This window comes from Amycolatopsis deserti (genome assembly GCF_014653945.1).
In the GTDB taxonomy this organism is placed as follows: Bacteria; Actinomycetota; Actinomycetes; order Mycobacteriales; family Pseudonocardiaceae; genus Amycolatopsis_E; species Amycolatopsis_E deserti.
The window spans coordinates 336,768-449,855 of the sequence record NZ_BNAU01000005.1 but is presented as its reverse complement, the minus strand read 5'-3'; the positions used below and the strand labels follow the sequence as shown (position 1 = coordinate 449,855).

Genomic DNA, 113,088 nt, shown 5'->3' with positions numbered 1-113,088 from the left:
GTTGAAGGAACAGCGGAGGACCGTCTTGCCGGACTCAGCCCAGATCTGTGACAGAACCAGCGGCGTGCCCCTGCTGGGCGCGCCCCACCTCGCCGGGCTCCGGCGGCACCTCCGCGAACTCCTGGGGGAGGAAGACGAGGATGCGGTCGCGCGGGCGCTCGTCGTCGTCGACACCCTCGCCAGTCTCGCCTGCCGTCACGCCCACCCGCCGTTCACCGTCCGGCTGCGGCACACCGAGGGTGTGAGCCTGCGGGCCGAGATCCGCGAGCTGCGGTGCCGCACCTTGCCGGGTCACGCGGCGCTGCGGCTCCCGCTGCACATCCTCGACAGCCTCGCCCGCACCTGGTGCGTCGATCTGCACGACCACCACGGCGTGCTGGTCGCCGAGGTCGACCTGGCCGGCTGAAAAATCCGGTTGCGCGGCCGTCACGGGGCACGTGAGGCTGCCGCACGTGACCGAAGCGTTCTTCGCGTTGTTCCACGGCCTGCCGCGGCAGGGCCCGGGTTCGGACGCCACCACCCTCCGCCTCCTCGAACTCGCCGCGCCGCTGCCCGAGCGGCCCCGCGTGCTCGACCTCGGATGCGGCCCCGGCCGGTCGGCGCTGCTGCTGGCGAAGGCCGGCGCTCGGGTGACCGGCCTCGACACCCACCAGCCGTTCCTCGACGACCTCGCCCGGGCGGCCGACGGGCTCGACGTGGAGACCGTCAACGCCTCGATGGCCGAGCCGCCGTTCCCGGACGGCGCGTTCGACCTCCTGTGGGCCGAGAGCTCGGTGTTCGTGCTGGGGTTCGACAGCGCGCTGCGCACCTGGAAGAGGCTGCTCAAGCCCGGCGGCACGCTCGTCCTCACCGAATGCGAGTGGTCCACCGGCTCACCGTCCGCCGCGGCCCGGGAGTTCTGGGACCCGCAGTATCCACTGCGGACGACCGAGCAGAACACCGCCGCCGCGGAGGCCGCCGGCTACCGGGTGGACGCGGTGCTGCCGCAACCGGACAGCGACTGGTTCGACGAGTTCTACGACCACCTGGAGGCCCGGGCCGACGCCGCCGACACCAGTGATCCCGCGATGGCCCAGGCGGTCGCCGCGGCGCGGGCGGAGATCGCCATGCGGCGCGAGCACGGCGGGGAGTACCAGTACACCGGCTATGTTCTTCGTACATACCAGTAGGTACACTCGCCCGGGTGTACGCCAAGCAGTACGAGATCAGCCTGCCGGCCGACTACGACATGGGCCTCATCCGCAAGCGGGTGGCCGAACGCGGGCACGCCCTGGACGACCGCGCGGGCCTCGGCCTGAAGGCGTACCTCGTCCGTGAGGGTCCGAACCAGTACGCGCCGTTCTACCTGTGGCGCGACACCGGCCGGATGGCCGAGTTCCTGGTGGGCGGTGGTGGTTTCCACAACATCGTGCGGGACTTCGGCCGCCCGGTGGTGCGGCACTGGACGGGCCTGGCGTTCGAACCCGGCCCGGCGTTCGGCACGGTGCCCCGGCGGGCGTCCCGTCTCATCACGCCGATCGCGGAGGGCGACCCGGCGAGCGCGGTCGAAGAGGCGCTCGCCGGGTTGCCGGTGATCGCTCGCGGGACAGGTGTGCACAGCGTGGCGCTCGCGCTGGACCCGCACCACTGGCAGCTGGTGTGGTTCGTCCTCGGTGAGCACGACGGCGAAGCCACCGAGCGGTACGAGGTGCTGCACCTGTCCGCGCCGGAGCTGGCCGCCGTGCGCGTCGGACGGCAGTGGTAGCTCAGCCGGCGACCTCGGCGAGGAGGTCTAGGCCGGCCGTCCACGCGCCGAGGCCGCTGCCGGAGTTGATGTGGCCGTGCCCGGCGAGCACGCGCCGGGGGACTCCCCACGCGTCGGCGAGCGCGGCGGACGCCGCCGGGTCGCAGTAGGGGTCGTCGTCGCTCGCGACGAGCAGGCCGGGGCAGGGCAATGGCAGGGCCCGCAGGTCCGCGAATGTCGGCGCGGCCTGGCGGGGGAACGCCGGTCCCCGCGGATCCGGTGGCGCGACCAGGAAGGCGGCGACGCCGTGCGGTGGTGCCGAGATCAGCCACTCGGCGGCCGCCCAGCAGCCGAGACTGTGCGCCACCAGCACTACCCGGTCGTCACGGCGCACCGCGGCCGTATGGGCGGCCCCGACCGCGCCCACCCAGTCCGCGAGGTCCGGCTCTGCCCAGGAGGCCGGGCCGATCCGGATGGCCGAGGCGCCCCACCGCGCCTCCCACGCGGTCTGCCAGTGCTTCTCGTCCGATCCGTCGATGCCCGGGATGATGACGTACGCGACCAACGTCCACCGCCGCTTCCACTCGTGGCGCCCGCACCTCGCGGCCGCCGACCGAGGGGATTGTCGATGGACCAGCTGTGCGTGACGGGCCTGGCGAGCGATCTCAAGGGAAGTGGCGGCGACAACGATGGAATCACTCGACGAGATCGACCGCGCGATCCTGGAGTTGCTGCAGGCCGACGGCCGGCTCAGCGGCGCCGAGGTGGGCCGCCGGGTGGGGCTGTCCCAGCCGGCGGCCGCCGCGCGCATCCAGCGCCTGGAGAAGAGCGGCGTCATCCTCGGCTACCGCGCCGTCGTCGACCCGGCCGCGGTCGGGTTGAACATCCACGCCGTCGTCCGGTTGCGCACCACGCACGCCCAGCTGGCGAAGGCGCTCGCCCTCGCCGAGCGGATACCCGACGTCGTCTCGACGGTCCGGGTGACCGGCGAGGACTGCCTGCTGTTCGACGTGCACTGCACGCACGCCGAACGGCTCGAGCAGGTCGTGGACTCGCTGGCCCGCTTCGGGCCGGTCACCACGTCGCTCGTGCTGCGCAGCTACCCGCCGAAGCCGCTGCCTACCCCTTGACGCACACCACCTGCTTGAGGTGCGCGACCACCTCGACCAGGTCGGTCTGCGCCCGGATCACCGAATCGATGTCCTTGTAGGCGGCCGGGATCTCGTCGACCACGCCCTCGTCCTTGCGGCATTCCACGCCGTCGGTCTGGGCGGCGAGGTCGGCGGCGGTGAACGTCTTGCGGGCCTTGGTCCGGGACATGCGCCGCCCGGCGCCGTGCGACGCCGAGTGGAACGAGGTCTCGTTGCCGAGGCCGCGCACGATGTAGGAGCCGGTGCCCATGCTGCCCGGGATGATCCCCAGGTCGCCCGATCCGGCGCGGATGGCGCCCTTGCGGGTGACCAGCACGTCCACGCCGTCGTAGGTCTCCTCGGCGACGTAGTTGTGGTGGCACGAGATCGGCTGGTCGAACCGCACGCCCGGCACCGTGTCGGCCACCGCCTGCTGCACGAGCGCGACCATGGTGGCCCGGTTGCGGGCCGCGTACTCCTGAGCCCAGAACAGGTCACGCCGGTAGGCCTCCATCTCCGGGGTGCCGGCGACGAACACGGCCAGGTCGCGGTCCGGCAGGTCCGCGTTGTGCGGCAGCTTGCGGGCGATGTCGATGTGCCGCTTGGCCAGCTCGTTGCCGATGCCGCGCGAGCCGGAGTGCAGCATCAGCCACACACGGCCGGCGTCTGGACCGCCCTGCTCGAGGCAGACCTCGATGAAGTGGTTGCCGCCGCCGAGGCTGCCGATCTGCGCCTGGGCCCGGTCGCGCAGGTTCTGCACGCCGGTGTGCAGGTGCCCGAACGCCTGCCAGAACTCGGTCCAGCCGCCGGTGCCGGGTACGCGGGCGGGGTTGACCGGGGTGCGGTGCATGGCGAAGCCGACCGGAACGGCGTCCTCGATGCGGCGCCGCAGCTTGCCGAGGTCGTCCGGCAGGTCCGCGGCGGTCAGCGACGTGCGGACCGCGCTCATGCCACAGCCGATGTCCACGCCCACCGCGGCGGGGGAGACCGCGTCCCGCATGGCGATCACGCTGCCGACCGTCGCGCCCTTGCCGTAGTGCACGTCCGGCATGACAGCCAGACCGTGCACCCACTTCAGGTTGGCGACGTTGTGCAGCTGACGCATCGCGGCGTCCTCGACGGTCGCCGGGTCGGCCCACATGCGGATCGGCACGCGGGCGCCCTCGACGGCGGTGAACATCGGAAGGTCCTTTCGCTCGGGTGGATCCACAGGGTTACCCGCGAAAGGGTCCAGGGCAACTAGATTTCAGTAGTCGTCGCGGCCGGTCAGCTGTTCCTCGAGCAGCTCGGCAGAGCTGGTGACCAGTGCGAGCGGGTCGACGAACTCGTTGAGGTCCAGGTTCGCCAGCGGCAGCGAGTGCCGGAGCACCAGGTACTCACCCATGACGACCACCCCGCCGACGACGGTGGTGTGCCCGACCTCGGCGAGCACCGCGACGACGTCCACTTCGTCCACCCGCGCGAACGGGGTCGCGATCTGGATCCACTCGTCGCGCCGATCGAGAACCTCCCGCGCGATGACCACGATCTGGGTGCGCTCTTCCTCCTCGGGATCCGACTGGAAGCGAATCCGGATGCGCAGTTCGTCCGGTTCGTCCCGGATCACCTTGTACTGCTGCCGGATGAACGTCGCGAGATCGCGCCAGCTCGTCACCCCAGGAGTTCCCTTCTTCGTGCCCGGATGGTCACGGGAAGTGAAGCACAGATGATCCAGCAACGGGACGACACCACGAAAACCACGTACAAAACCGGCGGCCGGGAACGGAAGTGGACGGCCCCGACCCGGCCCGCACCCCACCTCACCAACCGCAAGCCGGCAACGGAAGAAGACCGACTACCCCAACCAGACCTCCCCCGCCCCCGATCCACAGCCGATCTTTGGTCGCCGACCAGGCGTGTCAAGGTACTCTTTCCCGCCTTGACACGCCTGCTCGGCGACTGAAACACAATCAGGCATCGGGGGCGGGGGTGGTCGTAAGGTGACCTTTGGCGCCGTAAGGCGCTCTCCGCCCGCAGGGCGGACTCTTCGCCAGCCGAAGGCGCGGCTTTAAAGATCAAAAGATGTCCTCGCCGGACGGGCAGGCTCCGGGATGACCACCCAGCTCCGCTGTGTTCACGGCGCGGCGCTGCCGCACCGTGGACACCGTCCAGATCGCCAGCCCGATCATCGGCAGCGCCGCGCCGAACAGGCACGGGCCCACCCAGCCGAACGCGTCGTACAAGCTCCCCGCTACTGCCGACGCCACTGCGCCGCCGACGAAGATCGTTGTCATGAACACCGTGTTGATCCGGGCTCGCGCGTCCTCCCTCAAGCCGTAGATCTCCCGCTGCGAAAGCACCTGGTGGCCCTGCACCGCGAGGTCCAGCACGACCCCGGCCAGCGCCAGCACCACCAGCGAACCCGCCCCGAGCCAGGCCATCACCATCGCCACCGCGGCCAGGCCCAGCGCGAACCCGCTGCCGATCCGGCCGTGTCCGCGGTCGCCCAGCCGTCCGGCCAACGGCGCGGCCGCCGCGCCGGCCGCTCCGACCAGCGCGAACACCCCGACTTCGGTCTGCGTCAAGCCGTGCCGTCCGACCAGCTCGAACGCCACCGAGGTCCAAAACGCCGAAAACGCCCCGAACATCAGCGCCTGGCAGATCGCGCGCCGCCGCAGCGCCGGCTCCTCGCGCGCCAGCGTCAGGATCGACCGCATCAGCCGCGGGTAGCCCGCATCGTGACTGGGCTTGCGGTGGGGCAGCATCCGGCGCACCGCGATCGCCACCACCAGCATCAGCACCGCCGACACGAAGTAGATCGTGCGCCACCCGAACGCCCCGGCGACCAGGCTGGACAGCGTCCGCGCCAGCAGGATCCCCAGCAGCAGCCCGGTCATCACCGTGCCCACGAACCGGCCGCGCTGCTCCTCCGGCGCCAGGTGCGCCGCGAACGGGATGAGGATCTGCGCCACCACCGACGTCACCCCGATGAGCACCGACGCCGCCAGGAACACCCCGAACACCGGCGCCACCGCCGCGACCACCAGCGCCAGCGCGGTGAACACCAGCGTCCGCGAGGCCAGCGCCCGGTTCTCCACCAGATCCCCGAGCGGCATGAGCAGCGCCAGGCCGGCCGCGTACCCGAGCTGGGTCAGCGTCACCACCAGCGCGGCACTGCCCTGGCTCACGCCGAACGCGGTCGCGATCTCGGCCAGCAGCGGCTGGGCGTAGTACAGGTTCGCGACCGTGGTGCCGCACGAGAACGCGAGCACCACCATGATCAGCCGCAGGTTGCGGTTATCTGGCATGACAGTGCCGACACGCGTCGCGGCCGCGAGATTCCCGGTGTGGCGAAAGTCCTATGCGGACCGGATCCGCAACCCGTCGAACGCCACCGCCGCCACAGTCTCGGCCAGCTGGTCAGCGCTCTGCCCGCCGCGCGGCCGGTACCACTCGATCAGCGAGTTGACCATGCCGAACAGCAGCCGGGCCGCGGTCGGCGGGTCGATGTCCGGCCGCAGGTCACCCTCGTCGACGGCCTTGGTGACCAGCTCGGACACGATGTGGTCGAACTCGCGACGACGGGACAGCGCGTCCCGCTCCACCTTGGTGTTGCCGCGCACGCGCAGCAGCAGCGTCACGAACGGCAGCCGGTCCACCAGCACCCGCACACTGCCCCGCACCAGGTACTCCAGCCGGTCCACCGCGCGCCCGTCGACCGAATCCAGCTCGGCCACGATCTCGAACAGCCCGTCCAGCGCCCGGTTCACCGCCAGCCGCAGCAGTTCCTGCTTGCTGGGCACGTGGTGGTAGATGGCGGACTTCGTGATGCCCAGCTTGCGCGACAGGTCCTCCATGCTGGTGCCGTCGTAGCCGCGCTCGTTGAACAGCTTGACCGCGACCGCCAGCAGGGACTCCAGGTCGTAACCCGGCCTGCCGCGCCGGGCGGGCCGGGCCGGAGGTGCGGTCGTCATGGCCCCAGTATCCCAACCGGTGCTCAGGCCGGCGGCCGCTGGTCGATCACGCGGCGCAGCTTGCCCATCGACCGTTCCAGCGTGTCCGGGTCGAGCACCTCGACGCCGACGCTGACCCCGACGCCGTCCTTGACCCGCGCGGCGATCTCGGCCGCCGCGCCGCGACGACGGTCCTCCGGGGTGTCGTGCCGGGCCTCCACCAGGACGGTGAGGTGGTCCATCCGGTCCTTTTTGGTCAGCTTGAGCTGGAAGTGCGGCGCCAGGCCCTCGGTGGCGAGCACGATCTCCTCGATCTGCGTCGGGAACACGTTGACCCCGCGCAGGATGATCATGTCGTCGCTGCGGCCGGTGACCTTGTCCATGCGCCGGAACGCCGGCCGCGCGGTGCCCGGGCGCAGCGCGGTCAGGTCCCGCGTGCGGTAGCGGATGACCGGCATCGCCTGCTTGGTCAGCGAGGTGAACAGCAGCTCACCGGTCTCGCCTTCGGGCAGCACGTTCCCCTCGACCGGGTCGACCACCTCGGGGTAGAAGTGGTCCTCCCAGATGTGCAGGCCGTCCTTGGTCTCCACGCACTCCTGCGCCACGCCCGGCCCCATCACCTCGGACAGGCCGTAGATGTCCACGGCGTGCAGGTCCATCCGCTGCTCGATCTCGCGCCGCATCTGCTCGGTCCACGGCTCCGCGCCGAAGATGCCCACCCGCAGTGACGACGACGCCGGGTCGATGCCCTGGCGCTCGAACTCGTCCAGCAGCGTCAGCATGTACGACGGGGTCACCATGATGACCTCGGGCCGGAAGTCGGTGATGATCTGCACCTGCCGCGCGGTCATGCCGCCGGAGGCGGGGATCGCGGTGCAGCCCAGCTTCTCCACGCCGTAGTGTGCGCCGAGCCCGCCGGTGAACAGGCCGTAGCCGTAGGCCACGTGCACCTTGTGCCCGGGACGGCCGCCCGCCGCGTAGATCGAGCGGGCCATCACGGTGGCCCAGGTGTCGATGTCGGCCTCGGTGTACCCGACGACGGTCGGCTTGCCGGTGGTGCCGCTGGAGGCGTGGATGCGGCGCACCTGCTCCTGCGGCACGGCGAACATGCCGAACGGGTAGTTGTCGCGCAGGTCGTGCTTGGTGGTGCAGGGGAACTTCGCCAGGTCGGCCAGCTCGCGGCAGTCGTCCGGGTGCACCCCGGCCTCGTCGAACTTGCGGCGGTAGAACGGCACGTTCTCGTACGCGTGCCGGAGTGTCCACTGCAGACGCTCCAGCTGGGTGGCGCGCAGCTCGTCGACGCTCATCCGCTCGGCGGCGGTCAGGTCGTCCGGCGCCGGCGCGGTGCCGAGGCGCTTGGCGTGGGGCACGTCGCTGTGCGTGGTCGTCATGGGGACCGGCTCCTCAGTTCTTCCCGATCGTGCGGCTGCGGCCGCGGAATTCGGCGATCACCTCGCGACCGGTGCCGGTCTCGCGGTGCACCGTGACGTCGTAGATGCCGTTGCGTCCGTAGCGCGTGCGTTCCTCGGCCGTGGCGACCAGCCGGTCACCGAGCCGGGCGCTGGCGACGAACGAGATCTCCGCCCCCGCCGCGACCGTGACCGGGCCGTGGCTGTTGCACGCGCACGCGAACGTGGTGTCGGCCAGCAGGAAGATGTAGCCGCCGTGGGCGATGGCGTGCCCGTTGACCATCTGCTCGGTGACCGTCATGCGGGCGACCGCCCGGCCACCGCCGGCTTCGACGAGTTCGATGCCGAGCGACTTCGACGCGACGTCGTCGGCGAACATCGCCTGCGCGGCTTGGGACACGGCAGCACTGCCTTCCGTCGTTACTGACCGAATGGACGGTTAATAATGTGCGCCTCGCGGCGGCACTGTCAAGCCCCTTGGAACACCGGCTTCGACTTGCTCAGAAAGGCTTCGACCGCGCCGCGGTGGTCGTCGGTGAGACCCAGCCGCGCCTGCGCTTCGCCCTCCAGGCGCAGGACTTCCGGCAGTGGCGCACCCCAGGACGCCGCCAGCGCGCGCTTGGCTTCGGCGTAGGCGAGTGTCGGGCCGGCGGCCAGGCGCGCGGCGAGTTCGGCGGCGGTCGAGGCGACCTGGTCGGCGGGGACGACCCGCCCGGCGATGCCCCACTCCGCGGCCTGCGCGGCGGTGAACGTTTCACCGAGCAGGACCAGTTCGCTCGCCCTGGCCGCGCCGACCGCACGCGCGAGCGTGGCGGACAGCCCGGAGTCGCAGGTCAGCCCGATGCCGGTGAACGCGGTGCCGAACTTCGCGGTGTCCGCGGTCACCCGCAGGTCGCAGGCCAGGGCGAACCCGAGCCCGGCGCCGACGCAGGTGCCGTTGACGGCCGCGACCACCGGTTTCGGCATGGTCGCCAGCGCGGTGACGATCGGGTTGTAGTGCTCGTCGATGGTGGCGAACGCGGTCGCCGGGTCGGCCCGCAGCGCGTCGGCGTGCTCGGCCAGGTCCTGGCCCACGCAGAACGCCCGGCCGGTGCCGGTGAGAACGACCGCGCGGACCGCCTCGTCCGCGGACAGGCGCTCGAGCGCGTCCCGCAGGCCGGTCTTCAGCTCGCTGGTGAGCGCCGGCCGGAGCAGGGTCACGGTGGCCACGGCGCCTTCGCGGGAAACGGAAACAACGTCGCTGGTGCTTTCGTCAGCCATGCCGAGACGCTACCATGACTTCCTGAACGTTCGGTTGGTTAATCCGGGGAAGCGAGGAACGATGGCCCAGCAGTCGACGAGGATGCTGCGCAGCTACGTCAGCGGCGGCTGGCGGACCGGGGAGGGCGAGGGGGTGCCCCTGCACGACGCGGTCACCGGCGCCGAGGTCGCACGGATCTCCACCGCCGGCATCGACATGGCCGCCGCGCTCGAGCATGGCCGCCGCGTCGGCGGGCCCGCCCTGCGCGAGCTGACCTTCCACCAGCGGGCCGCGCTGCTCAAGGCCGTGGCCTCGCACCTGCGCGAACACCGCGACGAGCTGTACGAGCTGTCCGCGAAGACGGGCGCCACGCTCGGCGACTCCAAGTTCGACGTCGACGGCGGCATCGGCGTGCTGTTCGCCTACTCCAGCAAGGGCAAGCGCGAGCTGCCCAACGACACCGTCTACGTCGACGGCGGCGTCGAGCCGCTGAGCAAGGGCGGCACGTTCCTCGGCCAGCACATCGCCACCCCGCTGCGCGGCGTCGCCGTGCAGATCAACGCGTTCAACTTCCCGGTCTGGGGCCCGCTGGAGAAGTTCGCCCCGGCGTTCCTCGCGGGCGTGCCGAGCCTGGTCAAGCCGGCCAGTCAGACCGCCTACCTGACCGAGCGGATCGTCGAGCTGATCATCGAATCCGGCCTGATCCCGGAGGGCACGCTGCAGCTGATTTCGGGCAGCGCCGGTGACCTGCTGGACCACCTCACCGAGCAGGACCTGGTGTCGTTCACCGGGTCGGCGTCCACCGCGCAGAAGCTGCGCACGCACCCGGTCATCGTGCGCCAGGCTGTTCGGTTCAACGCCGAGGCCGACTCGCTGAACTGCTCGATCCTCGGCCCGGACGCGAAGCCGGGCACGGCCGAGTTCGACCTCTACGTCAAGCAGCTGGTCACCGAGATGACGGTCAAGGCCGGTCAGAAGTGCACCGCGATCCGCCGGGCGTTCGTGCCGGCCGAGCTGCTCGACGACGTGGCCGAGGCCGCCGCCGAGCGCCTGGCGAAGGTGAAGATCGGCAACCCGGCGTCCGAGGGCGTCCGGATGGGCGCGCTGGCGAGCCTGGAGCAGCGCGAGGAGGTCCGCCGCTCGCTCAAGGCGCTGCAGGACGCCTCGAGCATCGTGTTCGGCGACCCGGAGCGCGTCGAGGTGGTCGACGCCGACGCCGAGCGCGGCGCGTTCATCTCGCCGGTCCTGCTGAAGGGCGACGCCGACCGCGCTGAGCCGCACGAGGTCGAGGCGTTCGGCCCGGTGTCCACGCTGATGCCCTACACCTCGGTCGAGCAGGTCGTCGGCTACGCCGCGCGCGGCCAGGGCAGCCTCGCCGGGTCGGTCGTGACCGGGGACGCGCAGTTCGCCCGCGAGGTCGTCCTCGGCGTCGCGCCGTGGCACGGCCGCCTGCTGGTGCTCGACGCCGACGACGCGAAGGAGTCCACCGGCCACGGCTCGCCGATGCCGGGCCTGGTGCACGGTGGCCCGGGCCGCGCCGGCGGCGGCGAGGAGATGGGCGGCATCCGTGGCGTGCTGCACCACATGCAGCGCACCGCCGTGCAGGGCAGCCCCAAGGTGCTCACCGCGGTCACCGGCCGCTGGGTCGAGGGCGCGCCCCGCAACACCGGCGACGTCCACCCGTTCCGCAAGTCCCTGGCCGAGCTGAAGATCGGCGACAGCGTGGTGGCCGGGCCGCGCACGGTGACGCAGGAGGATGTGGACCACTTCGCCGAGTTCACCGGCGACACCTTCTACGCCCACACCGACCCCGAAGCCGCCGCGGCGAACCCGCTGTTCGGCGGCATCGTGGCGCACGGCTACCTGGTCGTGTCGTTCGCCGCCGGCCTGTTCGTCTCGCCCGAGCCGGGCCCGGTGCTGGCCAACTACGGCCTGGAGAACCTGCGCTTCCTGACCCCGGTCAAGCCCGGTGACGCGCTGACCGTGACCCTGACCGCCAAGCAGATCACCCCGCGCGAGAACGCCGACTACGGCGAGGTGCGCTGGGACGCCGATGTGACCAACCAGAACGACGAGTCCGTCGCGAAGTACGACGTGCTCACCCTGGTTGCGAAGGAGAACAACCGATGACCGCCACGCTCAGCGAGAAGGACCTCGAACAGCACTTCGAGCACACCATCGCCAAGGACCAGCGGATCGAGCCGCGGGACTGGGTGCCCGAGGGCTACCGCAAGACGATGATCCGGCAGATCGCGCAGCACGCGCACTCCGAGATCATCGGCATGCAGCCGGAGGGCAACTGGATCACCCGCGCGCCGTCGCTGCGGCGCAAGGCGATCCTGCTGGCGAAGGTGCAGGACGAGGCCGGGCACGGGCTGTACCTGTACTCGGCGGCGGAGACGCTGGGCGCCGACCGCGCCGACCTGACCGACAAGCTGATCACCGGGCGGCAGAAGTACTCGTCGATCTTCAACTACCCGACGCTGACGTTCGCCGACGTGGGCGCGATCGGCTGGCTGGTCGACGGCGCCGCGATCTGCAACCAGGTGCCGCTGTGCCGGTCCTCCTACGGGCCGTACGCCCGGGCGATGATCCGGATCTGCAAGGAGGAGTCGTTCCACCAGCGGCAGGGCTACGAGCTGCTGATGACGATGATGAAGGGCACCCAGGCGCAGCGGGACATGGTGCAGGACGCGGTGAACCGGTTCTGGTGGCCGTCGCTGATGATGTTCGGCCCGCCGGACGCCGAATCGGCCAACACCGCGCAGTCGATGGCGTGGAAGATCAAGCGGCACACCAACGACGAGCTGCGCCAGCGGTTCGTCGACATGACCGTGCCGCAGGCCGAGGCGCTCGGCGTGACCCTGCCCGACCCGGAGCTGAAGTGGAACCCCGAACGCGGGCACTACGACTTCGGCCCGGTGGACTGGGACGAGATGAAACAGGTCGTCGCGGGCAACGGCCCGTGCAACACCGAGCGGCTGGCCCGGCGGCGGCAGGCGCACGAGGACGGCGCGTGGGTCCGCGAAGCCGCGGCCGCGCACGCGCGCAAGATGTCGGAGGCGAAGTGAGCAAGAGCGAGTGGCCGCTGTACGAGGTGTTCGTGCGCGGCAAGCGAGGCCTCAACCACGTGCACGTCGGGTCGCTGCGCGCGGCCGACGACCAGATGGCCCTGCACAACGCGCGTGACCTCTACACGCGGCGCAACGAGGGCGTGAGCATCTGGGTGGTCAAGGCGGCCGACATCACCGCGTCCAGCCCGGACGAGAAGGACCCGTTCTTCGCGCCGTCCGGCGACAAGGTGTACCGGCACCCGACGTTCTACGACATCCCCGACAACGTTCCCCACATGTGAGCTGACCATGTCCTTTGACAACGCCTACGAGGCACTGATCGACGCTCACGACGACTCGCGGTGGGCGTTCGGCACCGGGTTCGAGGACCCGCTGGCCGGGGTGGACACCTCGGTGCCGTCCGGTGTGGACGGTGACGACCTCGCGCGGTACTGCCTGATGCTGGGCGACGACGCCCTGGTGTTCTCGCACCGGCTGCAGCAGTGGTGCACCCGCGCACCGGAGCTGGAGGACGAGGTCGCGATCGCCAACATCGGCCTCGACCTGCTCGGCCAGGCGCGGCTGCTGCTGGCGCGCGCGGGCAAGGCCGATGGTTCAGATCGCGGCGAGGACGACTACGCCTTCTTCCGCGACGAGCACGAGTTCCGCAACGTCCGGCTCGCCGAGCTGGAGCGCGGCGACTTCGGACAGCTCATCGCGGCGCTGCTGGTGTTCTCCACCTGGCGGCTGGCGCTGTTCCAGCGGCTGCGTGACTCGGTGGACCCGGTGCTCGCCGCGATCGCCGACAAGGGCGTCAAGGAGCTGACCTACCACCGCGACTACGCCGCCCAGTGGGCCGTGCGGCTCGGTGACGGCACCGCGTTCTCGCACGAGCGCATGCAGGCCGGGCTGGACGGGATCTGGCCGTTCGTCGACGAGCTGTTCGTGCCGCACGAGACCGAGTCCCGGCTGGCCGCGGCGGGTGTCGCGGTGGACCCGGCTTCGGTGCGAGAGGAGTTCGACGACGTGCTGGCGCAGGTGTTCAGCGCCGGGACCCTGACGCGGCCCGAGGTCGCCGGCAAGGCCGGGGTGAACGGGCAGACCGGACGGGGCGGACGGCACACCGAGGCGATGGGTTACCTGCTGGCCGAGCTGCAGAGCGTCGCCCGCGCCCACCCGGAGGCGACATGGTGAGCGCCCGTGCCGTCGCGGAGACCGTCCGCGATCCCGAGCTGCCCATGCTGACGCTGGCCGATCTCGGCGTGCTGCGCGAGGTGTCCGAATCGGACGGTGCGGTGACCGTGTCGATCACGCCCACCTACACCGGCTGCCCGGCGATGGACACCATGCGCGACGACCTGGTGCACGCGCTGCGGGACGCCGGGTACTCGCGCGTCGAGGTCCGCACGGTGCTGCAGCCGGCCTGGAGCACCGACTGGATCAGCGAGCGGGGCCGTCGTGCGTTGGCCGAGGCGGGGATCGCACCGCCGGGCAGCGCGCCGCGCCGGCCGGCCGGGCCGATCCCGCTGACGCTGAGCCCGCCGGTGCGCCGGGTGTCCTGCCCGCGGTGCGGGTCGGCGGACACCGAGCTGGTGTCGCAGTTCGGGGCCACCGCGTGCAAGTCGTTGCTGCGCTGCCGGTCCTGCGACGAACCCTTCGAGCACGTCAAGGAGATCTGAGGTGACCGCGAGCACCAAGCCCAGGCTGCGGGGCGACTTCCACACGCTGACCGTGGCCGAGGTGACCCGCCTGTGCGACGACGCCGTCGCGGTCACCTTCGACGTGCCGCCAGACCTGGCGGAGGCCTACGCGTTCCGCGCCGGCCAGTCGCTGACGCTGCGCCGGACGATCGACGGTCGCGAGGAGCGCCGGTCGTACTCGATCTGCTCGCCGGAGGGCAGCAAGCCGCGCATCGGCGTGCGTGAGGTGCCGGACGGGCTGTTCTCGACCTGGCTGGTGCGCCAGGTGCGGCCGGGCGACGAGATCGAGGTCGGCACGCCGACCGGGAACTTCACGCCGGACCTGTCGGTGCCCGAGCACCACGTGCTGATCGCGGCCGGCTCCGGCATCACGCCGGTGCTGTCGATCGCGGCGACGGTGCTGCGCGACCCGGCGGCGACGGTCACCGTGCTGTACGGCAACCGCCGCACGGACACCGTGATGTTCGCCGACGAGCTGGCCGATCTGAAGGACCGCTACCCGGACCGGCTCGAGCTGGTGCACGTCCTCTCCCGCGAGCCCCGTGAGGCGGAGCTGTTCACCGGACGGCTCGACGGCGAGAAGCTGTCGGCGCTGCTGGCTCTGATCCCGGACGTCTCGGCGGTCGGGCACTGGTGGCTGTGCGGGCCGTTCGGGATGGTCACGGTCGCGCAGGAACGGTTGCGGGCGGCCGGGGTGCCCACCGCGCGGATCCACCAGGAACTGTTCTATGTGGACGACCTGCCGCCGGAGCCGGTGCGGCACGAGGAGAAACCGCTCGACGGCATCGTCAGCCAGGCCACGATCATCCTGGACGGCCGGTCCACCACGGTCACCGTGCCGCGCGACGTGCCGGTGCTCGACAGCGCCCAGCGCGCGCGGCCGGACCTGCCGTTCGCGTGCAAGGGCGGCGTGTGCGGCACGTGCCGCGCCAAGGTGACCGCCGGAGCGGTGGACATGCGCCGCAACTTCGCGCTCGAGGAGAGCGAGGTCGCCGAGGGGTTCGTGCTGACCTGTCAGTCGCTGCCGGTGTCCGACGAGCTCACGGTCGACTTCGACGTGTGATCGGTGTCGCCTTCGCCGCGGCGGCGAACGACCCCGCCGCGGCGATCGCGAGCACGATCGCCAGAACGCCGGACAACCACACCTCCATGGCGAGCGCCAGGTAGACCTGCACCGCCGCGGTCACCGCGAACACCGCCGTCAGGACAAGCCAGACCGGACGGTCGGTGACCGGTGTCTTGGACGGGCCGAAACCCACTGCGAACCCTCCCGCGATCTTTCGGATACCCCTGGTATCGCCGGGGGAGGGGTCCGGGTTACCGGTCGTGAGCTTGTCAACATTTGCCAGTTGCGTCCGTGACGTCGTTCACCCGGCCGGGCGGAGCGGTTCATCCGGTTCGTGGACAATCATGCCGTGACCGTCACCGCCAACGCTTCGCCAGGTGCCCGGAAAGCCGTGTTGAGCTGGGCGTTCTGGGACTGGGGAGCGTCCGCGTTCAGCGCCGTCATCCTCACGTTCGTCTTCTCCGTCTACCTCACCGACGGTGTCGCCGCCGACACGGAAAGCGGATCGCAAGCGCTTGGCGTCGCGATGACGATCGCGGGAGTCGTGGTCGCCCTGCTGGCCCCGGTCACCGGGCAGCGCAGCGACGTGGGCGGGCGGCGCAAGCTCTGGCTGGGGATCCACAGCGCCATCGCGATCGCCTGCACCGCCGGGCTGTTCTTCGTCGAGGACGAGCCCTCCTACCTCCTGGCCGGGCTGGTCCTGCTCGCCGTCGGCAGCGTGTTCTTCGAGTTCGCCGAGGTCAACTACAACGCGATGCTGGTGCAGGTGTCCACGCCGAAGACGATGGGCCGGGTGTCCGGGTTCGGCTGGGGCATGGGCTACTTCGGCAGCGTCATCGCGCTGGCGGTGGTGTTGTTCGCGTTCGTGCAGCCGGACGTCGGGTTGTTCGGCGTCACCTCCGAGGACGGCCTGAACATCCGCGCGGTGGCGCTGTTCGTCGCGGTGTGGTTCCTGGTGTTCGCGTTGCCGGTGCTGTTGTTCGTGCCGGAGAACCCGCCGTTGCGCGAGCAGGCGCGGGGCAACTTCTTCTCCGGGTACGTCGTGCTCGCCAAGCGGCTGGCGCACCTGTGGCGGACCGACCGGCGCACGCTGTGGTTCCTCGCCGCGAGCGCCATCTACCGGGACGGGCTGACCGCGATCTTCACCTTCGGCGGCGTGGTCGCGGCCGGGACGTTCGGGTTCAGCCAGACCGAGGTCGTGTTGTTCGCGATCGTGGCGAACGTGACCGCCGGGATCGGGGCGGTCAGCGGCGGACGGCTGGACGACCGGCTCGGCCCGAAGACGGTGATCGTGACGTCGCTGATCGCGCTGGTGATCATCGGGGTGGCGCTGACCGTGCTGCCCGGCAAGGCGACGTTCTGGGTGTGCGGGCTGGCGCTGTCGGTGTTCCTGGGCCCGGCGCAGGCGGCGAGCCGGACGTTCCTGGCGCGGATCGTCGAGCCGGAGCGGGAGGGTGAGGCGTTCGGCCTGTACGCCACGACCGGGCGGGCGGTGAGCTTCCTGGGGCCGCTGGCGTTTTCCGGGTTCATCGCGATCTTCGACAGCCAGCGGGCCGGCATGGCGGGGATCGTGCTGATCCTGGCGGCCGGGCTGGCCGCGATCCTGCCGGTGAAGGCGCCGGCGCGGCATGATGGGTGACCATGGAGTCCACGCGCGTGGACCGCTGGCTGTGGGCGGTCCGGCTGACCAAGACCCGATCGGACGCGGCCGCGGCGTGCCGCGGCGGGCACGTGCGGGTGAACGACCGCCCGGCGAAGCCCGCGACGGGCGTGCACCCGGGCGACACGGTGCGGGCGCGGGTGCATGACCGGACGCGGATCGTGGAGGTCGTGCGGGTCATCGAAAAGCGAGTGGGAGCCCCCGACGCGGCGACGTGCTACATCGACCGCACCCCGGCGCCCCCACCGGAAGCCCTGACACCGGTGGCCCGCCGCGAGCGCGGAGCGGGCCGCCCGACGAAGCGCGACCGCCGGCTGCTGGACCGGCTGCGCAGCCAGGGCTGGTAACCGGGCAGCGGAGGCTGTTCGCGGCGTGAGTCTGCGAGCCCGGGCAGTATCAGGCTGCACGGTCAGAGCCCGTAGACCCGCCGCGCGTTGTCGTGCGCGATCATGTTCACCACGCGCCGCGCGTCGGGCTCCGACCAATCGCCGTCCGCCACCCACCGGCCGAACACCCTCGTCACCGCGCGGCGCCACAGCAGCGCGCCCAGGTAGTGCAGCTCCGGCGGCCCCCACGCGTCCGACGAGTACAGCTGCTTCGCAAACGGTGCCAGCTCGAACGACTCCGCCACCACCGCCACACTGCGCACCCCCGTGTGGTTGATGCCCAGCCCCACGTCGAAGTGCACGTTCGGGAACGCCTGCGCCAGGTACCCGGCCTCGCGGTGGTACGGGTAGCAGTGCAGCAGCAGGACCGGCACGTCCGGCGTCGCGCGCAGGAAGTCCATCAGGTGCAGCGGGTTGACGCGGTGCAGGTCGAGGTCCCGGTCGCCGATCCCGGTGTGCAGCTGCAGCGGCAGACCCCGCGCGATCGCCGCGTGCAGCCCGAACCGGATCAGCACCGCGTCGTCCAGCCGCGGCTCGTCGCCGGCGGTGTCCAGCCATCGGTTCGCCGCCAGCACCACCTCGGCCGGCGACGGCGGCGTCAGGTCGAGGTCGAACCCCGTGCGGTAGGCGAGGATCGACTTGGCCCCCACGGCGTGCTCCGCCCGCGCGGCCAGCCGGTCGGTGAACGCGTCGGCGTAGTCGCGCCCGGAGAGGTTCTCCCGAGCCAGCTCCTCGGCCAGCGCCTCCAGCCGCACCACCTCGTGCGCCCGCCCGCCGGAGGCCGATTCGATGCCCTCCAGCCCGAGCAGCGAGCTGGTGGCGTACCCGGTGTCGACGATCCAGTCGCTCACCCCGGCGCCACCGAGGAACCGCCGGGTCACCTCCTCGACGCCCAGCTCGGTGCGCCGCTTCCAGTACTCGTCGGCTGGCGCGTGCTCGGGCAGGTCGAGCACCGGGGCGCACCACCGCCGCACCGCGAACCCCAGCTGCGAGTCGAACTGCGTCATCCACGGCGGGATCGGATCGGGGGAGCCCTCGTTGAGGTGGCTCTCGAACTCGGCGCGCTCCAGCTCGACGGTGAACGCGCCGTGCACGTGGTGGTCCACGAGCGGCACCGCGGCGACGTGCTCGGCGAGCTCGGTCACCACGTGAACCTGAACTTCTCGGTCAGCACGTCGATCTCCTCCTTGCCGTAGGTGTCCAGTTCGTGCCGCCGGACCGCGATCAGCGCCCCGGTGATCTGGTCACCGAGCAGCCGCCGCGCGAGCGGGGACGACGCGAACGCGTCCAGCGCGGCCGCCTGGTCCGGCAGCCGGGGCACGTCCGGCAGCTCCGAGGGGTTGCGGGTGACCTCCGGCGGCAACGGCAGGCGCCGCGAGACGCCGTCCAGGGCGAGACCGAGCAGGGTCGCCAGCGCCAGGTACGGGTTGGCCGACGGATCCGCGCACTTCAGCTCGACGCTCGCGCCGTGCGGGTTGCCCACCGTGGCGGCGCAGAACCGCACGGCCGCCTCGCGGTTCTCCCAGCCCCAGCAGGCGTGGGCGCCGGACCAGCTGTCCGGCCGGAGGCGGTGCGCGGACAGGACCGAACCGGCGAACACCGCGAGGGTCTCCGGCAGCCCGGCGACGATCCCGGCGATCGCGGAGCCACCGTCGGCGGTCAGGCCGTGCGGGCCATCGCCACCCGACAGCAGCGGCACGCCGTCGCGGGCCAGCGAAAGGTGCAGGTGCGCGCCGTTCCCGCTGTCCCCGGCGAAGGGCAGCGGCGAGAACGAGACGGACAACCCGTGCCGCCGGGCGACGCGAACGGTCAGCAGCCGCGCCAGCACGACGTCGTCGGCGGCCTCGACCGGGCTCGCCGGCGCGAGGGAGAACTCGAACTGCCCGGCGCCGTACTCGCTGTGGACCTGCTCGACGGGCAGGCCGGCCGTCTCGGCCGCATCGACGAGGTCGGCCAGGAACGGCTCGGCGCCGAGGTTGGGCCCGTAGGCGTTCCAGTGTGGGAACCCGCCGGTGACGACGAACTCCAGCTCGCACCCGGCCCGCGCGGTGAGGCCCTGTGCGGCGAGGGCGTTCTCCGCGTCGTGGAGCGCTTTCCGCGTGCACAGCCCGCTCGGCTCTCCGTCCTGAGTGGACACTTGGGTGGGGGCCCAGGCGAGCCCGTCACCGAGGATGCGGAGCGCCTCGAGGTCGGTGCGCAGCCGCAGGTCGCCGACCACGCCGAGCTGCGGGGTGAAGGCGATCGCGTTGTCGATGCAGAACACGTGCCAGCTGGGGGAGGCGCCCATACCCGCGCGGTGGAAGACGCGCGCCCGGTGCGGCGGCACGAACTTCGCGCGCGTCACGCCCGCGGGATCCACCAGGGTGCCCGCGAGAAGCCGGGAACCGGCGTCGGCCAGGCGGCGCTCGACCGCGGCCAGCTGGGCGTCGTCGAGCTGCCGCATGAGGATCAGTGTCCCACCGCGGACGATGCCGTGCGCGACTCGACGAGGCGAGCGAAAATGGGGGGCCATCGCAACGCGGCGAGGAGGGGTTTCGTGATGCGAAGCTTCCGGTGGTTCGGTGCGGCGCTCCTGCTGGTCCTGTTCACGGTCGCGCCCGCGTCGGCGGGACAACACGATTACCTGGCGCTCGGCGATTCGGTCGCGTTCGGTTACCGCCCGCCCGCGGTGACTCCGCCATCCGCCTACTTCGACGCCTCGAACTTCGCCGGATATCCCGAGCTGTACTCGCCGAACGTGACGAACGCTTCCTGTCCGGGTGAGACCACCGCCAGCATGATCACGCCTGGGGCGCAGAGCAACGGATGCGAGAACTCGGTCGGCTCCCCGTTCGGGTACCGGACGCTCTACCCGTTGCACGTCGACTATTCCGGCACCCAGCTCGCCTTCGCCGTGCGGTTCCTCGACACGCACCCGCGCACCCGCCTGGTCACGATCGACATCGGCGCGAACGACCTGTTCGTGTGCCGGCAGACCACCCCCGACCAGTGCACCGGGGCCAGCTTCCCGGCGGCCCTGCAGCGGATCAGCCGCAACCTGACGACGATCTTCGCGACCCTGCGCGGCGAGGCTCGCTACCGGCACGACCTGGTGCTCGTCTCCTACTACGCGCTCGACTACCGCGACCCGGCCGCGGTCGCCCAGGTCCAGGCCCTCAACGCCACGCTCACCGGGCCGACGTTGCGGTTCGGCGGCGTCGTCGCCGACGGCTTCGGCGCGTTCCAGGAGGCGTCCCGGTCCACTGGCGGGGACCCGTGCGCGGCCGGCCTGCTGATCGCCCTGCCCACGGGCGGCTGCGACGTCCACCCGACCGCGAAGGGGCACGCCCTGCTGGCCGGTGCCGTCGAGGAGGCCGTCGCGAAGGGACACCGCCACGCTGCGTGACTCAAGCGCGGCCGGCCCGCCACTCGGCGACGATGTGCTCCACGTCGAACGGCGCCAGGTTCAGCGGCGGCCCTGGTGGGGGTCGCCGGATGGCGGCGACGATCTCGGCGTTGATGTCGTCCAGGATGCGCCGCACCTCGGTCTCCGACGCGGCTTCGGCGGCCGCCGCGCGGGCCTGCGCCGCCTTCTTCCGCAGCGCGAGCGACGGCGGCAGGTAGGTCACGTTCTCCCGTGCCAGCTTCTCCCGCAACCACGCGTTCTCGTCGTGCGGCTTCTTCAGCCACGCCAACGGCTTCCCCGCGCCGGGCAGGTTCTCGAACTCGCCGCGCTCGGCGGCCTCGCGAATCTGCTTCTCCACCCAGGTCTCGAAGCTGACGCCCGGGGGCTTGCGCTCGGTCACGGCCGCCTCCTCCCGTTGTGATGCCTGTCTACCACCGCCTGCCCGGGCGCGTTCGGTGTATTACCGTGCGGTAATGCACGCCGTCAGTGAGAAAGCGGTGGACGAGCCCACCCTGGCCGACCTGCTCGACCTCGAGGAGATCGACCGCGACCTCTACCGCGCCACCCTCGTGTTCGACGACCCCCTGCCGCTCTACGGCGGTCAGGTCGCGGCGCAGGCCCTCGCCGCGGCCGGGCGCACCGTGGACGCGGACCGGTTGCCGCACTCGCTGCACGGCTACTTCCTGCGGCCCGGTGACGCGACCCGCCCGACGATCTTCCACGTCGACCGGGACCGCGACGGCGGCAGCTACTCCGCGCGCCGGGTCGTCGCCGTGCAGAACGGCGAGGTCATCTTCAACATGTCGGCGTCGTTCCACCGGCGGGAGGAGGGCGTCGACCGCGAGGCGCACCCGGAGCGTCCCGAGGGCGACCCGGAGCAGCTGCCCAGCGGCGGCATGCCGCGCCTGTTCTCGATGCAGGGCGCGCTGCCGCCGCAGCCCTACCCGGACGGCCAGTGGCCGACGCGCTTCTGGGCGCGCTGCAAGCTCGACCTGCCCGACGACCCGCTGATGCACGCCTGCGTCCTGACCTACCTGTCGGACATCTCGTCCGGTGTGGCGGCGTTCGGCGACGAGAAGGCGTCCGCGTCGTCGAGCCTGGACCACGCGGTGTGGTTCCACCGGCCCGGCCGGCTCGACGACTGGGTGCACATGGACCTGGTGCCGCAGAGCGTCGCGGGCGGCCGGGGCTGGTACACCGGCACGGTGCGCACGCGGGACGGGGTGCTGCTGGCGAGCCTCGCGCAGGAGTGCCTGTTCCGGAACCGCAGGCGGTAGCGCCCAGCGGGCGAAGGTCGATTTCGCGGGCCCGGCCGACCACCGGGCTGAGCGAGACGGTTTGACGGCGTCGGCGTGCCTCGTCGAACAGCCTGACCCGCTCCCAGGGGTGTCACGCCCGCCGGCCCGGCCAGACGGGGTTCGCGGGCGGCGCGCCCCGCGGGGCGGACTGACCTGCCTCCAGGGGCGGCGCGCCCCGGCTCGCGCCTGTGCGCGGCGGCTGTGCCGGGTGGCCTGGTCGGTCTCCGAGGGGGTGCGCCCCGCTGGGCGCACCTGGCCCGCGCGGCTTCACCGGCAGGTCTTCTCCGCCGCCATGGGGTGGCGCCGCGCCGGGGGGCCTGACTGACCTGCACGGGCAGGCGGCCCCACCGGCGGGCCTGATCCCTCAGGACGGGGAGAAGTGGTCGTCGTCCTCTTGGTGGGGTGGGTGTTCCGTCGGGGCGCCCTCCTGCTCGGCCTGCTCGTGGGGCCGCGTCAGGTTCGCTTGGCGCGCCGCCTCTTTCGCCTCGGCCAGTGCCTGCCTCGACTCGGCCAGCTCGTCGTGCTTGTCGTCCGGCACGATCGCCTCCCTTCGTCCGACCTCGGCTACCACCCCCGCTGGCCGGCAAACCAGTTCGGCCATAGTGGACGGGCCGGTTCAGCCGCGCGGGGCGTACATGATGAGCGCAACGCCGGCGAGGCAGATGAGGGCGCCGATGACGTCGAAGCGGTCGGGCCGGTACCCGTCGGCGACTACGCCCCAGGCCAGCGACCCGGCGACGAACACACCTCCGTAGGCGGCGAGGATGCGGCCGAAGTGGGCGTCGGGCTGCAGGGTGGCGACGAAGCCGTACAGTCCGAGCGCGACCACGCCGGCGCCGATCCACAGCCAGCCGCGATGCTCCCGGACTCCCTGCCAGACGAGCCAGGCCCCACCGATCTCGGCGAGCGCCGCCAGCACGAACAACGCGATCGAGCGCAGAACCAGCACGACCCGACCCTAGTCGCGGACTGTCGCCTCGGGCGGGACCCCAGAGGCGTCGGGGCCAGCGCGAGCCGCGGGAGGCCGAGGGGGGAGGGTAGCGCCGGAGTGGGCCACGGGCCCCGGCCCAGTCGCGTCTACCCGGTGCGCGGAACCCCGGGGCGTCGGGGCCGGCGGGAGCTGAGGGTGGATGTCGCCCTGGTGTGGGTAATGTGTGCGCCCCGGCCCTGTCGCGTCTACGCGGTGCGCGGAACCCGGGGGCGTCGGGGCCGGCGGGAGCTGAGGGTGGATGTCGCCCTGGTGTGGGTAATGGGTGCGCCCCGGCCCTGTCGCGGGCTGCCCGTGCCGCGAGACCCCGGCCGCGTGGAGCCGGCGAGGTTGAAAGTGGATGTTCGTGCCGGCGTGGGGTCACGGACGGGGGACGTCGGCCAGTCGAGGGGCTTGATTGGTTCCGCTCGGAAGTTCTCTTCCCGGGTGGAGTGACAAGGCAGCGGACGGCACCGGTCCGAGCGGAGACTCCTCCTCCGCCCGGGACAGAGTGTTGTCCGGTAGCTGCTACCGTGGGCTTACCCGGCGGGGCGAAACCGGCAACCGGGTCAGGGGCGCGGGATGTTGCGCAGGTTGCTGCGCGCCAGCTCGACCATCTTGCCCACCCCGCCGTTCAGCACCGTCTTGCTCGCCGCCAGGGCGAAACCGCGCAGCATCTCGCTCGTGATCTTCGGCGGGATGGACATCGCGTTGGGATCGGTGGTCAGCTCGACCAGTGCCGGGCCCTGGTGCTCGAACGCCTTGGTCAGCGCGGCGCGCACCTCGCCCGGCTGGTCGACCCTCGTGGACCAGATCCCGCACGCCGCCGCGATCGCGCTGAAGTCGACCGGCGTGTGGTCCGTGCCGAAGGACGGCAGGCCGTCCACGAGCATCTCCAGCTTCACCATCCCCAGCGAAGCGTTGTTGAACAGCACCACCTTCACCGGCACGTCGTACAGCGACAGCGTCAGCAGGTCACCCATCAGCATCGCCAGACCACCGTCGCCCGAGATGGACACCACCTGGCGGCCCGGGGAGGACAACGCGGCGCCGATCGCGTGCGGCAGGGCGTTCGCCATGCTGCCGTGCCGGAACGAGCCGATCACCCGCCGCCGCCCGTTCGGCGTCAGGTACCGGGCCGCCCACACGTTGCCCATCCCGGTGTCCACAGTGAACACCGCGTCGTCGGCGGCGACCTCGTCCAGCACCGCCGCGGCGTACTCGGGATGGATCGGCGTGTGCCGCTCGATGTCCCGCGTGTACGCGTCGACCACCTTCTCCAGCCGCCGCGCGTGCTCGTGCAGCATGCGGTCCAGGAACGACCGGTCGGTGCGCTGCCGCAGCCGGGGCAGCACCGCCGCCAGCGTCTCCTTCACCGACCCGTGCACCGCCAGGTCCAGCGGCGTGCGGCGGCCCAGGTGCGCCGGATTCGTGTCGATCTGCACGGTGTGCGCCTGGGGCAGGAACCCGTCGTACGGGAAGTCCGTGCCCAGCAGCACCACCCGGTCCGCCTCGTGCATCGCGTCGTAGCACGCGCCGTACCCGAGCAGTCCGCTCATGCCGACGTCGTAGGGGTTGTCGAACTGGATCCACTCCTTGCCGCCCAGCGAGTGGCCCACCGGCGCGAGCAGGCGCCCGGCCAGCGCCATCACCTCGTCGTGCGCGTCCCGGCACCCCGCGCCGGCGAACAACATCACCTTCTCGCCGCTGTCGAGCACCTCGGCCAGCTCCGCGATCGCCGCCTCGCGCGGCACCACCGGCGACGGCTCGACCAGGTGCACCGTCTCGGCCCCCGTGCCGGTGGCCCGCCGCTCCGACACGTCACCCGGGATGCTCAGCACCGACACCCCGCCCTGCCCGACCGCGGTCTGCATCGCGATCCGCAGCAGCCGCGGCATCTGGTCCGCCTGCGACACCAGCTCGCTGAAGTGGCTGCACTCGGCGAACAACTGCTCCGGGTGTGTCTCCTGGAAGAACCCGGTGCCGATCTGGCCGGACGGGATGTGCGAGGCGATCGCCAGCACCGGCGCGCCACTGCGGTGCGCGTCGTACAGGCCGTTGATCAGGTGCAGGTTGCCCGGCCCGCAACTGCCCGCGCACACGGTCAGCCGCCCGGTGATCTGCGCCTCCGCGGCCGCCGCGAACGCCGCCGTCTCCTCGTGCCGCACGTGCACCCACTCGATGCCCGGCGTGCGCCGCACCGCGTCCACGACCGGGTTCAGGCTGTCGCCGACGATCCCGTAGATGCGGCGAACCCCGCAATCCCGCAGGATCCGCACCATCTGCTCGGCCACTGTCGCCATCGCCCCACCCTTTCTCCGCCTGGGATCCAGGGTCCTCTCGAAGCCGTGCCGGCGTCCACCCGACTTCACTCGTTACGGGCGAAAATCGAATTCGACACAATCAGGTGAGCCGGCCGCGGACCTCGTCGAAGTGGTGGCGCACGGCCTCGCCGATCGCGTCCGGATCGCCCGCGGCGATGGCGTCCACGATCCGCTGGTGCTTGGCGACCAGCGCGTCCGAGGGCGTGCGCGGCGCCCCGATGAGCGCCTCGGTCTGCCGGTAGACGCTCCAGAACAGGCGGATCAGCTCGGCGGCCAGCTCATTGCCCGCCGCGGTGCAGATCAGCTCGTGGAACTCGCCGTCCGCGGCCGCCGATGTCGCCGGATCGGCCATCCGGCGCACCCGCTCGGCGAGCTGCTCCAGCAGCTCCTCGTCCCGTTGCCGGGCGAGCTTGCGGGTCAGTTCGGTCTCCAGGATCTGCCGGACCTCCAGGAGGTCGCGCAGCCCGCTCAGGTCGTCGCGCGAGCGGGCGCGCGTGCGGAACAGCAGCGACGGGCTGAGCGCGGTCATGCTCGCCGCGCCGACGAACGTGCCGTAACCGTGCCGGATGTCCACGATGCCCAGCGCCTGCAACGTGCGCAGCGCCTCCCGCACGGAGTTGCGGGCCGCGCCGAACTCCGCCATCAGCCGCGGCTCCGGCGGCAGGGGATCGCCGGGCCCGAGGCCGCGCCGGTCGATCAGCTCGACGATCGAGTCGGCCAGCTCCTGACTGCGCAGTGTCCGCACTCTTGCCACCATCCGGAATCGTCGGCTAACGTCCGCAGCATCATACGACGTCCAACGTCCCACGACTACCCCTCGATGAAGAGGTGACGAACATGACCCCGTGGTACCGCAGGCTGGGCCCCGGCCGGTGGAAGGCGTTCGGCGCGGCGTGGCTCGGCTACCTGCTCGACGGCTTCGACTTCGTCATCATCACGCTGGTGCTCACCGAGCTGAGCGACGAGTTCGACCTGTCGCTCGCCACCGCCGCCACGCTGGTGTCGGCCGCCTTCGTGTCGCGCTGGCTGGGCGGGCTCGCGCTCGGCGCGTTCGGCGACCGCTTCGGCCGCCGCCCGGCGATGATCGCCTCCATCGTGCTCTACGCGGTCGGCACCGCGCTGTGCGGGTTCGCCTGGGACTACTGGTCGTTGTTCATCTTCCGCGCGGTCGTCGGCCTCGGCATGGCCGGCGAGTACGGCTCGAGCAGCACCTACGTCATGGAGAGCTGGCCGAAGGACCTGCGCAACCGCGCCACCGGGTTCCTGCTGTCGGCCTACCCGATCGGCACGGTCCTGGCCGCGCGCGCCTACGACCTGATCGTGCCGAACCTCGGCTGGCGCTGGCTGTTCTGGCTCGGCATCCTGCCGGTGTTCGTGGCGCTGTGGCTGCGGCGCGCGCTGCCCGAGGCGAAGGACTGGACCGAGGAGGTCGCCTCCGGCAAGGCCGGCGAGACGAGCGCGACCGCGCTGCTCAACCGGCGCTGGGCGGTGCTGAACGTCGTCGTCGCGCTGGTGCTGGCGACCTGCCTGGTGCTGATCTTCTCCGGTCACGCGGGGAACCTGTACCCGCTGTACATCGCGTTGTGCGTGGCCGGATTCGTGGTGTTCGGCGCGCAGATCAGCGGCCGCGCGTGGCCGGTGGCGGTGGGACTGATGCTGACCGTGTTCTGCGCGTTCCTGTACTCCTGGCCGATCCAGTCGCTGCTGCCCACCTACCTGAAGACGGTGCTGCACTACAACCCCGGGCAGGTGGCCAACGCGCTGACCTGGGCCGGACTCGGGTACGCGGCCGGGTCGTGCCTGGCCGGGATCCTCGGCGACCGGTTCGGCACGCGCACCGCCTACGTCGGCGGTCTGCTGCTGTCGCTGGTGTTCGTGTTCCCCGCGTTCGCGCTCGGCCCGGGCAGCGTCGTGCTGGTGTGGGTGCTGCTGTTCGTGTTGCAGGGCACCAGTTCCGGCATCTCCGGGCTGCTTCCGAAGTACATCGGCGACCACTTCCCGACGCGCCTGCGCGCGGCGAGCCTCGGGTTCACCTACAACGTCGGCGCGCTCGGCGGCGCGGTCGCCCCGCTGCTGGGCGCCCAGGTCGCCGGGCACATCGGCCTCGGACCGGCGCTGGGCTGGCTCGCCGCCGGGCTGACGCTGCTCACGGCGCTGCTGGTCGGCTTCGACGTGCCGGCCCGCTTGGGCCGGATCCGCAGCCGGGAGCCCGCGGAGGTCAGCTGAGCCACGAGCGGCCGACGTGGACCTCGGTGCCCGCCGGAAGCGGGACGCGGGCGCCCTCGGCGAGCCGGCGGCACAGGTCGATCGCCCGATCGTGGTCGATGCCGGTGGACCTGCTGCCGCCGGGGTGCCACTGCGCGTTCCAGCCGTGCCCGTGCAGCACCACCAACGGGCCGAGTGCGGTGGCGACCTCCTGGTCGATCGCCTCGAGCAGGTCGTCCGAGCCCTGGTCGCAGGCGTCGCAACCGCAGTCCGGGTGCGCCGCGAGGGCGATGCCCGGCCGGGCGACGCTGATGTGCAGGACCGCGATGGTTCCGGCGGCCCCGGACAGCGGCGCGTCCTGTTCGAGCAGCAGCAGCGGCAGCGTGCCCGGCCGGGACGAGGAGATCCGGACCCCGCGGTCGAACCGGCCCAGTTCGCCCTGGTCGTCGAGCGGGGCCGGGGCGAGCGTCTCGACCGAGACGCCCGGCAGGTCCCCGAGGACGCCGGCCCACGCCCGGCCGCGCGCGTGCGTGACGCGGTACCGCCCGGGATCGGTGACCCGGGAGTATTCGTCGTCGCGCGGGGAGTCGGTGTCCGCGTGCGGGTCGGGCCACGCGGGCACGTCCAGGCGCGCGTACCTTTCCGCCACCCGCGCGCGCAGTTCCTCCGGCGTCACGACTCGTTGGCCGTGATCCAGGCGGCGATCTGGCTCCGCGAGCTGAACCCGAGCTTGGCGAGGATGTGCTCGACGTGCGTTTCGGCCGTGCGCTGGGAGATCACGAGCTGCCCGGCGATCTGCCGGTTGCTCAGCCCCTTCGCCACCAGCGCGGCGATCTCCGACTCGCGCGCGGTCAACGGGTTGCGGGACGGGCTTTCCGGTGTCGCCTGGGTGCGCCGCTCGTCCAGGGCGAACGCCACCGCCTTGTCGAGCGTCATCGACGCCCCGCGCGCGTACTCCTGCTCGAACACCTGCCGCCCCAGTGCTTCCCGCGCCGGCAGCGCGGCGTGCGTCCGGGACACCTGCTGCAGCGCCGGTTCGATCCGCCCGGCGCCGGACAGCCGCCACGCGGTCGCGGCCGCCCCCAGCAGCCGCGCGGCCCGGTCGAAGCGGCGCTCGGAGGCCGCGCACCAGGCGAGCGACTCCAGGCTGAGCGCGATCCCGGAGTGGTCGCCGGCCGGTTCACGCAGCCGGATCGCCTCGCGCTGCAGGCGTTGCGCGCGCTGCAGATCGCCCCGCCGCCACAACGCCAGGCCCAGCACCCACACCGCCAGCGCCGTGTACCAGGGCGGGTTGCCGTGCGCCGCGCACAGCTCCACCGCCTGCTCACCCGCCTGCTCGGCATCCGGTTCGCCGAGCGCGAACCGCGCCAGCGCCAGGTACGGCAGGATCTGCAGGGACAGCCCGTCGTTGCCGATCTCCCGGCACGCCTCCTGCGCCTTCTCCAGCAGCTCGCACGCCCGCCGCGGGTCGCCGAGGAAGTAGCGGCTGACGCCCTCGCACACCAGCAGCTCGGCGCTGATCACCGCGTCGTCCAGCTCCGCCGCGATCGACCGGTACTCGCGCAGCCGCCCCGCGAACCCCTTCCGCACACCGAGCCAGGTGCAGGTGAGCAGCGACGCGTGCAGCGCGCGGGCGCGTTCCCGGGACGGGCCGCCGTCGAGCTGGAGCACGCGGTCCAGCCACCGGCTGCCCTCCACCAGGTGTCCGCCGGCGATCCAGAACGTCGACAGGTTCCCGGCCATCTCCAGCGCCGGGCGCGGATCCGGCTCCTCCAGCCAGGACTCCAGCGCGGCCCGCAGGTTGGCGTGCTCGCTGTGCAGCCGCGCGATCCAGTCCTGCTGCCGCGCGGTGATCTTCTCCTCGGTGAACCGGTGGGCGAGCGCGCGGAAGAAGTCGCGGTGCCGCCGCGCGGACGCGGCCGGATCCCCGTGCTCGGCCAGCCGTGCCGCGCCGAACTCGGCGAGCGTTTCCAGCATCCGGTAGCGCGCGCTGTGCCCGTAGGTCTCCCGCACCCGCACCAGAACCGATTTGTCGACCAGCCCGGCGAGCAGGCCGAGGACCGTGTCTCCGCCGATGTCCTCGCCCACGCACACGTACTCGGCCGCCGGCAGGTCGAACCCGCCGCGGAACACCGACAGCCGCTCCCACACCCGCTGCTCGGCGGGCAGGCACAGCCGGTAGCTCCAGTCGACGAGCGCCTCCAGGCCCTGCTGGCGCGCCGGCGCGGTGCGGGAGGCCTCGGTGAGCAGCGCGAACCGGTCGGTCAGCCGGTCGTTCAGCTCGGCCAGCGACAACGTGCGCAGCCAGACCGCGGCCAGCTCGATGGCCAGCGGCAGCCCCTCGACGTGGCGGCAGATGGCCGCGATGAGCGGCTCGTTCTGAGCGGTCACCGCGAAGCCCGGGGACACGGCGGCGGCGCGGTCGGCGAACAGCGACATCGCGTCCCAGCCGTCGGTGCCCTCGGTCGTCCCGCTCCGCTCGGGCAGGCTCAGCGGCTCCACCGGCAGCAGGTGCTCGCCCTCGACCGAGAGCCGCTGGCGGCTGGTGGCGAGCACGCGCAGCCCGCTCGTCGCGGCGAGCAGCTTGCCGATCAGGGTCGCGCACGCGTCGGTGAGGTGCTCGCAGTTGTCCAGGACCAGCAGCACCTGCCGGTCGCCGAGGAACTGGGCGAGCCGGTCCGCGGGCTCGACGGCCTCGTCGCGCAGACCGAGCGCGGTGGCGACGGTCTGCGGCAGCAGCGCCGGGTCGTCCAGTGCGGCCAGCTCGGCGAAGTGCACCCCGTCCGGGAACGCGCGTTTCAGCCCGACCGCGGCCCGCACCGCGAGCCTGGTCTTGCCGACCCCGCCGAGCCCCGTCAGCGTCACCAGGCGCGCGGCGGACAGCAGCCGCCGGATGTCCGCGAGCTCCTGCCGCCGGCCGACGAAGCTGGTGAGCTCGCTCGGAAGTGTGCCCGCCACCGCCACAGCCTAGTTCTCCCGCGCGGTGATCGGTGGGGTCGTGATGGTGCGGAGATGATGCACTCGCGGTGCCCTCCCCCCGGACGGCCGCGCTGCCGCCGGTTGGCCGCCTGGTGGCCGGCCCGGTTCTCGCGTAACGTCCGACCTGCGGTTATGTCGGCAGGAGCGGAGGGCCCCGGCGATGCGATCGATGTGGAAGGGCTCGGTGTCGTTCGGGCTGGTCACGATCCCGATCAACCTCTACGCGGCCACCGAGAACAAGAACGTGTCCCTGCGCCAGGTGCACGTCACCGACGGCGGGCGCATCCAGTACAAGCGCTTCTGCACCGTCGACGGCGAAGAGGTGCCCTACGCCGACATCGCCAAGGGGTACGAGACCGACGACGGCGAGATGGTCGTCATCACCGACGAGGACCTCAAGGAACTGCCGCTGTCCAGCTCGAACGTCATCGACGTGCTGGAGTTCGTGCCGCTGGAGGCCATCGACCCGCTGCACTTCGACCGGCACTACTACCTGGAGCCGCAGAAGGCCGCGGTCAAGCCGTACGTGCTGCTGCGCGACGCGCTGCACAAGTCCGGCAACGTCGCCATCGCCAAGGTCGCCCTGCGCCAGCGCGAGACGCTGGCCCTGCTGCGCGTGCACGCCGACGTCATGGTCATGACCACCATGCTGTGGCCGGACGAGGTGCGCACCCCGGACTTCGGGTTCCTGCGCGACGAGCTGCCCCAGGTCCGGCCGCAGGAGCTGAGCATGGCCGGCTCGCTGATCGAGTCGCTGTCCGAGCCGGTGTTCGACCCGGACAAGTACACCGACCAGTACCGCGAGGCGCTGGAATCGGTGATCGAGGCGAAGATCGCGGGCAAGAAGACCACCCGGCCGAAGGGCCGCGCGCCCAAGACCGACGTGGTCGACCTGATGGCGGCGCTCGAGGCCAGCGTCAGCGAGGCCAAGAAGGCCCGCAAACCGGCCAAGCGCACGGCGGCCAAGAAACCGGCTGGGACGTCGTCGACCCCGGCCCGTGGCCGCCGCTCGCCGAAGAGCGCCTGACCTCACGCCGACACGCCGGGGCCTCCTCCCACCGTCGGCTGGCGGGTGGTGGTACCAAGGTGCCGCAACCCGAACCGGCGGAAGGTGTCAGACATGGAGTGCCCCAGCTGCGCACGGGACCTCGATCACTGCCACGGCACCCTCGTCCTGCACGTGGACGCCCTGGTGGAGTGCACCGAACCGGACTGCACCGACACCGACCTGGTGCGGCACAGCCTCACGATCCGGTGCGACGAGGTCGACGGCGACTGCGTCTGCACGGCCGACTACGTCGTCGAGTACGCGCAGGCGTCCTGATCACCGCACCACGTTGACCAGCGGTTCGCCCCGCGCGAACCGCGCCAGCTGCTGTTCCACCAGCCGCTTCGCGCGGGGGTGGAACGAGTCCGAGCCGCCCGCCACGTGCGGGGTGATGATCGCTCCCGGCAGCTGCCACAGCGGGTGATCCGCGGGCAGCGGTTCCGGGTCCACCACGTCCAGCGCCGCCCGCAGGCGGCCGTCCGCGACCTCCTTCGTCAGCGCCGCGGTGTCGATCGCGGTGCCGCGGCCGACGTTCACCACCAGCGCGCCGTCTTCGAGAGCGGCCAGCTCCGGCGCGCTGATCAGGCCGCGGGTGGCCGGCGTGTCCGGCAGGATCAGCACGACGATGCTCGCGCCGGGCAGCAGTTCCGGCAGCTCGTCGATGCCGTGCACGCCCTCGCGGGCGGTGCTCGCCACGCGCACGACGTCGGCCTCTCCGGCTTCGAGGTAGCGCTCGATGGCCTTGCCGATCGAGCCGTAGCCGACCAGCAGGACCCGCTCGTCGGCCAGCGAGCGGGTGTGCTCGCGGTCCCACGAGCCGGTGCGCTGCTGGCGGAACCAGCGCGGCAGGTCCCGCTGCGCGGCCAGGATGAGGGCGAGGGTGTGTTCGGCGACGCTGAGGTCGTGCAGGCCGCGGCCGTTGGTCAGGGTGACGCCGTCCGGGATCAGCGGCAGCAGGTTGTCCACGCCCGCGGACAGCGACTGCACGGCCTTCAGGGACGGCATCTTCGCGATCAGCTTCGGCGGCTCCGGGCCGCTGTCGTAGGGCAGCACGTAGAACTCGACGCCGTCCAGGTCCGGTGGGGTGCCGGTGCCGTCGTAGACGGCGGTGTCCAGGCCGTCCGGGACGGTCAGGTCGGACCAGGGCAGCAGAACTCGAGGTGTCATGCGACCTTCCTCTTCGGGGTGCGGACGGCGAGCAGGACCAGCGCGGACGCGGCCATCGTGCCCGCCAGCATCAGGAACGCCGCGGCGTCGGTGCCGGTGGCGGTGCGCAACCAGCCCACCAGATACGTGCCGAGGAAGCCACCGAGCGCGCCGGCCGCGTTGACCAGCGCCACGGCGACACCGGCGGTGCGGCGCGGCAGCAGCTCCGGGATCATCGCGAAGAACGGGCCGTAGGGCGCGTACATCGCGATCCCGGCGAGGACCAGCAGCGGGAACGACAACCAGAAGGCGTCGTGACCGGCCAGGTACGAGCCGTAGAAGGTGACCGCGCCGGCGAGCAGCCACGGCCACACGTAGCGGATGCGCCGGCGGCTGCGGTCGGAACTGCGGGAGTTGAGCAGCATCGCGACGACGGCGAAGGCGTAGGGGACCGCCGAGAGGAGTCCCGTGGCGCCGATGCCGGCCGACGACCCGGCCTTGACGATCGAGGGCAGCCAGAACACGAACCCGTACACGCCGACGCTCCACAGCAGGTACTGCGCGGACAGCACCAGCACGGCCGGGGTGCGCAGGGCGTCGATCAGCGGGTGGCGGCCGGTGGTCTCGGTGGTGGTCGCGAGTTCGGCCTGTTCGTTCGCGATGGCGGCGTCGACGGCTTCGCGTTCGGCCGGGGCCAGCCAGGTCGCGTCGGCGGGCCGGTCGCGGACCTGGGCGCGGAAGTAGAACGCCCAGATCAGCGCGGGCACGCCCTCGATGATGAACATGCCGCGCCAGCTGGTGGCCTCGATGAGGTAGCCGGAGGCCGCGGACAGCCACATCACGGTGACCGGGTTGCCGAGGATGAGGAAGGCGTTGGCGCGGCCGCGTTCGGCCTTGGTGAACCAGCGCGCGAGCAGGACGACGAGCGCCGGCAGCACGGCCGCCTCGACCGCGCCGAGCAGGAAGCGGACGACGATCAGCAGCGGGACCGAGCTGAGCAGGCCCTGCAGCGTGGCGAGCGCGCCCCAGGCCAGGACCGACCAGAAGATCAGGTCGCGCACGCTGCGGCGGTCGGCGTAGAGCACGCCCGGAACCTGCAGCAGGAAGTAGCCGGCGAAGAACGAGGCCGCGATCAGGCCCGAGGTCGAGCTGGTGATGCCCAGGTCCTCGGACATGCCCCCGGCCGCCGCGATCGAGAAGTTCGACCGGTCCAGGTAGGCGAGGCTGTAGGTGACGAACACGATCGGGATCAGGCGCAGCCAGCGCTGCCTGCCCAGTTGTGCGGCCGTGCCGGTCGTGCTGGTCGCTGGTGGGCTCTCCAAGGCGGCCTCCTTGCCGTTCTTTCCGTAATATGGAAAGCTCTTCCGTAATGTGGTGCTGATCGAGTGTGGAACTTTGTCCGTGCGGCGTCAAGGGGTGGTGCGTGGCTGACATGGTGGGCAAGGCCCTGCGGGTGCTGTCGCTGCTCGGCGAGTACCCGGACGGGGCCGGGCTGTCCGAGCTGGCGCGGCGGGCCGGGTACCCGGTGAGCACGACGCACCGGTTGCTGGGTTCGTTGCAGGACCAGGGTTTCGCGCGCAGTGATCCCGGGTCGAAGCGGTACGCGCTGGGGTTGCGGCTGTTCGAGCTGGGGCAGCGGGTGTCGCACGCGCGGGGGTTCGCGGGGGTGGCGTTGCCGGTGCTGCGGGCGCTGACGGAGCAGACCGGCGAGCCGACGCTGATGGCGGTGCTGGACGGGCACGAGCAGGTCTACGTGCACTCCGTGCAGGGCCCGCGGCAGATCCAGATCCGCGGCGAGCCGGGACTGCGCGGGCCGCTGCACTGCACGGCGATGGGCAAGTGCCTGGTGGCGTTCGCACCGGAGCGGGAGGCGCTCGTGGAGTCGCTGGAGCTGGCGGAGCTGGCGCCGCGGACGATCACCTCGCGGGAGGAGTTCGCGCGGGAGATCGCCTCGGTGCGAGCCCGCGGCTACGCGATGGCCGACGAGGAGCACGAGCCGGGCATCCGGGCGGTCGGAGTGCCAGTGTTGGGCCCCGACGGCATGGTGATAGCCGCGATCTCGACGGCGGCGCCCGCGTACCGGATCTCCGTGGCCGAGCTGGAGGCCTTCGTGCCGGCTTTACAGGAGGCGGCACGCGAGCTGGGCGCGGTGCTGCCCCGCTGAGGCCACCCGCCCGCGAGTCCCGCCGCCGCAAGCGCGGAACTCACGCGCTCCGAGCGCAGAAGTCATCGCGCGGCGTGCGAATCTCGCGGTGCTGGGTGTGGGACTCGCCCGCGCGAGTGTGGGACTCGCGGGCCCGAGTGTGGGATTCAGCGAGGCTGAGCGCGGGACTCGCGGCGCTGAGGGACTCAGCGAGGCTGAGCGCGGGACTCGCGGCGAGCCTCAGTGCGGTTCGCCGACGCAGAACTGGTTTCCCTCCGGGTCCTCGAGCACCGTCCACGCCAGGCCGGGCGCCTCGTGCTCCCCGACGGCCCTCGCGCCGAGGCCGGTCAGCCGGGCGACCTCGCCCGCCCGGTCGGTGGTCGCGAGGTCCAGGTGCAGCCGGTTCTTCCCGGCCCGCTCCTCCGGCACCTGCTGGAACCCCAGCCGCACACCGCCCTCGCGCGCGGGCGTCAGCACCAGGTACTCACCCCAGTCCTGGTCGATCCGCACGCCGAGCGCACCGCACCAGAACGCCGCCATCTGCCGCGGATCCGCGCAGTCCACGGTCACCATCCCCAGTTCGAGAGTCATGCCGCGACGGTAGCGCGCCCCACCGACAATCCCGGGCCGCGCGATAACCGGTTGAAAGCCCCGCGCGGGCGCCGACTACCCTGTTCACACCGTGTTTCGACGCCGAGGAGCAGCCCAGTGATCACCAGGATGTCGTCGTTGTTCCTGCGCACGCTGCGCGAGGATCCGGCCGACGCCGAGGTTCCCAGCCACAAGCTGCTGACGCGGGCCGGCTACGTCCGCCGGGTCGCGCCGGGCGGGTACTCGTGGCTGCCGCTGGGCCTGCGGGTGCTGCGCAACATCGAGCGGGTCGTCCGCGAGGAGATGGCGGCGATCGGCGCGCAGGAGATCCTCTTCCCCGCGCTGCTGCCGCGCGAGCCCTACGAGGCGACCGGCCGCTGGACCGAGTACGGCGACGCCCTGTTCCGCCTCAAGGACCGCAAGGGCGCCGACTACCTCCTCGGCCCGACGCACGAGGAGCTGTTCGCCCTCACCGTGAAGGGTGAGTACAGCTCGTACAAGGACTACCCGGTCATCCTGTACCAAATCCAGACCAAGTACCGCGACGAGGCGCGCCCCCGCGCCGGCATCCTGCGTGGCCGCGAGTTCGTCATGAAGGACTCCTACTCCTTCGACCTCGACGACGACGGCCTGTCCCGGTCCTACCAGCTGCACCGCGAGGCCTACATCCGCCTCTTCGACCGGCTGGGCCTGGAGTACGTGATCGTCGCGGCGACCTCCGGCGCGATGGGCGGCTCGGCGTCCGAGGAGTTCCTCGCCGTCGCTGAAACGGGTGAGGACACCTACGTCCGCAGCAACGTCTCCGGCTACGCGGCCAACGTCGAGGCCGTCGTCACCCCGCCGCCGCCCGCGCAGTCCATCGAGGACAAGCCGGACGCGCAGGTGCACCACACGCCGAACACGCCGACCATCCAGACGCTGGTCGACTACCTCAACACCAAGGCCGACCTGGGCCGCACCTTCACCGCCGCGGACACGCTCAAGAACGTGATGGTGAAGATCCGCCAGCCGGGCGAGAAGGACTGGCAGATCCTCGGCATCGGCATCCCCGGTGACCGCGAGGTCGACCAGAAGCGCCTGGAAGCCTCCCTGGAGCCGGCCGAGGTCGCGCTGCTCGAGGAGGCCGACTTCGCCGCCAACCCGTTCCTCGTCAAGGGCTACATCGGCCCGAAGGCGTTGCAGGACAACGGGGTCCGCTACCTCGTCGACCCGCGTGTGGTCACCGGCACGGCGTGGGTCACCGGCGCCGACAAGGCCGACCACCACGTCGTCGACCTCGTCGCCGGCCGCGACTTCCACCCGGACGGCACGATCGAGGCCGCCGAGGTGCGCGAGGGCGACGCCTCGCCGGACGGGCAGGGCACGCTGGTCGCGGCGCGCGGCATCGAGATCGGGCACATCTTCCAGCTGGGCCGCAAGTACACCGACGCGTTCCAGTTGGACGCGCTCGGCGCGGACTCCAAGCCGATCCGCATCACCATGGGCTCCTACGGGGTCGGCGTGTCCCGCCTGGTCGCGGTGATCGCCGAGCAGAGCCACGACGAGCTGGGCCTGATCTGGCCGCGCGAGATCGCGCCGTACGACGTGCACGTGGTGATCGCGGGCAAGGACGAGTCGATCGCGGCTGGCGCGGAGAAGCTGGCCGCCGACCTCGACGCGGCCGGTGTGCAGGTCCTGCTGGACGACCGCAAGGCCACGCCGGGCGTCAAGTTCGCCGACGCCGAGCTGGTCGGGGTGCCGACGATCCTGGTCGTCGGCCGCGGCCTGGCCAAGGGCGTGGTCGAGGTCAAGGACCGCAAGTCCGGCGACCGCGAGGAGATCGCGGTGGACGCGGTGGTCGACCACCTGGTGAAGCTGGTGCGCGGCTGACGCAGTCCGCGCGAACGGCCCGCCGCGATCGATTCGCGGCGGGCCGTTTCCGTGTTCAGCCGAAGACCGCGGACAGCACGAGCTTCGTGTCGCTGAGGTCCCGCAGCACCACCTGCGCCCCGGCCTCCCGGAGCGCCTCGGAATCGAAGCGGCCCGTCGCCACACCGACCGCGACCGCGCCGTGGGCCCGTGCGGCGTCGATGTCGTGCGGCGTGTCACCCACGACGATCACCGACGCCGGCTCGAACGGCCGTCCGAGCGCGGCGTGCGCCCGGTCCACGGCGTACGCCACCAGGTCCGGCCGGTTCGCGGACAGGTCGCCGTAGCCGCCGATCTCGAAGTCGAGATGCGTGTGCAGCCCGAACGCGGACAGCTTGTGCCACGCGATCTCCCGCAGGTTCCCGGTCACCAGCGACTGCACCGCACCACCCGCCGCGGCCACCCCCGCCAGCGCCGCCGCCGCGCCGGGCAGCGCCAGGCCACGCTTTGCGAGTTCCGGCAACGCCAGTTCGGACACCGCGGTCAGCGCCGCCCACATCTTCCGGATCAGCTCTTCGGTCGGCTCGATCCCGTGCCGCGTCAGCACTTCCGCGGTGATCGCACGCTCGGTCCGCCCGAAGAAGTCCGGCATCTCGGTCATCGCGACGCCGGTCACCTCCTCGAGCACCCGCTGGTACCAGCCGCGGCCGGCTCCGCGCAGGTCGATGAGGGTCTGGTCGATGTCCCACAGCACCAGGCGGTGCGCACTGCTCGTCACATCCGCCGACGCTACCAAGACCGTTATTCATCAAGCGTTGACTTCGAACGCGCGGCCGGGCTAGCGTAGGTCCTGAATTCAACAGTCGAAGAAATTACCTAGGGGAGGTCCCCATGGCCGGCACATCCCGGAGGCCGACAGCCGTACTGGCGGCCCTGGCCGGTGCGGTGATCGCGGTGGTGCTGGGATTCCTCACCGTCGGGGTCCAGGCGTCGGTCGAACCGCACGGGCTGCCCGTGGCCGTCGCGGTGCCCGACAACGCCCCGCCGCAGTTGCGCGCCGCGGCCGCGCACTTGCAGGACCAGAGCGGCGAAGCGCTGAGCTGGCAGGTCACTTCATCGGCGGAGGCCAGGCGGCTGCTCGACGACAAGGACGTCTACGGCGTCCTGGAACTGGCGCCCGGGCACATCGGCGTCGTCGTGTCGGGCGCGGTGAACCCGAGCGGCAGCCAGATCGCGCAGCAGGCCCTCACCGGGGCCGGGCAGGCGCTCGCCACGGCGATGAGCCAGGCGACCGGCACCCCGGCCGCCCCGGTGCGGGTGGAGACCGTGCACCCGGCGAGCGCGGCGGGCCGCACCGCGCCGCTCGCGGTGAGCATCCTCGCGTGGGTGGGCAGCCTGGCCGCGGGCGCGCTGCTGGTCGTCCTCGCCCAGCGCGCCGGGCGACGGGTGGGCGTCGGCGCGCGCCTCACCCAGGTCATCGTCGGCGCCGTGCTGATCACCGGTGTCGCCGCCGGCTTCCTGGCGCTGTGGGACTCGTCCCTGCCGCTGGACTGGGACGTGCTCGGCTACATCCTGCTGACCGCGGCGGCGTTCGCGTCCGTGCAGACCGCGTTGCTGCGGTTGCTGGGCATCCGGGCGATGGCGATCCTCGGCCCGCTGTACCTGCTCGCGCCGAACGTCGCCGGGCAGGTGCCGGAGCTGCTCAACCCCGCCTACCGGGTCCTGCTGTGGTCGTGGACGCCGTTCCGGTTCTCCACTGAGGGCACACGCAGCCTGCTGCAGGGCACGGCGGACGCGCCCGACGTCACCACCGGCGTCTGGGTGCTCGGCGCGATGCTGGTCGCCGGCCTGGTGGTGATCGCCTGGCCGGGCCGCGAACGCGAGCCGGCACCGGTCGAGGCGGCGCCGGAGCTTCAGCCCGCCAGGTAGCTGAACCGGACGTGCCGGACCGGGTTGTCGATGTTGGTGTCCACCAGGCAGATCGACTGCCAGGTGCCCAGCGCCGGCGACCCGCCCAGCACCGGGACGCTCGCGTAGGGCGGCACCAGCGCGGGCAGCACGTGGTCACGGCCGTGGCCCGAGCTGCCGTGCTGGTGCCGCCACCGGTTGTCCCGGGGCAGCAGCTCGTCCAGCGCGGTGAGCAGGTCGTCGTCGCTGCCCGCGCCGGTCTCCAGGATCGCCAGGCCCGCGGTGGCGTGCGGCACGAAGACGTGCAACAGCCCGTCGGCCGCCTCCGCCTCGGCCAGGAACGCCTCGGCCTGTTTGGTCAGGTCGTGCACGACGGCGCGGCCGCCGGTCTTCACCTCGATCTCCTTGGAGTACATGCCTCCCACCGTAGGCGTCCCAACGGGTGGTACGCGAAATAGCGCGGGCCGCCCGGTCGCTGGAGCTGGGGAGGCGAAAGGAGCGAGGCATGGTTCATCTCGCGGTGGCACTGGAGGGCGCGGGCTGGCACCCGGCCGCGTGGCGGGAGCCGGACGCGCGCCCGGACGAGCTGTTCCGCCCGCGGTACTGGGGCGATCTGGTGGTCGAGGCCGAACGCGGCCTGCTGGACTTCGTGACGATCGAAGACTCACTCGGCGCGCCGCGGGACGGGCGCACCGACCGGGTGGACGGGCGGCTGGACGCCGTGCTGATCGCGTCCCGCGTGGCTCCGCTGACCCGGCACATCGGGTTCCTGCCGACGGCGGTCGTCACGCACACCGAACCGTTCCACCTGTCCAAGGCGATCGCCACGCTCGACTACGTCTCGCAGGGCCGGGGCGGGGTGCGGGTCCGGATCGCGAGCAGCCCCGAGGACGCCGCGCACTTCGGCCGCCGCGAGTTCCCGGTCCCGCTGCCCGACCTGGTCGAGGAGGCCGGCGACTGGGTCGAGGTGGTGCGGCGCCTGTGGGACAGCTGGGAGGACGACGCGGAGATCCGCGACGTCGCCACCGGCCGCTTCATCGACCGCGGCAAGCTGCACTACATCGACTTCACCGGCCGGTTCTTCAGCGTGAAGGGCCCATCGATCACGCCGCGCCCGCCGCAGGGCCAGCCGCCGGTCGCGGTGCTCTCGCACATCACCGAGATCCACCGGCTCGCCGCCCGCTCGGCCGACGTCGTGTTCGTCACGCCGCACGACACCGGTCAGGCGCGGGCTGCGCGGGCGGAGATCCAGGAGCTGCGGGAGGACCTGCTCGTCTTCGCCGACGTCGTGGTGTTCCTCGACGAGACCGAGCAGTCGGCGCGTGATCGGAAGGCCCGCCTGGACGATCGGGCCGAGTTCACCTCCGACGCCCTGGTCTTCACCGGCACGCCCGCTCAGCTGGCCGACCAGCTGCTGGCTTGGCGCGACGCCGGCCTGTCCGGGTTCCGGTTGCGCCCGGGCGTCCTGCCGCACGATCTGACCGCCATCACCCGCGGGCTCGTGCCCGAACTGCAGCAGCGCGGCGCGTTCCGCCGCGAGTACGAGGCCAGCACGCTGCGGGGCCTGCTCGGCCTGGAGCGTCCCGCGAACCGTTACGCAGGAGCGACGCGATGAAGCAGATCCACCTCGCCGCGCACTTCCCCGGCGTCAACAACACCACCGTGTGGAGCGACCCGGAGGCGGGCAGCCACATCGAGTTCTCCTCGTTCGCCCATCTCGCGCGGACCGCCGAGCGGGCGAAGTTCGACTTCTTCTTCCTCGCCGAGGGCCTGCGGCTGCGCGAGCACGCGGGCCGGATCTACGACCTGGACGTGGTCGGCCGCCCGGACACGTTCACCGTGCTGGCCGCGCTCGCCGCGGTCACCGAGCGGCTCGGCCTGACCGGGACGATCAACTCGACGTTCAACGAGCCGTACGAGGTGGCGCGCCAGTTCGCGAGCCTCGACCACCTGTCCGAGGGCCGGGCCGGGTGGAACGTGGTGACCTCGTGGGACGCCTTCACCGGGGAGAACTTCCGCCGCGGCGGCTACCTGCCCGAGGAGCAGCGCTACCAGCGGGCGAAGCTGTTCCTGGACACGGCGTTCGAGCTGTTCGACTCGTGGGGTGCGGACGACATCGCCGCGGACAAGTCGTCCGGGGTGTTCCTGCGGAATCCGCGGGCGGGCGAGTTCGAACGGCACGACGCGCAGTTCGACATCGCGGGCCGGTTCAACGTGCCGCGCGGGCCGCAGGGCCGGCCGGTGATCCTGCAGGCCGGCGACTCGGACGAGGGGCGCGAGTTCGCCGCGGCGACGGCGGATGCGATCTTCACCCGGCACGGGACGTTGGAGGCGGGGCAGAAGTTCTACGCCGACGTGAAGCGGCGGCTGGCGGCTTACGGGCGCCAGCCGCACCAGCTGCTGGTGCTGCCGGCGGCGACGTTCGTGCTCGGCGACACCGACGCCGAGGCCGAGGAGCTGGCGGGGATCGTGCGGTACCAGCAGGTCAGCGGCCAGACGGCGATCAAGTTCCTGGAGCAGGTGTGGAACCGGGACCTGTCGGGCTACGACCCGGAGGGCCCGCTGCCCGACGTCGAGCCGGTGGTCGGCGCGGACGCGCTCGCGAAGGGCCGCGCGCAGACGCGCGTGTACCGGGACCCGGTGGCGACCGTGCGGGAGTGGCGGGAGCTGGCGGAGGCGAAGAACCTGTCGATCCGGGACCTGGTGGTGGAGGTCAGCGGACGGCAAACGTTCGTAGGCTCGCCGGCGACGGTCGCCGAGGCGATCAACACGTACGTCCAGGCCGACGCGAGCGACGGGTTCATCCTGGTGCCGCACGTGACGCCCGGGGGACTGGACCCGTTCGCCGACAAGGTGGTGCCACTGTTGCAGGAGAGGGGCGTCTTCCGCAGCGACTACAGCGGCACAACGCTGCGGGAGCACTTGGGCATCGACCGATGAGGTGATTTCTGGCCCGCGGGTGGGTGGTTGCCGTGCTGGAGCCGCTTGCGTGGTGACTGATGAGGTGACAGCTGCTCGGGCACCTGCGTGGTGACCGGCTGCCGCCGCGTGAGCGGCGAGCCGGTTGCCACCTGCTGCGCTGGATCACCCCGCGCGATTGCCTGCCTCGCTGATTCCCGCTGGGAGAACGACCGGCGGCCGCCTTGCCAGGCACCGCCCGCGGCCGGTCACGGCGAGCGGTGCGTTGCTGGTTGCCGGCCGCTTTGGGGGTGCCTCGCCGGCCGCGGAGGCCGCGTCTGCCTAGCTACCGGCCGCGGAGAACACGACCGGCGGCGCCTTGCGGACGGTCTTGCGGGGCGCCTTTTCCACCGGGGCGACCTTCTTGGTGGCCGGCTTCTTGGCGGAGGCGTTCTCCTTGGCGGGCGCCGTCTCGGCGGGCTTGGTGTTGGCAGGCTTGGCCTTGGCGCGCGACGGCTTAGCGGCTGGTTTGCTGGCAGCCTTGGCCGCGTTGCCGCCGCTGGCCGGCTTGGCCGCAGCAGCAGCCGTCTTTCCGCCGGAGGCCGTCTTGGCGCCGCTGGCGGTCCCGTTCGCGCCGCTGGCGGGCCTGTCCGCGGCGGTGGGCGCCTTACCGCCGGTGGCGGCCTTGGCCGTGCCGCTGGCGGCCTTGCCACTGCTGGCGGGTGCGGTCGCGGCGGTGGCCGCCTTGCTGCCGGTGGCGGGTTTGGTCGCGCCGGTCGGCGTCTTGGTGCCGCTGGCGGCCTTGGCCGCGACGGCGGTCGTCTTGGTGTCGGCGGGCTTCGCCGCCGTGGCTACGGCCTTGGTCCTCGTCTTGGGCCCGGCCGCCTTGGCTTCGGCAGCCTTCGTCGCCGGGGTGGTTTTGCCCGCGGTGGCCTTGGCCTCGGTGGGCTTCGCGATGGCCTTGGCCGCCTTGCGGCGGGTCGCGGGCTTCGCCGCGGCTTCGGTGGCGGGCTTGGTCGCCGGGGTGGCGGTCTTGTCAGCGCCAGGCTTAGCCGGGGTGGCGGCCTTGTCAGCGCCCGGCTTCGCCCCGGTTCCGGCCTTGCGGGTGCTCGGCTTCGCCGCGGTTCCGGTCTTGCTCTTCGTGGCGGTGGCGTTCTTCGCCGTGCTCTTGGGTGCCGCCTTGGCGGCGGTCTTCGCCGCCGCGGTGGTGCTCTTCGCCGTGGCCCGGCGCGCGGTCTTCGCCGCCGGGTCCGTCGCCTTCGCGGAACCCGTGCCACTGGTTTTCGCCGTCGTACCACGGGAGTTCGCGCGGCGGGTGCGCTTGGCCGGCGCGAGGCGGCGCGGCGGGCGCTTGCGGCCGCCCGTGCGGCGGCCCGCCTCCACATACGTCGCCAGCAGCTCGCGCAGGCTGTTCGCGTTCGAGTCCGAGAGGTCGATGTCGTACTCGACGCCGTCCAGGCCGAACCGCACCGTCTCCGCGGCCGGCTCGCCGTTCAGGTCGTCCAGTAGTTGCACCGCGGTGTTCTTCGCCACCGATAACCTCCAGTACTTACGATTTGCCGCTGAGAATACCCGCCCCACTTGCGCCGGGCGCCGGGCTGGTGTGCGCTGTGACCCATGTCCGAGGAGACTTTTGACGTCATCGTGATCGGTGGCGGACCGGTGGGGGAGAACGCGGCGGACCGGGCGGTCAAGGGCGGCCTGTCCGCCGCGCTGGTCGAGCAGGAACGCTTCGGGGGTGAGTGCTCCTACTGGGCCTGCATCCCCAGCAAAGCCTTGCTGCGACCGGGAAACGCGCTCGCCGCGGCCCGTCGGCTGCCCGGCGTTCCGGTGGGTGAGGCCCTCGACCCGGTGGCGGTGTTCGAGCGCCGTGACCACTTCACGAGCAAGGGCGACGACAACGGCCAGTTCGACTGGGCTCGCGGCGCCGGCATCGAGCCGATCCGCGGGCGCGCCCGCATCACCGGTGAGCGCGAGATCACTGTGGACGGCGGCCGGGTGCTGCGCGCGCTGCACGCCGTGGTGGTCTGTACCGGTAGCGTGCCGAAGACGCCGCCGATCCCCGGACTCGACGAGGTGCCGGTCTGGGGCTCACGCGAGGCGACGTCCAGCAGCACGGTCCCGGAACGGCTGGCCGTCGTCGGCGGCGGGGTGGTCGGCGTCGAGATGGCGCAGGCCTGGGCCCGGCTCGGTGCGCAGGTGGACCTGATCGTCACCGGCCCGCGCCCGCTGCCCCGGTACCCGGACTTCGCCGGTGACGCCGTCGCGGACGGGCTGCGTGCCGACGGCGTGCGCGTGCACACCGGATCCGGCCTGGAACGAGCCTCCCTTGTGGACGGTGCCGCCCGGTTGGAGCTGAAGGGCGGCGCGGTCGTCACCGCCGATCAGGTGCTCGTCGCCACCGGACGGCGCCCCGCCACCGACGACCTCGGGCTGGAGGTCATCGGCCTGGCGCCGGGCAAGCCGCTCACCGTGGACGACAGCGGCCTGGTGTCCGAAGTGGACGGAGACTGGCTGTACGCGGCGGGCGACGTCACCGGGCGGGCGCTGCTGACGCACCAGGGCAAGTACGCCGCCCGCGTGGTCGGCGACGTGATCGCCGCGCGCGCTGCCGGCAAGCCCGTGGACACCCGCCCGTGGGGCAAGCACAGCGCCACCGCCGACCACCACGCGGTGCCGCAGGTCGTGTTCACCGACCCGGAGGTCGCCTCGGTCGGGCTGACCGAACCGGAGTCCGGCGCGCCGCACCGGGTGGTCGACATCGACATCGCGGTGGCCGGTTCGTCGCTGCACGCCGACGGCTACGCGGGCAAGGCCAGGATGATCGTCGACACCGAGCGCGAGGTGCTGGTCGGCGTCACGTTCGTCGGCCAGGACGTCGCGGAGCTGCTGCACTCGGCGACGATCGCCATCGCCGGCGAGGTGTCGCTGGGCCGGCTGTGGCACGCGGTCCCGTCGTTCCCGACGATCAGCGAGGTGTGGCTGCGGCTGCTGGAGGAGTACGGGCTCTGAAAAACCGCTTGCCGGACGCGGCCGCGGTGACCGACCCTGGCCGCGTGTCCGTCGATCACGAGCTGCCGCTGCCCGGCGGCCGGGTTCTCGCCTGGTCCGAGACCGGCGCCGGCACACCGGTTCTGTTCCTCGCGGGCGCCGCGACCGGCCGTTCCATGACCTTCGGCGACCAGCACCTCGCCCGGCTCGGGGTCCGGCTGGTGACGGTCGACCGCCCCGGCATCGGCGCGTCGACGCCCGATCCCCGCCGGTCGGCCGCGTCCACCGCCGCCGACCTCGACCGTCTCGTGACGCGGCTCGGCGGGCCGCTGCCGGTCGTGGCGAACTCCCAGGCCGCCGTCTTCGGGCTCGCGGCCGCCGCCCGCGGGATCGCGTCCCGGCTGCTGCTGGTCTCCCCCGCCGACGAGGTCGCCGACCCCCGTGTGTTCGCGCGGCTGCCCGGCCCGGTGCGGGACGTCGTCACGCGGGTGCGTGAGGAGCCGGAGGCTGCGCGCGCGTTCTTCGCCGGGCTCGGCCCGGACGGGATGGAACGGATGGTGCTGGACGGCGCGGATCCGGCCGACCGTGACGTGTACGCCGACCCCGCGTTCCTGGCCCGGTACCGCGCGGCTCTGCGGGAAGGGTTCGCGAACGACGGCGCCGGTTACGCGACCGACACGCTCATCGCGATGTCGCCGTGGCAGCTGGACTGGGCCGCGATCCGGGTGCGCGTGCGGGTGTGGTTCGGCGAGCGGGACCGCGTCCACTCGCCGGACCTGGGCGCGCTGCTCACCGCACGTATCCCGGGGGCCGAACGGCGCGTCGTGCCCGGTGCGGGCGGTGCTCTCCTGTGGACCCACGCCGAGGAGATCCTCGCCGCGGCGGTCGGCTAACTGATCCGCACGCCCAGGGCCGCGCCCGCCGCCCGCAGCAGGGCCGGGTCGTCCGGGGTGGAGTGGCCGTCGGAGTAGGCGGCCAGCACCAGCCGGACCGCGGCGCCGGAGATCGCGCTCTGGTAGGCGGCCCCGGCGGTGTCCGGTTCGCGCGGCCACTGGTGGGTCTCGGTCGCCAGGTCGGTGATCCCGCCGCTGCCCGGGGTGTCGGCGAGCTGCTTGAACGCCGCGGCCTGCTCGTCGCTGCCGAAGGTGAGAACCGCGACCGACACCGCGACCACGCGCCCGTCCACGGTGGCTTCGAAGCTGCCACGCTCCATGCCCGCGCACCCGCCGGCCTGCAACCGCGCTTGCAGGTCCCCGTAGGCGCGGGCGGCGCAGGTGCGTTCCGTGCCCGAGGCGCGCTTGGTGAACTCGATGCCCGCCACGGCCTGCCGAACCGGCGTGACCGCGGTGGTCGTGGCGGGCGCGGTGACCGGTTCGTCGTCCCCGCCGGTCGTCACCAGGACGAGCACGATCACCACCAGCACCAGCGCCACGGCGATCGCCCCGACCGGCCGCCACGGCACCTGCCCGGGAGCCGGGGTCGTACGCACGGGCGCGGCCGCGGTGACGCGCGGCACCGGCATGGTCACCTCGGCGGGCGGGACGATCGGCGGCACGGCTGCCGGCTCGGCGGGGCGGGTCCGGCGCGGGCGCGGCTTGACCGGCGGCAGCTTCACCGTGGCCGACTCCTCGGTGACGGTGAAGCCTTCCGCGGCCAGGGCGTCCCCGGTCAGGTTGGTGTCCGGGGCGAGGGTGTCGATCAGCGCGCGCGCCTGGGCCGGCGTGCACGGCCACGGCGCCGGGGTGAGCGAGGCGATCGCGGCGAGCAGGCTGTTCTGCGTCGGGAACAGGACGCGGACGTTGCCGGCGAGGTCGGCGGGCGGCTGCTCGATCTCCTCGACGAACGGTCCGACGGCGATGATCGTGGCGATCGGCAGGTGTTCGGGGACGTCCGGTCGCAGCCGTTCGGCGACGGCGTCGGCGAACGCGAGGGCGTCGGTCGCGGGGTTGACGACCTCGCCGTCGGCGACGAGCGGCCAGCCGTCGGCCTTCCACTGCCCGGTCAGGGGCGCTTCCAGGCGGATCGCCGGGTCCGGCAGGTCGACGCCGATCACGACGAGGACGGCGCGGGGGAGGACGACGATCGCCTCGACCGGTGGCCGTCCGGGCAGCGGGCGGGCCCCGGCCAGAGCGATGCCGCCCGCGAAGTCGTCACCGCGGCCGAGCGCGGCGAGCGCGGCCCGCACGTCGTCGGCGACGCGCGAGGGTTGTCGTTCCAGGCGGATCAGCCGCACCTCGCACCTCCCCGGTCCCGTCCGCGTGCGCGCATACGCTAGCGCGCCGACCGGTTCTGGCCGCTCGATGGTGTGAAAATCACCCGCCGTTGTTGCACAGTTGGTGATCGTTCGTGACCACCGTCACTCATCGGTGTGCTACTCGTTGGTAGGGCGTACGGCTGCTCGACAGATCAGGAGATCCCGATGAGATGGCGCTCCGTCCGGTGGGCGACGACCTTCGTCGCCGCTCTCGTCGTCCCGCTCGCCGGCGCCGTCCCCGCGGCGAACGCCCAGGCTCCGCTCGCGCCGGTGTCGGACACCCTGGGCCGGGTGCTCGCCGGCGCGAGCGGCCTGACCCCGCTCACGACGTTGGTGCACGCGGCTGACGCGGACACCGCCGCGCGGGCTGTCCGGGCGGCCGGGATGCGGGAGATCACCCGGTTCCCGCGCATCGGCGTCGTCGCCGCGACGGGCACCGCCGCGCAGGTCGCCGCCGTCCGCAAGGTGGCCGGCGTCAGCTACGTGGAGAACAACGACCCGCTCGTCGCGTTCGGCTCGTCCGGCACGACGGCCACCCGCAGCGCCGAAGCACGCACCACCCTGACCGGCGCGGACGGCGCTCCGCTGGACGGGCGCGGGGTGTCGGTGGCGATCATCGACACCGGCATCGACCCGACGCACCCGGCGTTCCGCGGCGCCGACGGCTCGACCAGGGTGGTGCGCAACCTCAAGAGCCTGTGCCTCGACGGCACCACCACCTCATGCATCGTCGACGTGCCCACCTCGGTCGACACCGACACGACCGCGCTCGGCGGACACGGCACCCACGTGGCCGGGATCGCGGCGGGCGCGCCGTACACGCTGGCTGATGGATCGGCGGTCGGCGGGTCGGCACCGGGCGCGAAGATCGTGTCGATCTCGACCGGGCTGGCGATCCTGGTGCTGGGCACGGACGCCGCGCTGAACTGGGTGCTGGAGAACCACGCAGCGCCGTGCGGCGCCGCGGTGTCGGCGGCGGTGTGCCCGCCGATCAAGGTGATCAACAACTCGTACGGCCCGAGCGGCGGCGGCGAGTTCGACCCGCAGTCGGCGACGGTGAAGCTGCAGCGCGCGCTGGCGGCCGAGGGGGTCGTGACGGTGTGGGCGAACGGCAACGACGGCGGGGACGGCTCCGAGGACCTGTCCAACCCGCCGGGCAAGGACCCGACGCCGGGCGTGATCTCGGTGGCTTCGTACAACGACCAGGGCACGGGCACACGCGACGGCACGGTGTCCGACTTCTCCTCGCGCGGGCTCGCCACGGACCCGTCGACGTGGCCGGACGTGTCCGCGCCGGGTGAGAACATCCTGTCGGCGTGCCGCCCGTACCTGGTGATCTGCTCGACCGGGCTGCAGCCGTCGAACGGTCCGGGGCTGCTGGATGTGGGCACGTACAACGTGATCAGCGGGACGTCGATGGCGACGCCGCAGATCACCGGCATCGTGGCGCAGTTGTTCCAGGCCCGGCCGGGCGCCACGCCCGGTGACATCGAGACCGCGATCAAGTCGACGGCGTACAAGTACAGTGACGGCGCGGCGTACGAGGGCGGTTCGAGCTTCGACAAGGGGGCCGGGCTGGTGGACACGGTGGCCGCGGTGGGAGCGTTGACGGGGCCGTGATGGCTTCCGCGCCGTGGTGGTGCTGCGACATCTGAGGTTCCTGTGGCGAAATGCCACTGCCGCGGTGCACAATATGGGGCAGTCACGTCAAGGTTGCTTGACGGCTGACGCGCCGAGGCTCGCGAGGTCGTAGGGGAAGACGCCCCTCGTCGAGTAGCGGAGGTCAGCAGTGAGCACCCGTGGCGTGGTTTACGTCCACTCGTCGCCGTCTGCGGTGTGTCCGCACGTCGAGTGGGCGATTTCGGGCACCCTGGGTACCCGAGTGGATCTGAAGTGGACGGCGCAACCCGCCGCTCCAGGGCAGCTGCGTGCCGAGTGCACGTGGAGCGCGCCCGCTGGCACCGGCGCCAAGCTGGCGGCCGGTCTCAAGGCGTGGCCGATGCTGCGCTTCGAGGTGACCGAAGAGCCGAGCACCGGCGTGGATGGTGAGCGGTTCTGCTACGTGCCCGGGCTGGGCCTGTGGCGCGGTCGCACGAGCGCCAACGGAGACATCGTCGTGGGCGAGGACCAGCTGCGCACGCTGGTCGCGACTTGTCGCGCGGGGGAGCAGCTGGCGCACAAACTGGACGAGCTGCTGGCGTCGAGCTGGGATGAGGCGCTGGAGCCGTTCCGGCACGCCGGGGATGGGGCGCCGGTGACCTGGCTGCACCGGGTGGGGTGAGTTGTCGGGGTTCCGGTTGCGGTGGCTTGGCCCCGGTTTCGTGGTGCTGGGTTTTCTTCGGGCGGTGTACGCCACGGGGCGGCGGGTGGTCCTTCGCTGGTGCGTGACATGCCCACCCGGTGCGGCGATGACGGGACCGTTCATGTCTTCCTCGCTGTGAGGTGTCCACTCGTGCGGCGATGAATGGTCCGTTCATGTCTTGCCCCTCGCTCGAGGCGCCCAGTCGCGTGGCGGTGAGCGGACCATTCATGCCTTCCCCCTCGCTCGAGGCGCCCAGACGAGCGGCGGTGAATGGACCGTTCATGCCTTCCCGGCGTGAGGTGCCCAGTGGTGTGGGTACGAGTGGGCCTTTCGCTGGCGCGCGAGATGCCCAACCGCGCGGCGATGAATGGACCGTTCATTCGTGCCCGTCGCGAGGTGCGCAGTCGTGTGGGTACGAGTGGGCCTTTCGCTGGCGCGCGAGATGCCCAACCGTGCGGCGATGAACGGACCGTTCATGTCTTGCGCCACGAGGGTGCGCCAGTCGTGCGGTGATGAATGGACCGTTCACGCCTTCCCGGCGCGAGGCGCCCAGTGGTGTGGGTACGAGTGGGCCTTTCGCTGGCGCGCGAGATGCCCAACCGCGCGGCGATGAATGGACCGTTCATCCACCCGCGAAGTGACCACCCGCAGCAGCCGACACGTCGAAGCCATCCGCCGGATCAGACCAGCCCGATCACCGGAACGGCCCAACCCAACCGGCGCCCCTCGACGCGAGACAGCACTCGGTAACGATCACTACTACGCTGCCGATGTGACAGCCATGCCGGCGCCTCCCGCAGCACCGCCGCGATGGCTGGTGCCCGTCGTCATCGTGGTGGTGTCGATCATGGTCGGCGGCGGTCTCCTGGCCCGCGAGCTGTACCGGCTGCCCGAAGCGGCCCCGGACGCGATCCTCGCCCAGTCTTCGACCTCCCGGCCGCTCGCCCAGCAGCCCGGCCCGGGCACCGTCGAACTCACCCCGGACGCCGCCGCGCACCCGCAGAACGGCACGGTCCGCGCGCTGCTCCAAACCTACTTCGACTCGATCAACAACCGCGACTACGAGCTGTGGAAAACGGCCGTCACGCGGGAACGCGTCCAGGCCAAACCGAAGAGCACCTGGCTCAACGACTACCGCACGACACGGGACGGCAGCATCCTCGTCTACCGGATCGACCCGATCTCCGACGAAGAGCTCCGCGCGCTGGTCGGCTTCACCAGCACCCAGGACATCAAGGACGCCCCGGCCGAACTCCCGGAACCCTGCGTGCACTGGCGGCTCGTGCTGCCGCTCACCCTGGAATCCGGCGCCTGGAAGGTCGACACCGTCACCGGCTCCACCACGCCCGAACTGTCCCGCTGCTGACGAGGCGACTGGGTCCCGGAAGAGGGCGCTGGCGCGAGAGTGGTTGTTTCTGTGGAGGAGTCGGCGGCAGGGCGACTGGCGCCGGGCTGCTTCCGCGAAAGCGGTTGTTTCTGGCAGAGGGCGCGGGCGCGAGAGTGGTTGTTTCTGGGGACGAGAGGCGGCGGGGCGACAGGCGCCGGGCTGCTTCAGGGGAGCGGTTGTTTCTGAGAGAGGGCGCAAGCGAGGGCAGGCGCGAGAGTGGCTATTTCTCGGGAGGAGCCGGTGGCGGGGCTATAAGCGCCCGGCCGCTTCAGGCGAGAGCGGCTGCTTCTGGCAGAGGGCGCGGGCGAGCGCCGGCCCGAGGCTGGGGAGGAGACGGCAGCAGGGCGACAGGCGCCCGGCTCTTCAGGCCAGAGCAACTCCTTCCGGAAGAGAGCGCCGGCGACCGCGATCCCACCGCGGAGCCGGAGAACCCCGCAAAAGAAAGAACCCCGGCCACCAAGGCCGGGGTCCTCCACGAACCAGAAACTCACGCGCCGGTGAACAGCAGCGCCGTGTTGTGGCCGCCGAAACCGAACGAGTTGCTCAGCGCCGCGGTCAGTTCGACCTTCCGCGGCTCGCCGGCCACCACGTCCAGTCCGACCTTCGGGTCCAGGTTCTCCAGGTTCAGCGTCGGCGGCACCAGGCCGTGGTACACCGACAGCAGCGTGAGGATCCCCTCGACCGCGCCCGCGCCACCCACCAGGTGCCCCAGCGCCGACTTCGGCGCGGTCACCACCGGGTGCTCACCGACGGCCTTGCGAATGGCCGCGGCCTCGCCGATGTCGCCCACCACCGTGGACGTCGCGTGGGCGTTCACGTGCCCCACGTCCGCCGACGTCAGACCCGCCATGGTCATCGCGTTCGCCATCGCGGCGATCTGCCCGATGCCCTCCGGGTGGTTGCCGGTGATGTGGTGCGCGTCCGAGGTGATGCCGTACCCGGCCAGCCGCCCGTAGATCCGCGCGCCGCGGGCCTTCGCGCGGTCAGCCCGCTCCAGCACGACCACCCCGGCGCCCTCACCGAGCACGAACCCGTCCCGGTCGGCGTCGAACGGGCGCGACGCGCGCTCGGGCTCGTCGTTGCGCGTCGACACCGTCCGGGCCTGCGCGAAACCGGCCACGGTGATCGGGTGGATGCAGGACTCCGCACCACCCGCCACCACGACGTCGGCCCGCCCGTTCTGGATCATCTGGTACCCGTTGGCGATGCCCTCGGCACCGGAGGCACACGCCGACGCCGGCGAGTGCACCCCGGCCCTGGCTTTGAGGTCGATGCCGACGTGCGCGGCGGGCCCGTTCGGCATCAGCATCGGCACGGTCAGCGGCGAGACCTTCCGCAGACCCTCCTGCTCGAGCAGGTCGTCCATCGCCAGCAGCGTCAGCGGTCCGCCGATGCCGGTGCCGATGGAGACGCCGAGCCGGTCCGGGTCGACGTCGGTGTGCTCGTCGCTGGGCTGCTGGAAACCGGCGTCGGCCCACGCCTGCCGGGCCGCGATGAGCGCGATCTGCTCACACCGGTCCAGCCGGCGCGCCTGCACGCGCGGCAGCTTCTCCGCCGGATCCTCGGCGAGGGTGGCGCCGATCTTGACCGGCAGGTCGAACCTCTCGACCCAGTCGGCCTCGATCCGCCGGATGCCGCTGCGGCCGGCGAGCAAGCCCTCCCACGTGGACGCGACGTCCCCGCCGAGTGGCGTCGTCGCGCCGATCCCGGTGATCACGACGTCGATGTTGCTCATGAGGAGTCTCCCCGAGGTTCAGACGAAGAATTCAGCTCGTGCTTACTTGGCGTTCGCGGCGACGTAGTCCACGGCGTCGCCGACGGTCTTCAGGTTGGCCAGCTCGTCGTCCGGGATCTTGACCCCGAACTTGTCCTCGGCCTGCACCGCGATCTCCACCATCGACAGCGAGTCGATGTCCAGGTCGTCGACGAAGGACTTCTCCAGGCTCACGTCGTCCTGCGCGACACCCGCGACCTCCTCGACGATCTCCGCGAGGCCGCTGAGGATCTCCTGCTTGTCCGCCACGATGGTTGTTCCCTTCTGGTGGTTGATACCGGCAGGCTCCGCGCCTGCCGGCGATAGTGGTATCACGGGCAGATGACGACCTGTCCGGCGTAGGACAGGCCCGCGCCGAATCCAACCATCAGCACGACGTCACCCGATTTGACGGTGCCCGCTTTCCGCATGTGGTCCAGCGCCATCGGGATCGACGCGGACGAGGTGTTGCCGGAGAACTTGATGTCGTCGGCGACGACGAGGTCCTCCCGCGCGCCCTTGGCCCGCAGGCGCTTGGCGATCGCGTCGACGATCCGCAGGTTCGCCTGGTGCGGGATGAGCACGTCGATGTCCGACGGCTCCAGCCCGGCCAGCTCGACCGCCTTCAGCGCGATCGGCGCGATCTGCGTGGTCGCCCACCGGAAGACCGACTGGCCCTCCTGGTAGATGTACTTGTGGTCGCGCATGTAGATGGTGTCGACCAGATCACCGGCACTGCCCCACGACACCGGCCCGATGCCCGGCTCGTCGGACGGTCCGACCACCGCGGCACCCGCGCCGTCGGCGAAGATGATCGCGTTGGCCCGGTCCACCGGGTCGACCACGTCGGTCAGCTTCTCCGCGCCGATCACCAGCACCTTGCCCGCCGAGCCGGCGCGGATCAGGTCGGAGGCGACGCCCAGGCCGTAGCAGAACCCGGCGCACGCGGCGTTGAGGTCGAACGCGCCGGCCGCCTTGACGCCGATCCGGTCGGCGACCTGGCCGGCCGCGTTCGGGATGGGCGCGGGCATCGTGCAGTTCGGCACGATCACGGTGTCCACTTCGGACGGCTGCAGGCCCGCGTCGGCGAGCGCCGCGTTGCCCGCCTTGACCGCCATGTCGACCAGCAGCTCGTCCTTCTCGGCGAAGCGGCGCTCGATGATGCCGACCCGATCCCGGATCCACTGGTCGTTGGTGTCCATGATCTGGGACAGGTCGTCGTTGGTGACGACCCGGTCCGGCTGGTAGCTGCCGACGCCCAGGATGCGGGTGGCGGCCGGACCCTGCTTCTGGCGCAACACCGGGCTCACAGGATCTCCTTCGCGGCGGGCAGGTCGGTGGGGGTCTTCAGCGCGACGGTCTGCGTGACCGTGCCCTTGAGCTGGCGCTTGACCAGACCGGTCAGGGTGCCCGCGGGCGGCAGCTCGACCGTCGCCGTGACGCCCAGCTCGACCAGGCCGTCCATGGTCAGGTCCCAGCGGACCGGGCGGGTGACCTGCTTGATCAGCCGCTCCAGGTACTCGGCGCCGCTGCTGACGACGGTGCCGTCGGCGTTGGACAGCAGTGGGCGGACCGGATCCTTCGGCGTGATCGACGCGGCGTGCGCGCGCAGGGCCTCCTCGGCGGGGGCCATGTAGGAGGTGTGGAAGGCGCCGGCGACCTTGAGCGGCCGGACCTTGGTGCCCTCGAGGGGCTCGGCGACGATGCGCTCGATCGCGTCCTTGGCCCCGGAGGCGACGATCTGGCCGGCGCCGTTGCGGTTCGCCGCGGTCAGGCCGTGGCCCTCCAGCCAGGCGACGACCTCGTCCGGGTCGCCCAGCATGACGGCCGCCATGGACGTCGGCTCGATCGCGCACGCCTTGGCCATCTCGGCGCCGCGGACGGCGGCCAGTGCCACGGCGTCCTCGGCGGTGAGCACACCCGCCGCGGCGGCGGCCGCCAGCTCGCCGACCGAGTGCCCGGCGACCGGGGTGTCGTCCGGGACGTCGCCGAGGGAGTCGAAGGCCAGCAGCGAGAGCGCGACGATCAGCGGCTGCGTGATCGCGGTGTCCTGGATGGTCTCGGCGTCGGCCTCGGTCCCGAGGTGGACCAGGTCGAGCCCGGTGCGCTCGGACCAGCGCGCGAGCTTCTCGCGGGCGCCGTCGAGGTCGAGCCAGGGGGAGAACATGCCGGGCGCTTGGGAGCCCTGTCCGGGAGCGAGCACTGCTGTCACGCCTCTAAGGGAACATGCTTCCCGGGCGGGCCCGGGATGCCGCCGGTCACCAAGTCGGAGCGGCGATCTTGTAGAAGCCCTACAAAAATGGCACCCGCAGGCCGTCTTCCAGCGGTGATGTGTTGTCGGTTCCGGGCAGGCCGGAAGTGAGACCGGTCACCGGAGGCGGGCGGCGAGGTGCTCAGATGGGCCGGGCGGATCGGCGGGGTGGTGGGTGCGACGCGGCTTTGTCGCCGGAGCTGCGGCGCGGCTCCGGCGACAAGCAGCTGCGCCCGCGGCCGACCCGCACTGCCCGCGGCTCTGCCACCGGAGCTGCGACGCGGTGGGCTGGCGGGTTGGTGGGTTGGTGGATGCGGTGGCTGGCCGGGGTGGCGCCTCGGGTAGGGCGGGCAGAGGCCGAGTGGCGGGCGCGGCGCGTCGGTGGTGGGCGGGGCGAGTTGCCGGGCGTGTATCAGCGAGCGGGGGGGGCGAGGCGGGGCGCGAAGCGGCGCGCGCCTCAGCGCGGCAGTCTCGCGGTGCGCCCCGTTTTTGCGTGGCGTTGCGCGGGCGCCCCTGCCCTCGAGCCGGGCGCGCGAACCTCACCAGAGGCCGCGCGCCCGGGCCAGCCGGCCCACCGTCAGTGCCACCCGCAGCACCAGGGCGTCGCGCGGCTCGGTGGCGTTGCGGCCGGTCAGCTCGGCCGCCCGGCGCAGGCGGTAGCGCACCGTGTTGGGGTGCACGAACAGCTTCTTCGCGCACGTCTCCAGCACCCCGCCGGACTCCAAGTACTCGTCCACTGTCTGCAGCATCGTCGGGCCCGCGGCCTCCAGCGGCTGCGCGATCTCCTCGATCAGCAGCCGCTCGGCTTCGGCGTCGCCGGACAGCGCGCGCTCGGGCAGCAGGTCCGACGACCGCACCGGCCGCGGCGCCCCCGGCCAGCCCACCACCGCGCGCAACCCCGACAGCGCCTCGGCCGCGCTGCGGTGCGCCTCGGCCAGGCTGTCCACCGTCGGACCGGCCACCACGGGCCCCTCGCCGAACGCGCCGGCCAGCTTGCCGAGCACCTCCTTCTGCTTGGCGTCCCCCTCGGTCGGCCCGCCCGCCACGACGATCAGCCGCGACCCCTGGACGCTCAGCAGCACCGGGCGCCCCAGCCGGGCGGCCAGGCGCCGCACCTCGAACACCACGCTCGGCGGGTCGTCCGAGGGCGGGCGGCCGGCCAGCACGGTCGCCATCGCCGAGGGCTCCCACCCCAGCGCCGCCGCCCGCGACAGCACCGCCTCCTCGGCGTCGCCGCGGACGATGCCGTCCACGACCAGCGCCTCCAGCCGGGCGTCCCACGCGCCCCGGGCCTCCGCGGCCGCGGCGTAGGAGTTGGCCGTCGCGAAGGCGATCTCCCGGCCGTAGCGGAGGATGCCCTCGATGAGCGCCGCGTGCTCGGCCTCGGTGGCGGCGAACTCCGGCAGCTGCTCCTCGAACACCTCGATCGCCAGCCGCACCAGCCCGACCGCCTGCCGCAGGCTGATCCAGCGCGACAGGTCCTCCGGGGCGCCGCGGAAGGCGTCGGTGGTGAGCTTGAGCGCCTCCTGCGAGTCGCGCAGCCAGTCGACGAACCCGGCCGCGCCGGTCTGGGTGATCAGCAGGATGCTGGCCCGCTGCTCGGCGGGCAGACGCCCGAACCACGGCAGCCGCTGCTCCATCGCGGCGACGCTGGCCGAGGCGAGGCGTCCGGAGGCGCGCTCCAGCCTGCGCAGCGTCTTCGCGGAGAGGCCGTGGTGCTTGGCCGGCCTTCTGCTGTTGGTCTGGGTCATCGTGAACCGACTCTAACCGGCTGCCCGGTAAACGCGAGGCCGCCCGGCGCACGCGGTTCTCGCAGCGCCGGGCGGCCTCATCTCCCCGGTCCCCACCGGTAGGTCCACTATGGACCTTGTGGATATTTTTCCGCCAGTGTTCTCACTCGATCGTGCAAGTAATTTTCCGATGATGTTGCGGGGCTCACTGCGGGTGAGGGAATCACCGCGGCTTGTGGCAGGTTGATGCGGCAGACGGGAGGCGCCATGCACGTTCTGTTGCAGCACGGTTTGTCTGTTTTCGGGCAGTGGATCTCCATCGCGGAGCTGGTCGGCCAGCTGTGCGCGCTCGCCGTGGTCTTCCTGGCGCAGCGGCGCACGCTGTGGACCTGGCCGGTGCAGGTCGGGGCGACGGTGCTGCTGTTCGCCGTCTACGCCTCCGCGCACCTGGGCGGGCTCGCGGCCCGGCAGGTCGCGATCCTGCTGATCTCGGTGTACGGCTGGTGGGCCTGGACCCGGCGCCGCGACCCGGTGTACGGGGTGGTCGTGCGCAGCGGCCGGGCCGTGGAACGGCTCGTGATGGCCGGGGCGTTCGTGGCCGGCACCGTGGCGATGGCGCTGGTGCTGGACGCGCTGGACGCGTCGTGGGCGCCGTGGCCGGACGCGGCGATCTTCATCGGCACGCTGGTCGCCTTCGCCGCGCAGGGCCGCGGTCTGGTCGAGTTCTGGCTGGTGTGGCTGGTCGTCGACGCGATCGGCGTGCCGCTGCAGATCTCCTCGGGCCTGTACTTCTCCGCGGCGGTCTACCTGGTGTTCGCCGTCCTGGTCGTGCACGGCTGGTGGAGCTGGCACCGGGCCGCCGTCCGGCGCCCGGCGCTCACGGCAGCATCCCGCTGAGGAAGCTCGCCTGGGCGACCACGATCAGGCACATCACGAACAGCAGCCCCAGGCTCCACGGCAGCACCTTGCGCAACAGGGTGCCCTCCTCGCCGGGCAGCATCGCCGCGGCGCACGCGATGCTGAGGTTCTGCGGCGAGATCATCTTGCCCAGCACGCCGCCCGAGGAGTTGGCCGCGGCCAGCAGCTCGGGGGACAGCCCGGCCTGGTGCGCCGCGGTCACCTGGAGCGCGCCGAACAGCGCGTTGGCCGAGGTGTCCGAGCCGGAGACCGCCACGCCGAACCACCCGAGCACGGGTGACAGGAACGCCAGGCCCGCGCCGGCGCCGGCGATGAAGTAGCCGATCGTCGTGGCCTGGCCGGACAGGTTCATCACGTAGGCCAGGGCGAGCACGCTGGTCACGGTGAGGATCGCGAACCGCAGCTCGTGCACCGTGCCGCCCCACTCGCGCACCGCGTCGCGCGCCCGGACCCGCAGGAACACCGCGGTCAGGACGCCCGCGATCAGCACCAGCGTGCCGCCGGTGCTCAGGAACGGCAAGGAGAACGTGTTGCCGGAGACCGGCTTGCCCGCCGAGTTCGCCACCGACAGGGCGGGCCAGTCGAACTTCCAGGTGGCCGCGTCGAGCAGTCGCTTGACCGGCGGCAGCTGGCCGATCGAGAAGATTCCGATGATCAGCGCGTACGGCAGGTAGGCGCGGACCACCTCGCCGCGGTCCTCCGGCCCGTCCAGCGTTTCGGTGGCGACGCCGGTCAGCACGGAGGTCCGGACCTCCTCGCGGGCCGGTTTGCGAGCCGCGGGCAGCGCGACGAGGGCCGCTGCACCGGCGAGCGCGGCGCCGATGTCGGCCAGCTGGGCGGAGACGAAGTTGGCGGCGGCGAACTGCACCACCCCGAACGCGACGCCGCACACCAGCGCGGGCAGCCACGTTTCCCGCAGCCCGCGGCGCCCGTCGACGATGAAGACCAGCAGCAGCGGCACGAACAACGCGAGGATCGGCGTCTGGCGGCCGACGATCGAGGAGACGGTGTCCAACGGCAGCCCGGTGACCTGCGCGAGGGTGACGACCGGGGTGCCCATGGCGCCGAACGCGACCGGCGCGGTGTTGGCGACCAGCGCGACGACCGCCGCGCGCACCGGGGTGAACCCGAGCGCCACGAGCATCACCGAGCTGATCGCGACCGGCGCCCCGAAGCCGGCCAGCGCCTCCATCAGCGCGCCGAAGCAGAACGCGATGATCAACGCCTGGATGCGCGGATCGTCGGAGACCCGGCCGAACGACCGCCGGAGCACGTCGAAATGGCCGGTGCGCACGGTGATCCGGTAGATCCACAGCGCGTTGACGACGATCCACATGATGGGGAACAGCCCGAACGCGGCGCCCTGGAAGCCGCTGGAGACGGCCTGTCCGACGGGCATGCCGAAGATCGTGACGGCGACGACGAGCGCGACGGCGAGGCCGATCAGGCCGGCCTGGTGGGCCTTCATCCGGACCACGCCCAGCAGGACGAGGACGGTGCCCAGGGGGAGCGCCGCGACCAGGGCGGACAGGCCGAGCGAACCGGCTAGCGGAGCGAGTTCCTGGACGAACATGCCGACCTCGATTCCACATCGCGGAAGGTTGGTTCCGCTGGCGTGGTCGAGGATGGTCCGGTTTTGGGGGCGGGTGGTCAAGGGGGGCGTTTCACTGATCGAGATGGTGCTACGCGCGTGTCTACTGCGCCGGCTTCGCTTCGCTACGCCCCGATCGAGTGCCCTCCCGAACCCGATCTTTCACTGCTCGGCAACCGATTTGGCTGGGGATCGCGTTGCGGGAGAGGGGTGGCTCGTGGGGTGGGCGCTTTGCGTTGCCGGCCGGCGGTTTCTTTATCTGAGGGTGGCGTGGGTTGGTTGTAGGTCGCTGATCGTGCGCACGCCCAGCAACTGCATGGTGCGGGTGATTTCCTGTCGCAGGATGTCCACGCACCGCTGTACGCCGCGTTCGCCGCCGGCCATCAGGCCGTACAGGTACGCCCTTCCGATCAGGCACAGTGAGGCGCCGCGGGCCATGGCGGCCACGATGTCGCCTCCGGACAGGATTCCCGTGTCCACCCAGACTTCCGCGTCGTCGCCGATGGTGTCCAGCGTGGGGGTGAGCAGTTCCAGTGGGGTGGGCGCCCGGTCGAGCTGGCGGCCGCCGTGGTTGGACAGCACCACCGCGTCCGCGCCGTACTTCACCACGTCCCGTGCGTCGTCCGGGTTCTGGATTCCCTTGACGACCAGCTTGCCCTTCCAGGTTTCCCGCACCCACGCCAGATCATCGAAACTGAGCGTCGGATCGAAGAGGCTGTTGATCAGCTCCGCGACCGTGCCGTCCCACGAAGCGAACGACGCGAACTGCAACGGCTCGGTGGTGAGCAGGTTGAACCACCACGCCGGGTGCATCGCGCCGTCGAGGAACGTGCGCAGGGTCAGCGTCGGCGGGATGGTCAGGCCGTTGCGCACGTCCCGCATCCGCGCGCCGCCCACCGGCGTGTCCACCGTCAGCAGCAGCGTGTCGTAACCGCTTTCCTCCGCCCGCCGCATCAGCTCCGCGCCCGCCGCGTGATCGCGCCACACGTAGAGCTGGAACCACTTCCGCGCGTGCGGGGCGGCCTTCGCCACGTCCTCGATCGACGTGGTGCCCATCGTCGACAGCGCGTACGGGATGCGTTCCCGTTGCGCCACCCGGACCACCGCCCGTTCGCCCTCGTGGTGCATCATCCGCGTGAAACCGGTCGGCGCGAACGCGAACGGCAGCGCCGAGTGCTCGCCGAGCACCTCCACACTCGTGTCCACATCGGACACCCCGCGGAGCACGTTGGGGTGGAACTCCACACTCCGGAAAACCTGCCGGGCGCGGCGCAGGCTGTCCTCCAGCTCCGCGGCGCCGTCGGTGTAGTCGAACACCGCCCGCGGCGTCCGCTTGCGGGCGATGGTGCGCAGGTCGGCGATCGTGTGGGCGTTCGACAGGCGCCGGTCGGTCGGGTTCAGCTTCACCGGCTTCGGTCGCAGGATCTGCTGCAGCTCACTGGGCCTGGGCAGGCGGCGTCGCGTCATCGGACCATCCTCGCGCACGAAACCGTGGAGGCCACCCCCGCGACGGGGATGGCCTCCACGGCGAACGGACAGATCAGGCGTTCCCGGCGTCGCTCAGCTGCGGACCGGCGGCCGACACGTCGTCGATCCGGTACTTCCGCGCGGCCTCGGCCACCTTCTCCTGCGCGAACTCACCGCGCTTGGCGAGCGCGGCCAGCGTGGCGACCGTGATCGACTCCGCGTCGACCAGGAAGAACCGCCGCGCCGCCGGACGCGTGTCGGAGAAGCCGAACCCGTCGGTGCCCAGGGTGACCATGTCGGTCGGCACCCACGGGCGGATCAGGTCGGGCACCGCGCGCATCCAGTCCGACACCGCCACGACCGGCCCGGACGCATCGGACAGGGCCTGCGTCACGTACGGCACGCGCGGCGACTCGCCCGGGTGCAGCAGGTTGTCCCGGTCGATCTCCACCGCCTCGCGGCGCAGCTCCGACCACGACGTCGCCGACCACACGGCCGCCCGCACGCCCCACTCCTCGGCGAGCATCTGCTGCGCCTTGAGCGCGTCCGGCATCGTCACGCCGGACACCAGGATCTGCGCCTCCGGACCGTCGCCCGACGGCGCCTCGGCGTACCGGTACAGGCCCTTGAGCAGGCCCTCGACGTCCAGGTTCGCCGGCTCGGCGGGCTGCCGGTACGGCTCGTTGTAGATCGTCAGGTAGTAGAAGACGTTCTCGCCGTTGCCCTCCGGGCCGCCCTCGCCGTACATCCGGCGCAGGCCGTCCTTGACGATGTGGGCGATCTCGAACGACCACGCCGGGTCGTAGGCCACCACCGCCGGGTTGGTGTGCGCCAGCAGCAGCGAATGCCCGTCGGCGTGCTGAAGGCCCTCACCGGTCAGCGTGGTGCGCCCGGCGGTGGCGCCCAGCACGAACCCGCGCGCCATCTGGTCGGCGGCCGCGTACAGGCCGTCGCCGGTGCGCTGGAACCCGAACATCGAGTAGAAGATGTAGATCGGGATCATCGGCTCGCCGTGCGTGGCGTAGGACGTGCCCACCGCGGTGAACGACGACGTCGACCCGGCCTCGTTGATGCCCTCGTGCAGCAGCTGGCCGTGCTCGGACTCCTTGTACGCCAGCATCAGGTTGGCGTCCACCGACGTGTAGGTCTGCCCGTGCGGGTTGTAGATCTTCGCCGTCGGGAACATCGAGTCCAGGCCGAACGTGCGGGCCTCGTCCGGGATGATCGGCACGATCCGGTTGCCGATCTCGCCGTCCTTGGCCAGCTCGCGCACCAGCCGGACGAACGCCATCGTGGTGGCGACCTCCTGCTTGCCCGAGCCCTTACGGATGGCCTCGTACACCTTGTCACCCGGAAGCACCAGCGGCTTGGCCCGGTTGCGCCGCTCCGGCACGAACCCGCCGAGGGTCTTGCGGCGGCCGATCATGTACTCGATCTCGGGCGAGTTCGCGCCCGGGTGGTAGTACGGCGGCAGCTTCGGGTCGCGCTCCAGCTCCTCGTCGCTGATCGGGATGCGCTGCGCGTCCCGGAACAGCTTCAGGTCGTCGAGGGTGAGCTTCTTCATCTGGTGCGTCGCGTTGCGGCCCTCGAACGCCGGGCCCAGGCCGTAACCCTTGATGGTGTGGGCCAGGATCACGGTCGGCTGGCCGTGGTGCTCCATGGCCGCCTTGTACGCCGCGTACACCTTGCGGTAGTCGTGGCCACCCCGCTTGAGGTTCCAGATCTCCGCGTCGGTCAGGTCCTTGACCAGGTCCTTCGTGCGCGGATCGCGCCCGAAGAAGTGCTCGCGGACGTAGGCGCCGTCGTTGGCCTTGTAGGTCTGGTAGTCACCGTCCGGCGTGACGTTCATCAGGTTGACCAGCGCGCCGTCGCGGTCGGCGTGCAGCAGCGCGTCCCACTCGCGACCCCAGATGACCTTGATCACGTTCCAGCCCGCGCCGCGGAAGTACGCCTCGAGCTCCTGGATGATCTTGCCGTTGCCGCGCACCGGGCCGTCGAGCCGCTGCAGGTTGCAGTTGATCACGAAGGTCAGGTTGTCCAGGCCCTCGCCGGCGGCCACGTGGATGAGGCCCCGCGACTCCGGCTCGTCCATCTCGCCGTCGCCCAGGAACGCCCACACGTGCTGGTCGGAGGTGTCCTTGATGCCGCGGTCGCGCAGGTACCGGTTGAACCGGGCCTGGTAGATCGCGTTCATCGGGCCGAGGCCCATCGACACCGTCGGGTACTCCCAGAACGACGGCATCAGCCGCGGGTGCGGGTACGACGGCAGGCCGCCGCCCTCGCCCGCGTGCGACAGCTCCTGCCGGAACCCGTCGAGCTGCTGCTCGGACAGCCGGCCCTCCAGGTAGGCGCGGGCGTAGATGCCCGGGGAGGCGTGGCCCTGGATGAAGACGTGGTCACCGCCGCCGGAGTGGTCCTTGCCGCGGAAGAAGTGGTTGAACCCGACCTCGTACAGCGCCGCCGACGACGCGTAGGTGGAGATGTGGCCACCGACGCTGACGCCGGGGCGCTGCGCCCGGTGCACCATGATGGCCGCGTTCCAGCGGATGTAGGCCCGGTAGCGGCGCTCGATCTCCTCGTCGCCCGGGAACCACGGCTCGTTCTCCGTGGGGATGGTGTTGACGTAGTCCGTCGCGGTCAGCGGCGGGACACCGACGTTGCGCTCGCGGGCGCGTTCCAGGATCCGCAGCATCAGGTAGCGAGCCCGCTGCTGGCCGCCCCGGGCGAGAGCCTCGTCGAACGAGTCCAGCCACTCGGCTGTCTCCTCGGGGTCGATGTCGGGCAGGTGGGCCGCCAATCCGTCACGGATGACGCGGACCCGGGCCGGGGCCCGATCGGTGCTGGCGCCGGTGCCTGCGGCCTGGTCGTTCTGGGGGGCCAAGGGATCTCCTCGCCGGTTGTCACTTCGCGTGCGGGACACGGATGCCTCAGTCTGGCCGTGCCCTCTCTGTCATGGTCGTCTAGTCCGGGCTTCCCGTCATCGCTACTGAGCGGTAACGTTCACCTAAATCCGCGCGCGCACGCGCGCGCGTTATGCCTACCCTAGGCCAGGTAGGCCCGGACGGGTCCCGCCGAGGGTCGTTTTGCGGTCGCGAACACATCCCGAGGGGCCCTACGCTGCGCTACGAGTTGAGAGAGATCCGGTGTGGACGGTTGCGCCGGAGGCTCCGGGCGTGTTCGCTACACCCATCCGTATGTCGAGTGCGGCGGCGCTGTGCCGCCCGCGTCGTGAGTTGGAGGAGTGACAGCAGTGGTCGCCGCTGGAGACGCTGAGTACAGCAGCGTCGCCGAGAGGCTTGGCATCAAGCCGGACATGGTTGTTCAGGAGATCGGGTGGGACGAGGACGTCGACGACGACCTGCGTGCCGCGATCGAAGAACATATCGGCGGCGATCTCCTCGACGAGGACGCCGACGAGGTCATCGACGTGGTTCTGCTCTGGTGGCGGGAGGACGACGGGGACCTGGTCGACGCGATCATGGACGCGCGGTCGCCGCTCGACGAGAACGGTTTCATCTGGGTGCTCACGCCCAAGACCGGGCAGCCCGGGCACGTGGAACCGAGTGAGATCGCCGAGGCGGTGCCCACCGTGGGCCTCGCGCAGACGTCGAACATCAGCGTCGGCCCGAACTGGGCCGGGACCAAGCTGGTGCCGCCGAAGACCAAGTCGAAGCAGCGCTGAACGGCCGCACGCTAAGGTGGGCGTGCGGCAAGTGCAACGTTGGCGATGCGAAAGGTGCTTCGATGGCGGTCGAGGTCGGTTCAGCTGCTCCGGATTTCACCCTGAACGACTACAACAAGCAGCCGGTGACGCTGTCGTCGTTCCAGGGCGACAAGCCGGTCCTGCTGGTCTTCTACCCGTTCGCGTTCAGCGGGATCTGCCAGGGCGAGCTCTGCCAGCTGCGCGACGAGTTCGCCGAGTACGACGGCCAGGGCGTCCAGGTGCTCGGTGTGTCGGTCGACACACCGTTCTCGCTCAAGGCGTGGGCCGAGCAGCAGGGCTATCAGTTCCCGCTGCTGTCGGACTTCTGGCCGCACGGTGAGGTCGCCAAGCTGTACGGCGTGTTCAACGAGGGTGCCGGGCTGGCCAACCGGGGCACCTTCCTGATCGACAAGAGCGGCGTGGTGCGCTACGCCGAGGTCAACCAGCCGGGCGAGCCGCGCGACCAGCTCGCCTGGAAGCGAGCGGTGGCCGAGCTGCCGGAATGAGTCTTGCGCCGGCGGTGCCCCGGGCGGGGCGCCGCCGGTTCGAGGGCGCATAGCTCAGCGGAAGAGCACCTCCCTTACAAGGAGGGGGTCGCAGGTTCGAACCCTGCTGCGCCCACCCACACGGTTGGTTTCCCGGTTCGCGCCGGCCAGCGGGCTCACCTCATTCGGCCGAATGGTGGCGTTCCGGGCCGGGGTTCAGGCCGGTCCCAGCGGCGGCCCCGGGGATCACAGCCATGACGGTGACCCCGGCCACGCCGACCACCGCCACGGCGAGCATCGCGCCGAGGAGTGCCTGCACGCCGACCGCGGGCTCGGTAGTCGCTCCGGGTGGGTGGCTAGTCATCGGAAATCCGGGTGCGCTGTGGGCGCCGGGCGGGCAGGCTGCCGCCCGTGGAACGTGACCTCATCTCGCGCCTCGCGCACGCTGACCATCCCATCGCGGCGCCCCTCGGCGACGCCGCGGTGACCGCGCTGCTCAACCGCGCCCTGCCGCGTGGCGACGAGCACATCCTCGACCTCGGTTGCGGTGGCGGGGAGTGGCTCTTGCGCGCCCTCGCACTCGCCCCCGACGCGACCGCGGAAGGCGTGGACGTCTCGGAGGCCGCCCTCGACCACGCCCGGCGGGAGGCCGCACAACGCGGCCTCGCCGACCGCTTGACACTCCACGAGCAGGACGCTGCCGCCTTCACCCCGGACCAGCCGCCCGACCTCGTGCTCTGCGTCGGCTCCACGCACGTCTTCGGCGGCCTCCTCCCGGCCCTCGCGGCGGCCCGGAAGGTCCTCGCGCCCGGCGGACGCGTCCTCGTCGGCGACGGGTACTGGGAACGCGACCCGAGCCCGGCGGCCGTCGAAATCCTGGGCGACCTCGCGGACCTGCCCACCACCGTCGACACCGTCACCGCCGACGGCTGGGTGCCGGTCTACGGCCACATCAGCACCCGCCACGAACTGGACGACTACGAGTGGAACTGGACCGGTTCGCTCGCCGAACGAGCGCCCGGCCAGCTGGCCACCGCGACCGAGCACCGCAACGAGTGGCTGCGCGTCTACCGGGACTGCTTCGGCTTCCTCACGCTGGTCCTCACGCCCGCCGGCTGACCACCCCCGACCATCGGCCCCTTTCCTGCCTCCGGCGGCGCTGGTAGATGTTGGCGAGGTCGGGCATCAGGTTGTGGGCGGTCGACGATGACTACCTCGAGGCGGGATTTCCTGCGAGCCGCGGCGCTCGTCGGGGCGACGGCGGTGGCGGCACCGGCCGTGCCCGCGAGCGCGGGTCAGGCCGGTGCGGCGCCGGGCGGGCCGGGTGCCGACACCACCTTCACCCCGGCGGACAAGACCGGCTTCGGCACGGCCCGCTCGGCCAGCCCGGTCTGGTTCACCCTGCAGGACGGGCGGCTCTCCGAGGTCTACCACCCGGACCTGAGCACCCCGGCGAGCCGCGAGACCCAGATCGTGGTCACCGACGGTGAGTCCTTTGTGGAGCGGGTGTCGGACGTCGAGCACCGCACCGAGCTGCCGGACGCCGACGTGCCCGCGTACCGGCAGACGGCCCGTGGCACCGGGTGGACGCTGACGACCCGGTACGTCACCGATCCGGACGCCGATTCCGTCCTGGTCGACGTCGAGTTCCGGTCGCGGCGCCCGTTGCGGGTGTACCTGCTGCACGATCCGGCGCTGGGCGGGGACGGCACCGCCGACCGTGCCTTCCCGCAGGCCGGGGCGCTGGTGGCGTCGAACGGCTCGACCGCCAGCGCCCTGCTCGCGCGTGGCGGGTTCACCGAGTCGACGGTCGGGTACGCCGGGGTCAACGACGGCTGGACCCAGCTGGTGGCCGGCCGGGGTCGTCTGGCGCAGCGCTACGCGACGGCCGGGCCGGGCAACGTCGTCCAGCTGGGGCGGTTGCGCCTCGACGGCACTTCGCGGACGCGGGAGCTGGTCGCGCTGGGCTTCGGGGCGAACGGGGACGCCGCGGTGCGTGCGGCGCGCGGTTCGCTGGCCCGGGGCTTCGGATCCGCCGCGTCGGCGTACGCCGCGGGGTGGCGGGAGTACCTGCGTGGTCTGCCCGCCGCGCCGGAGGGTGCGGACCGGCGGATCTACGCGACGTCCGTGGTGGCGCTGGCGTGCAGCGAGGACAAGCGGAACCCGGGGGCGTTCATCGCGTCGCCGTCGATGCCGTGGGCGTTCGGGTTCGACCGGGCGGTGGCGCCGGAGTACGGGTCCTACCACCTGGTGTGGCCGCGGGACCTGTACCAGATCGCGACGGGGATGCTCGCCGCCGGGGATCGCGCGGCGGCCGAGCGGGCGCTGGACTACCTGCTGCGGATCCAGCAGGCGGACGGGCACTGGCCGCAGAACACGAAGGTGTCGGGGGAGCCGTTCTGGACGTCGATCCAGCTCGACGAGACCGCCGCGCCGATGCTGCTGGCCTGGCTGCTCGGCCGGGACGATCCGGCCACTGTGGACAGTCTGGTGCGCGGTGGGGACTTCCTGTTGTCCTACGCCGAGGACGGGTACCCGTCACCGTACACCGAGCAGGAGCGGTGGGAGGAGCAGAGCGGGTACTCGCCGTCGACGATCGCGTCCGTGATCGCCGGGCTGGTGTGCCTGGCCGACCTGATGCGGCGTACGGGACGCGACCCCGCCCGGTTCCTGGACGCGGCGGACCGGTGGCGCGCGGCGGTCGACGGCTGGACGGTCACGTCGACCGGGCCGTACGCGCCGCGCCCGTACTTCGTGCGGCTCACCAAGGACGGCGACCCGAACGCCGGGACCACCTACAACCTGGGCAACAACAACCCGGACCCGGCCGACCAGCGAGCGGTCGTCGACGCGGGTTTTCTCGAGCTGGTGCGGCTCGGGATACGGTCGCCGGAGGACCCGGTGGTGCTGAACTCGCTCGCGGTGGTCGACGAGCGGATCTCCACGGTGACGCCCTCGGGCCGGCACTGGCACCGGTATTCCGGCGACGGCTACGGCGAACAGGCCGATGGCGGACCGTGGAACGTGAACCGGCCCGAGCTGCTGCGGACGTACGGACGGTTGTGGCCGATCTTCGCCGGCGAGCGTGGCGAGTACGAACTACTGGCCGGCGACCGGGACGCGGCAGCCGGGCGGTTGCGGGACATGGCGGCGTGCGCCGGGGAGACGGGGTTGCTGCCGGAGCAGGTGTGGGACCGGAACCCGCCGTACCCCGCCGTGCGACCCGGAACGTCGACCGCCTCGGCGACCCCGCTGGCCTGGACGCACGCCCAGTACGTGCGGCTGGCGTGGTCCGTGGCGCGGGGACGGCCGGTGGAGTATCCGGATGTGGTGGGGGAGCAGTATTTGGGGTAGGGGAGCCACCCCCAACCCCCGAAACCGCAAGCCGGCAACGAAAAGGAAGCGACTACCCCAACCAGACCTCCCCCGCCCCCGATCCACAGCCGATCTTTGGTCGCCGATCAGGCGTGTCAAGGTACTCTTTCCCGCCTTGACACGCCTGCTCGGCGACTGAAACACACTCAAGGAGCGGGGGCGGGGGTGGTCGTAAGGTGACCTTCGGCGCCGTAGGCGCTCTCCGCCCGTAGGGCGGACTCTTCGCCTGCCGAAGGCGGCGCCGGTTTAAAGATCAAGAGATGTCCTCGCCGGACGGGCAGGCTCCGGGATGACGGAAAAGCACGCCCGTCACCTTGTCGAGGTGGTCGCTGGGTGGTCATCCCGTCGCCTTCCGGTTTGTGCATATCACCTTGAGCCAGGGCCGCAAGGTTGGCATGTCATCTCGCGCTGGCAGCGGATGTTGCGGCCCTGGCTCAAGGTGATCGTTCCGGTGTCAGGCGACGGGATGACCACCCAGCTCCGGGTTGGTCCAAAGATCAAGGGCACGGCGCTGGCGCGCCGCCCTGCTCGGTGGGAGGGTGGCGGGGTGAGGGAACGTGCACTCGCGGCCCTGGCGGGCCTTGCCATCGGCGATGCGCTCGGCATGCCCACCGAAGGGTTGTCGCCGGCGGAAATCCAACCTGTCACCGGCTTCACGGCGGCTCGGGGGTTGCCGGCCGGTGGGGTCACCGATGACACGCAGCAGGCGGTGATCGTCGCGCGGTTGTTGATCGACGGGGGTGGGCGGATCGATCCGCATCGGCTCGCGGATTCGCTTCTCGCGTGGGAGCGGGACCTGCGCAGCCGCGGCATCGGCGGGCTGCTCGGGCCCTCCACGCGTGCCGCGCTCAACGCCGTCGCCGCGGGGGAATCTCTCGAGGAGGCCGGCAAGTTCGGCACCACCAACGGTGCGGCCATGCGCATCGCCCCCGTGGGCATCGCCACTCCGGCCGAGCTCGACCGGCTCGTCGACAGCGTCGTCGAGGCGAGTTGGGTCACCCACAACACCGGCGTCGCCCTCGCGGGCGCGGCCGCGGTCGCCGCGGCGGTCAGCGCGGGGATCGACGGGGCGAGCCTGCCCGAGGCCATCGACTTCGCCGTCGCGGCCGCGGAAATGGCCGCCCGGCGCGGAAACTGGGTCGCGGCCGCCGACGTCGCCGCCCGGATCCGCTGGTCCCGCACCATGGACGCCGCCGACATCCCGGCTCTGATCGGCACCAGCGTCGCCACCCAGGAATCGGTGCCCGCCGCGTTCGCGGTCCTCCAGCACGCCGAAGACCCGTGGCACGCCTGCCGCACCGCCGCCAGCCTCGGCGGTGACACCGACACCATCGCCGCCATGGCGGGCGCCATCGCCGGCGCCTGCACCGGGGCGGGTGCGTTTCCCGAGGAGGCCGTCCGCACGGTGACCGAGGTCAACGACCTCCCGCTGCCGGAACTGGCCGAAGGTCTGCTGAAACTGCGCGCCAGAACCCGATGAGCGCCTCGGCCGTCTCCTGTGGACGGTCCAGCTGCACGCAGTGCCCGGCGCCCGTGATCCCGACGGCGTTCCGGCCGAAGCGGTGGGCCAGGCGCTGGTACTCCTCGTGCGAGCCGGTGAACTCGTCGTCCATGCCGTGCACGAACAGCAACGGCACCCCGGACCCGGCCAGCTCCCCGACCCCCGCCCGCGGACCGCACAACAGCCGCGCGAACCCGATGAGGTGACCGGTGCGGGTGGTCGACAACCGGGTGGTCATCAGGTCCAGCCGCTCCGGCTGCTCGCGCGCCCAATGCTCGATCAAGCCGCGCAAGCCCGCGGCGCCCTCGGCGGCCACCGCGTCCGCGCACCAGGTGAGGAAAGCGGTCTCCTTCTCCGAACCGGACAGCAGGCTGCCCAGCGGCGCGAAACTGCGAACCGCCCGCGGCGAAGCGACAACCGCGGCGTGCGCGACCGCCGCGCCCGCGCAGTGCGCCACCACGTGCACCGGCTCGCCCTCGCCGACCTCGCCGATCACCGCCAGCAGGTCCTGCGCCATCGCGGACAGGGTGTAGGCGCTCGGGTCGTCGGAGCCCGGGCTTTCGTGCTGGCCGTGGTGGTCGACCGCCCACGTCGCGTACCCCGCCTCGGCAAGCACCGGCAACAGCGGGGCGAAGTCCTCTTTGGACCCCAGGTACCCGCCCACCAGCACCACCGGCTCCCCGGTCCCGGCCTGGCGTGCGGCGAACCGGCCGCGGTCGGTCTCCAACATGACGCTCCGGACCGGGCTTTCCAGCGTGGTCACAGCGCCGCCCCTTCCCGGACCGCGGCCTTCTCGATGACGTCCGCGGCCTCCGCCGCCCCACCGCAGGCCCGCACGATCTCCCGCATGCCCTGCACGTTCGCCGCGATCCCGTCGTCCGACGACACCCGCAGCACGGCGTTGTGCAGCGTCTGAGCCGACACCTCCGCGCGGTCGAGCGTCACGCCCAGGCCCAGCTCGGTCAACCGGGCCGCGTTCAGCCGCTGCTCGGCCATCTGCGGGACCGCGACCATCGGCACCCCGTGGTACAGGGCCTCGAGCAGGCTGCCCATCCCGGCGTGCGTGACGAACGCCGACGCGGCGGCCAGCACATCCAGCTGCGGCACCATCGGCGCGATCTCGACACCGTCCGGGACCGGCCCGAGCGTCGCCGGATCGACGTGCCGCCCGATCGCCATCACCGTGTGCCACCCCAGACCCGCCGCCATGTCGAGGCACGCGCGGAAGAACCCCGGCTGGTCGGTGAAGCACGAGCCCAGCGAAATCAACAGCACCGGCTCGCCCACCGGCGGTCGCCAGCAACCCTGGAACGACCGGTCACCCAGCGCGGGACCGGCGAACGTGTGCTCCGGCCCGAGCAGTTCCGGCGAGATCTGGAACGCCCGCGGCACGAACACCACCTTCGGGTCGTCCATCGCCTGGAACTCCTCGACCGAGCAGCCGAGCCCCTGGTCGTCGAGGAACCGCTGGAACCGCTGGTAGACCGGCAGTTCCGACACGCTCGGCACCCCGAACGCGACGCGCTCCCAGCCGGGGAACAACGCGTGCGTCGGCGAGAGCTGCACCATCGGCACGCCCAGCTTGCGCGCCAGGACCTTGCCCGCGAACGCGACGAAGTCGTAGGCGACCACGTCGGGCACGTCGCCGAGGGCGTCCAGCACGGGCAGCGCGGCTTCGGCGTCCCGGTGGTACATCGCCACACCCGCCATCAGGTCCTCCGGCGGCGGCCCGCCGTCCCGGACGTCCGGCAGCACCACCGGTTCCGCCCCGGCCGCGCGCACCTGCGGGACGAAGTCCGCGCCGACCGCGTAGCTCACCCGCCAGCCGCGGGACACCAGCTCGGACACCACGGCGAGCGTGGGGTTGACGTGGCCGTGGTCGGCGACGTTGACGAACAGGGCGTGCTTCACCGCGCCACCCCGCAGACGACGTGCTCGACCGGGGTGCAGTACGGCAGCCCGGACAGCGGTTCCCCGGCGAAGAACCGCAGCGCGAGGTCCACCACCTCGGCCGGTCGTTCCAGGTGCACGAGGTGGTCGGCGCCGTGGATCGCGGTGAACCGGGCGTCGGCGCACCGCGCCGCGGCCTCCCGGCTCAGCAGCGGGGTGGTCAGCGGATCGTGCTCGCCGGTGGTGACCAGCACGGGGACGGGCAGGACGCGGCCGTCGTCGCCCGGGTGGTCCAGCAGCCGCCGCGTGTTGTCCAGGTACTTGGCGATGTCGGCGTCGGTCATCGCGCTCACCAGGCCGGTGAGGCACCGGCGGACCGCGGCCTGCCGCCGCACGCCCGGCTCGCGGCTGAGCATCAGGTCCAGCACCTCGGCGGTGAACTCGGCGTGCCTGCCCTGTTCGGCCAGTTCGACGCTGCGGGCGATGCGGGTGCGCAACCGGCCGGTCACGTGCGTCATCGTGCCCACCAGCAGCAGGCGGCGCACCCGGTCCGGACGCATCTGCGCCCACCGGTGTGCGACACCGCTGCCGTAGGAGGCGCCGACCACGTGCACCGGCTCCGGCGCGACGTGGTCGAGGAGGTGGTCCAGCGCGCAGGCGAGGAAGTCCACCCCGTACCCGGGCGGCAGCCGGTCCGCCGCACCCCAGCCGGGGAGGTCGACCGTGATCACGTCGGCGTGTGCGAGCAGATCGCGTTCCACCCGGCCCCACGCGTCCTTGTGCTGGAACGCGCCGCCCACCAGGACGATCGGCGCGAGTCTGCCGCCCCCGCGCACGATGCGGCCCGCGTACTCGAATCCGCCGAACGTGAGCGGGACGGTTTCCTGCCGGGTGGTCGTGGCCGTCACAAGCGATCTTCCTTGTCGTCGGTTTCGGGCCCGCCACGTAACCACGTCGTGGTGAACGAACGCGCCGCGGAAACTCCATCGAGCCAACTTGACCACTCGCGCGTGTGACCGGCACGCGGTGGGGTTCCACCATGCGGAAGGCCGGGCGCGCCGTCGGGGCGGATGTGCGGGGTGTGGTGCACGGGCGTTGGTCCAGCGGCTTGGATGGGCGCATGACCATCACGTTCCTGCTCATCGCCCGGCTGCCGGACGGCGGTGCGGAAACCTTCGACGCCTACGAGGACCGCGTGCTGCCCCTGCTGGCCGAGTACGGCGGGCGCCTCGACCGCCGCGTCCGCTCCTTCGACGACCGCACCGAGGTGCACCTCGTCGCGTTTCCGGGCGAGCCGGAGTTCGAGGCCTACCGGGACGATCCGCGGCGCGCCGCGCACGCGCGCCTGCTCGAACAGTCCGGCGCGGTCATCGAACTCCTGCCCGTCCGCGACCTCACTTCCCGAAACCCGCCGTCAGGCCGCTGACCAGCTGCCGCCGCCCCAGCACGTACAGCGCCAGCACCGGCAGCGTCGACAGCACGACCGCCGCCAGCACCGCCGGGATGTTCACCCGGAACTGCCCCTGGAACGACCACAGCGCGAGCGGCAGCACCCGCTGGTCCGGGCTCTGCGTGAGGATGAGCGGGAACAGGAACCCGTTCCACACGTTGAGCCCGTCGTACACCGCGACCGTCACCACGGCCGGCCGGATCATCGGCAGCACCAGGCTGAACAGCATCCGCCAGTCCCCGGCGCCGTCCACCCGCATCGACTCGAACAGCTCGTTCGGCACGTCCCGCAGGAAGTTCGCCAGGATGATCACCGACAGCGGGATCGCGAATGCCACCGACGGCAGGATGATCGCCAGCAGCGTGTCGTACAGCTGCGCCCGCGTGATCAGGTAGTACACCGGGATGATCGTCGCCTGGATGGGGATCGCCAGGCCCAGCAGGTAGCCGCGGTAGGTGAACCGCGAAAACCACGACGTGCCGCGCACGACGTAGTAGGCGGCCATCAACGCCACCGCGACCGCGATCGCGACCGTCCCCAGCGTCACCACGACGCTGTTGGCGAAGTAGCGCCAGAAGTCGTTGCGCAGCACCAGCTCGTAGGCGCTCAGCGTCGGCGAAGTGGGCAGCGACAACGGGTTCGCGTCGTAGAACCCGCGCTGGTTGCGCAGGCTCGTCACCACCACGTAGTACACCGGCACCAGCACGATCGCCAGCCACACGAAACCGGCGAGGCCGCCGAGGTAGTTCGGACGGGTCCGCATCACGCCCCCTCCAGCTGGCTGCCGCGGCGGAAACTCGACAGCTTCGACAACCCCAGCGCGAGCGCGAGCCCGGCGACCACCAGCAGCACGGCCAGCGTGCTGGCCCGCCCCATGTCGTTGCCGGAGAACCCGGACAGGTACATGTCCAGCGGCAGCATCCGCGTCGCGTCACCCGGACCGCCGCCGGTCAGCACGAACACCAGGTCGAAGTAGGTCAGCGAACCGACCAGCATCATCGTCGACGACGTGATGATCGTGTAGCGCAGCTGCGGCAGTGTGATGTGGAAGAACTGCCGCACCCGCCCGGCGCCGTCCAGCTCCGCCGCCTCGTACAGCGACTTCGGGATCTGCCGCACCCCGCCCTGGTAGAGCAGCGTGTGGAACGGCACGAACTGCCAGGCGATCACGAAGATCACCACGTACAGCGCCAGCGTCGGGCTGCCGAGCCAGTCCTGGGACAGGAAGTCCAGCCCGAACGCCCGGCTGGCGCCGAAGTTCGGGTCCAGCAGCGCCTTGAACGCGATCGCGATCGCCGCCGCGGACAGCAGCATCGGCAGGAAGTACAGCACGCCGAGCACCGCGCGGTACCGGCCGCGACCGGCGATCAGCACGCCCAGCAGCAGCGAGATCGGCGTCTGCACCAGCCAGCTGACCACCATCACCTGCACCGACAGCCAGATCGCGTGGTAGGTCGCCGGATCGGACAGGGCCGCGGCCCAGTTCGCCAGGCCGGTCCACGACGGGTCGCCGATGCCGTCCCACTCCATGAAGCTCAGCACCGCGACCCCGCCCAGCGGCACGATCGCGAACACCGCGAAGAACGCCAGCGCCGGCACCGCCATCAGCGGGCTCGGGCCGGTGCGCAGCCGGCCCCGGCCGGGCGCCGGCGTGCGTGCCGGCGCCCGGTCCCGCTGTTCGAGCACGGTGCTCATTGCCCGATCGTCGCGTTCATGTTGGCGGAGAACTGTTCCGGCGTGATCTGCTTGAGGAACAGCTGCTCCAGGTTGGTCAGCAGCGCGTCGGCCTGGCCCGGGGACAGCGCCTGGTCCCAGGACAGCTGGAAGTTCGGCGCCTTGCTCGCCATTTCGTACACGTAGGACAGGTACTGCGGGTCCTCGGTCTTGGCGAGCTTGTCCTCGATGCCGGTGACCGGGGGCACCGATCCGCCGGCCAGCAGCGAGTCGACGTAGGAGTCGTTCATCAGGTCCTCGCGCAGGTACCGCAGCGCCGCCTGCTTCTGCTCCTCGCTCGCGGTGGCCGAGACGGACCAGTAGTTGGCCGGGTTGCCGACGATGTTCGCCGGGTCGCCCTTGCCGCCGGGCACGGTGGGGAAGGTCGTCCAGCCGAGCTTGCCGCCGGCGATGAACTCGGGGTCGGCCTGCTTGATGGTGGGGAAGGCCCAGGAGCCCATCAGGTACATCGCGGCCTTGCCGGTGAACAGCAGCGCGGTGTCGGCGTTGCTGTCGGTGGCGATCGAGTTGAAGCCGCGGACGAACCCGCCCGCGTCGACCAGCTGCTGGATCATCGTGTTGGCGCGGATGATCGCCGGGTCCGACCAGGCGCCCGGTTTGCCGGCGGCGATGTTGTTGAACACCTCCGGCCCGCCGATGCGGTCGACGAGGTACTCCTCCCACATCAGCTGCGGCCACTTGCTCTGCCCGCCCAGCGAGAACGGCGCGATGCCGGCCGCGTTGAACCGCGGCACCAGGGCCATCAGGTCGTCCCAGGTCTTCGGTGGTTGCGCGCCGATCGAGTCGAACAGTTCCTTGTTGTAGAACAGGACCACCGGCTGCATGCCGTTGTTCGGGACGGCGTAGGTCTTGCCGTCGATCACCCCGGTGCGGGCCACCGAGGGCAGGAAGCGGTTCACGAACGCCGGGTCGTTCGCGGCCTCGCCGGACAGGTCCATGATCTTGCCCGAGTCCACCCAGGACTTCAGCAGGCCGCCGCTCCAGCTGAAGACCAGCGTCGGCGCCTCGTTCGCGCCGATCGCGGTGCGGATCTTCTGCTTGTAGGCGTCGTTGCCGAAGTACTGGGCGTCGACCCCGGAGGACTCGAACGACGTCCGGAACGTCTGCTCGTCCCCGCCGGTCAGCGCCCACGCGGTGGCGCCCTTGCCGCCGGCGGGTCCGCTGGAGCCGCAGGCGGTGGTGAGGGAGAGAACCGCGGCCAGTCCGGCCGCGATCACGGCGGTGCGCCGCTTGACCAGTGTCATGATGCGCCTTCCCCATCGAAGGTCCGAAAGTTTTCGGAAACACTCTGGTGTGTGTCGGAAGATATTCGGCTGGCACGAGAGCGTCAAGAGCTGTTTCGCCAAGGAAAATAGCGTTATAGTCGCCTGAAACTTTTCGGCAACAATGTGGTTGGAGGTTGCGGTGCCTGCCGGTTCCCAGCGCGCGACGCTCGCGATGGTCGCGGAGGCCGCCGGGGTTTCGCTGCCGACGGTCTCCAAGGTGCTCAACGGCCGCGGTGACGTGGCCGCGGCCACCCGGCAGCGGGTGCAGGACGTGCTGAAGGAACTCGGTTACGTGCCGCAGTCCGGGCGGCGCACGGTCGGGCCGGCGCGCGTGGTGGACCTGGTGTTCGACGACCTGGTCAGCCCGTACTCGCTGGAGGTGCTGCGCGGCGTCACCGAGGCCGGCGCCGAGACCGGGGTGGACGTCGTGGTCGGGCGCCTGCCGGAGTCCGACGACGACGACTGGGCCCGGCGCCTGCGCCTGGCCGGCCGCGAGGGGCTCATCGTGGTCACCTCCGCGCTGACCCGCGCCCAGGTCGAGGGTTTCGACCGGGCCGGGCTGCCGCTCGTGGTGATCGATCCGCTGAACCTGCCGCGCGTCGAGGTGACCAGCGTCGGCGCCACCAACTGGAACGGCGGGGTGTCCGCCACCGAGCACCTGCTGCGCCTGGGCCACCGCCGCATCGCCTACGCCGGCGGCCCGGTGCAGGCTTCGTGCAGCCAGGCCCGTCAGCACGGCTACCGCGCGGCGCTGGAGAACGCCGGCGTCACCGTCGACCCGCGGCTGATCCTGCACGGCGCGTTCGGCTACCCGGACGGCCTGGAGATGGGCGGCCGGCTGCTCGACCTGCCGGAGCCGCCGACCGCCGTGTTCGCCGGAAGCGACGCGACCGCGCTGGGCGTGATGGAGGCCGCCCGGCGGCGCGGCCTGCGCGTACCCGAGGACCTGTCCGTGGTCGGCTTCGACGACACCATGCTCGCCGAGCTGGCCACGCCCGCGCTGACCACCGTGCGGCAGCCGTTGCAGGACATGGGCCGCGTCGCGTTGCGCACGCTGATGCGCCTGGCCGCGGGCGAAACCCTCGACTCACACCACGTGGAGCTGGCCACCAACCTGGTGGTGCGCGATTCGACGACGAACCTGCAAGGAGCACCATGACGGAACCGACCTGGCGGAACAGCGCGCTGCCCGCCGCCGCCCGAGCCGAGGCGCTGCTGGCGGAGATGACCCTCGAGGAGAAGGTGGCGCAGCTGGGCAGCGCGTGGCCGGGCAACGAGCAGCTGAACGGCAACGTCGCGCCGATGCAGGACGTGTTCGCGCGCGGCGGGGTGCCGTTCGAGCAGGCGCGGGAGAACGGCATCGGGCACCTGACGCGCGTGTTCGGCACGGCCCCGATCAGCGCCGCCGACGGCGCGGCCCGGGTCGAGGCGCTGCAGCGGGAGGTCGTGGCGGAGACCCGGCTCGGGATCCCGGCGATCGTGCACGAGGAGTGCCTCACCGGGTTCACCACCTACGGCGCCACCGTGTACCCGGCGGCCCTGGCGTGGGCGGCGACGTTCGACCCGGAGCTGGTCGAGCGGATGGCGTCGGCGATCGCGGAGGACATGCGCACCTCCGGTGTGCACCAGGGGCTTTCGCCGGTGCTGGACGTCGTGCGGGACTACCGGTGGGGCCGGGTCGAGGAGACCCTGGGCGAGGACCCGTACCTGGTCGGCACGCTGGGCACCGCGTACGTGCGGGGCCTGGAGGGCAACGGGATCATCGCCACGCTCAAGCACTTCGCCGGGTACTCGGCGTCGCGCGCGGCCCGCAACCACGCGCCGGTGTCGATCGGCCCGCGCGAGCTGCGGGACGTGATCCTGCCGCCGTTCGAGATGGCGATCCGCGAGGGCGGCGCGCGGTCGGTGATGAACGCCTACGTCGATCTCGACGGGGTGCCGGCCGCGGCGAACGTGCCGTTGCTGACCGGGATCCTGCGTGAGGAGTGGGGCTTCGAGGGCGTGGTGGTGTCCGACTACTGGGCCATCGCGTTCCTGGGCAGCATGCACCGGGTCGCCGACAGCACCGGGCAGGCCGGGGCGCTCGCGCTGACCGCGGGCATCGACGTCGAGCTGCCGGACACCCTGTGCTACGGCAAGGAACTCATCGAACTGGTCCGCTCGGGCGAGGTGCCGGAGTCCCTTGTGGACCGTGCGGTCAGGCGGCTGCTGCGGCAGAAGGCCGAGCTGGGCCTGCTCGACGCGGACTGGGCGCCGCGGGCGCGGCCGGTGGATCTCGACTCGCCGCGGAACCGGGCGATCGCGCGGGAGCTGGCGGAGAAGTCGGTGGTGCTGCTGTCCAACGACGGCGCGTTGCCGTTGAGCGCGCGGCGGATCGCCGTGGTCGGCCCGTGCGCGGACGACCCGCTGGCGTTCATGGGCTGCTACTCCTACCCGAACCACGTGCTGCCGCGGTATCCCGAGTACGGCATCGGGGTGGCAGCGCCGTCGCTGCTGGAGTCGCTGCGCGCGGAGCTGCCGGACGCGGTGATCACCTCGGCGGCGGGCTGCCCGATCCGGGACGAGGACCGGTCCGGGTTCGCCGAGGCGGTGGAGGTCGCGCGGGCGGCGGACGTGTGCGTGGCGGTGGTCGGCGACCGCGCCGGCCTGTTCGGCGAGGGCACCTCCGGCGAGGGGTGCGACGCACCGGACCTGCGGCTGCCCGGTGTGCAGGACGAGCTGCTGACCGAACTGCTCGCGACCGGCACGCCGGTGGTGGTGGTCGTGGTGTCCGGACGCCCGTACGCGCTGGGGAACCACACCGGGGCGGCGGCCCTGGTGCAGGCGTTCATGCCCGGCGAGGAGGGCGGACCGGCGCTGGCCGGTGTCCTTTCCGGACGGACGAACTTCGGCGGACGGCTGCCGGTGCAGGTGCCGCGGGTGGCCGGCGCGCAGCCGAGCACCTACCTGCAGCCGCCGCTGGGCGGCAACAGCGAAGGCATCAGCAACCTGGACCCGAGCCCGCTGTTCCCGTTCGGGCACGGCATTTCCTACACCACGTTCGAGTACTCGGACCTGACGCTGAGCGCCGATGAGGTGCCCACCGACGGCGAGGTCGAGGTCTCGGTGCGGGTGCGCAACACCGGCGATCGCGCCGGGGACGAGGTGGTGCAGCTGTACGTGCGGGACGTGCTGGCGCAGGTGACCCGTCCGGTGCGGCAGCTGGCCGGGTTCGCGCGGATCACCCTCGACGCGGGAGAGGCGCGGACGGTGGTGTTCCGGCTGCACGCCGACCGGCTCGCGTTCACCGGCCTGGACCTGCGCCGGATCGTCGAACCGGGCACGATCGAGGTGTTCGCCGGCCGCTCCGCCGACGACCTGCCCTGCCGCGCCACGTTCGAGCTGACCGGACCGGTGCGGGAGGCGGGCCACGACCGCGTGCTGACCACGCCGGTTCAGTCGCCCGGTGCGACGAGCCCGGTCTCGTAGGCGAGGACGACGGCCTGGGCGCGGTCGCGCAACGCCAGCTTGGCGAAGATGCGGGCCACGTGGGTCTTCACCGTCGCCTCGCTGAGGGTCAGCTCCGCGGCGAGTTCGGCGTTCGAGCGGCCCCGCGCGATGAGGGTGAGGACCTCCAGTTCCCGCGGGGTCAGGACGGCGAGGTCGCGGTGCAGCGCGGGACGGGGTGCCGTGGGCGAGGCGAAGCGCTCCACCAGCCGCCGCGTGATCGACGGCGCGAGCAGCGCGTCGCCGGTGCCGACCAGGCGCACCGCGGCCACCAGGTGCTCCGGCGTGACGTCCTTGAGCAGTCCGACGTCTTCGGTTTCGTCCTGGACGTCTACCGCGCCCCGATGGCGGCCGTGCTGGTGCTGGCCGGGCTCGTCATCGCCGTGGCCGGGGCGCTCATCCCGGCCCGCGGCGCCGCGCGGACCCCGATCGCCGCGGTCCTGCGCAGCGAATGACCGGCTACGCCAGCTTGTCCACGACCTCCGTGAGCGCGCGCAGCTCGTCCTCGGTGTTGTAGTAGTGCACGGACGCCCGCACCATGCCGGGCAGGCGCCGCACCTCCTGGTCGAACTGGTAGGAGGTGGGGCGCGTGATCGAGGTGTTGATCTTCGCCGCGGCCAGCCTCTCGCGGACGTCCGCGGCGTCGATCCCGGCGACGCTGAAGGTCACGATGCCGGACTTGCGCTTGCCCTGGTCATGCACGGTGACGCCGGGGATCTGCTCGAGGTCGGCGCGCAGCCGCGCCGCCAGCGCGGTCACCCGCTCCTCGATGGCCTGCAGCCCGGTCCGCTGGGCGTAGTCGACGGCGGCGCCGAGACCGAGCACCAGGCCGTAGTTGCGTTCCCAGGTCTCGAACCGGGTGCCGTCCAGCGCGATCTCGAACTCCGTCGGCGCGGTCCAGGTGGCCGAGTACAGGTCGAGCATCGCGGGCTGGAGCCGCTCCCGCAGCCGCGGGTGCGTGTAGAGGAAACCGGTGCCGCGCGGCCCGCGGACGTACTTGCGGCCGGTGGCGGACAGGGCGTCGCAGCGTAGGCGGCGCACGTCGAGGTCCAGCTGCCCGGCCGACTGGCACGCGTCGAGCAGGAACGGGATCCCGGCCCGCTCGGCGATCGCGCCGACCTCCTCGGCCGGGTTGATCAGGCCGCCCTGGGTGGGCACGTGCGTGATCGCGATGAGCTTGACCTTGTCGTCCAGCCGCCGCTCCAGGTCGGCGATGTCCAGCTGCCCGCTCTCGTCGTCCTCGACGACCTCGACCACGGCGCCGGTTCGGCGGGCGATCTGCAGGTAGGCGATGGCGTTGCTGGCGTACTCCGCCCGGCCGGTCAGGATGCGGTCGCCCGGCGAGAAGCGGAACGCGTAGAACACGGCCTGCCACGAGCGGGTCGCGCTGTCGGTCACCGAGATGTCGGCGGCGTCGGCGCCGAGGAAGCCGGCGATGCTGTCGTAGACGCCCCGGATGCGGTCGGAGTGCGCGGCGGCCGTTTCGTAGCCGCCGCGCACCGACTCCTCCCGCAGGTAGTCGAGCACGGTGTCGGTGACCTGCCGCGGCGGCAGCGCCGAGCCGGCGTTGTTGAGGTGCACGACCTCGTCCGTGCCCGGGGTGTCGCGACGGAGGCGGTCGACGTCTTCTTCACGCAGTGTTGTCACAGACCGACCATATTGGGCTCGTCCAGGCTGGGACAGCGTTTTACCACGTCGTCCCAGTCGTACTCGGGCGCGACGCGGCGCAGGGCGGCCAGGGTCGCCGGCATGCGGCCGCGCGCGGAACCGTCGGCGATCTTGACGGCGACCGTGGTGCCGTCCGGCAGGATCGCGATCTGCACGGCCTCGGCGCCGTCCTTGGCGATCAGCCCGGGCACGGCCGACATGAGCTGGGTGACGTCCCGGTTCGGGCCGGCCAGCATCTCCGGGTGCTTGCGGATCGCCTCGGCCACGCGGTGCTCCGCCGTCCCGTGCGGCGCGGTGGCGACCCGCTGGACGGCCCGCGCCAGGCCGCGCAGGGAGATGGCGAACAGCGGCGCGCCGCACCCGTCGACCGCGGTGTGCGCGACCGGTTCCCCGGCCAGCTCGGCCACCGTTTCGGCGAGCGCGGCCTGCAGCGGGTGTGCCGGGTCGAGGTAGTCGCCGGTGGACCAGCCGTTCAGCTTCGCGGTGGCGAGCATGGCCGAGTGCTTGCCCGAGCAGCAGTGCGCGAGACGGCGCGGCGCCCGGCCCTCGGCGATCCACCGGTCGTGCAGGACGGGGTCGTGGGGGAGGTGCGCCGGGCACTTCAGGTCGTCCTCGGTGAGCCCCGCCTCGGCGAGGATCCGGGTCGCGCCGGCCAGGTGGAACTCCTCGGCGGAGTGGCTGGCGGCGGCCAGCGCGAGCAGATCGGGCGGCAGGTCGAGCCCGAGCCGCACCATGCCGGTGGCCTGCATGAGCTTCGCCGTCGACCGGGGGTAACCCGGCTCGTCGACGTCACCCCCGGCCTCGAGCACCTCGCCACCGGGGCCGAGGACGACCCGCGATCCGAAGTGGACACTTTCCACGAGCCCGTCGCGGACTACCTGAACCAGAGGGATCACCACGCCCCGAGGCTCGCCGCGCCGCTTCGGCCCTGTCAAGCGGATGCTCGTCACTACACGGTCTTGATCACCCCGCCGTCGGCCAGGTAGTCGGCGCCGGTCAGGTTGCCCGACCGCGGCGAGGCGAGGAAGGTCACCAGCGCGGCCGTCTCCTCGGGCTCGGTCAGCCTGCCGGTCGTGATGCCCATCGCGGCCGGGACGCCGGCCAGGTACTCCGCCAGCGGAACCCCGGCGGCCGCCGCCAGCTCACCCGCGTACCCGTCCGGGTCGGCCCAGTTGGCGGTCCGCGTCGGGCCCGGGCTGACCGTGAGCGCACGCAGGCCCCGCGGCCCGAACTCCTCGGCCAGCGCCTTCGTCAGGTTCGTCAGCGCCGCCTTGGCCGTGCCGTAGTCCACCGGCGGGAACGCGGCCCGGGCTCCGATCGACGAGATGTTGATCACCACTCCGCGCCGCCGCAGCAACCCGGGCAGCAGCGCCCGGGTCACCCGCACGGTGGCGAACAGGTTCAGATCGTACGTCCGCTGCCACGCGTCGTCGTCGATGTCGAGGAAACCTCCGGCCCGCATGCTGGTCGTGGTCACCCCGCCGAGGTTGTTGACCAGGATGTCCACGTCGCCGGCCCGCTCGGCGAGCAGCGCCACCCCCTCGGGTGTGGTCAGGTCGGCCCGCACCGGGACGCCCTCGCTCACCGTGCGTGCCGCCGCGAACACGGTCACGCCCTCGGCGATCAGCGCCCGGACGATCGCCAGCCCGATCCCCTTGCTCGCGCCGGTCACGACCGCCGTCTTGCCCTCCAGCTGCAGGTCCACGTGCTCTCTCTTTCTTGAACTAGAGTTACAAAATGAGCGCAGCGCAAACGGCTGCGGGTCGGTGGGTTCAGAGCGCGCGCAACGCCGTCTCGGCCAGGCCCGCCAGCCGCCGCGGGTCCGGGTCGGCCTTGGCCAGCACCCGGATGCCGTTGATGGTGGTGAGCAGGAACGCGGCGAGCGCGCGGGCGTCGGCGGCCGGGTCGATCTCGCCCGCCCGCTGGCCCTCCTCGATGGTGCTGCGGAAGGCCGCCTCCTGCCGTTCGAAGGTGCGCCGCACCAGGTGGTTGACCACCTCGTCGGTCTCGCCGAACTCGACCGCCGCGTTGGCCATCATGCAGCCCCGCCGGTCTTCGCGGGCTGCTTCGACGATCAGCTCGAGCGCGGCGCGCAGCCGCTCACGGGCAGGCCCCGGCCCGTCCAGGATCTCGATCAGCCGGACCGTCTCCCGCTCGTAGTAGCGCCGCAACGCCCGCTCGTAGAGGGCGTGCTTGCTGGTGAACGCGTTGTACAGGCTGCCCCGCCCGATGCCCAGCGCGTCGACCAGCTGCTGGGGCGTGGTGCCGCCGAACCCGTTCGCCCAGAAGACCTCCATCGCCCGGTCCACGGCCGTGTCCACGTCGAAGGCCTTCGCTCTCGCCATGCCCCGACCGTAGCTCAAACTGGAACTGTAGGTCAAATAAACCTCGCTCGGCACGTCGGCGCGTTTTTTGTCGGTGCCGCGAGCTACGCTGACCCTCCAGGCCGGGAGTCCGCGTGAAACACAGGGGAGGTTCTTGCTGGTGTCGAACGATTCCTTCGTCCACCTGCACGTGCACACCGAGTACTCGATGCTCGACGGTGCGGCGAAGATCGCCCCGCTGTTCGCCGAGGCGAGTCGCCTCGGCATGCCCGCGGTCGGGATGACCGACCACGGCAACATGTACGGGGCGGACGAGTTCTACCAGCAGTCGCGCAAGGCCGGGCTGAAACCGATCATCGGGATCGAGGCCTACATCGCGCCGGAGTCGCGGTTCCACAAGAAGCCGGTGTTCTGGGGGCAGGCGTCGCAGCGGGGCTCGGACGAGTTCGGTGAGGGCGGTGACGTCTCCGGCGGCGGTGCGTACACGCACATGACGATGCTGGCGGAGAACGCCACGGGTCTGCGGAACCTGTTCAAGCTGTCGTCGCTGGCCTCGATCCAGGGTTACTACCGCAAGCCGCGGATGGACCGGGAGCTGATCGCGGAGAACGCCTCGGGGATCATCGCCACCACCGGGTGCCCCTCGGGTGAGGTGCAGACGCGGTTGCGGCTGGGGCAGAAGGCCGAGGCGATCCAGGCGGCCTCGGACTACAAGGACATCTTCGGGGCGGACAACTTCTTCCTCGAGCTGATGGACCACGGCCTGCCGATCGAGCGGTCGGTGCGGGAGGGGCTGCTGGAGATCGGCAAGCTGCTCGACCTCAAGCCGCTGGCCACCAACGACTCGCACTACGTCACCAAGGACCAGGCCGCCTCGCACTCGGCGTTGCTGTGCGTGCAGTCGGGCAAGACGCTCAACGACCCGAACCGGTTCAAGTTCGACGGTGACGGTTACTACCTGAAGTCGGCCGCGGAGATGCGCGAGTACTGGGACACCGAGGTGCCCGGCGCCGCCGACAGCACCCTGCTCATCGCCGAACGGGTCGAGTCGTACGAGGACGTCTACACCCACAAGGACCGGATGCCGGTCTTCGAGGTGCCGGAGGGGCACGACGAGGCGTCGTGGCTGCGCGCCGAGGTCGACCGCGGCCTGGCGTGGCGGTTCCCCGACGGCGCGCCGGAGGGGTACCGCGAGCGGCTCGACATGGAGCTCGAGGTCATCATCGGCAAGGGCTTCCCGGCCTACTTCCTCGTCGTCGCCGACCTCATCAACTACGCCCGCAAGGTCGGCATCCGGGTCGGCCCTGGCCGCGGTTCGGCGGCGGGTTCGCTGGTCGCCTACGTCCTGGGCATCACGAACCTGGACCCGATCCCGCAGAAGCTGCTGTTCGAGCGGTTCCTCAACCCCGAGCGCGTGTCGATGCCCGACATCGACATCGACTTCGACGACCGCCGCCGCGGCGAGATGATCCGCTACGCCACCGAGAAGTACGGCGCGGACAAGGTCGCCCAGGTGATCACCTTCGGCACCATCAAGACGAAGGCCGCGATCAAGGACGCCGCGCGGGTGCACTTCGGCCAGCCGGGCTACGCGATCGCGGACAAGATCTCCAAGGCGCTGCCGCCGCCGATCATGGCCAAGGACATCCCGCTGTCCGGCATCGTGGACCCGCAGCACGAGCGCTACGGCGAGGCCGCCGAGGTCCGCACGCTGATCGAGACCGACCAAGAGGTCTCCACGATCTTCGACACCGCGCGCGGGATCGAGGGCCTGATCCGCAACGCCGGCGTGCACGCCTGCGCGGTCATCATGTCCAGCGAGCCGCTGATGCAAGCCATCCCGCTGTGGCAGCGCGACGACGGGTCGATCATCACCGGGTGGGACTACCCCTCCTGTGAGGCCATCGGCCTGTTGAAGATGGACTTCCTGGGTCTGCGCAACCTCACCGTCATCGGTGACGCCATCGACAACATCAAGGCCAACCGCGGCATCGACATCGACCTGGACACCCTCGGCGTCGACGACCCGGAGACCTACAAGCTGCTCTCCCGCGGTGACACGCTCGGCGTGTTCCAGCTGGACGGCGGCCCGATGCGGGACCTGCTGCGCCGGATGCAGCCGACGGTGTTCGACGACATCGTCGCGGTCGGCGCGCTGTACCGGCCCGGCCCGATGGGCATGAACGCCCACAACGACTACGCCGACCGGAAGAACAACCGGCAGCAGGTCAAGCCGATCCACCCCGAGCTGGAAGAGCCCCTGAAGGAGATCCTGGCCGACACCTACGGCCTGATCGTCTACCAGGAGCAGATCATGCACATCGCGCAGAAGGTCGCCGGCTACTCGATGGGCCGAGCGGATGTGCTGCGCCGCGCGATGGGCAAGAAGAAGAAGGAGGTCCTCGACAAGGAGTTCGAGGGCTTCCACGCCGGGATGAAGGAGAACGGCTTCTCCGACGAGGCCATCCAGGCGCTGTGGGACACGATCCTCCCGTTCGCCGGGTACGCGTTCAACAAGAGCCACGCGGCCGCGTACGGCCTGGTGTCGTACTGGACGGCGTACCTCAAGGCGAACTACACCGCGGAGTACATGGCGGCGTTGCTCACCTCGGTGGGTGACAACAAGGACAAGTCCGCGGTCTACCTGTCCGAGTGCCGCCGCCTCGGGATCAAGGTGCTGCCGCCGGACGTCAACGAGTCGGGACAGCGCTTCGCCGCGGTCGGCAACGACATCCGCTTCGGCATGGGCGCGGTCCGCAACGTCGGCGCCAACGTGGTGGAGTCGATCATCAAGACCCGCCAGGAGAAGGGCAAGTACACCTCGTTCACCGACTTCCTCGACAAGTCGGAGCTGGTGGCCTGCAACAAGCGGGTCATCGAATCGCTGATCAAGGCCGGCGCGTTCGACTCCCTCGGCAACACCCGCCTGTCGATGATCCAGGTCCATGAAGACGCGGTGGACGCGGTCGTGCCGCTCAAACGCCAGGAGGCGATGGGCCAGTTCGACCTGTTCGGGGCGTTCGGCGGAGACGGCGAGGCGGCCGAGGCCGCGCCCGCGTCCTCACCGCTGGCGCACCTGAAGTTCGGCGACGAGGAATGGCCGCGCAAGCAGTTGCTGGCCTACGAGCGGGAGATGCTGGGCCTGTACGTCTCGGCCCACCCGCTGGACGGCGCCGAACGGATCCTGCGCAAGCACGCCCCGCGCCCGATCGCCGCGATCCTGGACAACCCGCCCAAGGAAGGTGAGCTGGTTATCTCCGGTCTGATCACCTCGCTGGAGCGGCGGGTCAACAAGAAGGGCGAGCCCTGGGCCATCTGCACGGTGGAGGACATGGACGCCTCGCTGGAGGTGCTGTTCTTCCCCAAGGCCTACGCCATGTTCTCGGCCGATCTGATCGAGGACAACGCCGTCCTGGTCAAGGGCCGGGTCAACTGGCGCGAGGACAAGATGTCGGTCTTCGGGGGCGGCCTGGTGCCGCTGGACCTGTCGGAGATCGGCAACGGTGAGGACGAGCCCCCGCTCGTGCTGCGGTGCACCGCGGAACGCCTGGACAAGAGCGTGGTCGGCGAGCTGAAGTCGACGCTGCTCGCCCACCGCGGCGAAACGCCCGTCCGGCTGAAGCTGGTGGGCAAACAACGCGAGACGACGTTCGCCCTCTACGACTACCCGGTCAAGGTCAGCTCCATGCTGATGGGCGAGCTGAAAGGCATCCCCGGCATCACCGCAGGCACCTGAAAGCCGCAAACCACGACAAAACCGCCACTCGGCAACGAAACGACACCACCCCACGAGCCACCCCTCTCCCGCAACCCGATCCCCAGCCAAATCGGTTGCCGAGCAGCGGGGTCAAGGCACGCTTTCCAGCCTTGACGCCGCTTCTCGGCAACCGAACACTGAAAGATCGGGTTCGGGAGGGGCACTCAATCGGGGCGTAGCGAAGCGAAGCCGGCGCTTTCAGCCGCGCGCAGCGCAGATACCCGCGTAGCGCGCGCAACCCGGACCCAAAGGCCACCATGGATGGGTGACCCTCACCCGCGAAGCAGACCCGCGCCGCTGGAAGGCCCTGGCCGTCACCCTCACCGCGGGGTTCATGGGCCTGCTGGACGTCAGCATCGTCAACGTCGCCCTGCCCTCCATCCAGAAGGGCATCGGCGGGGACGCCGGCACCGCACAATGGGTCGTCTCCGGGTACGCGCTCACCTTCGGCCTGGTCCTGGTCTCGGGTGGCCGTCTCGGCGATGCTTTGGGCAGGCGGCGGATGTTCCTCATCGCGCTGGCGGCGTTCGTCGCGATGAGCGCGTTCGCCGGGGCGGCGCCGACGGGTGAGGTGCTGGTGGCCGCGCGGCTGCTGCAGGGGTGCGCGGCCGGGATGCTCACACCGCAGAACACCGGCCTCATCCAGGACCTGTTCCGCGGCGCCGAACGCGGCCGGGCGTTCGGCGTGTTCGGGTCGGTCGTCGGGATCTCCACGGCGGTCGGGCCGGTCCTGGGTGGCGTCATCCTCGCGGTGTTCGGCGAGGAGCACGGCTGGCGCTGGGTGTTCTTCGTCAACGTGCCGATCGGGGCGTTCGCGTTCATCCTGGCGTTGCGGTTGCTGCCGCGCGCCGAGGGCCGTCCCGCGCGGCTGCGCTCGGAGATCGACTTCCTCGGCGTGCTGCTGCTCGGGCTCGCCGTGCTGTGCGTGCTCCTGCCGCTGGTGGAGTCCGAACGGGACGGTCCGCGGCGGCTGTGGTGGCTGTTCCCGATCGCGGTGGTGCTCGGGTTCGCGTTCGTCCGCTGGGAGAGGCGCGTCGTGCGGCATGAGGGCACGCCGCTGATGGACGTCCGGCTGTTCACCGAAACCCCGGGCTACACACCGGGTGCGGCGATCGGCGCGGTCTACTTCTGCGGGTTCGCCGGGATCTGGCTGGTGTTCGCGATGTTCTTCCAGCAGGGCCTGGGGTACACGCCGCTGGAGTCGGGGCTGGCGGTGACCCCGTTCGCGGTTGGCGCGGCGGTGTCCGCGGCCGTGGCCGGGCGGCTCGTCGCGCGGTGGGGCCGTCGACTCACCGTCGCCGGCCTGTCCCTCGTCGCGCTGGGGCTGGGTGTCGTCGCGCTGCTGGCGTGGCTCGCGCCCCGGCCGGACCTCGGGCTCGTGGTCGCGTTGCCCCTGCTGGTCGCCGGGATCGGTGGAGGCATGGTGATCTCGCCCAACACGACACTGACCCTGGAGTGCGTGCCGAGGCGCATGGCCGGGGTCGCCGGGGGAGCGTTGCAGACCGGGCAGCGGATCGGCACGGCGATCGGCACCGCGGTGCTCGCCTCCGTGTTCCGGGCGGTCCTTCCCGTCTCGGACAACGACTTCCCGTCCGCGCTCGCCCTGTCGCTGCTGTGCGCCGTCGGGTTCGTCGTCGTCGCGCTGGCCCTCGGGATCGCGGAGCTGCGCGCCCGGCGAGCACGCCGCTCTAACGATCAACTACTCAGCGCCACAACTGCTGCTCCATACGAGTGAGAGTTTCCCGAAAGCGCTAGATCTACGGAGAGCGACCGGGTAAACCTTGTCTAGCCTTCACGGTCCGGGTATCAGCTACGCACAGTGGCGAGATGGGGCGCGTTCCGGGGATGGGAACCGCGCTCCTGGCTCTCGAGAACGGACACTCAGGGTCACTCCCGGCCCGGTGCCGTCGGCGTCCGCGGGGGATCGTGCGGCGGTGCGAAGGCACCCACGTGGGTGGGCCCGGACGAGGGGGAGCCGGGCCCACCCGCCCGGTGTGCTGGGATGAGGCGGACAGCAGCCGACCGGGAGGGGATCAGGCATGTCCGTGGCACCGGCCAACCGGCGGTTCCGTGTCTGGTACCGGCCGATGAGCGCGCGGAACCGCGACGAGCGGCACCGCGCGGCGACCCCGCTGGAGTTGTTGTTCGACCTGTGTTTCGTCGTCGCGGTCGGCCAGGCCGCGGCGGAACTGCACCACGCGCTGTCGGAGAACCACGTCGGCCACGGGGTGCTGAGCTTCCTGCTCGTGTTCTTCGCGATCTGGTGGGGCTGGGTGAACTTCACCTGGTTCGCCTCCGCGTTCGACACCGACGACGGCCCCTACCGGCTGCTCACGCTCGTGCAGATCGGCGGCGCGCTGGTGGTCGCCGCCGGCGTCGGGAAGGCGTTTTCCGACGACTTCACCGTGATCGTGATCGGGTACGTGCTGATGCGGCTGGCGATGGTCGCGCAGTGGCTGCGGGCCGCGAAGAGCGTGCCCGAGTACCGGTCTACCGCGCTGCGGTACGCGCTCGGCATCACGATCGTCCAGGCGGGCTGGGTCGCGCGGCTCGCCGTCCCGGAATCGTGGTTCCTGCCCAGTTTCCTGGTGCTCGCCGCGGCCGAGATGCTCGTGCCGGTCTGGGCGGAGCGGCGCACGCCGACGAACTGGCACCGCCACCACATCGCCGAGCGGTACGGCCTGTTCACGCTGATCGTGCTCGGCGAGACGATCTTCGGCGCCACGAACGCGGTCCGCGAGGCGATCGACACCGGCCACGACGTGCTCGACCTGGTGTTCCTCGCGGTGGCCGGGCTCGTGCTGGTGTTCGGCATGTGGTGGCTGTACTTCGACCAGCCCGGCCACCAGCGGCTCGCCCAGTTCAGGTACGGCTACGCCTGGGGCTACGGCCACTACCTGATCTTCACCTCGGCGGCCGCGGTCGGCGTCGGCATCGAGGTCGCGCTGGACCACGAGACCCACACCGGTCACGCGCCCGAGCTGGTCGCCGCGTTCGCCACCACCCTGCCGGTCGCGGTGTTCCTGGTCAGCGTCTGGCTGCTGCACGTCGGGCCGCGCAACGAGTGCCGCCCGATCGCGATCGGCTTCCCGCTCGCCGCGGTGCTGGCGCTCGCGGTGTCGTTCACGCCGGTGCCGGTGTACCTGACGGCCCTGGTCGTCGCCGCGCTGGTCGCCACCGTGGTGATCGCCAGCCACGGTGAACCGGTCAGCGGCTGACCAGCTTCGGCAGCACCTCGCCCAGTGGTTCGCGCAGCACCACGGTCGCCACGTCGTCGTAGGGCGTCTCGGAGGCGTTCACGATGATCACCGGCGCCCCGGCGGCCGCGGCGATGTCCACCAGCCCGGCGGCCGGGTGCACGGTCAGCGAGCTGCCCAGCGCCAGCATCAGGTCGCAGGTGATCGCGGCTTCGCGGGCGCGGTCCACCACGTGCGGGTCGAGCATCTGCCCGAACGACACCGTCGCGGACTTCAGGATCCCGCCGCAGATCTCGCACTCCGGATCGGACTCCCCGGCCCGCACCCGGTCCAGCGTCTCGTGCATGTCACGGCGGTCGTCGCAGGACAGGCAGATCGTGTCGGCCATCGTGCCGTGCAGCTCGACGACCCGGTCCGGGGAGTTCCCGGCCTTCTGGTGCAGCCCGTCGATGTTCTGCGTGAGGATCGCCGACAGCCTGCCCTGCCGCTCCAGATCCACCAGTGCCAGGTGCGCCGCGTTCGGCCGCGCCCACCAGCCCGGGTGGTCGAGCCGCGCCTGCCAGGACTGCTCGCGCACCTCGCGGCTGGCGACGTAGTCGTCGATGTGGGACAGCTTCTCCGCGGCCGGGTTCTTCGTCCACACCCCCTGCGGGCCCCGGAAGTCCGGGATGCCCGAATCGGTGGAGACGCCGGCGCCGGTGAGCGCGACGATCCGCGAAGCGCCGTCCACGAGCCGCCGCGCGTGATCGAGTTCCGGAGCGGTCATGCCCCCATCGTGCCGCCCCGGAACCGCGATCACCACACCGTCACTTCAGCGCGCTGCCCTGCTGCCACTGCTCCCAGGACAACGCCCAGTCGCCGTAGAGGTCCCACACCGGGAGCTGCTGCCCGCCGGAGTTGGTCACCTCGACCACGTCGCCGAGGCCCATGTTGTGGAAGAACCACTCGGCGTTCTCGGCGTTGAGGTTGATGCACCCGTGCGACACGTTCGAACTGCCCTGCGCGCCCACGCTGTTCGGGTTCTCGTGGACGAACTCGCCGTCGTTGGAGATGCGCTCGGACCACTTCTCCTCGGACCGGTACCACCGCGGGTCGCCCTGGCAGACCCCGTAGGTGCAGGAGTCCATCGTGTAGCTCTCGGCCTTGAACGAGATCACGTGCGGGCCGAGGTGCGTTGGCGTGGAGTCCTTGCCCATCGAGATCGGCATGGTCTTCACCACCTGGCCGTTGTGGAAGATCTGCATCTGCTCGGTGTTGCCGTCGGCCTTGGCGATCCAGGAATCGTGCACGTGGTAGGTCTCGGTGCGGTCCTCCGCGCCGTAGACGCCGTTGCCGAAATCGACGCCGTAGATCTTCGCCGAAACGGTCAGCGTGGTGCCCGGCTGCCAGTACTCCTTCGGCCGGTAATGCACGTTCTTGTCGTCGATCCAGTACCAGCTGCCCTGCTGCGGCGGATTCGACACCACCGACAGCTGTTTTTCCACGTCCGCCTTGTTCTTCACCGCGTAGGTGAACTGGAAGACGATCGGCTGGCCGACGCCGACGCCGGTCTGCGCCACCGCGGCCGGCGCGGGGATCATGTTCGGGTTGGCCTGCTTCGACGGCGACACGGTCGTCACCTGGCCCTGCTGCTCGACCGTCTTGCCGCTGCGGTCGGCGCCGTGCGCGTCGATGGCGTAGGTGCTGCCGTAACCCAGCGGTTCCGACGAGGTCCAGGTGGTCTTGTCGGCGGAGAACTCGCCCTTGACGGTGGTGTGCTTGGCGGTGTTCTGAACGGTCACGTCGGTGAGCGTGCCGTTGGCCGCCTTCACCACGATCGGCGTCGCCGGGCTGATGTTCTTGGCGTTGGAGGGCTCGATCGACACCGTCACCGCGGCCGACTGCCCCGAACTCGCGGGCGCGCCGGTGCCGTTGTTCGAATTGCCGGAATTGCCGGAAGTGCAGGCCGGAAGAAAGAGCGCCACGGCGAGCAGTCCGGCCGCGATCGGCGCCCTGCGGGTGAAAAGTAAAGTCTTCTTGACTGTCATGTGGTCTCTTTTTGGGAAAATGGTGGGTGAGCAAGCAAAACTACCGCGCCGGGATAGACGCGCCCACACCCGGTTTGTTCAGCCGGAGTGGTCCGGATCACCGCGTTTTCCGCGGGCTCACGCGATCTTCACCCCGGGGCCGCCGTAGAGGCCCGGCCCGTCGATGGCGAGGTCGCGCAGGTAGATCCGCGCGGCCTCGTAGGCGAGGTCGGTCAGCTCCTCGGTGCGGCTGAAGTCCAGCGGGCTCAGGCGGACCGGGCGCGGGCCGGGCAGGTAGACGACCGGGACCTCGGCAGCCGCGATCGGCGCCTCCAGCACGGCCTGGTTCCGCATGCTCACCATCGCGGTGTACATGAGCACCTCGGCGAAGGTCTGCGGCGGCGACGGGATCTGGCCGGGGAACGCGCAGTCCAGCACGACTAGCGACCGCGCGCCGAGCGTCAGCGCCTGCCGCATCGGCACGTTCGCGACCAGCCCGCCGTCGTAGAGCAGGCGCCCGTCGTGCTCGACCGGCGGGTAGATGCCCGGGATCGCCGCGCTCGCCAGCAGCGGCGGGCGCAGGTCGCCGGAGGTGAACAGCCGGGCCTCCGCGGTGTCCACCTCGGTGGCGACCACGCCGAGCGGCAGCGCCAGGTCCTCGAACCTGGTGCCCGGCCCGAGGTGCTCGTCGACGATCGTGGACAGCCCGATGTTCGGGAACAGGTGCGTCTTGCTGTGCCGCAGGGTGCGCACCTGGCTGAGGACGCCGCCCGGGAACGCCTCGTGGCGGGTCATGTGGGTCCACGTCTTGCGCAGCCGCTCGCCGGCGTCGTCCGGGTCCAGCGCGAGCACCGCGCCGTTCAGTGAGCCCACGGACGTGCCGACGACGAGGTCGGGTTTGATCCCGGCCTCGGTGAGCGCGCGCAGCATCCCGACCTGCATCGCACCCAGGCTGCCGCCCCCGCCGAGCACGAACCCGACCGGGCGGGGCAGGTCGACCTCGGGCATCGGACCACCTCCCTCCGCATGGTGCTCCGCGTTCCCGGGAGACGCCATCGGAGGCCGGGTGGCGTTCACCACCTCGGGCAGGGGGCTTCCCTTCCGCACTACCAGCGAGTAACACTGGTCACAAACCCGTTGACGGCGGAGCGCGGAGGTGTTCGGTGGTTGATCAGCCGAAGGTGACGGAGAAGGAAGCCCGCGCGGTCGCCGAGGAGGCCCGCGAGAGCGGCTGGCGCAAGCCGTCGTTCGCCAAGGAGCTGTACCTCGGCCGCTTCCGGCTGGATCTGGTCCACCCGCACCCGCGTGCCGAACCGGCCGCCGCGGCGAAGGCCGAGCAGTTCCTCACCCGCCTGCGCGAGTACGCCGAGACCCTCGACGGCACGGTCATCGAACGGGAGTCGCGCATCCCCGACGAGTACGTCAAGGGTCTGGCCGAGCTGGGCTGCTTCGGGATCAAAATTCCCGAGGAGTACGGCGGGCTGGGGCTCTCCCAGGTCGCCTACAACCGCGCGCTCGCGCTGCTCGGCTCGGTCCACCCGACGCTGGGTGTGCTGCTGTCGGCGCACCAGTCGATCGGCGTGCCGGAACCGCTCAAGCTGGCCGGCACGCCCGAGCAGAAGGCGAAGTTCCTGCCGCGCTGCGCGAAGGGCGCGGTCACCGCCTTCCTGCTCACCGAGCCCGACGTCGGCTCCGACCCGGCCCGCCTGGCGACCACCGCGACCCCCACCGAGGACGGCGGCTACCTGCTCGACGGCGTCAAGCTGTGGACCACCAACGGCGTCGTGGCCGAGCTGGTCGTCGTGATGGCGCGGGTGCCGCGCAGCGAGGGGCACCGCGGCGGGATCACCGCGTTCATCGTCGAGATGGACTCGCCCGGCATCACCGTCGAGCGGCGCAACGCGTTCATGGGCCTGCGGGGCATCGAGAACGGCGTCACCCGCTTCCACCAGGTCCGGGTGCCCGCGGACGCGGTCGTCGGCGGTGAGGGCAAGGGGCTGAAGATCGCGCTGGCGACGCTGAACACCGGGCGGCTGTCGATCCCGTCGATGTGCGCGGGCGCGGGCAAGTGGTGCCTCAAGATCGCCCGCGAGTGGTCCGCGGCGCGCGTGCAGTGGGGCAAACCGATCGCCGGGCACGCCGCGGTGGCGAACAAGATCTCGTTCATCGCCGCGACCACGTACGCGCTGGAGAGCGTGCAGGAGCTGTCCGGGCACATGAGCGACGAGGGCCGCAACGACATCCGCATCGAGGCGGCGCTGGCGAAGCTCTACGCCAGCGAGATGTCCTGCAAGATCGCCGACGAGCTGATGCAGATCCGCGGCGGCCGCGGCTACGAGACCGCCCAGTCGCTCGCCGCGCGCGGGGAACGCGCGGCCGGCGTCGAGCAGCTGGTGCGCGACCTGCGGATCAACCGGATCTTCGAAGGCTCCACCGAGATCATGCACCTGCTCATCGCGCGGGAGGCGGTCGACGCGCACCTGGCCGCCGCCGGCGCGCTCGCCGACCTGGAGGCGGACCTGCCCGCGAAGGCGAAGGCCGCGGCCAAGGCCAGCGGGTTCTACGCGAAGTGGCTGCCGCAGCTGGTCACCGGCCGCGGCCAGGTGCCCACGTCGTTCGCCGAGTTCGGGCAGCTCGCGCCGCACCTGCGCTACATCGAGCGCACGGCCCGCAAGCTGGCGCGCTCGACGTTCTACGGCATGGCGCGCTGGCAGGCCGGGCTGGAGAAGCGGCAGGGTTTCCTGGGCCGGATCGTCGACATCGGGGCCGAGCTGTTCGCCATGTCCGCGGCGTGCGTGCGGGCGGAGATGCAGCGCGAGGACGACGTGCGCGAGGGCGAGGCGGCCTACGAGCTGGCCGACGTGTTCTGCCGCCAGGCGCGGGTGCGGATCGAGGTGTTGTTCGAGGGCCTGTGGCGCAACACCGACGACGCCGACCGCCGGCTCACCGACCGGGTCCTGGACGGCGCCTACACCTGGCTCGAGGAGGGCGTGCTGGACCCGAGTGAGGGAACCGGCCCGTGGATCGCGGACTGGCGGGCGGGAGCGTCCACCGAGGACAACGTCGCGCGGCGGTACGCGACCGGCTGAGCCGTGGTACTACTCGGCGATGGCGTTCGTCGAGCTGAGCACGGACACTGTGGACGGTGCGATCGCCGCGGACCGGCTCGGCGCCGACCGCGTCGAGCTGTGCGCCGCCGGGGCGCTCGGTGGGCTGACGCCCGGGCCGGGGCTGCTCGCGGCCACACTGGCGCGCTGCGCGCGGGCCGGGGTGCACGCGCTGATCCGCCCGCGCGACGGCGGGTTCCGCTACGCGCCGGCCGAGGTGGACGCGATGCTCGCCGACGTCCGGCACGCGGTCGCGGCCGGGGCGGCGGGCGTGGTGGTCGGGGCGCTGACCGCGGCCGGCGGGGTCGACCGGGTCGTGGTGGGAGAGCTGGTAGCCGCCGCGGGCGGCCGGGAGGTGACGTTCCACCGGGCGATCGACGTGTGCGCGGACCCGTTCGCGGCGCTGGAGGTGCTGGCGGAGCTGGGTGTGCGGCGGGTGCTCAGCTCCGGCCAGGCTCCGACCGCGGTGGAGGGTGCGCCGGTGCTGGCGCGGATGACCGCGGCCGCGGGTGACCGGCTGGCGGTGATGGCGTGTGGCGGGATCCGGCCGCACAACGTCCGTCAGGTGCTCGACGCGACCGGGGTCCGGCACGTGCACGCCGCGCCGCGCCGCCCGGCCGAACAGACCCCGGCGACGGCCGTCGACTTCGGCGTGCACGCCACCCTCGACGTCGAGGCGGCGAAGGAGCTGATCGCCGCCGCGCGGTGACTCACTCCGCCTTGCTGGGCTCCGTGGGGCGCTCCTCGAGCTTGCCCATCGCCTTCTTCTTCTTCCACCGCAGCAGGAAGAACACGGCCACCGCGACCAGCACACCGACCACGATCAGGCCGCCGGTGTTCATCACGCCCTCGATGCGCTTGGCCGCCTCGCCCATGGCGGCGCCCAGGCTGATGTGCAGCAGCGACCAGCTGACCGCACCCGCGGCGGCCGCCGGCAGGAACTTCCGGAACTCCAGGCCGGAGGTGCCCGCCGCGGCCGGTGTCAGCGTCCGGATCACCGGCAGGAACCGGGCGAAGAACACCGCCCACGCGCCCCTGCGGTGCAGCACGTCGGTCGCCTTGTCCCAGGCGTCCGTGCCGTACTTCTGGATCAGCTTGGTCTCCCGCAGCCGCGGCCCGAACTTCCGCCCGATCGCGTACCCGAGCGAGTCGCCGAGGGTGGCGCACACCGCCACCACCGCCCACAGGATCAGGAACCGCGGCGCGGTGTTGGCGGTGGTCGCGGCGACCAGCAGTCCCGACTCGCCCGGGGCGATGAAGCCCAGCCCGATCGTGCACTCGGCGAACACGAGCGCGCCCGTCGCGCCGACCAACGCCGGCTGCGGCAGTGCCTGCAGCCATTCCAGGATGTCGGTTACCAACGCCACGTGCGATCCCCTGTCCGTTTACGCCCCTGCTGACCCCTTCAAACTACCGTGCACGGTATCGGGCTCGCGGCGCACTTTCGTCAGGGAATTCCCCCGACTTTCAGCGGGTCAGCAGGCTGCTGGCCTCCTGCGCGGCGGGCCCGGCCTCGGCCAGGTGCGCGAGGTTCGCCGGCAGCTCCTCGCCGCGGTGACGCTTGGTCTGGGCGTACAGCCGTCCGGCGCGGTAGGACGAGCGGACCAGCGGCCCGGCCATCACACCGGCGAACCCGAGGCCCTCGGCGACCTTGGCGTGCTCGACGAACTCCTCCGGCTTGACCCACCGGTCCACCGGGTGGTGCCGCACCGACGGGCGCAGGTACTGGGTGATCGTCAGGATCTCGCAGCCCGCGTTCACCAGGTCGCGCATCGCCGGCTCGACCTCCTCGGGGGTTTCCCCCATACCGAGGATCAGGTTCGACTTGGTGACCAGCCCGGCCTCGCGGGCGCGGGTGATGACCTCCAGCGACCGCGCGTAGCGGAAGCCGGGGCGGATGCGCTTGAAGATCCGCGGGACGGTCTCGACGTTGTGCGCGAGCACCTCGGGCGCGGAGCCGAACACCTCGGCCAGCTGGGCGGGGTCGGCGTTGAAGTCCGGGATCAGCAGCTCGACACCGGTGCCCGGGTTGAGCGCGTGGATCTGGCGGACGGTCTCGGCGTAGAGCCAGGCGCCGCCGTCTTCCAGGTCGTCGCGGGCGACGCCGGTGACGGTCGAGTAGCGCAGGCCCATCGCCTGGACGCTCTCGGCGACCCGGCGCGGCTCCTCGCGGTCCAGCGCGGCCGGCTTGCCGGTGTCGATCTGGCAGAAGTCGCAGCGGCGGGTGCACTGGTCGCCGCCGATGAGGAACGTCGCCTCGCGGTCCTCCCAGCACTCGTAGATGTTGGGACAGCCCGCCTCTTCGCAGACCGTGTGCAGGCCCTCCCGGCGGACCAGGCCTTTGAGCTCGGTGAACTCCGGCCCCATCTTCGCGCGGGTCTTGATCCAGGACGGCTTCTTCTCGATCGGGGTTTCACTGTTGCGGACCTCGAGCCGCAGCAGTTTCCGACCTTCAGGCACAACAGTCACGCGCCCCAGCGTACGCCTCCGGAAGCGGCGGATGACCTACGCTGGGTCGGGGGTCACGCCGGTCAGCTTGGCGGTCAGATCCCACAGCTTGCGGCCGGTCTCGCGGTCCAGCGCGGCGCGCAGCGGCGGCACCACCGTGGGGTTGCCGCGGATGCCGCGGAACAGGCGCGGGCCGATGTAGTCGCCCCCGTTGACGTCCGGCGCGGTGGCCGCGATCAGGGACGGCAGCGCGCCCGTCCGGACACCCTGCGCGATGAGCAGGTCACCCAGGAAGGTCACCCCGCCGACGACCTTGCGCACGACCGGGTGGCCCTGCGCGTTGGCCATGTTCGAGTTCAGGCTGGTGGCCGTGTAGCCGGGGTGGGCGGCCACGCTGATCACGTCGTCACCGGCGGCGCGCAGGCGGCGGTCCAGCTCGAGCGCGAAGATCTGGTTGGCGATCTTGGACTGCGCGTACGCCGCGGCCGGGTTGTAGCGCCGGTGCTCGAAGCCCGGGTCGTCGAAGTCGACGCGGCCACCGGTGGCGGCGAGGCTGGACAGCGTCACCACGCGCGCGTCCGTGCCGCGCCGGAGGGCGGGCATGAGCAGCCAGGTCAGCGCCGCGTGCCCCAGGTGGTTGGTGCCGAACTGCAGCTCGAAACCGTCCTTGGTGCGGCCCTTGGGGGCGGCCATCAGGCCGGCGTTGTTGATCAGGACGTCGAGCCGGCCGCCCGTGATCTCTTCGGCGCGCTGCGCGGCCGCGCGCACCGAGGCGAGGTCGGCGAGGTCCAGGGAGATCAGTTCGGGGGTGACCGCCGCGCCCGCGGACACGGTGCGCAGGGCCTGCTCGCCGCGTTCCGGGTTGCGGCAGGCGATCAGCACGCGCGCGCCCTTGGCGGCGAGCACCAGCGAGGTCTGCAGACCGAGGCCGGAGTTCGCGCCGGTGACGAGAACCGTGCGACCCGTCTGGTCGGGGATGTCGGCCTCGGTCCAGGTTTTCATGCCCGAGATAGTAGAGCGACGCGAAGCGTCACCGTTGAGGGCGGCGGTGGGAGACGGGCGGGCCCTAAAGAGGATCAAGCGCTCGGGGCCAGCATCCGCAGCAGGCGGTTGAACGGCCGCGCGGGGCGCAGGCCGGGGCCTTCGGTCAGCAGTGCCTCGAAGGCGGCGCCGACCTTGGCGACCTCGTCCACCGGCTCGTCCGGCTCCGCGAGCCCGGCGGCGACGGCGAGCATCGCCTGCTCGGCGCGGTGCGCGGTCTTCAGCGCGGGGTAGGAGTCGCGGTGGGCGGCGACCACCTCGTAGAGGGTGCGGTCGCGTCGCACGGCCGCGGTGAACGCCCGCTTGACCGCGTCCACGTGGTCGTCGTGCTCGCCCATGCCCTCGGTCTGGGCGCGCAGGTGGCCGCTGAGCAGCTGGGTCCACCGGTAGTGCAGCGCGGCCACGAGGTTCTCGCGCGTGCCGAAGGCTTCCGCGGCTCCGGGGATCTCGTCGAAGGGCAGCCGGCCCTGCGGGTCGCGGGCCGCCGCGGTCAGGACGGCGTCCAGGATGTCGCGCCGTCGGTAGAAGTCGTTCCAGCTCATGGGTCCTCCACTCTTGTGACCCCGGCCATACTCTGGGTTTGAAGCATACCGTCGGTATGGTGCCGACACCGCGAACATACCACGGGTATGGAAACGGAAACCGGCGTAAGCTTGTGAGCGTGGTGACAATGCGGTCCAGGCGTCTCGACTATTCGGAGTCCACGCGGTCGGCCCTGGTGAACAGCGCGGTGGAGCTGTTCACCAAACGGGGTTACGCGAGCACTTCGCTCGATGAGGTCGCCAAGCGCGCCCGCGTCACCAAAGGTGCCCTGTACCACCATTTCAGTGGAAAGCAGGCGCTCTTCGAAGCAGCGTTCGAGAAGGTCGAGAGCCGGGTCTTCGGCCGCCTGGAAGAGATCATGGGCGGCAGCGGCACGCCGTGGGAACGGGCGCTGGCCGGGCTGCGTGAGTTCATCTCCAGCTGCCTCGACCCGGCCTACCAGCGCATCGCGATCCACGAGGCGCCGGTGGTGATGGGCTGGGAGCGCTGGCGGGAGGCCGAGGACAGGGCGAGCTTCGGGCTGATCCGCTCGAGCCTGGAGGACCTGATCGAGGCGGGCGAGGTGGACGAGGTCCCGGTCGAGATCACCGCGCGGCTGCTGTTCGGCGCCCTGCACAGCGCGGCGACCGAGATCGCGAGCTCACCGGACCCGAAGAAGGTCGGCGCCCAGATCGAGAGCGTGATCGTGCAGCTGCTGCACCGCGTCCGGCGCACCTGAATCGATATGGTGGGCTCGTGGACCTTCGGATTTTCACTGAGCCCCAGCAGGGCGCGAGCTACGACGACCTCCTCCGCGTCGCCAAGGCGACCGAGGACAACGGCTTCGACGCCTTCTTCCGTTCCGACCACTTCCTGAAGATGGGCTCGGCCTCCGGGCTGCCCGGCCCGACCGACGCCTGGGTGACCCTCGGCGCGCTGGCCCGCGAGACCTCCCGCATCCGGCTGGGCACGCTGGTCACCGCCGCGACGTTCCGGCACCCGTCGGTGCTGGCGATCTCCGTGGCGCAGGTCGACCAGATGTCCGGCGGCCGGGTCGACTTCGGTCTCGGCTCCGGCTGGTACGACGCCGAGCACCAGGCCTACGGCATCCCGATGCCGGAGATCGCCGAGCGCTTCGACCTCTACGCCGAGCAGCTGGAGATCATCACCGGCCTGTGGGAGACCCCCGAGGGCGAGACGTTCTCCTTCGACGGCAAGCACTACCAGCTCGCCGACGCGCCCGGGCTGCCCAAGCCGGCCCAGTCGCCGCGCCCGCCGGTGATCATCGGCGGCGCCGGCAAGAAGCGCACCCCGGCGCTGGCCGCGCGCTTCGCCGACGAGTTCAACGCCGCGTTCGTCGACGCCGGCACCGCCGCCGCCCAGTTCGAGCGCGTGGACGCCGCCTGCCGCGAGATCGGCCGCGACCCGAAGGCGGTCATCCGCTCCGCGGCCCAAGTGGTGGCTGTCGGCAAGGACGACGCCGAATTCGCCCGCCGTGCCGCCGCGATCGGCCGCGAAACCGACGAGGTGAAGCAGAACGGCCTGGCCGGCACCGTCGACGAGGTGGTCGACAAGATCGGCCGCTACCGCGAGGCCACCGGAGTCACCCGGCTCTACCTGCAGGTGCTGGACCTGTCCGACCTGGACCACCTCGAGCTGATCGCCTCGAAGGTCGCCCCGCAGCTGTGACCGCGCCTCCTCCGGTCCTGGGCGCGGCTCAGGGCCGGAGGGCGAACGTCACGCCCGGCGCCGTGGGCGCGGTCTCCTCGCGGCGCAGCCACCGGTCGTCCGACACCGCCAGCTCGCCGTCCAGCGCGGCCAGCACGGCGTCGCGGGCCAGGGGGAGCGCCTCGGCGACCGGGACGTCCCGCTCCAGCTCGAACGACAGCGACGTGACCCCGGCGTCCCGGATCCCGCACGGCACGATCTTGTCGAACGCGGTCAGGTCGGCGTTGCAGTTCAGCTCGAAGCCGTGCATGGTCACGCCGCGCTGCACGCGGATGCCGATGGCCGCGATCTTGCGCTCCGGCCCGCGCTCGTCGGCGGGCACCCACACGCCGCTGCGGCCCTCGACCCGTCCGGTGTAGACACCGAACTGGTCGCACACGCGGATCAGCGCCTCCTCCAGGCGCCGCACGTAGTGCACGACGTCGATCGGGTCGCCCAGCTTCACGATCGGGTACCCGACCAGCTGTCCGGGCCCGTGCCAGGTGATCTTGCCGCCGCGGTCGACGTCGATCACCGGCGTGCCGTCGGTGGGCCGGTCGGACTCCTCCGTGCGCTTGCCCGCGGTGTAGACCGACGGGTGCTCCAGCAGCAGGAGCGTGTCCGGCGCCTCCGCGCAGTCCGCCCGCGCGTTCACCAGCTCCCGCTGCAGCTCCCAGGCTTGCAGGTAGTCGATGGTGCCGACGGTCTTGACGGTGACGGGGGTGCTGGTGGCGCGGCAGGACTTTGGACTCACGTCTGGCAGGTTACGCCGACGTCGTCCGCGACGGCACGGGCTGTGGCGGTAGCAACCGCACCGCCCACCCCGTGAGAAAACCCACGCCGAGCACGCCGAGAACAGCTCCGACGGTGTCGCTGACCCAGTGCACCCCGAGCACCACCCGGCTCGCCGCGCACAGCACGGTGGCGATCGAGAAGAACGTCACGACCCACTTGGTGGCCCGGGGCGCCAGCCACAGGCACAGCAGCGTCGCCGCGAGACCGGTGCTGGAGATCGACACCACGTGCCCGCTGGGGTAGCTGAACTCCGGGTACGCGCGCGGCCGGTCACGGTCGAACAGCGGCTTGAACACCACGCTCACCAGCCGGGTCGTGGCGAGCACCGCCAGCACGCGCAGCGAGACGCCGGCCTGGAAGCGCAGGCCCCGGCGCCAGCACACCAGGATCCCGACGGCCAGCGCGATCGCGAACGTCGCGGGCACGACCGGCCCGAACGCGTCGCTGACGATCTGCGCCACCCGCCCCGGGGTGCCCCGCCACCAGCCCTGCACCAGGCCCGCCACGGCCAGGTCGACGGCGAACGGCGGCCGGGAAACGGCCACGCCCAGCCCCAGGAACAGGACGAAGAACGCGCCGCCGAGCGGGAGCCACCTGGTCAAAGGGCGACCGCCAACGCGCCCTCGAGATCGGTGTGCACGAACGTGAACCCGGCCTTCTCCAGCACCGCGGGCACCGCGCGCTGCGAGATCAGCGCCATCTCGTCGGCCACCTCGCCGAGCGCGGCGCGCAGCGCGATGCCGGGCACCCACCACGGCGCCGGCCGCCGCAGCGCGTGCCCGAGCGCGCGGGTGAACTCGGCGTTGGTCGCCGGTTCCGGGTTGCACAGGTTCACCGGGCCGGACAGGGTCTCGTGCTCGATGAGGAACCGCATCGCGGCCACGTGGTCGCGCAGGCTGATCCAGGGCATGTACTGACGGCCGTCGCCGAGCCGCCCGCCCAGGCCGAGCCAGAACAGCGGCTTCAGCGGCCCGAGCAAGCCGTCCTTGGCGAGCACCAGGCCGGTGCGCAGGTTGACCACGCGCGAGCCGGCCTCGGCCGCCGCGGCCGTCGCCGCCTCCCACGCCTCGCACAGCTCGGCCAGGAACCCCTCGCCCCGGGGTGACTCCTCGGTGACGACCGTGTCGCCGGTGTCGCCGTAGTAGCCGATGCCGGAGGCGTTCACCAGCGTCGGGATCCGGTACTCGGCGACGGCTTCGGCCAGCACCTCGGTCGGCTCGACGCGGCTGTCTCGGATCATCTGCTTGCGCGCCGCGCTCCACCGCAGTCCCATCGGCGAGCCGCACAGGTTGACGACGGTGGTGACGTCTTCGAAGGCGCGGTCGTCGATCCGGCCGGCCGGCGGGTCCCACGAGTGTTCGTCCGCGGCTCGGGCCGGGCGCCGCACCAGGCGGCGCACGTCGTGCCCGGAGTCGCGCAGCGCGGCGACGAGCGCCGAGCCGAGGAGCCCGCTGGAGCCGGCGATCAGTACTCGCATACCCCGATGGTTGCTCACGCCGCCGGTTCGCGCACGTTCCCTCACCGCAGTTGCGGTGAGGGAACGTGGCGTCCGGATCGAGTGCGGTGCCGCGGTCGGTGTGGGGGATGCCCAGCGCCGAACGGGTAGTGCGCCTCCCAGTCGCCGAGCCGCACGGGCTCGTCGGGGTTCAGCCGGCCGCGTTCGACGAACCAGCCCTGGAAACCACGAAGACCCCCTCCTCCAGTTGTTCCGCAATTCCGGAACGCTGGAGGAGGGGGTCTCCAGTCAAGCGGCTACAGACCCAGCTCGTCCTCGAAGTGGCCCTCTTCGAGGCGGTTCTTGATCGTGGTCAGGAACCGGCCCGCGTCGGCGCCGTCGATCAGGCGGTGGTCGTAGGTCAGGGCCAGGTAGGCCATCGACCGGATGGCGATGGTGTCCTGCCCGTCCGCGTCGGTCACCACGACCGGTCGCTTCACCACCGCGCCGACGCCCAGGATCCCGGACTGCGGCTGGTTGATGATCGGCGTGTCGAACAGGGCGCCGTTGCTGCCCAGGTTGGTCACCGTGAAGGTGCCGCCCGACAGCTCGTCCGGCTTGATCTTGTTCGCGCGGGTGCGGGCCGCGATGTCCGCGATCGCCCGGGCCAGGCCGGCCAGGTTCAGCTCGCCCGCCTTGTGGATGACCGGGGAGATCAGGCCCTTCTCGGTGTCCACCGCGACGGCGAGGTGCTCCTCGCCGAAGTAGGTGATCTCCTTCTTCTCCTCGTCCAGGTAGGCGTTGATGTTCGGGTGCTGCTTGAGCGCCTCGACCGTCGCCTTGGCGAAGAACGGCAGGAACGTGAGCTTCACGCCCTCCCGCTCCTGGAAGGCGGCCTTCGCCTGCTGGCGCAGCCGGGCGATCTTGGTGACGTCCACCTCGAACACCTGGGTCAGCTGCGCCGAGGTCTGCAGCGACTCGCGGGTGCGCTGCGCGATGACCTGGCGGATCCGGCTCGCCTTCTGCACGGTGCCGCGCAGCGCGGCCAGCTCCGGCGACGGGGCCGCCGGGGCCTTCGCGGCGGGGGCGCTCGGCGCGGCCGCCGCCGGAGCCTGCGCGGCGGGAGCCGGCGCGCTCTGCTTCTGCTTCGCCTCGGCCGCCGCGAGCACGTCCTGCTTGCGGATGCGGCCGCCGACGCCGCTGCCGGTCACCGTCGCCAGGTCGATGCCGTGCTCGGTGGCGAGCTTGCGGACCAGCGGGGTGACGTACGGGCCGCTGCCGTTGCCGTCGCTCGCGGCCGGGGCGGCCTGCGGCTGCGGAGCCGGCTGCTGGGGCGCGGGCTGCTGCGGCTGCTGCGGCGCCGGCGCCTGCGCGGCCGGGGCCGGCGTCGGCTCGGGCTTCGGTTCCGGCTTGGGCTCCGGCTTCGGCTCGGGCTTGGGCTCCGGCGCCTTCTGCTGCTCCTGCTGCGGGGCGGGCGCGGCGCTCGCGTCGCCGATGATGGCGAGCGTGCCACCGACCTCGACGGTCTCGTCCTCCTGCACGCTGATCTCCAGCAGGGTGCCGGCGATCGGCGAGGGGACCTCGGTGTCGACCTTGTCGGTGGAGATCTCCAGCAGCGGCTCGTCCACCTCGACGGTGTCGCCGACCGACTTCAGCCAGCGGGTGACGGTGCCCTCGGTGACGCTCTCGCCCAGCTCGGGCAGCGTGACCGGCGTGCCCTGAGCGGAACCACTCGGCGCGGAACCGCTCGGCGCGGGCTGCGCCTCCTGCTGCGGGGCGGCCTGCTGCTGCGGCTCAGGCTGGGGCTCCGGCTCGGCCTGCTGCGCGGGCTCCTGCTCCTGGGCCGGGGCGGAACCGCCGCCGGACCCGTCGTCGATCACGGCGAGCTCGCCGCCCACCTCGACGGTCTCGTCCTCCTGGGCGACGATCTTCTGCAGCGTGCCGGCGACCGGCGACGGGACCTCGGTGTCGACCTTGTCGGTGGAGATCTCCAGCAGCGGCTCGTCGACCGCGACCGTGTCACCCTCCTGCTTCAGCCAGCGGGTGACGGTGCCCTCGGTAACGCTCTCCCCGAGCTCCGGCAGTGTGACGGAGAAGGCCATCGTGAATTGACTCCCTTGAATCTTGTCGGCTGCGGTCCGGCTCAGCTGTGCACGTGCAGTGGCTTGCCGGCCAGGGCAAGGTGTGCTTCGCCGAGGGCCTCGGTCTGGGTCGGGTGGGCGTGGATCAGCGGAGCGACGTCCTCCGGGAAGGCCTCCCAGTTGTAGATCAGCTGGGCTTCGCCGATCAGTTCGCCGACCCGGTCCCCGACCAGGTGCAGGCCGACGACCGGCCCGTCCGGCGCCTTGATCACCTTGATCGCGCCGGAAGTCTTGAGGATCTGGCTCTTGCCGTTGCCGGCCAGGTCGTACGTGAAGGTCTTCACGTCGGAGCCGTAGCGGTCCTTCGCCGCCGCCTCGGTCAGGCCCACGGAGGCGACCTCGGGGTGGCTGTAGGTGACGCGCGGGATGCCGGCCTCGTCGATCGCCTTCGGCTGCAGGCCGGCGATCTCCTCGGCGACGAAGATGCCCTGCGCGAAGCCGCGGTGCGCGAGCTGCAGGCCGGGCACGATGTCGCCGACGGCGTAGACGTTCGGCAGGTTGGTGCGCAGGCGCTCGTCGGTGAGGACGAAACCGCGCTCCATCTTCACGCCGGCCTCCTCGTAGCCGTGGCCCGCGGTGTTGGGGCCGCGGCCGACGGCGACCAGCAGCAGGTCGGCCTCCAGCGTCTCACCGGACTCCAGGGACACGGTCACCCCGTTGTCGTCCTGCTTGGCGCCGGTGAACTTCACGCCGGTCTTGAAGTTGATCTTGCGGCGGCGGAACGCGCGCTCGAGCTGCTTGCTGGCGAACTCGTCCTCGGCCGGGACCAGCCGCGGCAGCGCCTCGACGATCGTCACGTCCACGCCGAAGGAGGCCCACACGCTGGCGAACTCGACGCCGATGACGCCGCCGCCGAGCACGACGACCTTCTCCGGGATCCAGTCCAGGGTCAGCGCCTCGTCGCTGGCGATGATGCGGCCGCCCAGCTCCAGGCCCGGCAGGGTCTTCGAGTACGAGCCGGTGGCCAGGATCAGGTTCTTGCCCGTGTACCGTGTGCCGTCCACCTCGACCGTGGTGCCGCCGACGAACGTGCCGGTGCCCTCGACGACGGTGACCTTGTGGGCCTTCGCCAGGCCCTGAAGCCCCTTGTACAGGCGGCTGATGACCCCGTCCTTGTACTTGTGGACGCCGGCGATGTCGACGCCCTCCAGCGTGGTCTTCACACCGAACTGCTCGCCCTCGCGGGCGGTGTCGGCGACCTCGGCGGCGTGGAGCAGTGCCTTGGTCGGGATGCAGCCGCGATGCAGGCAGGTCCCGCCCAGTTTGTCCTTCTCGATCAGGATGACGGACTGGCCCAGCTCCGCGGCGCGGAAAGCCGCGGCGTAGCCGCCGGATCCGCCACCGAGGATCACCAGGTCGGCGCCAGCGTCGCTCACGTCATTTACTCCTCGTTTTACGTCCAAACCCTCATCATCTTGTCACTACGGAGTCCGGCGCTGCGAGGTAGCCGGGTGTGTTAATCGGCGCACTTCTGATCGCCGGGATAATGGCGGGGGAGGGCAGGCGGAGATGAGGTGGTCGAGGTGGGTCTGTTCGACGGTCTGAAGCGCAGACGCGGCGCCGGGAAACCGGGCACGCTGCGCCGGGCCAGTGACGCTGACCTGCGTCATCTGGAGGGCTGGGCGGCCGCGCGGCGGGGCGTCGAGGCGTACGTGGAGCCGCGGACGACGGTCACCGAGACCACGGTCGTCCTCATCGCCCACGACGGCGAATGGACGCGGCGGCGGATCGGCAGCCTGGACGCCGCGCAGCAGTTCGGGCGCAAGCATTCGATCCCGGTCTACGAGGTCGCGAAAGTCGGTTACCCCAAGCGCATGCGCGAATACACAGAGCGGCAGAAGCGCGCGCAGAGCTGATCCGGCCGCACGATGGTGGCCCCGCGCGTGCGGGGCCACCACGTCGCGGTGATCGTCAGCCCTGGTCGGCGATGTCGGCTAGCACCGCGGCGATGGTGCGCACCGGGACGCCCGTGCCGCCCTTGCCGGTGTAGCCCCACGGCGCGCCGGTGTTGAACGACGGGCCCGCGATGTCGATGTGCGCCCACGGCAGGCCGTCGGCGACGAACTCGCGCAGGAAGATGCCGGCGGCGAGCATCCCGCCCCAGCGGTGCCCGGTCACGTTCGCCAGGTCGGCCAGCCGCGAGTCCAGGTCGCCGCGCAGCTCCTCGGGCAGCGGCATCGGCCAGCCGCCCTCGCCGGTCGCCTGCGCGATCGCCGCCACCCGGTCGCGGAAGTCGTCCGAGCCCATGATCCCGGCCGTGCGGTTGCCCAGCGCGACCATCTGCGCGCCGGTCAGCGTCGAGGTCTCGATCAGGTAGTCCGGGTCGTCCTCGGCGGCGCGCACCATCGCGTCGGCCAGCACCAGGCGGCCCTCGGCGTCGGTGTTGAGCACCTCGACGGTCTTGCCGCCGTACATGCTCAGCACGTCACCCGGGCGGTAGGAGGTGCCCGAGGGCAGGTTCTCCGCGAGCGGGATGTTGGCGGTCACCTCGAGCGGGTACTTGAGCTTGGCCGCGAGCACCACCGACGCGAGCACCGCGGCGGCCCCGGACATGTCCGAGGTCATGTGGTCCATGTTCGCGGCCGGCTTGATCGAGATGCCGCCCGAGTCGAACGTGATGCCCTTGCCCACCAGCGCGACCTTCTTGGCCGCCTTCGGGCCCTTGTACGACACGCGCACCAGCCGCGGCGGGCGGGACGAGCCGCCGCCGACACCCAGGATCCCGCCGAAGCCCTTGCGCTTGAGCTGCTTCTCGTCGAGCACCTCGAAGTCGAGGTCGTTGGCCTCGGCCAGCTTGCGGGCGCGCTCGGCGAAGGAGGCCGGGAACAGGTCGTTCGGCGGGGTGTTGATGAGGTCGCGGGCGATGATCACGGCCTCGGCGATCGCGGTCGCGGCCTTCAGCGTGGCCGTGTGCGCCCGCTTGGCGCCCTCGGCGGGCGAGACGAAGTCGACCGCGGCCACCGGCGCGTCGCCCGGCTCGGACTTGTACTCGGTGAACTTGTAGGCGCCCAGCGCGGTGCCCTCCACCGCGGCCTGCAGGTCCACAGCGGACAGAGTCGACACCGCCCGCGCGGTGCCGGCCAGCGCGCGCCCGGCGGCGCCCGCGGCGCGGCGCACCTGCTCGGCGGTCACGGTGCCGTCGTCGGCCGCCTTGCCCACGCCGACGGCCAGCACCACCGCGGCGGGCAGCTTGCCCAGCGTGGGCAGCTTGACGACCTCCTCGGCCTTGCCGGTCGCGCCCACGGTGCCCAGCAGCTCGGCGAGCGTCCCGTCGAAGGCCTCGTCGACGGCCTCGGCACCCGGCGCCAGCGTCACGGCCTTGTCGCCCTGCAGCGTCCCGACCACGACGACCTCGGCCCGGCTCTTGTCGAGCGCGGCGCCGGTGTTCTCGATCAGGGCAAACTTCGGCACGGTCACTTGTGGCTCCTCGCGCATCCATCGACGGTCGTGCCGGGTCGGGTACCCGGCCGGGTAGTGAGCCATGCTAATGAGGACGGAGCCCGGCGGGAGAGGCAGGTGGTGGGCGTGCGGCTGGCGGCGGGGCTGCTGATCGCGCTGGCCGTGGGCGCGCGGGCGGGCGGCTGGTGGCTGCTGGGCGGCGCGGTGGTGGCGGCGCTGCTGGCGTTCTGCGTGCCGCGGCCCCCCGCGCTGGAGCCGAACCCGGCCCGTCTGCTGGCCGCGACGCGCCTGGTCTCCCGGCTCGCGCTGGTGCCGCTGTGCGCCGCGGTGTTCGCCGCCTACCTGTTCCCCGGCCAGGCGTGGGCGGGTGCGGTCGTCGTGCTCGTGATCACCGCCGCCGACGCCGCCGGACTGCGGCTGGCCCGGTACGCCCGGGCGTGGCTGCTGGGCGTCCTGCTGGTGGCCGGCGCCGGGTTCGTGGCGCTGAGCTTCGCGATCGAGCCGGCGCAACCGGTGACCGCGCCGGACTTCACGATCGGCGGGCTGTTCGCGGCGGGCGCGGTGCTGTTCCCGTTGCTGCCCCGGCGCAACCCGTCCTGGCTCGTGGGTTCGGTGCTGGCGGTGCTGGCGATCGGCGCGGGCGCGCTGTACCAGCTCGGCCCGGTGCGGCTGGCCCTGTCCGGGGTGCCCGTCCGCGACGCGCTGGCGGCGCTGGACGGGCAGGTGCTGGATCCGTTGCTGGCCGGGGTCGTCGTGCTGTCCACTGTGCCCGCCGCGCTGCTCGCGCTGGGCCAGGTGCGCGCGGAACTGACCCGGCCGCGGCTGTCCGTCGCGTGTGGACTTATCGCCGCGGTGGTGGCCGTGTTGCTGGAGCCGGACCAGGCGCTGCTGCTGGCCGCCGCGGCCGCGCTGGCCGAGGTGCTGGTCACCGCGGTGCTGTCGATGATCACCGGGATCACCGTGCGCGCGGTGGTGGCGGCGGTACTGGCCGTGACGCTGCTGGCCTGGCTGCCGCCGGTCTATCTACTGGGGACGGTCGGGGCCGTCGCGGCGGGCGCCGTCCTCACGCGACGAGCAGGAACGCCACCAGCGTGATTAGGGCGGTCGCGACCGCGAGGATGATCACCGACTTGGCCGGCAGGTCGCGCGGGAACACCTTCTTGTCGTGGATGCTGCGCCACCACACGATTCCGAAGATGCCGCCGACCAGGCCGATGATCCCGCCGAACACGCCGAGCAGGGCGTAGCCGAGGAGCGTCAGCTCACCCACCGCGAAGGTGAGCAGGACGGCGGTGACGAACGTCTTGACGTCGGAGGCGGGTCCGGCGGACACCGAGTTCGGCGTGGCGGGCTGCGGCATGTTGGCGGTCACGCGGTCATGGTAGGGGAGTAGGCGATTCTCGGAAGTCCAACTAACCGTTATCCTGGTCGAATGACGACCACGTTGCCCTTCACCCGTACCCCGCACCCGTCTCCCGCTTCCGCGGAGCGTGTAGCCGAGGTACTGGCGAAGCCGGGCTTCGGGACGTTCTTCACCGACCACATGGTCACGATCAAGTACAGCAAGGACCGCGGCTGGTACGACGCGAACGTCGGGCCCTACGAACCGATCACGCTCGACCCCGCCACCTCGGTGCTGCACTACGCGCAAGCGATCTTCGAGGGCCTGAAGGCCTACCGGCAGCCGGACGGATCGGTCGCCGCCTTCCGCCCGGACGCCAACGCGGCCCGTTTCCGCAGGTCGGCGGCGCGTATCGCGATGCCGGAGCTGCCCGAGGAGCTGTTCCTGGGCTCGCTGCACGAGCTGATCGCGGCCGACGAGCGCTGGGTGCCCAGCAAGCCGGGCGACACGCTGTACGTGCGCCCGTTCATGATCTCCACCTCGGTGGGGCTCGGCGTGAACGCGCCCGCGAGCGAGTACCTGTACCTGGTGATCGCCTCGCCGGCCGGCTCGTACTTCACCGGCGGGGTCAAGCCGGTGAGCGTGTGGCTGTCCACCGAGTACGTGCGGGCGGCCCCGGGCGGCACCGGCGCGGCGAAGTTCGCGGGCAACTACGCGGCGTCCTTCGTGGCGCAGGCGCAGGCCGTGGAGCAGGGCTGCGACCAGGTGGTGTGGCTCGACGCGGTGGAGCGCCGCTACGTCGAGGAGATGGGCGGCATGAACCTGTTCTTCGTGTTCGGTTCGGGCGCGGACGCCCGGATCGTCACGCCGGAGCTGTCCGGTTCGCTGCTGCCCGGCGTCACGCGCGACTCGCTGATCAAGCTGGCCGCCGACCACGGCCTGGGCATCGAGGAGCGCCGCATCTCCACCGACGAGTGGGAGAAGTCGGCCGCGTCCGGTGAGCTGACCGAGGTGTTCGCGTGCGGCACCGCGGCGGTCATCACGCCGGTCGGCCGGGTCAAGCACGCCGGCGGCGAGTTCACGATCGCGGGCGGCCAGCCGGGCGAGGTGACGATGAAGCTGCGCGCCGAGCTGACCGGCATCCAGGACGGCACGCGGCCCGACCCGCACGGCTGGATGCACAAACTGTCCTGATCACATGAAGCCGCCCCGCCGGTTCGCCCGGCGGGGCGGCTCTGTCACGAGGCGGCGTTTGCGCGCCGGTGCCCGGAGTGTGTCCGCCCGGACCGGCGCACGAGACCCACGTGGTCGTAGTGGTGCAGCGTCCGCACGGTCAGACGGGGTGGCTCACGCCGGCTCGCCGACCTGGTGCGCCATGCCGTTTCCCGCCCTCCACCAGCGCGTTCACGCCGGCGACCGGATCAAGCGTTCGGTGGCGTGACCCCGGCTTCCGCGTGCGTCGGCAGGTCCGTGAGCATCCGCGCGGCCGTGATCACCAGCGGGAGCGCCGCCGCGGCGCCGGTGCCGTCGCCGAGCCGGATGCCCAGGTCGGCGATCGGCTTCAGGTCGAGGTGCTCCAGCACCATCTGGTGCGCCGGCTCGGCGTCGCGGTGGGCGGCCTGCCACCAAGAGCGCGCGCCGGGCGCCAGTTCCTCGGCCACCAGCGCCGCCGCGCCGACCGCGAGGCCGTCCAGCAGCACCGGGGTCCGGCGGACCGCGGCCTGCGCCAGGAAACCGGCCAGCGCGGCCAGATCCGCGCCGCCCGCCGTGCGGAGCAGCGCGACCGGATCGGGCAGCACCGCGCGGGCCCGGCGCAGCGCGTCCCGGATCGCGACGGTCTTGCGCATCCAGGCGTTGTCGTCGATGCCCGATCCGCGGCCCACCACGGCCACCGGCTCGGCCCCGGTCAGCGCGGCGACCAGCACCGCGGCCGGCGTGCTCACCCCGACCCCGACGCTGCCCGCGACGAGCAGGTCGGTGCCCTCGTCCACCTCGGCGTCCGCGATCGCCATCCCGGCCCGCAGCGCGGCGTGCACCTCGTCCTCGGTGAGCGCGTCCTCGACGTCGATCGACCCGGAGCCGGCCCGGACCTTGAACTCGGCGACCGGCGTCTCCCCGTCGACGGCGATGTCGACCACCCGCAGCCCGGCGCCGGCCACCGCCGCGGCGACCGCGACCGGGCCGGCGCCCTTGAGCAGGTTGGCCACCAGCTGCCCGGTGACCTCCGGCCGGTAGGCGGAGACACCCTTCGCGGCGATCCCGTGGTCCCCGGCGAACACGATCACCCGGGGCCGCTGGAACCGCCGCGGCGGCACCGAGCCCTGACACGCCGCGACCCACGCGCCGAGCGTCTCCAGCTGACCCAGCGAGGACACCGGCTTGAGCAGCTCGGCGTGCCGGCGGAGGGCCTCGGCGCGGGCGGGCTCGTCGGGCTGGGGGACGTCGGCGAACGACACGTCAGTCACGGCGCCAACTTATCGTCAGCCCGCGCGGGCGGTCAGGCGCGGATCGTCTTCGACGACGCCCAGCAGCACCGAGTCGATCTCGGTGAGCAGGTCGGCCTCGAGCTTCACGCCGGCCGCCTTGACGTTCTCGTGCACCTGCTCCGGCCGCGAGGCGCCGACGAT

Annotated in this window: 108 protein-coding genes, 1 tRNA gene and 1 pseudogene (1 of these 110 cut by a window edge); 48 read left to right on the top strand and 62 right to left on the bottom strand. The window is 71.6% G+C overall.

Features of this window, described 5'->3' with window-relative positions:
* Window positions 1-64: 64 nt before the first annotated feature.
* The 3 genes from IE290_RS23240 to IE290_RS23230 are packed head-to-tail and all read left to right on the top strand — an operon-like array spanning window position 65 to window position 1,744.
* Complete coding sequence (locus tag IE290_RS23240) at window positions 65-406, top strand: hypothetical protein (protein WP_191246787.1); 342 nt, start codon at window positions 65-67, stop codon at window positions 404-406.
* 46 nt (window positions 407-452) lie between these two features.
* Window positions 453-1,169 (top strand): class I SAM-dependent methyltransferase, encoded by a 717-nt coding sequence (locus IE290_RS23235; RefSeq protein WP_191246786.1) that lies wholly within the window; start codon window positions 453-455, stop codon window positions 1,167-1,169.
* 14 nt (window positions 1,170-1,183) lie between these two features.
* On the top strand, window positions 1,184-1,744 hold the full coding sequence (locus tag IE290_RS23230) for a DUF4865 family protein (RefSeq protein ID WP_191246785.1): 561 nt from the start codon (window positions 1,184-1,186) through the stop codon (window positions 1,742-1,744).
* Between the two features lies 1 nt (window position 1,745).
* On the opposite strand, the gene IE290_RS23225 is transcribed toward IE290_RS23230, so the two are convergent.
* Window positions 1,746-2,288 carry an RBBP9/YdeN family alpha/beta hydrolase gene (locus IE290_RS23225; protein ID WP_191246784.1) on the bottom strand — a complete coding sequence of 181 codons (543 nt, stop codon included), beginning with the start codon at window positions 2,286-2,288 and terminating at the stop codon, window positions 1,746-1,748.
* Between the two features lie 124 nt (window positions 2,289-2,412).
* Here IE290_RS23225 and IE290_RS23220 point away from each other — a divergent pair, with 124 nt between their 5' ends.
* On the top strand, window positions 2,413-2,853 hold the full coding sequence (locus tag IE290_RS23220) for an Lrp/AsnC family transcriptional regulator (RefSeq protein WP_191246783.1): 441 nt from the start codon (window positions 2,413-2,415) through the stop codon (window positions 2,851-2,853).
* On the opposite strand, the gene IE290_RS23215 is transcribed toward IE290_RS23220, so the two are convergent.
* The 7 genes from IE290_RS23215 to IE290_RS23185 form a co-directional block, all read right to left on the bottom strand.
* The gene (locus IE290_RS23215; RefSeq protein WP_191246782.1) at window positions 2,843-4,033 is read right to left on the bottom strand and encodes an RtcB family protein; all 1,191 of its coding nucleotides are present in this window, start codon (window positions 4,031-4,033) and stop codon (window positions 2,843-2,845) included. The two genes, IE290_RS23220 and IE290_RS23215, sit on opposite strands and share 11 nt — an antisense overlap.
* A 66-nt stretch (window positions 4,034-4,099) precedes the next feature.
* A complete protein-coding gene (locus IE290_RS23210) occupies window positions 4,100-4,507 on the bottom strand; it encodes a hypothetical protein (protein ID WP_191246781.1) in 408 nt (135 codons plus the stop codon).
* Window positions 4,508-4,907: 400 nt separating this feature from the next.
* On the bottom strand, window positions 4,908-6,140 hold the full coding sequence (locus IE290_RS23205; RefSeq protein WP_191246780.1) for an MFS transporter: 1,233 nt from the start codon (window positions 6,138-6,140) through the stop codon (window positions 4,908-4,910).
* 51 nt (window positions 6,141-6,191) lie between these two features.
* Window positions 6,192-6,806 carry a TetR/AcrR family transcriptional regulator gene (locus tag IE290_RS23200; protein ID WP_191246779.1) on the bottom strand — a complete coding sequence of 205 codons (615 nt, stop codon included), beginning with the start codon at window positions 6,804-6,806 and terminating at the stop codon, window positions 6,192-6,194.
* 23 nt (window positions 6,807-6,829) lie between these two features.
* Window positions 6,830-8,176: a phenylacetate--CoA ligase PaaK gene (gene paaK, locus IE290_RS23195; RefSeq protein ID WP_191246778.1), complete on the bottom strand. Its 1,347-nt coding sequence runs from the start codon at window positions 8,174-8,176 to the stop codon at window positions 6,830-6,832.
* A gap of 13 nt (window positions 8,177-8,189) precedes the next feature.
* Window positions 8,190-8,573, bottom strand: coding sequence for a hydroxyphenylacetyl-CoA thioesterase PaaI (gene paaI / locus IE290_RS23190; RefSeq protein ID WP_191246924.1), 384 nt, complete (start codon window positions 8,571-8,573; stop codon window positions 8,190-8,192).
* 89 nt (window positions 8,574-8,662) lie between these two features.
* The gene (locus IE290_RS23185; protein ID WP_191246777.1) at window positions 8,663-9,454 is read right to left on the bottom strand and encodes an enoyl-CoA hydratase/isomerase family protein; all 792 of its coding nucleotides are present in this window, start codon (window positions 9,452-9,454) and stop codon (window positions 8,663-8,665) included.
* A gap of 82 nt (window positions 9,455-9,536) precedes the next feature.
* On the opposite strand from IE290_RS23185, the gene paaZ reads away from it, so the two are divergent.
* The 6 genes from paaZ to paaE are packed head-to-tail and all read left to right on the top strand — an operon-like array spanning window position 9,537 to window position 15,250.
* Window positions 9,537-11,564, top strand: a complete 2,028-nt coding sequence (gene paaZ, locus IE290_RS23180; RefSeq protein ID WP_191246923.1) for a phenylacetic acid degradation bifunctional protein PaaZ — start codon at window positions 9,537-9,539, stop codon at window positions 11,562-11,564.
* Window positions 11,561-12,505, top strand: a complete 945-nt coding sequence (paaA, locus tag IE290_RS23175) for a 1,2-phenylacetyl-CoA epoxidase subunit PaaA (protein WP_191246776.1) — start codon at window positions 11,561-11,563, stop codon at window positions 12,503-12,505. Before paaZ ends, paaA begins: the two co-directional genes overlap by 4 nt.
* On the top strand, window positions 12,502-12,789 hold the full coding sequence (gene paaB / locus IE290_RS23170; protein WP_017984160.1) for a 1,2-phenylacetyl-CoA epoxidase subunit PaaB: 288 nt from the start codon (window positions 12,502-12,504) through the stop codon (window positions 12,787-12,789). The genes paaA and paaB overlap by 4 nt, the downstream gene beginning before the upstream one ends.
* Window positions 12,790-12,796: 7 nt before the next feature.
* On the top strand, window positions 12,797-13,681 hold the full coding sequence (gene paaC / locus IE290_RS23165; protein ID WP_191246775.1) for a 1,2-phenylacetyl-CoA epoxidase subunit PaaC: 885 nt from the start codon (window positions 12,797-12,799) through the stop codon (window positions 13,679-13,681).
* Window positions 13,675-14,166: a 1,2-phenylacetyl-CoA epoxidase subunit PaaD gene (paaD, locus tag IE290_RS23160; protein ID WP_191246774.1), complete on the top strand. Its 492-nt coding sequence runs from the start codon at window positions 13,675-13,677 to the stop codon at window positions 14,164-14,166. The genes paaC and paaD overlap by 7 nt, the downstream gene beginning before the upstream one ends.
* 1 nt (window position 14,167) lies before the next feature.
* On the top strand, window positions 14,168-15,250 hold the full coding sequence (gene paaE / locus IE290_RS23155) for a 1,2-phenylacetyl-CoA epoxidase subunit PaaE (RefSeq protein ID WP_191246773.1): 1,083 nt from the start codon (window positions 14,168-14,170) through the stop codon (window positions 15,248-15,250).
* Here paaE and IE290_RS23150 read toward each other — a convergent pair.
* The gene (locus IE290_RS23150; protein WP_191246772.1) at window positions 15,228-15,446 is read right to left on the bottom strand and encodes a hypothetical protein; all 219 of its coding nucleotides are present in this window, start codon (window positions 15,444-15,446) and stop codon (window positions 15,228-15,230) included. The two genes, paaE and IE290_RS23150, sit on opposite strands and share 23 nt — an antisense overlap.
* Window positions 15,447-15,602: 156 nt before the next feature.
* On the opposite strand from IE290_RS23150, the gene IE290_RS23145 reads away from it, so the two are divergent.
* Both IE290_RS23145 and IE290_RS23140 read left to right on the top strand, forming a co-directional pair.
* Window positions 15,603-16,892, top strand: a complete 1,290-nt coding sequence (locus IE290_RS23145) for an MFS transporter (RefSeq protein ID WP_191246771.1) — start codon at window positions 15,603-15,605, stop codon at window positions 16,890-16,892.
* Between the two features lie 2 nt (window positions 16,893-16,894).
* Window positions 16,895-17,260 (top strand): RNA-binding S4 domain-containing protein, encoded by a 366-nt coding sequence (locus IE290_RS23140; RefSeq protein ID WP_191246770.1) that lies wholly within the window; start codon window positions 16,895-16,897, stop codon window positions 17,258-17,260.
* Between the two features lie 62 nt (window positions 17,261-17,322).
* On the opposite strand, the gene IE290_RS23135 is transcribed toward IE290_RS23140, so the two are convergent.
* Entirely contained in the window at window positions 17,323-18,444 is a 1,122-nt protein-coding gene (locus IE290_RS23135; protein ID WP_308431370.1) for an amidohydrolase family protein, read from the bottom strand.
* A complete protein-coding gene (locus IE290_RS23130) occupies window positions 18,441-19,742 on the bottom strand; it encodes a type I glutamate--ammonia ligase (RefSeq protein WP_191246768.1) in 1,302 nt (433 codons plus the stop codon). The genes IE290_RS23135 and IE290_RS23130 overlap by 4 nt, the downstream gene beginning before the upstream one ends.
* A 96-nt stretch (window positions 19,743-19,838) precedes the next feature.
* Here IE290_RS23130 and IE290_RS23125 point away from each other — a divergent pair, with 96 nt between their 5' ends.
* Window positions 19,839-20,684 (top strand): SGNH/GDSL hydrolase family protein, encoded by an 846-nt coding sequence (locus tag IE290_RS23125; protein ID WP_191246922.1) that lies wholly within the window; start codon window positions 19,839-19,841, stop codon window positions 20,682-20,684.
* Between the two features lies 1 nt (window position 20,685).
* Here IE290_RS23125 and IE290_RS23120 read toward each other — a convergent pair whose 3' ends face one another.
* Window positions 20,686-21,084, bottom strand: coding sequence for a DnaJ family domain-containing protein (locus tag IE290_RS23120; RefSeq protein ID WP_191246767.1), 399 nt, complete (start codon window positions 21,082-21,084; stop codon window positions 20,686-20,688).
* A gap of 73 nt (window positions 21,085-21,157) precedes the next feature.
* Between IE290_RS23120 and IE290_RS23115 the strand changes: the two genes are divergently transcribed.
* A complete protein-coding gene (locus tag IE290_RS23115) occupies window positions 21,158-21,961 on the top strand; it encodes an acyl-CoA thioesterase (RefSeq protein WP_191246766.1) in 804 nt (267 codons plus the stop codon).
* Window positions 21,962-22,346: 385 nt separating this feature from the next.
* Here the strand turns inward: IE290_RS23115 and IE290_RS23110 are convergent, their stop codons facing one another.
* The 4 genes from IE290_RS23110 to IE290_RS23095 form a co-directional block, all read right to left on the bottom strand.
* Complete coding sequence (locus tag IE290_RS23110; protein ID WP_191246765.1) at window positions 22,347-22,520, bottom strand: hypothetical protein; 174 nt, start codon at window positions 22,518-22,520, stop codon at window positions 22,347-22,349.
* Between the two features lie 78 nt (window positions 22,521-22,598).
* The gene (locus IE290_RS23105) at window positions 22,599-22,931 is read right to left on the bottom strand and encodes a YnfA family protein (RefSeq protein WP_191246764.1); all 333 of its coding nucleotides are present in this window, start codon (window positions 22,929-22,931) and stop codon (window positions 22,599-22,601) included.
* A 587-nt stretch (window positions 22,932-23,518) separates the two neighbouring features.
* Window positions 23,519-25,252 (bottom strand): pyruvate dehydrogenase, encoded by a 1,734-nt coding sequence (locus IE290_RS23100; protein ID WP_191246763.1) that lies wholly within the window; start codon window positions 25,250-25,252, stop codon window positions 23,519-23,521.
* Between the two features lie 100 nt (window positions 25,253-25,352).
* A complete protein-coding gene (locus IE290_RS23095) occupies window positions 25,353-26,018 on the bottom strand; it encodes a FadR/GntR family transcriptional regulator (RefSeq protein ID WP_191246762.1) in 666 nt (221 codons plus the stop codon).
* A 92-nt stretch (window positions 26,019-26,110) separates the two neighbouring features.
* Between IE290_RS23095 and IE290_RS23090 the strand changes: the two genes are divergently transcribed.
* Window positions 26,111-27,499 carry a sialate:H+ symport family MFS transporter gene (locus IE290_RS23090; protein ID WP_191246761.1) on the top strand — a complete coding sequence of 463 codons (1,389 nt, stop codon included), beginning with the start codon at window positions 26,111-26,113 and terminating at the stop codon, window positions 27,497-27,499.
* Here the strand turns inward: IE290_RS23090 and IE290_RS23085 are convergent.
* Both IE290_RS23085 and IE290_RS23080 read right to left on the bottom strand, forming a co-directional pair.
* Entirely contained in the window at window positions 27,492-28,154 is a 663-nt protein-coding gene (locus tag IE290_RS23085; protein ID WP_191246760.1) for a DUF6226 family protein, read from the bottom strand. The two genes, IE290_RS23090 and IE290_RS23085, sit on opposite strands and share 8 nt — an antisense overlap.
* Window positions 28,151-30,436 (bottom strand): ATP-binding protein, encoded by a 2,286-nt coding sequence (locus IE290_RS23080; protein WP_191246759.1) that lies wholly within the window; start codon window positions 30,434-30,436, stop codon window positions 28,151-28,153. Before IE290_RS23080 ends, IE290_RS23085 begins: the two co-directional genes overlap by 4 nt.
* Window positions 30,437-30,617: 181 nt before the next feature.
* Here IE290_RS23080 and ku point away from each other — a divergent pair, with 181 nt between their 5' ends.
* Both ku and IE290_RS23070 read left to right on the top strand, forming a co-directional pair.
* A complete protein-coding gene (gene ku / locus IE290_RS23075; RefSeq protein ID WP_191246758.1) occupies window positions 30,618-31,484 on the top strand; it encodes a non-homologous end joining protein Ku in 867 nt (288 codons plus the stop codon).
* A gap of 93 nt (window positions 31,485-31,577) precedes the next feature.
* Complete coding sequence (locus tag IE290_RS23070) at window positions 31,578-31,781, top strand: hypothetical protein (RefSeq protein WP_191246757.1); 204 nt, start codon at window positions 31,578-31,580, stop codon at window positions 31,779-31,781.
* On the opposite strand, the gene IE290_RS23065 is transcribed toward IE290_RS23070, so the two are convergent.
* The gene (locus IE290_RS23065) at window positions 31,782-32,672 is read right to left on the bottom strand and encodes a 2-hydroxyacid dehydrogenase (RefSeq protein WP_191246756.1); all 891 of its coding nucleotides are present in this window, start codon (window positions 32,670-32,672) and stop codon (window positions 31,782-31,784) included.
* Complete coding sequence (locus IE290_RS23060) at window positions 32,669-33,973, bottom strand: MFS transporter (protein ID WP_191246755.1); 1,305 nt, start codon at window positions 33,971-33,973, stop codon at window positions 32,669-32,671. Before IE290_RS23060 ends, IE290_RS23065 begins: the two co-directional genes overlap by 4 nt.
* A 110-nt stretch (window positions 33,974-34,083) precedes the next feature.
* On the opposite strand from IE290_RS23060, the gene IE290_RS23055 reads away from it, so the two are divergent.
* Window positions 34,084-34,815 carry an IclR family transcriptional regulator gene (locus IE290_RS23055; protein WP_191246921.1) on the top strand — a complete coding sequence of 244 codons (732 nt, stop codon included), beginning with the start codon at window positions 34,084-34,086 and terminating at the stop codon, window positions 34,813-34,815.
* Window positions 34,816-35,034: 219 nt separating this feature from the next.
* On the opposite strand, the gene IE290_RS23050 is transcribed toward IE290_RS23055, so the two are convergent.
* Entirely contained in the window at window positions 35,035-35,385 is a 351-nt protein-coding gene (locus tag IE290_RS23050) for a VOC family protein (RefSeq protein ID WP_191246754.1), read from the bottom strand.
* A gap of 117 nt (window positions 35,386-35,502) precedes the next feature.
* Between IE290_RS23050 and IE290_RS23045 the strand changes: the two genes are divergently transcribed.
* Window positions 35,503-37,254, top strand: coding sequence for a proline--tRNA ligase (locus IE290_RS23045; protein ID WP_191246753.1), 1,752 nt, complete (start codon window positions 35,503-35,505; stop codon window positions 37,252-37,254).
* 55 nt (window positions 37,255-37,309) lie between these two features.
* On the opposite strand, the gene IE290_RS23040 is transcribed toward IE290_RS23045, so the two are convergent.
* Complete coding sequence (locus IE290_RS23040) at window positions 37,310-38,011, bottom strand: HAD family hydrolase (protein WP_191246752.1); 702 nt, start codon at window positions 38,009-38,011, stop codon at window positions 37,310-37,312.
* A 113-nt stretch (window positions 38,012-38,124) separates the two neighbouring features.
* Between IE290_RS23040 and IE290_RS23035 the strand changes: the two genes are divergently transcribed.
* Window positions 38,125-39,162, top strand: coding sequence for an ABC transporter permease (locus IE290_RS23035; RefSeq protein WP_191246751.1), 1,038 nt, complete (start codon window positions 38,125-38,127; stop codon window positions 39,160-39,162).
* Here the strand turns inward: IE290_RS23035 and IE290_RS23030 are convergent.
* Entirely contained in the window at window positions 39,147-39,557 is a 411-nt protein-coding gene (locus IE290_RS23030) for a secondary thiamine-phosphate synthase enzyme YjbQ (RefSeq protein ID WP_191246750.1), read from the bottom strand. The two genes, IE290_RS23035 and IE290_RS23030, sit on opposite strands and share 16 nt — an antisense overlap.
* Before the next feature lie 89 nt (window positions 39,558-39,646).
* Between IE290_RS23030 and IE290_RS23025 the strand changes: the two genes are divergently transcribed.
* Window positions 39,647-40,756, top strand: a complete 1,110-nt coding sequence (locus tag IE290_RS23025; protein ID WP_191246749.1) for an LLM class flavin-dependent oxidoreductase — start codon at window positions 39,647-39,649, stop codon at window positions 40,754-40,756.
* The gene (locus IE290_RS23020; protein ID WP_191246748.1) at window positions 40,753-42,081 is read left to right on the top strand and encodes an NtaA/DmoA family FMN-dependent monooxygenase; all 1,329 of its coding nucleotides are present in this window, start codon (window positions 40,753-40,755) and stop codon (window positions 42,079-42,081) included. Before IE290_RS23025 ends, IE290_RS23020 begins: the two co-directional genes overlap by 4 nt.
* A 300-nt stretch (window positions 42,082-42,381) precedes the next feature.
* Here IE290_RS23020 and IE290_RS38310 read toward each other — a convergent pair whose 3' ends face one another.
* Entirely contained in the window at window positions 42,382-43,620 is a 1,239-nt protein-coding gene (locus tag IE290_RS38310) for a histone-like nucleoid-structuring protein Lsr2 (protein WP_308431369.1), read from the bottom strand.
* A gap of 36 nt (window positions 43,621-43,656) precedes the next feature.
* Here IE290_RS38310 and IE290_RS23010 point away from each other — a divergent pair, with 36 nt between their 5' ends.
* Entirely contained in the window at window positions 43,657-45,051 is a 1,395-nt protein-coding gene (locus tag IE290_RS23010) for a dihydrolipoyl dehydrogenase family protein (RefSeq protein WP_191246747.1), read from the top strand.
* Window positions 45,052-45,095: 44 nt separating this feature from the next.
* On the top strand, window positions 45,096-45,923 hold the full coding sequence (locus IE290_RS23005) for an alpha/beta fold hydrolase (RefSeq protein ID WP_191246746.1): 828 nt from the start codon (window positions 45,096-45,098) through the stop codon (window positions 45,921-45,923).
* Here the strand turns inward: IE290_RS23005 and IE290_RS23000 are convergent.
* Entirely contained in the window at window positions 45,920-47,263 is a 1,344-nt protein-coding gene (locus IE290_RS23000; RefSeq protein WP_191246745.1) for a hypothetical protein, read from the bottom strand. The two genes, IE290_RS23005 and IE290_RS23000, sit on opposite strands and share 4 nt — an antisense overlap.
* 186 nt (window positions 47,264-47,449) lie before the next feature.
* On the opposite strand from IE290_RS23000, the gene IE290_RS22995 reads away from it, so the two are divergent.
* From IE290_RS22995 to IE290_RS22985, 3 genes are all read left to right on the top strand, one after another.
* Entirely contained in the window at window positions 47,450-48,904 is a 1,455-nt protein-coding gene (locus IE290_RS22995) for a S8 family serine peptidase (RefSeq protein ID WP_191246744.1), read from the top strand.
* 169 nt (window positions 48,905-49,073) lie between these two features.
* A complete protein-coding gene (locus IE290_RS22990) occupies window positions 49,074-49,565 on the top strand; it encodes a DUF3145 domain-containing protein (protein WP_191246743.1) in 492 nt (163 codons plus the stop codon).
* An 802-nt stretch (window positions 49,566-50,367) separates the two neighbouring features.
* Window positions 50,368-50,952, top strand: a complete 585-nt coding sequence (locus IE290_RS22985) for a hypothetical protein (protein ID WP_229874675.1) — start codon at window positions 50,368-50,370, stop codon at window positions 50,950-50,952.
* A 508-nt stretch (window positions 50,953-51,460) separates the two neighbouring features.
* Here the strand turns inward: IE290_RS22985 and IE290_RS22980 are convergent.
* The 5 genes from IE290_RS22980 to IE290_RS22960 all read right to left on the bottom strand — a co-directional run bounded on the left by IE290_RS22980 (window position 51,461) and on the right by IE290_RS22960 (window position 56,728).
* Entirely contained in the window at window positions 51,461-52,708 is a 1,248-nt protein-coding gene (locus tag IE290_RS22980; RefSeq protein WP_191246742.1) for a beta-ketoacyl-[acyl-carrier-protein] synthase family protein, read from the bottom strand.
* A 42-nt stretch (window positions 52,709-52,750) separates the two neighbouring features.
* Entirely contained in the window at window positions 52,751-52,996 is a 246-nt protein-coding gene (locus IE290_RS22975; RefSeq protein WP_017984121.1) for an acyl carrier protein, read from the bottom strand.
* 62 nt (window positions 52,997-53,058) lie between these two features.
* On the bottom strand, window positions 53,059-54,036 hold the full coding sequence (locus IE290_RS22970; protein WP_191246741.1) for a beta-ketoacyl-ACP synthase III: 978 nt from the start codon (window positions 54,034-54,036) through the stop codon (window positions 53,059-53,061).
* Window positions 54,033-54,938 (bottom strand): ACP S-malonyltransferase, encoded by a 906-nt coding sequence (locus tag IE290_RS22965; protein ID WP_191246740.1) that lies wholly within the window; start codon window positions 54,936-54,938, stop codon window positions 54,033-54,035. The genes IE290_RS22970 and IE290_RS22965 overlap by 4 nt, the downstream gene beginning before the upstream one ends.
* 578 nt (window positions 54,939-55,516) lie before the next feature.
* On the bottom strand, window positions 55,517-56,728 hold the full coding sequence (locus IE290_RS22960; protein ID WP_191246739.1) for a PucR family transcriptional regulator: 1,212 nt from the start codon (window positions 56,726-56,728) through the stop codon (window positions 55,517-55,519).
* 246 nt (window positions 56,729-56,974) lie between these two features.
* Between IE290_RS22960 and IE290_RS22955 the strand changes: the two genes are divergently transcribed.
* On the top strand, window positions 56,975-57,604 hold the full coding sequence (locus tag IE290_RS22955; protein ID WP_191246738.1) for a nicotinamide mononucleotide transporter family protein: 630 nt from the start codon (window positions 56,975-56,977) through the stop codon (window positions 57,602-57,604).
* Here the strand turns inward: IE290_RS22955 and IE290_RS22950 are convergent.
* The 3 genes from IE290_RS22950 to aceE form a co-directional block, all read right to left on the bottom strand.
* Window positions 57,585-59,198: an L-lactate permease gene (locus IE290_RS22950; protein WP_191246737.1), complete on the bottom strand. Its 1,614-nt coding sequence runs from the start codon at window positions 59,196-59,198 to the stop codon at window positions 57,585-57,587. The two genes, IE290_RS22955 and IE290_RS22950, sit on opposite strands and share 20 nt — an antisense overlap.
* A gap of 273 nt (window positions 59,199-59,471) precedes the next feature.
* A complete protein-coding gene (locus IE290_RS22945; protein WP_191246736.1) occupies window positions 59,472-60,683 on the bottom strand; it encodes an alpha-hydroxy acid oxidase in 1,212 nt (403 codons plus the stop codon).
* A 73-nt stretch (window positions 60,684-60,756) separates the two neighbouring features.
* The gene (gene aceE / locus IE290_RS22940) at window positions 60,757-63,564 is read right to left on the bottom strand and encodes a pyruvate dehydrogenase (acetyl-transferring), homodimeric type (RefSeq protein ID WP_191246735.1); all 2,808 of its coding nucleotides are present in this window, start codon (window positions 63,562-63,564) and stop codon (window positions 60,757-60,759) included.
* 369 nt (window positions 63,565-63,933) lie between these two features.
* On the opposite strand from aceE, the gene IE290_RS22935 reads away from it, so the two are divergent.
* The 3 genes from IE290_RS22935 to IE290_RS22925 all read left to right on the top strand — a co-directional run bounded on the left by IE290_RS22935 (window position 63,934) and on the right by IE290_RS22925 (window position 65,007).
* Complete coding sequence (locus tag IE290_RS22935) at window positions 63,934-64,365, top strand: DUF3052 domain-containing protein (RefSeq protein WP_191246734.1); 432 nt, start codon at window positions 63,934-63,936, stop codon at window positions 64,363-64,365.
* Window positions 64,366-64,427: 62 nt separating this feature from the next.
* The gene (locus IE290_RS22930; protein ID WP_191246733.1) at window positions 64,428-64,892 is read left to right on the top strand and encodes a peroxiredoxin; all 465 of its coding nucleotides are present in this window, start codon (window positions 64,428-64,430) and stop codon (window positions 64,890-64,892) included.
* Between the two features lie 43 nt (window positions 64,893-64,935).
* Window positions 64,936-65,007, top strand: a tRNA-Val gene (locus IE290_RS22925).
* A gap of 45 nt (window positions 65,008-65,052) precedes the next feature.
* Here the strand turns inward: IE290_RS22925 and IE290_RS22920 are convergent.
* Entirely contained in the window at window positions 65,053-65,235 is a 183-nt protein-coding gene (locus IE290_RS22920) for a hypothetical protein (protein ID WP_191246732.1), read from the bottom strand.
* A gap of 47 nt (window positions 65,236-65,282) precedes the next feature.
* Between IE290_RS22920 and IE290_RS22915 the strand changes: the two genes are divergently transcribed.
* The 3 genes from IE290_RS22915 (at window position 65,283) to IE290_RS22905 (ending at window position 69,726) form a co-directional block, all read left to right on the top strand.
* On the top strand, window positions 65,283-65,990 hold the full coding sequence (locus IE290_RS22915) for an SAM-dependent methyltransferase (RefSeq protein ID WP_191246731.1): 708 nt from the start codon (window positions 65,283-65,285) through the stop codon (window positions 65,988-65,990).
* 87 nt (window positions 65,991-66,077) lie between these two features.
* Window positions 66,078-68,225, top strand: coding sequence for a glycoside hydrolase family 15 protein (locus IE290_RS22910; protein WP_191246730.1), 2,148 nt, complete (start codon window positions 66,078-66,080; stop codon window positions 68,223-68,225).
* A gap of 568 nt (window positions 68,226-68,793) precedes the next feature.
* On the top strand, window positions 68,794-69,726 hold the full coding sequence (locus IE290_RS22905) for an ADP-ribosylglycohydrolase family protein (RefSeq protein WP_229874674.1): 933 nt from the start codon (window positions 68,794-68,796) through the stop codon (window positions 69,724-69,726).
* Here IE290_RS22905 and IE290_RS22900 read toward each other — a convergent pair.
* Genes IE290_RS22900 through IE290_RS22890 form a run of 3 tightly spaced genes read right to left on the bottom strand, consistent with a single transcriptional unit; the run spans window position 69,662 to window position 72,545 of the window.
* Entirely contained in the window at window positions 69,662-70,510 is an 849-nt protein-coding gene (locus IE290_RS22900) for an alpha/beta fold hydrolase (protein WP_191246728.1), read from the bottom strand. The two genes, IE290_RS22905 and IE290_RS22900, sit on opposite strands and share 65 nt — an antisense overlap.
* Complete coding sequence (locus tag IE290_RS22895) at window positions 70,507-71,658, bottom strand: macrolide family glycosyltransferase (protein ID WP_191246727.1); 1,152 nt, start codon at window positions 71,656-71,658, stop codon at window positions 70,507-70,509. The genes IE290_RS22900 and IE290_RS22895 overlap by 4 nt, the downstream gene beginning before the upstream one ends.
* Window positions 71,655-72,545: an alpha/beta fold hydrolase gene (locus IE290_RS22890; RefSeq protein WP_191246726.1), complete on the bottom strand. Its 891-nt coding sequence runs from the start codon at window positions 72,543-72,545 to the stop codon at window positions 71,655-71,657. Before IE290_RS22890 ends, IE290_RS22895 begins: the two co-directional genes overlap by 4 nt.
* Before the next feature lie 212 nt (window positions 72,546-72,757).
* On the opposite strand from IE290_RS22890, the gene IE290_RS22885 reads away from it, so the two are divergent.
* Window positions 72,758-73,063: a DUF1330 domain-containing protein gene (locus IE290_RS22885; protein WP_191246725.1), complete on the top strand. Its 306-nt coding sequence runs from the start codon at window positions 72,758-72,760 to the stop codon at window positions 73,061-73,063.
* Here IE290_RS22885 and IE290_RS22880 read toward each other — a convergent pair.
* From IE290_RS22880 to IE290_RS22870, 3 genes are read right to left on the bottom strand one after another with little or no spacing between them, the layout of a single operon-like run.
* Window positions 73,032-73,850, bottom strand: coding sequence for a carbohydrate ABC transporter permease (locus IE290_RS22880; RefSeq protein WP_191246724.1), 819 nt, complete (start codon window positions 73,848-73,850; stop codon window positions 73,032-73,034). The genes IE290_RS22885 and IE290_RS22880 overlap by 32 nt on opposite strands.
* On the bottom strand, window positions 73,850-74,782 hold the full coding sequence (locus tag IE290_RS22875) for a carbohydrate ABC transporter permease (protein ID WP_229874656.1): 933 nt from the start codon (window positions 74,780-74,782) through the stop codon (window positions 73,850-73,852). Before IE290_RS22875 ends, IE290_RS22880 begins: the two co-directional genes overlap by 1 nt.
* A complete protein-coding gene (locus IE290_RS22870) occupies window positions 74,779-76,065 on the bottom strand; it encodes an extracellular solute-binding protein (RefSeq protein ID WP_191246723.1) in 1,287 nt (428 codons plus the stop codon). Before IE290_RS22870 ends, IE290_RS22875 begins: the two co-directional genes overlap by 4 nt.
* A 142-nt stretch (window positions 76,066-76,207) precedes the next feature.
* On the opposite strand from IE290_RS22870, the gene IE290_RS22865 reads away from it, so the two are divergent.
* Together IE290_RS22865 and IE290_RS22860 are read left to right on the top strand one after the other, a co-directional pair.
* Window positions 76,208-77,245 (top strand): LacI family DNA-binding transcriptional regulator, encoded by a 1,038-nt coding sequence (locus tag IE290_RS22865; protein WP_373300499.1) that lies wholly within the window; start codon window positions 76,208-76,210, stop codon window positions 77,243-77,245.
* On the top strand, window positions 77,242-79,554 hold the full coding sequence (locus IE290_RS22860) for a beta-xylosidase/alpha-l-arabinosidase (RefSeq protein WP_191246721.1): 2,313 nt from the start codon (window positions 77,242-77,244) through the stop codon (window positions 79,552-79,554). The genes IE290_RS22865 and IE290_RS22860 overlap by 4 nt, the downstream gene beginning before the upstream one ends.
* Here the strand turns inward: IE290_RS22860 and IE290_RS22855 are convergent.
* Window positions 79,521-79,874, bottom strand: a pseudogene (locus tag IE290_RS22855) (response regulator transcription factor); the annotation flags it as partial. The gene IE290_RS22860 and the pseudogene IE290_RS22855 sit on opposite strands and share 34 nt — an antisense overlap.
* Here IE290_RS22855 and IE290_RS22850 point away from each other — a divergent pair.
* A complete protein-coding gene (locus tag IE290_RS22850) occupies window positions 79,848-80,027 on the top strand; it encodes a hypothetical protein (protein ID WP_191246720.1) in 180 nt (59 codons plus the stop codon). The pseudogene IE290_RS22855 and the gene IE290_RS22850 sit on opposite strands and share 27 nt — an antisense overlap.
* Window positions 80,028-80,031: 4 nt before the next feature.
* Here the strand turns inward: IE290_RS22850 and IE290_RS22845 are convergent, their stop codons facing one another.
* The 4 genes from IE290_RS22845 to IE290_RS22830 all read right to left on the bottom strand — a co-directional run bounded on the left by IE290_RS22845 (window position 80,032) and on the right by IE290_RS22830 (window position 83,585).
* Window positions 80,032-81,210: an aminotransferase class V-fold PLP-dependent enzyme gene (locus tag IE290_RS22845; RefSeq protein WP_191246918.1), complete on the bottom strand. Its 1,179-nt coding sequence runs from the start codon at window positions 81,208-81,210 to the stop codon at window positions 80,032-80,034.
* A gap of 5 nt (window positions 81,211-81,215) precedes the next feature.
* Window positions 81,216-82,133, bottom strand: coding sequence for an asparaginase (locus IE290_RS22840; RefSeq protein WP_229874673.1), 918 nt, complete (start codon window positions 82,131-82,133; stop codon window positions 81,216-81,218).
* Window positions 82,134-82,189: 56 nt separating this feature from the next.
* A complete protein-coding gene (locus tag IE290_RS22835) occupies window positions 82,190-82,945 on the bottom strand; it encodes an SDR family oxidoreductase (protein WP_191246718.1) in 756 nt (251 codons plus the stop codon).
* A 67-nt stretch (window positions 82,946-83,012) separates the two neighbouring features.
* Window positions 83,013-83,585: a TetR/AcrR family transcriptional regulator gene (locus tag IE290_RS22830; protein ID WP_191246717.1), complete on the bottom strand. Its 573-nt coding sequence runs from the start codon at window positions 83,583-83,585 to the stop codon at window positions 83,013-83,015.
* A 139-nt stretch (window positions 83,586-83,724) separates the two neighbouring features.
* Here IE290_RS22830 and dnaE point away from each other — a divergent pair, with 139 nt between their 5' ends.
* The 3 genes from dnaE (at window position 83,725) to IE290_RS22815 (ending at window position 90,539) form a co-directional block, all read left to right on the top strand.
* A complete protein-coding gene (gene dnaE, locus IE290_RS22825; protein WP_191246716.1) occupies window positions 83,725-87,300 on the top strand; it encodes a DNA polymerase III subunit alpha in 3,576 nt (1,191 codons plus the stop codon).
* A 355-nt stretch (window positions 87,301-87,655) separates the two neighbouring features.
* Window positions 87,656-89,056, top strand: coding sequence for an MFS transporter (locus IE290_RS22820; RefSeq protein ID WP_229874672.1), 1,401 nt, complete (start codon window positions 87,656-87,658; stop codon window positions 89,054-89,056).
* Between the two features lie 304 nt (window positions 89,057-89,360).
* Entirely contained in the window at window positions 89,361-90,539 is a 1,179-nt protein-coding gene (locus IE290_RS22815; RefSeq protein WP_191246714.1) for a low temperature requirement protein A, read from the top strand.
* On the opposite strand, the gene IE290_RS22810 is transcribed toward IE290_RS22815, so the two are convergent.
* The 3 genes from IE290_RS22810 to IE290_RS22800 form a co-directional block, all read right to left on the bottom strand.
* Window positions 90,529-91,284 (bottom strand): SIR2 family NAD-dependent protein deacylase, encoded by a 756-nt coding sequence (locus IE290_RS22810; RefSeq protein ID WP_191246713.1) that lies wholly within the window; start codon window positions 91,282-91,284, stop codon window positions 90,529-90,531. The two genes, IE290_RS22815 and IE290_RS22810, sit on opposite strands and share 11 nt — an antisense overlap.
* 40 nt (window positions 91,285-91,324) lie before the next feature.
* Window positions 91,325-92,545 carry a L,D-transpeptidase gene (locus tag IE290_RS22805; RefSeq protein WP_191246712.1) on the bottom strand — a complete coding sequence of 407 codons (1,221 nt, stop codon included), beginning with the start codon at window positions 92,543-92,545 and terminating at the stop codon, window positions 91,325-91,327.
* A gap of 117 nt (window positions 92,546-92,662) precedes the next feature.
* Window positions 92,663-93,532 carry a patatin-like phospholipase family protein gene (locus IE290_RS22800; protein WP_191246711.1) on the bottom strand — a complete coding sequence of 290 codons (870 nt, stop codon included), beginning with the start codon at window positions 93,530-93,532 and terminating at the stop codon, window positions 92,663-92,665.
* Between the two features lie 155 nt (window positions 93,533-93,687).
* Here IE290_RS22800 and IE290_RS22795 point away from each other — a divergent pair, with 155 nt between their 5' ends.
* Window positions 93,688-95,613 carry an acyl-CoA dehydrogenase family protein gene (locus IE290_RS22795; RefSeq protein ID WP_191246710.1) on the top strand — a complete coding sequence of 642 codons (1,926 nt, stop codon included), beginning with the start codon at window positions 93,688-93,690 and terminating at the stop codon, window positions 95,611-95,613.
* A gap of 19 nt (window positions 95,614-95,632) precedes the next feature.
* On the top strand, window positions 95,633-96,340 hold the full coding sequence (locus tag IE290_RS22790; protein ID WP_191246709.1) for a copper homeostasis protein CutC: 708 nt from the start codon (window positions 95,633-95,635) through the stop codon (window positions 96,338-96,340).
* A 1-nt stretch (window position 96,341) separates the two neighbouring features.
* On the opposite strand, the gene IE290_RS22785 is transcribed toward IE290_RS22790, so the two are convergent.
* From IE290_RS22785 to IE290_RS22770, 4 genes are all read right to left on the bottom strand, one after another.
* Window positions 96,342-96,998: a DedA family protein gene (locus IE290_RS22785; RefSeq protein ID WP_191246708.1), complete on the bottom strand. Its 657-nt coding sequence runs from the start codon at window positions 96,996-96,998 to the stop codon at window positions 96,342-96,344.
* A gap of 100 nt (window positions 96,999-97,098) precedes the next feature.
* Window positions 97,099-98,100, bottom strand: coding sequence for a lipoyl synthase (gene lipA / locus IE290_RS22780; RefSeq protein ID WP_191246707.1), 1,002 nt, complete (start codon window positions 98,098-98,100; stop codon window positions 97,099-97,101).
* Between the two features lie 36 nt (window positions 98,101-98,136).
* Window positions 98,137-99,081 (bottom strand): oxidoreductase, encoded by a 945-nt coding sequence (locus IE290_RS22775; protein WP_191246706.1) that lies wholly within the window; start codon window positions 99,079-99,081, stop codon window positions 98,137-98,139.
* A 74-nt stretch (window positions 99,082-99,155) separates the two neighbouring features.
* A complete protein-coding gene (locus IE290_RS22770) occupies window positions 99,156-99,662 on the bottom strand; it encodes a hypothetical protein (protein WP_191246705.1) in 507 nt (168 codons plus the stop codon).
* A gap of 128 nt (window positions 99,663-99,790) precedes the next feature.
* On the opposite strand from IE290_RS22770, the gene IE290_RS22765 reads away from it, so the two are divergent.
* Together IE290_RS22765 and IE290_RS22760 are read left to right on the top strand one after the other, a co-directional pair.
* Window positions 99,791-100,381: a TetR/AcrR family transcriptional regulator gene (locus IE290_RS22765; protein ID WP_191246704.1), complete on the top strand. Its 591-nt coding sequence runs from the start codon at window positions 99,791-99,793 to the stop codon at window positions 100,379-100,381.
* A 17-nt stretch (window positions 100,382-100,398) separates the two neighbouring features.
* Window positions 100,399-101,331, top strand: a complete 933-nt coding sequence (locus IE290_RS22760; protein ID WP_191246703.1) for an LLM class F420-dependent oxidoreductase — start codon at window positions 100,399-100,401, stop codon at window positions 101,329-101,331.
* Between the two features lie 28 nt (window positions 101,332-101,359).
* On the opposite strand, the gene lipB is transcribed toward IE290_RS22760, so the two are convergent.
* From lipB to lpdA, 5 genes are all read right to left on the bottom strand, one after another.
* Window positions 101,360-102,103, bottom strand: coding sequence for a lipoyl(octanoyl) transferase LipB (gene lipB, locus IE290_RS22755; protein WP_373300498.1), 744 nt, complete (start codon window positions 102,101-102,103; stop codon window positions 101,360-101,362).
* Between the two features lie 10 nt (window positions 102,104-102,113).
* On the bottom strand, window positions 102,114-102,746 hold the full coding sequence (locus IE290_RS22750; RefSeq protein WP_191246702.1) for a phosphatase PAP2 family protein: 633 nt from the start codon (window positions 102,744-102,746) through the stop codon (window positions 102,114-102,116).
* The gene (locus tag IE290_RS22745) at window positions 102,743-103,621 is read right to left on the bottom strand and encodes a TIGR01777 family oxidoreductase (RefSeq protein WP_191246701.1); all 879 of its coding nucleotides are present in this window, start codon (window positions 103,619-103,621) and stop codon (window positions 102,743-102,745) included. The genes IE290_RS22750 and IE290_RS22745 overlap by 4 nt, the downstream gene beginning before the upstream one ends.
* Before the next feature lie 275 nt (window positions 103,622-103,896).
* Complete coding sequence (gene sucB / locus IE290_RS22740; protein WP_191246700.1) at window positions 103,897-105,681, bottom strand: 2-oxoglutarate dehydrogenase, E2 component, dihydrolipoamide succinyltransferase; 1,785 nt, start codon at window positions 105,679-105,681, stop codon at window positions 103,897-103,899.
* Window positions 105,682-105,722: 41 nt separating this feature from the next.
* Window positions 105,723-107,096, bottom strand: coding sequence for a dihydrolipoyl dehydrogenase (gene lpdA, locus IE290_RS22735; RefSeq protein WP_191246699.1), 1,374 nt, complete (start codon window positions 107,094-107,096; stop codon window positions 105,723-105,725).
* A gap of 138 nt (window positions 107,097-107,234) precedes the next feature.
* Between lpdA and IE290_RS22730 the strand changes: the two genes are divergently transcribed.
* Window positions 107,235-107,576, top strand: a complete 342-nt coding sequence (locus IE290_RS22730) for an oxidoreductase (protein WP_191246698.1) — start codon at window positions 107,235-107,237, stop codon at window positions 107,574-107,576.
* Window positions 107,577-107,631: 55 nt separating this feature from the next.
* Here IE290_RS22730 and IE290_RS22725 read toward each other — a convergent pair whose 3' ends face one another.
* Complete coding sequence (locus tag IE290_RS22725) at window positions 107,632-109,137, bottom strand: leucyl aminopeptidase (protein WP_191246697.1); 1,506 nt, start codon at window positions 109,135-109,137, stop codon at window positions 107,632-107,634.
* Between the two features lie 108 nt (window positions 109,138-109,245).
* On the opposite strand from IE290_RS22725, the gene IE290_RS22720 reads away from it, so the two are divergent.
* Complete coding sequence (locus IE290_RS22720) at window positions 109,246-110,214, top strand: hypothetical protein (RefSeq protein ID WP_229874655.1); 969 nt, start codon at window positions 109,246-109,248, stop codon at window positions 110,212-110,214.
* Here IE290_RS22720 and IE290_RS22715 read toward each other — a convergent pair.
* Window positions 110,183-110,491, bottom strand: a complete 309-nt coding sequence (locus tag IE290_RS22715) for a hypothetical protein (RefSeq protein WP_373300497.1) — start codon at window positions 110,489-110,491, stop codon at window positions 110,183-110,185. The two genes, IE290_RS22720 and IE290_RS22715, sit on opposite strands and share 32 nt — an antisense overlap.
* 60 nt (window positions 110,492-110,551) lie before the next feature.
* Here IE290_RS22715 and IE290_RS22710 point away from each other — a divergent pair, with 60 nt between their 5' ends.
* Window positions 110,552-111,655, top strand: a complete 1,104-nt coding sequence (locus IE290_RS22710) for a branched-chain amino acid aminotransferase (RefSeq protein ID WP_191246695.1) — start codon at window positions 110,552-110,554, stop codon at window positions 111,653-111,655.
* A gap of 44 nt (window positions 111,656-111,699) precedes the next feature.
* Here IE290_RS22710 and IE290_RS38585 read toward each other — a convergent pair whose 3' ends face one another.
* The 3 genes from IE290_RS38585 to IE290_RS22700 form a co-directional block, all read right to left on the bottom strand.
* Window positions 111,700-111,765, bottom strand: a complete 66-nt coding sequence (locus IE290_RS38585) for a hypothetical protein (RefSeq protein ID WP_373300502.1) — start codon at window positions 111,763-111,765, stop codon at window positions 111,700-111,702.
* Window positions 111,766-111,882: 117 nt separating this feature from the next.
* Window positions 111,883-112,926: a nicotinate-nucleotide--dimethylbenzimidazole phosphoribosyltransferase gene (cobT, locus tag IE290_RS22705; protein ID WP_191246694.1), complete on the bottom strand. Its 1,044-nt coding sequence runs from the start codon at window positions 112,924-112,926 to the stop codon at window positions 111,883-111,885.
* Window positions 112,927-112,941: 15 nt separating this feature from the next.
* Window positions 112,942-113,088, bottom strand: partial view of an aldo/keto reductase family protein gene (locus IE290_RS22700; RefSeq protein WP_191246693.1) — the 3' end only. The gene runs 843 nt beyond the window's last position; only the last 147 of its 990 coding nucleotides appear in the window; its start codon lies off the right edge, out of view; its stop codon occupies window positions 112,942-112,944.

Bases quoted from the DNA above. Each gene is read 5' to 3' on its own strand.
- IE290_RS23090 (WP_191246761.1), top strand. From the start codon at position 26,111: ATGACCCCGTGGTACCGCAGGCTGGGCCCCGGCCGGTGGAAGGCGTTC.
- IE290_RS23215 (WP_191246782.1), bottom strand. From the start codon at position 4,033: ATGTTCACCGCCGTCGAGGGCGCCCGCGTGCCGATCCGCATGTGGGCC.
- IE290_RS23010 (WP_191246747.1), top strand. From the start codon at position 43,657: ATGTCCGAGGAGACTTTTGACGTCATCGTGATCGGTGGCGGACCGGTG.
- IE290_RS23025 (WP_191246749.1), top strand. From the start codon at position 39,647: ATGGTTCATCTCGCGGTGGCACTGGAGGGCGCGGGCTGGCACCCGGCC.
- IE290_RS22930 (WP_191246733.1), top strand. From the start codon at position 64,428: ATGGCGGTCGAGGTCGGTTCAGCTGCTCCGGATTTCACCCTGAACGAC.
- IE290_RS23140 (WP_191246770.1), top strand. From the start codon at position 16,895: ATGGAGTCCACGCGCGTGGACCGCTGGCTGTGGGCGGTCCGGCTGACC.
- paaC (WP_191246775.1), top strand. From the start codon at position 12,797: ATGTCCTTTGACAACGCCTACGAGGCACTGATCGACGCTCACGACGAC.
- IE290_RS23125 (WP_191246922.1), top strand. From the start codon at position 19,839: ATGCGAAGCTTCCGGTGGTTCGGTGCGGCGCTCCTGCTGGTCCTGTTC.
- paaI (WP_191246924.1), bottom strand. From the start codon at position 8,573: ATGTTCGCCGACGACGTCGCGTCGAAGTCGCTCGGCATCGAACTCGTC.
- sucB (WP_191246700.1), bottom strand. From the start codon at position 105,681: ATGGCCTTCTCCGTCACACTGCCGGAGCTCGGGGAGAGCGTTACCGAG.
- IE290_RS22815 (WP_191246714.1), top strand. From the start codon at position 89,361: ATGTCCGTGGCACCGGCCAACCGGCGGTTCCGTGTCTGGTACCGGCCG.
- ku (WP_191246758.1), top strand. From the start codon at position 30,618: ATGCGATCGATGTGGAAGGGCTCGGTGTCGTTCGGGCTGGTCACGATC.
- IE290_RS22790 (WP_191246709.1), top strand. From the start codon at position 95,633: ATGGCGTTCGTCGAGCTGAGCACGGACACTGTGGACGGTGCGATCGCC.
- IE290_RS23130 (WP_191246768.1), bottom strand. From the start codon at position 19,742: ATGCGGCAGCTCGACGACGCCCAGCTGGCCGCGGTCGAGCGCCGCCTG.
- IE290_RS23065 (WP_191246756.1), bottom strand. From the start codon at position 32,672: ATGACACCTCGAGTTCTGCTGCCCTGGTCCGACCTGACCGTCCCGGAC.
- IE290_RS23050 (WP_191246754.1), bottom strand. From the start codon at position 35,385: ATGACTCTCGAACTGGGGATGGTGACCGTGGACTGCGCGGATCCGCGG.
- IE290_RS23185 (WP_191246777.1), bottom strand. From the start codon at position 9,454: ATGGCTGACGAAAGCACCAGCGACGTTGTTTCCGTTTCCCGCGAAGGC.
- IE290_RS23100 (WP_191246763.1), bottom strand. From the start codon at position 25,252: ATGGCGACAGTGGCCGAGCAGATGGTGCGGATCCTGCGGGATTGCGGG.
- IE290_RS22960 (WP_191246739.1), bottom strand. From the start codon at position 56,728: ATGACCCAGACCAACAGCAGAAGGCCGGCCAAGCACCACGGCCTCTCC.
- IE290_RS22860 (WP_191246721.1), top strand. From the start codon at position 77,242: ATGACGGAACCGACCTGGCGGAACAGCGCGCTGCCCGCCGCCGCCCGA.
- IE290_RS22770 (WP_191246705.1), bottom strand. From the start codon at position 99,662: ATGAGCTGGAACGACTTCTACCGACGGCGCGACATCCTGGACGCCGTC.
- IE290_RS22910 (WP_191246730.1), top strand. From the start codon at position 66,078: ATGACTACCTCGAGGCGGGATTTCCTGCGAGCCGCGGCGCTCGTCGGG.
- IE290_RS22875 (WP_229874656.1), bottom strand. From the start codon at position 74,782: ATGAGCACCGTGCTCGAACAGCGGGACCGGGCGCCGGCACGCACGCCG.
- IE290_RS22950 (WP_191246737.1), bottom strand. From the start codon at position 59,198: ATGTTCGTCCAGGAACTCGCTCCGCTAGCCGGTTCGCTCGGCCTGTCC.
- IE290_RS22745 (WP_191246701.1), bottom strand. From the start codon at position 103,621: ATGCGAGTACTGATCGCCGGCTCCAGCGGGCTCCTCGGCTCGGCGCTC.
- IE290_RS22775 (WP_191246706.1), bottom strand. From the start codon at position 99,081: ATGAAAACCTGGACCGAGGCCGACATCCCCGACCAGACGGGTCGCACG.
- paaD (WP_191246774.1), top strand. From the start codon at position 13,675: ATGGTGAGCGCCCGTGCCGTCGCGGAGACCGTCCGCGATCCCGAGCTG.
- IE290_RS22830 (WP_191246717.1), bottom strand. From the start codon at position 83,585: ATGGCGAGAGCGAAGGCCTTCGACGTGGACACGGCCGTGGACCGGGCG.
- IE290_RS22955 (WP_191246738.1), top strand. From the start codon at position 56,975: ATGCACGTTCTGTTGCAGCACGGTTTGTCTGTTTTCGGGCAGTGGATC.
- IE290_RS22710 (WP_191246695.1), top strand. From the start codon at position 110,552: ATGACGACCACGTTGCCCTTCACCCGTACCCCGCACCCGTCTCCCGCT.
- paaA (WP_191246776.1), top strand. From the start codon at position 11,561: ATGACCGCCACGCTCAGCGAGAAGGACCTCGAACAGCACTTCGAGCAC.
- IE290_RS22865 (WP_373300499.1), top strand. From the start codon at position 76,208: ATGTGGTTGGAGGTTGCGGTGCCTGCCGGTTCCCAGCGCGCGACGCTC.
- IE290_RS22920 (WP_191246732.1), bottom strand. From the start codon at position 65,235: ATGACTAGCCACCCACCCGGAGCGACTACCGAGCCCGCGGTCGGCGTG.
- IE290_RS23030 (WP_191246750.1), bottom strand. From the start codon at position 39,557: ATGTACTCCAAGGAGATCGAGGTGAAGACCGGCGGCCGCGCCGTCGTG.
- IE290_RS23070 (WP_191246757.1), top strand. From the start codon at position 31,578: ATGGAGTGCCCCAGCTGCGCACGGGACCTCGATCACTGCCACGGCACC.
- IE290_RS22805 (WP_191246712.1), bottom strand. From the start codon at position 92,545: ATGACAGTCAAGAAGACTTTACTTTTCACCCGCAGGGCGCCGATCGCG.
- IE290_RS22995 (WP_191246744.1), top strand. From the start codon at position 47,450: ATGAGATGGCGCTCCGTCCGGTGGGCGACGACCTTCGTCGCCGCTCTC.
- IE290_RS22820 (WP_229874672.1), top strand. From the start codon at position 87,656: ATGGGCCTGCTGGACGTCAGCATCGTCAACGTCGCCCTGCCCTCCATC.
- IE290_RS23115 (WP_191246766.1), top strand. From the start codon at position 21,158: ATGCACGCCGTCAGTGAGAAAGCGGTGGACGAGCCCACCCTGGCCGAC.
- IE290_RS23035 (WP_191246751.1), top strand. From the start codon at position 38,125: ATGGCCGGCACATCCCGGAGGCCGACAGCCGTACTGGCGGCCCTGGCC.
- IE290_RS22980 (WP_191246742.1), bottom strand. From the start codon at position 52,708: ATGAGCAACATCGACGTCGTGATCACCGGGATCGGCGCGACGACGCCA.
- IE290_RS22870 (WP_191246723.1), bottom strand. From the start codon at position 76,065: ATGACACTGGTCAAGCGGCGCACCGCCGTGATCGCGGCCGGACTGGCC.
- IE290_RS22800 (WP_191246711.1), bottom strand. From the start codon at position 93,532: ATGCCCGAGGTCGACCTGCCCCGCCCGGTCGGGTTCGTGCTCGGCGGG.
- paaK (WP_191246778.1), bottom strand. From the start codon at position 8,176: ATGACGACCACGCACAGCGACGTGCCCCACGCCAAGCGCCTCGGCACC.
- IE290_RS22945 (WP_191246736.1), bottom strand. From the start codon at position 60,683: ATGACGCGACGCCGCCTGCCCAGGCCCAGTGAGCTGCAGCAGATCCTG.
- IE290_RS22985 (WP_229874675.1), top strand. From the start codon at position 50,368: ATGCCGGCGCCTCCCGCAGCACCGCCGCGATGGCTGGTGCCCGTCGTC.
- IE290_RS22885 (WP_191246725.1), top strand. From the start codon at position 72,758: ATGACCATCACGTTCCTGCTCATCGCCCGGCTGCCGGACGGCGGTGCG.
- IE290_RS23055 (WP_191246921.1), top strand. From the start codon at position 34,084: ATGGTGGGCAAGGCCCTGCGGGTGCTGTCGCTGCTCGGCGAGTACCCG.
- IE290_RS23220 (WP_191246783.1), top strand. From the start codon at position 2,413: ATGGAATCACTCGACGAGATCGACCGCGCGATCCTGGAGTTGCTGCAG.
- paaZ (WP_191246923.1), top strand. From the start codon at position 9,537: ATGCTGCGCAGCTACGTCAGCGGCGGCTGGCGGACCGGGGAGGGCGAG.
- IE290_RS23020 (WP_191246748.1), top strand. From the start codon at position 40,753: ATGAAGCAGATCCACCTCGCCGCGCACTTCCCCGGCGTCAACAACACC.
- IE290_RS23200 (WP_191246779.1), bottom strand. From the start codon at position 6,806: ATGACGACCGCACCTCCGGCCCGGCCCGCCCGGCGCGGCAGGCCGGGT.
- IE290_RS22810 (WP_191246713.1), bottom strand. From the start codon at position 91,284: ATGACCGCTCCGGAACTCGATCACGCGCGGCGGCTCGTGGACGGCGCT.
- IE290_RS23205 (WP_191246780.1), bottom strand. From the start codon at position 6,140: ATGCCAGATAACCGCAACCTGCGGCTGATCATGGTGGTGCTCGCGTTC.
- IE290_RS22880 (WP_191246724.1), bottom strand. From the start codon at position 73,850: ATGCGGACCCGTCCGAACTACCTCGGCGGCCTCGCCGGTTTCGTGTGG.
- IE290_RS22765 (WP_191246704.1), top strand. From the start codon at position 99,791: ATGCGGTCCAGGCGTCTCGACTATTCGGAGTCCACGCGGTCGGCCCTG.